The organism is Anaerococcus cruorum (genome assembly GCF_046365495.1).
Taxonomy (GTDB): Bacteria; Bacillota; Clostridia; order Tissierellales; family Peptoniphilaceae; genus Anaerococcus; species Anaerococcus cruorum.
Window position 1 is genome coordinate 229,804 of sequence record NZ_JBGMEH010000006.1, and the last position, 115,343, is coordinate 345,146.

General features: G+C 31.7%; 125 protein-coding genes and 1 other annotated feature (2 of these 126 only partly in view). Of the genes, 19 read left to right on the plus strand and 106 right to left on the minus strand.

All coding sequences use genetic code 11. From position 1 onward, the window contains the following. The 18 genes from ACCQ40_RS05810 to ACCQ40_RS05895 form a co-directional block, all read right to left on the minus strand. Positions 1 to 1,635 carry the 5' portion of a GlgB N-terminal domain-containing protein gene (locus ACCQ40_RS05810; RefSeq protein ID WP_410032994.1) on the minus strand. It extends 18 nt beyond the left edge of the window, so only the first 1,635 of its 1,653 coding nucleotides appear in the window; its start codon is at positions 1,633 to 1,635; its stop codon lies off the left edge, out of view. 32 nt (positions 1,636 to 1,667) lie between these two features. After that, a complete protein-coding gene (locus tag ACCQ40_RS05815) occupies positions 1,668 to 2,369 on the minus strand; it encodes a glucosaminidase domain-containing protein (RefSeq protein WP_410032995.1) in 702 nt (233 codons plus the stop codon). A gap of 62 nt (positions 2,370 to 2,431) precedes the next feature. Beyond that, positions 2,432 to 3,007: an orotate phosphoribosyltransferase gene (pyrE, locus tag ACCQ40_RS05820; protein ID WP_410032996.1), complete on the minus strand. Its 576-nt coding sequence runs from the start codon at positions 3,005 to 3,007 to the stop codon at positions 2,432 to 2,434. An 8-nt stretch (positions 3,008 to 3,015) separates the two neighbouring features. Continuing rightward, the gene (locus tag ACCQ40_RS05825; protein WP_410032997.1) at positions 3,016 to 3,915 is read right to left on the minus strand and encodes a dihydroorotate dehydrogenase; all 900 of its coding nucleotides are present in this window, start codon (positions 3,913 to 3,915) and stop codon (positions 3,016 to 3,018) included. Then, entirely contained in the window at positions 3,912 to 4,637 is a 726-nt protein-coding gene (locus ACCQ40_RS05830; RefSeq protein ID WP_410032998.1) for a dihydroorotate dehydrogenase electron transfer subunit, read from the minus strand. Before ACCQ40_RS05830 ends, ACCQ40_RS05825 begins: the two co-directional genes overlap by 4 nt. Continuing rightward, positions 4,624 to 5,487 (minus strand): orotidine-5'-phosphate decarboxylase, encoded by an 864-nt coding sequence (pyrF, locus tag ACCQ40_RS05835; RefSeq protein WP_410032999.1) that lies wholly within the window; start codon positions 5,485 to 5,487, stop codon positions 4,624 to 4,626. The genes ACCQ40_RS05830 and pyrF overlap by 14 nt, the downstream gene beginning before the upstream one ends. Further along, positions 5,471 to 6,664: a dihydroorotase gene (locus tag ACCQ40_RS05840; protein WP_410033000.1), complete on the minus strand. Its 1,194-nt coding sequence runs from the start codon at positions 6,662 to 6,664 to the stop codon at positions 5,471 to 5,473. The genes pyrF and ACCQ40_RS05840 overlap by 17 nt, the downstream gene beginning before the upstream one ends. Further along, entirely contained in the window at positions 6,664 to 7,092 is a 429-nt protein-coding gene (locus ACCQ40_RS05845) for an aspartate carbamoyltransferase regulatory subunit (RefSeq protein WP_410033001.1), read from the minus strand. Before ACCQ40_RS05845 ends, ACCQ40_RS05840 begins: the two co-directional genes overlap by 1 nt. After that, positions 7,085 to 8,011, minus strand: coding sequence for an aspartate carbamoyltransferase (pyrB, locus tag ACCQ40_RS05850; RefSeq protein ID WP_410033002.1), 927 nt, complete (start codon positions 8,009 to 8,011; stop codon positions 7,085 to 7,087). Before pyrB ends, ACCQ40_RS05845 begins: the two co-directional genes overlap by 8 nt. A 56-nt stretch (positions 8,012 to 8,067) precedes the next feature. Continuing rightward, a complete protein-coding gene (locus ACCQ40_RS05855; RefSeq protein ID WP_394011446.1) occupies positions 8,068 to 8,598 on the minus strand; it encodes a class IV adenylate cyclase in 531 nt (176 codons plus the stop codon). Further along, positions 8,598 to 9,275, minus strand: coding sequence for a metallophosphoesterase (locus ACCQ40_RS05860; protein ID WP_394011445.1), 678 nt, complete (start codon positions 9,273 to 9,275; stop codon positions 8,598 to 8,600). Before ACCQ40_RS05860 ends, ACCQ40_RS05855 begins: the two co-directional genes overlap by 1 nt. Beyond that, positions 9,272 to 11,092 carry an ATP-binding protein gene (locus tag ACCQ40_RS05865; RefSeq protein ID WP_410033003.1) on the minus strand — a complete coding sequence of 607 codons (1,821 nt, stop codon included), beginning with the start codon at positions 11,090 to 11,092 and terminating at the stop codon, positions 9,272 to 9,274. Before ACCQ40_RS05865 ends, ACCQ40_RS05860 begins: the two co-directional genes overlap by 4 nt. Further along, entirely contained in the window at positions 11,089 to 12,099 is a 1,011-nt protein-coding gene (locus ACCQ40_RS05870; RefSeq protein WP_410033004.1) for a metallophosphoesterase family protein, read from the minus strand. Before ACCQ40_RS05870 ends, ACCQ40_RS05865 begins: the two co-directional genes overlap by 4 nt. Continuing rightward, positions 12,096 to 12,665, minus strand: a complete 570-nt coding sequence (locus ACCQ40_RS05875; protein WP_394018314.1) for a histidine phosphatase family protein — start codon at positions 12,663 to 12,665, stop codon at positions 12,096 to 12,098. The genes ACCQ40_RS05870 and ACCQ40_RS05875 overlap by 4 nt, the downstream gene beginning before the upstream one ends. Positions 12,666 to 12,744: 79 nt before the next feature. Beyond that, the gene (locus tag ACCQ40_RS05880; protein ID WP_394018316.1) at positions 12,745 to 13,311 is read right to left on the minus strand and encodes a histidine phosphatase family protein; all 567 of its coding nucleotides are present in this window, start codon (positions 13,309 to 13,311) and stop codon (positions 12,745 to 12,747) included. Between the two features lie 22 nt (positions 13,312 to 13,333). Next, positions 13,334 to 16,756: an FtsX-like permease family protein gene (locus ACCQ40_RS05885; RefSeq protein WP_410033005.1), complete on the minus strand. Its 3,423-nt coding sequence runs from the start codon at positions 16,754 to 16,756 to the stop codon at positions 13,334 to 13,336. 4 nt (positions 16,757 to 16,760) lie between these two features. Beyond that, a complete protein-coding gene (locus ACCQ40_RS05890; protein ID WP_394011439.1) occupies positions 16,761 to 17,462 on the minus strand; it encodes an ABC transporter ATP-binding protein in 702 nt (233 codons plus the stop codon). A gap of 125 nt (positions 17,463 to 17,587) precedes the next feature. Then, on the minus strand, positions 17,588 to 18,124 hold the full coding sequence (locus tag ACCQ40_RS05895) for a thermonuclease family protein (RefSeq protein WP_410033006.1): 537 nt from the start codon (positions 18,122 to 18,124) through the stop codon (positions 17,588 to 17,590). An 82-nt stretch (positions 18,125 to 18,206) separates the two neighbouring features. Here ACCQ40_RS05895 and ACCQ40_RS05900 point away from each other — a divergent pair, with 82 nt between their 5' ends. Next, on the plus strand, positions 18,207 to 18,494 hold the full coding sequence (locus ACCQ40_RS05900; RefSeq protein ID WP_394011437.1) for a cupin domain-containing protein: 288 nt from the start codon (positions 18,207 to 18,209) through the stop codon (positions 18,492 to 18,494). Between the two features lie 40 nt (positions 18,495 to 18,534). Here ACCQ40_RS05900 and ACCQ40_RS05905 read toward each other — a convergent pair whose 3' ends face one another. From ACCQ40_RS05905 to nth, 12 genes are all read right to left on the minus strand, one after another. Further along, positions 18,535 to 19,026 (minus strand): hypothetical protein, encoded by a 492-nt coding sequence (locus ACCQ40_RS05905; protein WP_410033007.1) that lies wholly within the window; start codon positions 19,024 to 19,026, stop codon positions 18,535 to 18,537. A 91-nt stretch (positions 19,027 to 19,117) separates the two neighbouring features. Next, the gene (smpB, locus tag ACCQ40_RS05910) at positions 19,118 to 19,561 is read right to left on the minus strand and encodes an SsrA-binding protein SmpB (RefSeq protein WP_410033008.1); all 444 of its coding nucleotides are present in this window, start codon (positions 19,559 to 19,561) and stop codon (positions 19,118 to 19,120) included. Then, entirely contained in the window at positions 19,524 to 21,665 is a 2,142-nt protein-coding gene (gene rnr, locus ACCQ40_RS05915) for a ribonuclease R (RefSeq protein WP_410033009.1), read from the minus strand. The genes smpB and rnr overlap by 38 nt, the downstream gene beginning before the upstream one ends. Positions 21,666 to 21,723: 58 nt before the next feature. Next, positions 21,724 to 21,951, minus strand: coding sequence for a preprotein translocase subunit SecG (secG, locus tag ACCQ40_RS05920; RefSeq protein ID WP_410024678.1), 228 nt, complete (start codon positions 21,949 to 21,951; stop codon positions 21,724 to 21,726). A 147-nt stretch (positions 21,952 to 22,098) separates the two neighbouring features. Then, positions 22,099 to 23,406 carry a phosphopyruvate hydratase gene (gene eno / locus ACCQ40_RS05925; protein WP_410033010.1) on the minus strand — a complete coding sequence of 436 codons (1,308 nt, stop codon included), beginning with the start codon at positions 23,404 to 23,406 and terminating at the stop codon, positions 22,099 to 22,101. 32 nt (positions 23,407 to 23,438) lie between these two features. Further along, entirely contained in the window at positions 23,439 to 24,191 is a 753-nt protein-coding gene (tpiA, locus tag ACCQ40_RS05930; protein ID WP_410033011.1) for a triose-phosphate isomerase, read from the minus strand. Between the two features lie 9 nt (positions 24,192 to 24,200). Continuing rightward, positions 24,201 to 25,397: a phosphoglycerate kinase gene (locus ACCQ40_RS05935; protein WP_410033012.1), complete on the minus strand. Its 1,197-nt coding sequence runs from the start codon at positions 25,395 to 25,397 to the stop codon at positions 24,201 to 24,203. 57 nt (positions 25,398 to 25,454) lie between these two features. After that, positions 25,455 to 26,459, minus strand: a complete 1,005-nt coding sequence (gene gap, locus ACCQ40_RS05940; RefSeq protein ID WP_394011430.1) for a type I glyceraldehyde-3-phosphate dehydrogenase — start codon at positions 26,457 to 26,459, stop codon at positions 25,455 to 25,457. A 72-nt stretch (positions 26,460 to 26,531) separates the two neighbouring features. Further along, positions 26,532 to 27,461, minus strand: coding sequence for a thioredoxin-disulfide reductase (trxB, locus tag ACCQ40_RS05945; protein WP_394011429.1), 930 nt, complete (start codon positions 27,459 to 27,461; stop codon positions 26,532 to 26,534). A gap of 10 nt (positions 27,462 to 27,471) precedes the next feature. Next, positions 27,472 to 27,930 carry a tRNA (cytidine(34)-2'-O)-methyltransferase gene (locus tag ACCQ40_RS05950; protein ID WP_394011428.1) on the minus strand — a complete coding sequence of 153 codons (459 nt, stop codon included), beginning with the start codon at positions 27,928 to 27,930 and terminating at the stop codon, positions 27,472 to 27,474. Further along, positions 27,923 to 28,774: a Cof-type HAD-IIB family hydrolase gene (locus ACCQ40_RS05955; protein WP_394011427.1), complete on the minus strand. Its 852-nt coding sequence runs from the start codon at positions 28,772 to 28,774 to the stop codon at positions 27,923 to 27,925. The genes ACCQ40_RS05950 and ACCQ40_RS05955 overlap by 8 nt, the downstream gene beginning before the upstream one ends. Then, positions 28,767 to 29,408, minus strand: coding sequence for an endonuclease III (gene nth / locus ACCQ40_RS05960; protein WP_394012222.1), 642 nt, complete (start codon positions 29,406 to 29,408; stop codon positions 28,767 to 28,769). Before nth ends, ACCQ40_RS05955 begins: the two co-directional genes overlap by 8 nt. A 101-nt stretch (positions 29,409 to 29,509) precedes the next feature. On the opposite strand from nth, the gene rodA reads away from it, so the two are divergent. Next, entirely contained in the window at positions 29,510 to 30,697 is a 1,188-nt protein-coding gene (gene rodA / locus ACCQ40_RS05965; RefSeq protein ID WP_394011426.1) for a rod shape-determining protein RodA, read from the plus strand. Here the strand turns inward: rodA and ACCQ40_RS05970 are convergent. From ACCQ40_RS05970 to efp, 26 genes are all read right to left on the minus strand, one after another. Continuing rightward, positions 30,694 to 31,335 carry a V-type ATP synthase subunit D gene (locus tag ACCQ40_RS05970; RefSeq protein WP_394011425.1) on the minus strand — a complete coding sequence of 214 codons (642 nt, stop codon included), beginning with the start codon at positions 31,333 to 31,335 and terminating at the stop codon, positions 30,694 to 30,696. The two genes, rodA and ACCQ40_RS05970, sit on opposite strands and share 4 nt — an antisense overlap. A gap of 2 nt (positions 31,336 to 31,337) precedes the next feature. Next, on the minus strand, positions 31,338 to 32,702 hold the full coding sequence (locus ACCQ40_RS05975; protein WP_394011424.1) for a V-type ATP synthase subunit B: 1,365 nt from the start codon (positions 32,700 to 32,702) through the stop codon (positions 31,338 to 31,340). After that, complete coding sequence (locus tag ACCQ40_RS05980) at positions 32,702 to 34,453, minus strand: V-type ATP synthase subunit A (RefSeq protein WP_410033013.1); 1,752 nt, start codon at positions 34,451 to 34,453, stop codon at positions 32,702 to 32,704. The genes ACCQ40_RS05975 and ACCQ40_RS05980 overlap by 1 nt, the downstream gene beginning before the upstream one ends. Further along, positions 34,437 to 35,042 carry an ATPase gene (locus ACCQ40_RS05985; RefSeq protein WP_410033014.1) on the minus strand — a complete coding sequence of 202 codons (606 nt, stop codon included), beginning with the start codon at positions 35,040 to 35,042 and terminating at the stop codon, positions 34,437 to 34,439. The genes ACCQ40_RS05980 and ACCQ40_RS05985 overlap by 17 nt, the downstream gene beginning before the upstream one ends. Positions 35,043 to 35,053: 11 nt before the next feature. Then, a complete protein-coding gene (locus ACCQ40_RS05990) occupies positions 35,054 to 35,293 on the minus strand; it encodes a V-type ATP synthase subunit F (RefSeq protein WP_394011421.1) in 240 nt (79 codons plus the stop codon). A gap of 1 nt (position 35,294) precedes the next feature. Then, positions 35,295 to 35,735, minus strand: a complete 441-nt coding sequence (locus ACCQ40_RS05995) for an ATP synthase subunit C (RefSeq protein WP_410033015.1) — start codon at positions 35,733 to 35,735, stop codon at positions 35,295 to 35,297. Positions 35,736 to 35,752: 17 nt separating this feature from the next. After that, complete coding sequence (locus ACCQ40_RS06000; protein ID WP_410033016.1) at positions 35,753 to 37,720, minus strand: V-type ATP synthase subunit I; 1,968 nt, start codon at positions 37,718 to 37,720, stop codon at positions 35,753 to 35,755. 16 nt (positions 37,721 to 37,736) lie between these two features. After that, positions 37,737 to 38,615 (minus strand): V-type ATP synthase subunit I domain-containing protein, encoded by an 879-nt coding sequence (locus tag ACCQ40_RS06005; RefSeq protein WP_410033017.1) that lies wholly within the window; start codon positions 38,613 to 38,615, stop codon positions 37,737 to 37,739. 2 nt (positions 38,616 to 38,617) lie between these two features. Then, positions 38,618 to 39,598: a V-type ATPase subunit gene (locus ACCQ40_RS06010; RefSeq protein ID WP_394011417.1), complete on the minus strand. Its 981-nt coding sequence runs from the start codon at positions 39,596 to 39,598 to the stop codon at positions 38,618 to 38,620. A gap of 98 nt (positions 39,599 to 39,696) precedes the next feature. Next, on the minus strand, positions 39,697 to 41,052 hold the full coding sequence (gene miaB / locus ACCQ40_RS06015; protein WP_410033018.1) for a tRNA (N6-isopentenyl adenosine(37)-C2)-methylthiotransferase MiaB: 1,356 nt from the start codon (positions 41,050 to 41,052) through the stop codon (positions 39,697 to 39,699). A 61-nt stretch (positions 41,053 to 41,113) separates the two neighbouring features. Continuing rightward, positions 41,114 to 43,357 carry a bifunctional 4-hydroxy-3-methylbut-2-enyl diphosphate reductase/30S ribosomal protein S1 gene (locus tag ACCQ40_RS06020; RefSeq protein WP_410033019.1) on the minus strand — a complete coding sequence of 748 codons (2,244 nt, stop codon included), beginning with the start codon at positions 43,355 to 43,357 and terminating at the stop codon, positions 41,114 to 41,116. A 15-nt stretch (positions 43,358 to 43,372) separates the two neighbouring features. Further along, a complete protein-coding gene (locus ACCQ40_RS06025) occupies positions 43,373 to 43,951 on the minus strand; it encodes a lysophospholipid acyltransferase family protein (protein ID WP_410033020.1) in 579 nt (192 codons plus the stop codon). Then, positions 43,941 to 44,594: a (d)CMP kinase gene (gene cmk, locus ACCQ40_RS06030; RefSeq protein ID WP_410033021.1), complete on the minus strand. Its 654-nt coding sequence runs from the start codon at positions 44,592 to 44,594 to the stop codon at positions 43,941 to 43,943. Before cmk ends, ACCQ40_RS06025 begins: the two co-directional genes overlap by 11 nt. Further along, positions 44,591 to 45,805, minus strand: a complete 1,215-nt coding sequence (locus ACCQ40_RS06035) for a BaiN/RdsA family NAD(P)/FAD-dependent oxidoreductase (protein ID WP_410033022.1) — start codon at positions 45,803 to 45,805, stop codon at positions 44,591 to 44,593. The genes cmk and ACCQ40_RS06035 overlap by 4 nt, the downstream gene beginning before the upstream one ends. A gap of 40 nt (positions 45,806 to 45,845) precedes the next feature. Further along, complete coding sequence (locus ACCQ40_RS06040) at positions 45,846 to 46,541, minus strand: pseudouridine synthase (protein ID WP_410033023.1); 696 nt, start codon at positions 46,539 to 46,541, stop codon at positions 45,846 to 45,848. Beyond that, entirely contained in the window at positions 46,531 to 47,064 is a 534-nt protein-coding gene (scpB, locus tag ACCQ40_RS06045; protein WP_394018364.1) for an SMC-Scp complex subunit ScpB, read from the minus strand. The genes ACCQ40_RS06040 and scpB overlap by 11 nt, the downstream gene beginning before the upstream one ends. Next, on the minus strand, positions 47,057 to 47,761 hold the full coding sequence (locus ACCQ40_RS06050; RefSeq protein WP_410033024.1) for a segregation and condensation protein A: 705 nt from the start codon (positions 47,759 to 47,761) through the stop codon (positions 47,057 to 47,059). The genes scpB and ACCQ40_RS06050 overlap by 8 nt, the downstream gene beginning before the upstream one ends. Next, entirely contained in the window at positions 47,761 to 48,306 is a 546-nt protein-coding gene (locus ACCQ40_RS06055) for an NUDIX hydrolase (RefSeq protein WP_410033025.1), read from the minus strand. Before ACCQ40_RS06055 ends, ACCQ40_RS06050 begins: the two co-directional genes overlap by 1 nt. After that, positions 48,293 to 49,993, minus strand: coding sequence for a DNA repair protein RecN (gene recN, locus ACCQ40_RS06060; RefSeq protein WP_410033026.1), 1,701 nt, complete (start codon positions 49,991 to 49,993; stop codon positions 48,293 to 48,295). Before recN ends, ACCQ40_RS06055 begins: the two co-directional genes overlap by 14 nt. Further along, positions 49,993 to 50,445: an arginine repressor gene (locus tag ACCQ40_RS06065; RefSeq protein WP_394011406.1), complete on the minus strand. Its 453-nt coding sequence runs from the start codon at positions 50,443 to 50,445 to the stop codon at positions 49,993 to 49,995. The genes recN and ACCQ40_RS06065 overlap by 1 nt, the downstream gene beginning before the upstream one ends. Positions 50,446 to 50,454: 9 nt before the next feature. Beyond that, positions 50,455 to 51,282, minus strand: coding sequence for a polyprenyl synthetase family protein (locus ACCQ40_RS06070; RefSeq protein WP_410033027.1), 828 nt, complete (start codon positions 51,280 to 51,282; stop codon positions 50,455 to 50,457). Continuing rightward, positions 51,275 to 51,460 (minus strand): exodeoxyribonuclease VII small subunit, encoded by a 186-nt coding sequence (xseB, locus tag ACCQ40_RS06075; RefSeq protein ID WP_410033028.1) that lies wholly within the window; start codon positions 51,458 to 51,460, stop codon positions 51,275 to 51,277. The genes ACCQ40_RS06070 and xseB overlap by 8 nt, the downstream gene beginning before the upstream one ends. Beyond that, on the minus strand, positions 51,453 to 52,640 hold the full coding sequence (gene xseA / locus ACCQ40_RS06080) for an exodeoxyribonuclease VII large subunit (protein WP_410033029.1): 1,188 nt from the start codon (positions 52,638 to 52,640) through the stop codon (positions 51,453 to 51,455). The genes xseB and xseA overlap by 8 nt, the downstream gene beginning before the upstream one ends. 1 nt (position 52,641) lies before the next feature. Then, positions 52,642 to 53,016 (minus strand): transcription antitermination factor NusB, encoded by a 375-nt coding sequence (nusB, locus tag ACCQ40_RS06085; protein ID WP_394018372.1) that lies wholly within the window; start codon positions 53,014 to 53,016, stop codon positions 52,642 to 52,644. After that, positions 53,016 to 53,342, minus strand: coding sequence for an Asp23/Gls24 family envelope stress response protein (locus ACCQ40_RS06090; protein ID WP_394018374.1), 327 nt, complete (start codon positions 53,340 to 53,342; stop codon positions 53,016 to 53,018). Before ACCQ40_RS06090 ends, nusB begins: the two co-directional genes overlap by 1 nt. A 9-nt stretch (positions 53,343 to 53,351) precedes the next feature. Then, positions 53,352 to 53,909, minus strand: a complete 558-nt coding sequence (gene efp, locus ACCQ40_RS06095; RefSeq protein ID WP_410033030.1) for an elongation factor P — start codon at positions 53,907 to 53,909, stop codon at positions 53,352 to 53,354. A 141-nt stretch (positions 53,910 to 54,050) separates the two neighbouring features. Between efp and ACCQ40_RS06100 the strand changes: the two genes are divergently transcribed. Then, complete coding sequence (locus ACCQ40_RS06100) at positions 54,051 to 55,208, plus strand: nucleotidyltransferase family protein (RefSeq protein WP_410033031.1); 1,158 nt, start codon at positions 54,051 to 54,053, stop codon at positions 55,206 to 55,208. A gap of 25 nt (positions 55,209 to 55,233) precedes the next feature. On the opposite strand, the gene ACCQ40_RS06105 is transcribed toward ACCQ40_RS06100, so the two are convergent. The 6 genes from ACCQ40_RS06105 to ACCQ40_RS06130 are packed head-to-tail and all read right to left on the minus strand — an operon-like array spanning position 55,234 to position 60,674. Further along, complete coding sequence (locus tag ACCQ40_RS06105) at positions 55,234 to 55,719, minus strand: ATP synthase subunit B family protein (protein WP_394011398.1); 486 nt, start codon at positions 55,717 to 55,719, stop codon at positions 55,234 to 55,236. An 11-nt stretch (positions 55,720 to 55,730) separates the two neighbouring features. After that, positions 55,731 to 56,213, minus strand: a complete 483-nt coding sequence (gene coaD / locus ACCQ40_RS06110; RefSeq protein ID WP_410033032.1) for a pantetheine-phosphate adenylyltransferase — start codon at positions 56,211 to 56,213, stop codon at positions 55,731 to 55,733. Next, positions 56,210 to 56,752 (minus strand): 16S rRNA (guanine(966)-N(2))-methyltransferase RsmD, encoded by a 543-nt coding sequence (gene rsmD / locus ACCQ40_RS06115; protein ID WP_410033033.1) that lies wholly within the window; start codon positions 56,750 to 56,752, stop codon positions 56,210 to 56,212. Before rsmD ends, coaD begins: the two co-directional genes overlap by 4 nt. Next, complete coding sequence (locus ACCQ40_RS06120) at positions 56,752 to 58,740, minus strand: ATP-dependent DNA helicase RecG (protein WP_410033034.1); 1,989 nt, start codon at positions 58,738 to 58,740, stop codon at positions 56,752 to 56,754. Before ACCQ40_RS06120 ends, rsmD begins: the two co-directional genes overlap by 1 nt. Further along, the gene (locus ACCQ40_RS06125) at positions 58,740 to 60,314 is read right to left on the minus strand and encodes a DAK2 domain-containing protein (protein WP_410033035.1); all 1,575 of its coding nucleotides are present in this window, start codon (positions 60,312 to 60,314) and stop codon (positions 58,740 to 58,742) included. Before ACCQ40_RS06125 ends, ACCQ40_RS06120 begins: the two co-directional genes overlap by 1 nt. 6 nt (positions 60,315 to 60,320) lie before the next feature. Then, positions 60,321 to 60,674: an Asp23/Gls24 family envelope stress response protein gene (locus tag ACCQ40_RS06130; protein WP_410033036.1), complete on the minus strand. Its 354-nt coding sequence runs from the start codon at positions 60,672 to 60,674 to the stop codon at positions 60,321 to 60,323. A gap of 268 nt (positions 60,675 to 60,942) precedes the next feature. Between ACCQ40_RS06130 and ACCQ40_RS06135 the strand changes: the two genes are divergently transcribed. The 7 genes from ACCQ40_RS06135 to ACCQ40_RS06165 are packed head-to-tail and all read left to right on the plus strand — an operon-like array spanning position 60,943 to position 66,248. After that, positions 60,943 to 61,869, plus strand: coding sequence for a heterodisulfide reductase-related iron-sulfur binding cluster (locus ACCQ40_RS06135; protein WP_410033037.1), 927 nt, complete (start codon positions 60,943 to 60,945; stop codon positions 61,867 to 61,869). Positions 61,870 to 61,877: 8 nt separating this feature from the next. Next, the gene (locus ACCQ40_RS06140; protein ID WP_410033038.1) at positions 61,878 to 63,041 is read left to right on the plus strand and encodes a sulfurtransferase; all 1,164 of its coding nucleotides are present in this window, start codon (positions 61,878 to 61,880) and stop codon (positions 63,039 to 63,041) included. Next, entirely contained in the window at positions 63,019 to 63,408 is a 390-nt protein-coding gene (locus ACCQ40_RS06145) for a hypothetical protein (protein ID WP_410033039.1), read from the plus strand. Before ACCQ40_RS06140 ends, ACCQ40_RS06145 begins: the two co-directional genes overlap by 23 nt. After that, positions 63,395 to 64,234: a rhodanese-like domain-containing protein gene (locus tag ACCQ40_RS06150; protein ID WP_410033040.1), complete on the plus strand. Its 840-nt coding sequence runs from the start codon at positions 63,395 to 63,397 to the stop codon at positions 64,232 to 64,234. The genes ACCQ40_RS06145 and ACCQ40_RS06150 overlap by 14 nt, the downstream gene beginning before the upstream one ends. A gap of 11 nt (positions 64,235 to 64,245) precedes the next feature. Beyond that, the gene (locus ACCQ40_RS06155; RefSeq protein WP_410033041.1) at positions 64,246 to 64,977 is read left to right on the plus strand and encodes a TVP38/TMEM64 family protein; all 732 of its coding nucleotides are present in this window, start codon (positions 64,246 to 64,248) and stop codon (positions 64,975 to 64,977) included. Beyond that, positions 64,952 to 65,623 carry a TVP38/TMEM64 family protein gene (locus ACCQ40_RS06160; protein WP_410033042.1) on the plus strand — a complete coding sequence of 224 codons (672 nt, stop codon included), beginning with the start codon at positions 64,952 to 64,954 and terminating at the stop codon, positions 65,621 to 65,623. The genes ACCQ40_RS06155 and ACCQ40_RS06160 overlap by 26 nt, the downstream gene beginning before the upstream one ends. Next, positions 65,595 to 66,248, plus strand: a complete 654-nt coding sequence (locus ACCQ40_RS06165; protein WP_410033043.1) for a TIGR04283 family arsenosugar biosynthesis glycosyltransferase — start codon at positions 65,595 to 65,597, stop codon at positions 66,246 to 66,248. The genes ACCQ40_RS06160 and ACCQ40_RS06165 overlap by 29 nt, the downstream gene beginning before the upstream one ends. 28 nt (positions 66,249 to 66,276) lie before the next feature. Here the strand turns inward: ACCQ40_RS06165 and ACCQ40_RS06170 are convergent, their stop codons facing one another. From ACCQ40_RS06170 to ACCQ40_RS06220, 11 genes are all read right to left on the minus strand, one after another. Continuing rightward, positions 66,277 to 67,098: a nucleoside hydrolase gene (locus ACCQ40_RS06170; protein ID WP_410033044.1), complete on the minus strand. Its 822-nt coding sequence runs from the start codon at positions 67,096 to 67,098 to the stop codon at positions 66,277 to 66,279. Then, the gene (locus ACCQ40_RS06175; protein WP_410033045.1) at positions 67,095 to 68,018 is read right to left on the minus strand and encodes an ABC transporter ATP-binding protein; all 924 of its coding nucleotides are present in this window, start codon (positions 68,016 to 68,018) and stop codon (positions 67,095 to 67,097) included. The genes ACCQ40_RS06170 and ACCQ40_RS06175 overlap by 4 nt, the downstream gene beginning before the upstream one ends. Further along, a complete protein-coding gene (locus ACCQ40_RS06180) occupies positions 68,006 to 68,794 on the minus strand; it encodes an ABC transporter permease (RefSeq protein ID WP_410033046.1) in 789 nt (262 codons plus the stop codon). The genes ACCQ40_RS06175 and ACCQ40_RS06180 overlap by 13 nt, the downstream gene beginning before the upstream one ends. After that, complete coding sequence (locus ACCQ40_RS06185) at positions 68,778 to 69,635, minus strand: ABC transporter permease subunit (RefSeq protein ID WP_410033047.1); 858 nt, start codon at positions 69,633 to 69,635, stop codon at positions 68,778 to 68,780. The genes ACCQ40_RS06180 and ACCQ40_RS06185 overlap by 17 nt, the downstream gene beginning before the upstream one ends. Next, positions 69,611 to 70,903, minus strand: a complete 1,293-nt coding sequence (locus ACCQ40_RS06190; protein WP_410033048.1) for an ABC transporter substrate-binding protein — start codon at positions 70,901 to 70,903, stop codon at positions 69,611 to 69,613. Before ACCQ40_RS06190 ends, ACCQ40_RS06185 begins: the two co-directional genes overlap by 25 nt. Next, a complete protein-coding gene (locus tag ACCQ40_RS06195) occupies positions 70,893 to 71,336 on the minus strand; it encodes a C-GCAxxG-C-C family protein (protein WP_410033049.1) in 444 nt (147 codons plus the stop codon). The genes ACCQ40_RS06190 and ACCQ40_RS06195 overlap by 11 nt, the downstream gene beginning before the upstream one ends. Position 71,337: 1 nt before the next feature. Further along, a complete protein-coding gene (locus ACCQ40_RS06200; RefSeq protein ID WP_410033050.1) occupies positions 71,338 to 72,786 on the minus strand; it encodes a TIGR04282 family arsenosugar biosynthesis glycosyltransferase in 1,449 nt (482 codons plus the stop codon). Positions 72,787 to 72,883: 97 nt separating this feature from the next. Beyond that, positions 72,884 to 76,423 carry a pyruvate:ferredoxin (flavodoxin) oxidoreductase gene (gene nifJ, locus ACCQ40_RS06205; protein ID WP_410033051.1) on the minus strand — a complete coding sequence of 1,180 codons (3,540 nt, stop codon included), beginning with the start codon at positions 76,421 to 76,423 and terminating at the stop codon, positions 72,884 to 72,886. A 183-nt stretch (positions 76,424 to 76,606) separates the two neighbouring features. Beyond that, entirely contained in the window at positions 76,607 to 77,563 is a 957-nt protein-coding gene (gene hprK, locus ACCQ40_RS06210; RefSeq protein WP_410033152.1) for an HPr(Ser) kinase/phosphatase, read from the minus strand. Positions 77,564 to 77,651: 88 nt separating this feature from the next. Next, positions 77,652 to 79,502 carry an excinuclease ABC subunit UvrC gene (gene uvrC, locus ACCQ40_RS06215; RefSeq protein WP_410033052.1) on the minus strand — a complete coding sequence of 617 codons (1,851 nt, stop codon included), beginning with the start codon at positions 79,500 to 79,502 and terminating at the stop codon, positions 77,652 to 77,654. Next, on the minus strand, positions 79,499 to 81,274 hold the full coding sequence (locus ACCQ40_RS06220; RefSeq protein WP_410033053.1) for an aminopeptidase P family protein: 1,776 nt from the start codon (positions 81,272 to 81,274) through the stop codon (positions 79,499 to 79,501). Before ACCQ40_RS06220 ends, uvrC begins: the two co-directional genes overlap by 4 nt. Positions 81,275 to 81,451: 177 nt before the next feature. Between ACCQ40_RS06220 and ychF the strand changes: the two genes are divergently transcribed. The 3 genes from ychF to ACCQ40_RS06235 are packed head-to-tail and all read left to right on the plus strand — an operon-like array spanning position 81,452 to position 84,247. After that, the gene (ychF, locus tag ACCQ40_RS06225; protein WP_410033054.1) at positions 81,452 to 82,549 is read left to right on the plus strand and encodes a redox-regulated ATPase YchF; all 1,098 of its coding nucleotides are present in this window, start codon (positions 81,452 to 81,454) and stop codon (positions 82,547 to 82,549) included. 9 nt (positions 82,550 to 82,558) lie between these two features. Next, entirely contained in the window at positions 82,559 to 83,173 is a 615-nt protein-coding gene (locus tag ACCQ40_RS06230) for a thymidine kinase (protein ID WP_394018421.1), read from the plus strand. A 60-nt stretch (positions 83,174 to 83,233) separates the two neighbouring features. Beyond that, positions 83,234 to 84,247 (plus strand): D-alanine--D-alanine ligase family protein, encoded by a 1,014-nt coding sequence (locus ACCQ40_RS06235; RefSeq protein ID WP_410033055.1) that lies wholly within the window; start codon positions 83,234 to 83,236, stop codon positions 84,245 to 84,247. Positions 84,248 to 84,289: 42 nt separating this feature from the next. On the opposite strand, the gene ACCQ40_RS06240 is transcribed toward ACCQ40_RS06235, so the two are convergent. From ACCQ40_RS06240 to ACCQ40_RS06280, 9 genes are all read right to left on the minus strand, one after another. Next, complete coding sequence (locus tag ACCQ40_RS06240) at positions 84,290 to 84,676, minus strand: hypothetical protein (protein WP_410033056.1); 387 nt, start codon at positions 84,674 to 84,676, stop codon at positions 84,290 to 84,292. Further along, on the minus strand, positions 84,676 to 85,395 hold the full coding sequence (locus ACCQ40_RS06245; protein ID WP_410033057.1) for a YdjY domain-containing protein: 720 nt from the start codon (positions 85,393 to 85,395) through the stop codon (positions 84,676 to 84,678). Before ACCQ40_RS06245 ends, ACCQ40_RS06240 begins: the two co-directional genes overlap by 1 nt. Before the next feature lie 71 nt (positions 85,396 to 85,466). Continuing rightward, on the minus strand, positions 85,467 to 85,721 hold the full coding sequence (locus ACCQ40_RS06250) for a hypothetical protein (protein WP_410033058.1): 255 nt from the start codon (positions 85,719 to 85,721) through the stop codon (positions 85,467 to 85,469). Positions 85,722 to 85,777: 56 nt separating this feature from the next. After that, positions 85,778 to 86,173 carry a DUF3641 domain-containing protein gene (locus tag ACCQ40_RS06255; RefSeq protein WP_410033059.1) on the minus strand — a complete coding sequence of 132 codons (396 nt, stop codon included), beginning with the start codon at positions 86,171 to 86,173 and terminating at the stop codon, positions 85,778 to 85,780. 179 nt (positions 86,174 to 86,352) lie between these two features. After that, the gene (locus ACCQ40_RS06260) at positions 86,353 to 86,730 is read right to left on the minus strand and encodes a radical SAM protein (RefSeq protein WP_410033060.1); all 378 of its coding nucleotides are present in this window, start codon (positions 86,728 to 86,730) and stop codon (positions 86,353 to 86,355) included. After that, on the minus strand, positions 86,731 to 86,961 hold the full coding sequence (locus ACCQ40_RS06265) for a carboxymuconolactone decarboxylase family protein (RefSeq protein ID WP_410033061.1): 231 nt from the start codon (positions 86,959 to 86,961) through the stop codon (positions 86,731 to 86,733). A 237-nt stretch (positions 86,962 to 87,198) separates the two neighbouring features. After that, positions 87,199 to 87,732, minus strand: a complete 534-nt coding sequence (locus ACCQ40_RS06270) for a GNAT family N-acetyltransferase (RefSeq protein ID WP_410033062.1) — start codon at positions 87,730 to 87,732, stop codon at positions 87,199 to 87,201. A gap of 12 nt (positions 87,733 to 87,744) precedes the next feature. Continuing rightward, positions 87,745 to 88,551, minus strand: a complete 807-nt coding sequence (gene map / locus ACCQ40_RS06275; RefSeq protein WP_410033063.1) for a type I methionyl aminopeptidase — start codon at positions 88,549 to 88,551, stop codon at positions 87,745 to 87,747. A gap of 45 nt (positions 88,552 to 88,596) precedes the next feature. Next, entirely contained in the window at positions 88,597 to 89,394 is a 798-nt protein-coding gene (locus ACCQ40_RS06280; RefSeq protein WP_410033064.1) for a nitroreductase family protein, read from the minus strand. A 73-nt stretch (positions 89,395 to 89,467) separates the two neighbouring features. Here ACCQ40_RS06280 and ACCQ40_RS06285 point away from each other — a divergent pair, with 73 nt between their 5' ends. Both ACCQ40_RS06285 and ACCQ40_RS06290 read left to right on the plus strand, forming a co-directional pair. Continuing rightward, complete coding sequence (locus ACCQ40_RS06285; protein WP_410033065.1) at positions 89,468 to 91,267, plus strand: ATP-dependent helicase; 1,800 nt, start codon at positions 89,468 to 89,470, stop codon at positions 91,265 to 91,267. A gap of 56 nt (positions 91,268 to 91,323) precedes the next feature. Continuing rightward, positions 91,324 to 91,833 (plus strand): type 1 glutamine amidotransferase domain-containing protein, encoded by a 510-nt coding sequence (locus tag ACCQ40_RS06290; protein WP_410033066.1) that lies wholly within the window; start codon positions 91,324 to 91,326, stop codon positions 91,831 to 91,833. Positions 91,834 to 91,872: 39 nt separating this feature from the next. Here the strand turns inward: ACCQ40_RS06290 and ACCQ40_RS06295 are convergent, their stop codons facing one another. Then, complete coding sequence (locus ACCQ40_RS06295; protein ID WP_410033067.1) at positions 91,873 to 92,076, minus strand: DUF4177 domain-containing protein; 204 nt, start codon at positions 92,074 to 92,076, stop codon at positions 91,873 to 91,875. A 37-nt stretch (positions 92,077 to 92,113) separates the two neighbouring features. On the opposite strand from ACCQ40_RS06295, the gene ACCQ40_RS06300 reads away from it, so the two are divergent. Further along, positions 92,114 to 92,827: a heparan-alpha-glucosaminide N-acetyltransferase domain-containing protein gene (locus ACCQ40_RS06300; protein ID WP_410033068.1), complete on the plus strand. Its 714-nt coding sequence runs from the start codon at positions 92,114 to 92,116 to the stop codon at positions 92,825 to 92,827. Positions 92,828 to 92,854: 27 nt separating this feature from the next. Here ACCQ40_RS06300 and ACCQ40_RS06305 read toward each other — a convergent pair whose 3' ends face one another. The 15 genes from ACCQ40_RS06305 to ACCQ40_RS06375 form a co-directional block, all read right to left on the minus strand. Then, the gene (locus tag ACCQ40_RS06305) at positions 92,855 to 93,478 is read right to left on the minus strand and encodes a DUF4230 domain-containing protein (protein WP_410033069.1); all 624 of its coding nucleotides are present in this window, start codon (positions 93,476 to 93,478) and stop codon (positions 92,855 to 92,857) included. Between the two features lie 80 nt (positions 93,479 to 93,558). Further along, complete coding sequence (locus ACCQ40_RS06310) at positions 93,559 to 94,443, minus strand: SDR family oxidoreductase (protein WP_410033070.1); 885 nt, start codon at positions 94,441 to 94,443, stop codon at positions 93,559 to 93,561. Between the two features lie 82 nt (positions 94,444 to 94,525). Further along, positions 94,526 to 95,152 carry a tRNA (guanosine(46)-N7)-methyltransferase TrmB gene (trmB, locus tag ACCQ40_RS06315; RefSeq protein ID WP_410033071.1) on the minus strand — a complete coding sequence of 209 codons (627 nt, stop codon included), beginning with the start codon at positions 95,150 to 95,152 and terminating at the stop codon, positions 94,526 to 94,528. Positions 95,153 to 95,190: 38 nt separating this feature from the next. Then, entirely contained in the window at positions 95,191 to 96,558 is a 1,368-nt protein-coding gene (brnQ, locus tag ACCQ40_RS06320) for a branched-chain amino acid transport system II carrier protein (RefSeq protein ID WP_410033072.1), read from the minus strand. Between the two features lie 65 nt (positions 96,559 to 96,623). Then, entirely contained in the window at positions 96,624 to 97,118 is a 495-nt protein-coding gene (locus ACCQ40_RS06325; protein ID WP_410033073.1) for a GAF domain-containing protein, read from the minus strand. Then, positions 97,119 to 97,724 (minus strand): hypothetical protein, encoded by a 606-nt coding sequence (locus ACCQ40_RS06330; RefSeq protein ID WP_410033074.1) that lies wholly within the window; start codon positions 97,722 to 97,724, stop codon positions 97,119 to 97,121. Continuing rightward, complete coding sequence (locus ACCQ40_RS06335) at positions 97,721 to 98,071, minus strand: Spx/MgsR family RNA polymerase-binding regulatory protein (protein ID WP_410033075.1); 351 nt, start codon at positions 98,069 to 98,071, stop codon at positions 97,721 to 97,723. The genes ACCQ40_RS06330 and ACCQ40_RS06335 overlap by 4 nt, the downstream gene beginning before the upstream one ends. 57 nt (positions 98,072 to 98,128) lie before the next feature. Further along, the gene (locus tag ACCQ40_RS06340; protein WP_410033076.1) at positions 98,129 to 98,896 is read right to left on the minus strand and encodes an EFR1 family ferrodoxin; all 768 of its coding nucleotides are present in this window, start codon (positions 98,894 to 98,896) and stop codon (positions 98,129 to 98,131) included. A gap of 1 nt (position 98,897) precedes the next feature. Then, positions 98,898 to 99,179, minus strand: a complete 282-nt coding sequence (locus tag ACCQ40_RS06345; RefSeq protein ID WP_410033153.1) for a DUF503 domain-containing protein — start codon at positions 99,177 to 99,179, stop codon at positions 98,898 to 98,900. Positions 99,180 to 99,188: 9 nt separating this feature from the next. Next, positions 99,189 to 99,800 carry a YesL family protein gene (locus ACCQ40_RS06350; RefSeq protein ID WP_410033077.1) on the minus strand — a complete coding sequence of 204 codons (612 nt, stop codon included), beginning with the start codon at positions 99,798 to 99,800 and terminating at the stop codon, positions 99,189 to 99,191. Beyond that, entirely contained in the window at positions 99,800 to 101,422 is a 1,623-nt protein-coding gene (locus ACCQ40_RS06355) for an extracellular solute-binding protein (RefSeq protein ID WP_410033078.1), read from the minus strand. The genes ACCQ40_RS06350 and ACCQ40_RS06355 overlap by 1 nt, the downstream gene beginning before the upstream one ends. Before the next feature lie 9 nt (positions 101,423 to 101,431). Continuing rightward, positions 101,432 to 102,328 carry a carbohydrate ABC transporter permease gene (locus ACCQ40_RS06360; protein ID WP_410033079.1) on the minus strand — a complete coding sequence of 299 codons (897 nt, stop codon included), beginning with the start codon at positions 102,326 to 102,328 and terminating at the stop codon, positions 101,432 to 101,434. A 9-nt stretch (positions 102,329 to 102,337) separates the two neighbouring features. Next, positions 102,338 to 103,300 carry an ABC transporter permease gene (locus ACCQ40_RS06365; RefSeq protein WP_410033080.1) on the minus strand — a complete coding sequence of 321 codons (963 nt, stop codon included), beginning with the start codon at positions 103,298 to 103,300 and terminating at the stop codon, positions 102,338 to 102,340. Between the two features lie 9 nt (positions 103,301 to 103,309). After that, positions 103,310 to 104,437 carry an ABC transporter ATP-binding protein gene (locus ACCQ40_RS06370; protein WP_410033081.1) on the minus strand — a complete coding sequence of 376 codons (1,128 nt, stop codon included), beginning with the start codon at positions 104,435 to 104,437 and terminating at the stop codon, positions 103,310 to 103,312. Between the two features lie 292 nt (positions 104,438 to 104,729). After that, entirely contained in the window at positions 104,730 to 105,806 is a 1,077-nt protein-coding gene (locus ACCQ40_RS06375; protein WP_410033082.1) for an FAD-dependent oxidoreductase, read from the minus strand. A 130-nt stretch (positions 105,807 to 105,936) separates the two neighbouring features. Next, positions 105,937 to 106,172 (plus strand) — a binding site (T-box leader). A 75-nt stretch (positions 106,173 to 106,247) separates the two neighbouring features. Between ACCQ40_RS06375 and ACCQ40_RS06380 the strand changes: the two genes are divergently transcribed. Further along, complete coding sequence (locus ACCQ40_RS06380; RefSeq protein WP_410033083.1) at positions 106,248 to 107,399, plus strand: uroporphyrinogen decarboxylase/cobalamine-independent methonine synthase family protein; 1,152 nt, start codon at positions 106,248 to 106,250, stop codon at positions 107,397 to 107,399. A gap of 36 nt (positions 107,400 to 107,435) precedes the next feature. Here ACCQ40_RS06380 and ACCQ40_RS06385 read toward each other — a convergent pair whose 3' ends face one another. Continuing rightward, entirely contained in the window at positions 107,436 to 108,812 is a 1,377-nt protein-coding gene (locus ACCQ40_RS06385; RefSeq protein WP_410033084.1) for an alanine/glycine:cation symporter family protein, read from the minus strand. A 249-nt stretch (positions 108,813 to 109,061) separates the two neighbouring features. On the opposite strand from ACCQ40_RS06385, the gene ACCQ40_RS06390 reads away from it, so the two are divergent. Further along, positions 109,062 to 109,607, plus strand: coding sequence for a DUF421 domain-containing protein (locus tag ACCQ40_RS06390; protein ID WP_410033085.1), 546 nt, complete (start codon positions 109,062 to 109,064; stop codon positions 109,605 to 109,607). Between the two features lie 10 nt (positions 109,608 to 109,617). Then, positions 109,618 to 111,012, plus strand: a complete 1,395-nt coding sequence (locus ACCQ40_RS06395) for a leucyl aminopeptidase (RefSeq protein ID WP_410033086.1) — start codon at positions 109,618 to 109,620, stop codon at positions 111,010 to 111,012. A gap of 79 nt (positions 111,013 to 111,091) precedes the next feature. Here the strand turns inward: ACCQ40_RS06395 and ACCQ40_RS06400 are convergent, their stop codons facing one another. The 7 genes from ACCQ40_RS06400 to ACCQ40_RS06430 all read right to left on the minus strand — a co-directional run. Then, positions 111,092 to 111,733 (minus strand): YdhK family protein, encoded by a 642-nt coding sequence (locus ACCQ40_RS06400; protein WP_410033087.1) that lies wholly within the window; start codon positions 111,731 to 111,733, stop codon positions 111,092 to 111,094. A 404-nt stretch (positions 111,734 to 112,137) separates the two neighbouring features. After that, positions 112,138 to 112,419, minus strand: a complete 282-nt coding sequence (locus ACCQ40_RS06405; RefSeq protein ID WP_410033088.1) for a hypothetical protein — start codon at positions 112,417 to 112,419, stop codon at positions 112,138 to 112,140. Positions 112,420 to 112,428: 9 nt separating this feature from the next. Beyond that, positions 112,429 to 113,445, minus strand: a complete 1,017-nt coding sequence (locus ACCQ40_RS06410; RefSeq protein ID WP_410033089.1) for a type I restriction endonuclease subunit R, EcoR124 family — start codon at positions 113,443 to 113,445, stop codon at positions 112,429 to 112,431. A 42-nt stretch (positions 113,446 to 113,487) separates the two neighbouring features. Further along, complete coding sequence (locus ACCQ40_RS06415) at positions 113,488 to 113,784, minus strand: DUF3801 domain-containing protein (protein ID WP_410033090.1); 297 nt, start codon at positions 113,782 to 113,784, stop codon at positions 113,488 to 113,490. Positions 113,785 to 113,925: 141 nt separating this feature from the next. After that, positions 113,926 to 114,408, minus strand: a complete 483-nt coding sequence (locus ACCQ40_RS06420) for a Csac_0668 family 2Fe-2S cluster-binding (seleno)protein (RefSeq protein WP_410033154.1) — start codon at positions 114,406 to 114,408, stop codon at positions 113,926 to 113,928. 211 nt (positions 114,409 to 114,619) lie between these two features. Further along, positions 114,620 to 114,955: a thioredoxin family protein gene (locus ACCQ40_RS06425; RefSeq protein WP_410033091.1), complete on the minus strand. Its 336-nt coding sequence runs from the start codon at positions 114,953 to 114,955 to the stop codon at positions 114,620 to 114,622. A 227-nt stretch (positions 114,956 to 115,182) separates the two neighbouring features. Further along, a protein-coding gene (locus ACCQ40_RS06430; protein ID WP_410033092.1) for an N-6 DNA methylase crosses the window boundary here: on the minus strand, positions 115,183 to 115,343 show its 3' portion. 142 nt of this gene lie beyond the right edge of the window; 161 of the gene's 303 nt are visible here — the last part of the coding sequence; its start codon lies beyond the right edge, outside the window; the stop codon is at positions 115,183 to 115,185.

Consider the following 115,343-nt stretch of genomic DNA (forward strand, 5'->3'; position numbering starts at 1 on the left):
TTTAAAAATAGCTGACCCAAATGGTCTTATTTTTATAAAATCATTTTTATTTATACTTCCATTTATATTGCCAGATCCCTGATAGGCTAAAGCTTCTGTATTTATCAACTCTTCTAACTCATATGGACTTGGTATTTTGTATTCTACATCTGTTAAATTTATTATAACCAGTAATTTATTTTCTTCATAGTATTTTATAAAAGCATAAATGCTATATCCACCTATATCCAGAAGTTTTGTTGTTGATTTTTCGCTAAATAAGGCTTTTTCGCTTTTATAAAGGCTTGATAAATCTTTGTAAAAGTTATTAAAACTTAAATTTTCATCACTTTTTGTATATAAAATAGTTTTATCAAATACAGAAAATGTTTTAAAACTTGCTAGCTCATTTCCCATAAATAACATTTTTGATGCATTTATCGAATACAAAAAGGTCATAAGAGTTTTTAATTGACCTAATTTGTATTCCCCATGCATCTTCATAGCTAGGCTAGCCTCATCTAAAAAGTCATCTACATATGAAAATCCTAGTATTTTTTTAGAATTATCGGCTATTATTAAATCATGCACATCTCTTTTATACTTATCTCGCTTAAAAGGAGATTTTTGCATAATTCTTAAAATATCTCTAAAACTTAAATCGTAAACATAATCAAAAGATAAATCAAGATTATAAGTGCCATTAAAGCTTGCTATAGCATAGGCCTTATTGTTATGAATGATACTAATAATTTCTTCTAAAAATTCCACCCAATTTTGATTAATTCCTCTATATTCTTGACCTTGCCAGTAAATAGCATTTTCTATATTAGCTAAATCTATACCATCTAAGTTAAATTCTGTTAACCAATAATTAACTACTGATAGGAGATAAGACCTGCTGGCATTCTTATTAGGATCAAAGTTTAAACCACCATAAAAATTATATTTTATGTCTGAAAAATCATAAGTATATAGGTTTGTCCCGTCAAAATTATCTAGGAAATAAGCATTTTCATCGAATTCGTAAATATCTAGTTCTACTATAACGCCAATTTTATTGACATGCGCTTTATCTATAAATTCTTTAAAGTCTATCTTACTTCCATATCTACCTGCAAAGGCAAATAAGCCAGTACTTTTGTAACCATAAGACTTATAATTTTCATATTCAGTAACTGGCAAAAATGAAATGCAGTCAAAGTTATTAGCCACACAGTGGTCAATTAACTTATCAAAAGAAAAGGTCTCATCTTTTAAAAGTGATCCTAGGTGAACTTGATAGATATTTTTTGGCTTTTTATTTACTTTTTTATTTTTAAAGTCATAATCATCATCACCAACTAGGGAGCAATTTTCCTTTACTGACATCTCTCTTGCATAGGGATCTAGCTTTTTTATTATCTCCCCTTCTCTAGTGGTAAATTTGTATTGGTATCTATCACCTTTTTTAGCATTTTTTATATTAGCAGAAAATACCCCTGTTCTGTATTTTCTTAATCCCTGACCCTGCCAATCGTTAAAATCACCTATAAGTTCAACTTTATAAGCGTTTGGAGCAAAAACTCTAAATATATAACCACCATCTTTTGGATGGTTCCCAAAAAACTCATAAGCTTTTTTAGATTGTCCTTCTATAAATTTTTTTGTATCCATAAAAACCTCCTACTTATAGGAAAAAAGACAGGTCATATACCTGTCTTGTTATCAAATGCATCTATCATAGATCTAGCTACTTCTATCATCATCCAGTTTACTTTTTTTGACCAATCTGGGTCTGTTGCATAGCTCATACCTATTGCATCTGTTGACACACCGTTATAGTAATCTCCATCAGATGATAGGTAACTTTCCTTTAAATGCTTTGCTACAGTATTTATAGAATCAGCTGGTGTTTTAAAATCTTTCGCTTGATTATATGGGTCAAAATCATAGGCATTAAAACCAAAAAGATTATTTTTATTTAAAAATAATTCGCTAGTGCCATTACCAGTTTCATGTTTGGCCATAGCCATTAGCAAGATTGGATTTACACCATAGGTTTCTCCAGCTTTTTTAAAATCTTTACCAAGACCAGCTAGTCCAGTACCTGCTAAGGCATTATCTAGCTCTTCCGCAGAAAAGTCTGGTGTATTTAAAAGGTAAAACATATTGTTGGAATCAATCTTACTAGATCCTTGATCATAAAAAATATCCAAATCTTCTTCAAATTTTTTATATTTTTCTGCTTGAGTTTTTTTTAGAAGCTTAGCCTCATAATATATTTTATTGATTCCATTCATAAGAGTAACTTTTGTATTTTCTTTTGCAGCAAAGACTTTATTTGAACTAAAAAAAGTTACAAATAAGACAAATACTGCCATTAATTTTTTTGTTTTTTTGTTTTTCATATATAAATTAAGTCCTAACTTTTTTATAAATTATATTAGCTAGGACTTAATAAAGCAAATTATTATTTAATTTTTCTTGATCCAGGTTTCACCGCTGGTGTATCTTTTAAATGATCTGGTAGGTCATCTGCATCATAAGTATTTACATCTATTTTTGTTGCAGAAATAATAGGTAGTCCATTTATCTCGTCTTTGTTTGATCTATTTACAATAGATGTTAAAGCTACTACTTCAGCTCCATAAGATCTAATTACTTCCACTGTTTCAAAAGAAGATTTTCCTGTTGTAATTACATCCTCAACAATAATAACTTTTGCTCCCTTTGGTATTTCAAAACCACGACGCAAAGCCATTTCATTATCTACTCTTTCAGTAAATATAGCATTAGTTCCGATAGCCTTGGCTACTTCATAAGAAATAATTACCCCACCCATAGCTGGTCCTACACATAGGTCAACATCAATACTCGCTTCTTTTAATTTTTCTGCAATTATTTCTGATACTTCTGCACAGTACTCTGGATGTTGAATCAATTTTGCGCATTGAATATATCTATCAGAGTGTTTGCCGCTAGAAAGTAAAAAGTGACCTTCTAAAAGAGCGTCTGATTTTTTTAATAATTCTAATGTCTTATCCATATTCTCTCCTAAATAATTCCTGTAATTTCTTTTATATCTTCTATATTATTTTCTTCTAAATATTTTTCTATGCCATCTGCTACATCAAGCATGGTATTGTAGTCTACAAAGTTTGCAGTTCCTACTTGGATAGCGCTTGCTCCTGCCATTATAAATTCTAGGGCATCTTTATAATCAATTATTCCACCCATTCCAATAACTGGTATATCTACTGCATGAGCTGCTTCATAAACCATTCTTAGGGCAATTGGTTTTATAGCTGGACCTGATAAGCCTGCAGTTTTATTTACAAAAACTGGAGCTTTTGTATTTATATCTATAGCCATAGCATTAAAGGTATTTACAAGTGAAATTGCATCTGCTCCATTATCTTCTGCAAGTTTTGCAAATGTTGGAATAGATCCTACATTTGGTGAAAGTTTCACTATAAGCGGTTTTCTAGTTTCTTTTCTCACTTTTGATATAACTTCACTAGCCTTAGTTGGATCCGTACCAAAGGCCATGCCGCCTTCTTTGACATTTGGGCAGGAAATATTTAACTCTATCATAGGCACATCAGTTTTATCTAAGATGCTTGCGCCTTTTACATAGTCTTCTACTGAATGGCCACCTAGATTTGCAATGGTAACTGTATCTTTGCTAAGTAAAAATGGCAGTTCTTCATTTACAAAATACTCTATGCCAGGATTTTGTAGGCCAATTGAGTTCATAATACCTGATGGTGTTTCGTGGATTCTTATCCCGCTGTTGCCTAGATTTTTGTTTAAGGTAAGACCCTTTGAGCAAATGCCTCCTAGCTTATCAAGGTCAATATAGTCTGCAAATTCTTTTCCAAAACCAAAAGTTCCACTTGCAGCAATAACTGGGTTTTTAAAGTGGATACCGCAAATATCTACTCCTATATTCATTCAAAAACCTCCCTTGCATCAAAAACTGGACCATCTTTACAAACTCTTAAAAACTCTCCATCAGCACTTGGGACTGTACAACCTAGACATGCTCCGATTCCACAAGCCATATGGGCTTCCATAGAAACTTCTAAATAAGCTTCATTGTTTTTCTCATGAATTGCCTTAAGCAGACCGTTTGGTCCACAGGCATAGATTATGTCATAGTCATCTGGATTTAAATCTTCTGTGATGAATTTCTTGTTATTTTTAAAAGAAGTTGTTGTTACAGAATTTACATAGGGTCTAAAGTCATCTACAAAGTATGGATCGAAAGTAAAACCTGCGTAAAAATCTGGTTTTTCTGGTAGATTTTTTACTAAATCTAAAAGTGGTGCTATACCTATCCCCCCAGCAACTACTGCAACTTTTTTACCCTTTGCAACTTCAGTATTAAAGCCATTACCAAGTGGTCCTAAAAGTTTTACCTTATGCCCTGGAGTAAGGCCTGCCATAATATCTGTGCCTGCACCTACAACTTGATATAAAAAAGTAAGTTCTTCCTCATTTTGATCACACACCCCAAAAGGACGAGATAAAAGTGGCTCGTTTCTAAAACTTTCTGTTCTAAACATAAAAAACTGACCAGACCTTGCCTTTAAACCTATGTCGACTTTCATTTTCCATATGTCAGGAGCTATTTCAATATTTTCTGTAATTACACCATTTTTATAGGTCTTCATTTTTTAAAATATCCTCTCTGGTTTTTAAAACAGCTTCTCTGGCATATTGGCCAATATTGTCTGCTCCATCTTCGTAGTTCATATAGGCTTTTAAAACTCCACGGGAGTTGTTAACCACCCCACCGTTATTGTCATTTAAAAGCTTATAAACATTTAGACTATCTGCTCCTTGGGCACCAAATCCTGGAATTAAGAAGAAATTGTTTTTGTATCTATCTCTTATTTCTTCAACTTCTTTGGTGTGAGTTGCTCCTACTACAAAGCCCACTGGGCCATAGCCTGATTCTCCAATGTATTTATCGTTTAGCTCTTGTAATTTATCTCCAACTTTAAAGAATAACTCTTCTCCATCTGTTTTTAAAACTTCAAAGTCATTTGCTCCTGGATTTGATGTTCTAAGTAAAACAAATACACCTTTTTTACCACTTGCTAGGTACTCTTCATAAGGCTTAATTGAGTCCATGCCCATGTATGGGTTTAAAGTTATAAAATCTGTTTCAAAATCACCTTCAAAGTGGGCTTTGGCATATTGGCTTGCAGATGCTGCTATATCTGATCTTTTGATATCTCCTATAGACAATAAATCATTTTCTTTTAGATATGCTAGAGTATCCCTATAAGCAAGCATCCCTTCAATACCATAGGACTCATAATATGCTATTTGGAGTTTATAGATAGCTGTTATGTCGTAAGTAGCATCTATAATTTCTTTATTAAAAGCAAAAATTGCCTCATGGATGCTTTTACCTTCTTTATTTTTTTCTGGTATGTAATCAAGCGAAGTGTCAAGGCCTACACAGACAAAGCCTTTTTCTTCCACTTCCTTATATAATCTATCTATTATCTGCATATTTTAAGACACCTTTCTTATAAACTTTTTTAACTTTTCCGAAAAGTTCTTGGTCTATTAATAGTGAATTTTTTGCTTTTGATTTTATATCTTCTTCTTTGTAGATATAAGATTCATCTAAGTCGATTAAAGTAAAGTCTGCTTCAAAACCTGGTTCAATCTTTCCTTTGTTTAAGCCTAATAATTTTGCAGGATTTGTTGCCATAATTTTTATCAAATCATTTAAAGAAATTTCTCCAGATTTTACTAAAACTTCATAACAAGTTGAAAAGGCTGTTTCTATACCAATAAAACCTGGTGCACCTTTCTCTTTATCTTCTTTGCTATGAGGAGCATGGTCAGTGGATATTGCATCTACTGTGCCATTTTTAATCATTTCTATTAGGGTTTTTCTATCTTCATCAGTTCTAATTGGTGGATTTACCTTTACTTCTTCACGCCCTTTATTAGCTAGTAATAAGTGGTGAGGAGTTACTTCACAAGTAATTGGTGCTCCTAGGTCTTTAAAGTACTTGATTGCTGTTATCGCACCCTTTGTTGATACGTGAGAAAAATGTACTGGGCAATCAAGTTTGTAAGCATAATAGCAATCACGAAGGGTCATTGCATCTTCTGCAATTTCATAGTCTACATCAGAAACTTTATCTACTTCTTCGTGGAGGGTCATGGTTACTCCAAGGTCTTTAGCTTTTTCCATGGCCTTATACATAACCATATCATCATTTACTCCATGGCCATCATCCGAAATATATTTTACAGACTCTGGCATCTTATCTAGGTGGTCTAAGGTCTTTCCATCAAAGTTTTCTGTAATAGTATATACTTGTTCGATATCAATTAGATCTAAATCCTTACCACGTTTCATGATGTCATTATAAACTTCTGGGCTAGATACTGTTGGATTTGTATTTCCCATAAGCAGTACTGAAGTATAGCCACCTGCAAGTGCTGAATGAGATCCAGTTTCTAAATCTTCTTTGTAAGTAAAGCCTGGGTCACGGAAATGAACATGCATATCTACAAATGATGGCATAAGCGCTAGGTTTTTACAATCAATTATCTCATCTGCATTACTTTCATCAAAGGCTTCTACGATAATCCCATCTTCTACATATATAGGCTCTTTAGAGATTTTTATATCATCAAAAGTATAGGCATTTTTAAATATCTGCTTCATTACTCTTCAACCCCATAAATGTGATCACAGTAAGCGCACTTATATTGTTTTTCTTCTGGCTTAAACAAAATAAATTTAGATGGCACTGATCTTTCGGAGGTAGAAATACATTTTGGATTTTGACAGGTTAGGACATTTACTATCTCATCTGGTAACTCTAGTTCTTTTTTCTCTACTACTTCCTCATTTTCTATAATATTTACAGTAGCTTGAGGATCTATAATAGAAACTACATCTAAGTCTAAATCTTTGTGATTTTCTACCTTTATGATATCTTTTTTGCCCATATTTGAACTTTCTGCATTTAAGATTAACGCAACTTGGTCATCCAATTCTGCTAGTCCTAATAATTCAAATATTTTTATACCATTGCCAGCTTTTACGTGGTCAATTACTATTCCATTTTTTAAACTTGTAATCTCAAGCATTGTTCGCCTCCAATAATTTCATAATAAGGGCCATTCTTACATACATACCATATTTCACTTGGTTAAAGTATACAGCCCTAGGGTCCTTATCTACTTCTGTAGCTATTTCATTTACCCTTGGTAGTGGGTGCATTATTATCATATCTTCTTTAGCTTTTTTAAGTTTTGCCTTATCTAGGATGTATGAATCTTTTAATCTTGTATACTGACTCATTGAGAAAAATCTTTCTCTTTGAATACGTGTCATATATAAAATGTCAACTTGATCCATAACTTCATCTAGATTTGTAGTTTCGATATAATTTTTCTTATCTTTAAACACATCTTCTTTTACATATGTTGGCAGTTTTAACTCTTCAGGTGCTATTAATATAAAGTTATTATTATCAAATAAATTCATTACTTTTAAAAGTGAATGAACAGTTCTACCGTATTTTAAGTCTCCTACTAGACCAATAGTGTGACCTTCTAATGAATCCTTATATTGGCTAATAGTTAAAACGTCAGTTAAAGTTTGTGTAGGGTGTTGGTGGCCACCATCACCAGCATTTATTATAGGGCAATCTGCAGTTTGACTAGCTAGATATGCTGCTCCTTCTTGAGGGTGGCGCATAGCAATTATATCTGCATATTGGCTAACTGTTCTTACAGTATCTTGTAAACTTTCTCCTTTTTTGGATGAGGATACATTTGCATCCGAAAATCCTACAACAGATCCTCCAAGTCTTATCATTGCAGACTCAAATGATAGTCTAGTCCTAGTTGATGGCTCAAAAAAAAGAGTCCCTAAAATTTTTCCCTCACATATATGAGAAAATTCTAGTGGACTCTCAATTATTTCATTAGCTAAATTAATTATTTCGTATATATCGTCTTTAAAAAGTTCTTCTGATGTCAATAAATTTTTAATACTAATCATTTATACACTCCTTTTGTTCTTAAAGATATTACACGAAAAAATTGCTTTAGTCAAGTTTACTTATTTAATTTTTCTCTTAGTTCTGTTATAGATTCTGTGGTAATATTAGTTTTATCAAGGTTTAAGTCTTTTATAATTTCATCCATTTTATCCTTATTAGAAAACTCTATTTCCATATAAGGATGAGGATAGGTATTCTTATCCCAGATATCTATATCAAATCTTTGTTCTTTGTAAGAATATGATATTCGTTCTTTTTCTCCCTCATATTCTAATTCAATGTTAAGCTCTTCTAAAATTTTTATCATCATAGATACAGAATCTATATTTACAGTGTATTCATTATTTACACGAAACTCATCATCACTTTCTACTCTTTTAAAGGTAAGTTCTAGTGTTTTCTCATCATTCTCAAATTTTGTTTCACGGATTCTTAAATATCCATTTTCAAACTCTCCACTTTCTGGGACAAAGGTATAGTTTTTTTGAAACTCATGGCTTACCTTTGTTGCCCCAAGGTTAACTAATTTTTCTTCAATCTCTTCTGGGTCTATATTTAAAACTTTTACTTCTATTTCTCTTTGCATCATACAATCCTTACTGGTGTAAAATCTATATAATCACCTGCTACACATTTTATGTCTATATCTCCAATATTGCCTTCTTTTATAATAGAGTGGCCTACCCCATGGAGGTGTCCATAAATTAGATGTTCTACTTTGTGATTTTTACATATATCATAAAATTCATTTAAACTTTTATCTTGATTTATAGGTGGATAATGGAGCATGACTATTTTTTTATTATCCCCACTTGCTTTTATAGAGTTTTCAAGCCTCATTAGTTCACGAGTAAATACTTTTTCATCATGGTCTGTAAAATCCTTATGATCTCTAGGCATCCATCCACGAGTCCCGCATATGTCATAGCCTTCTATGGTAAATGAATTATTTTGTAGGTAGTGCATGGATGATAGACCTAAATTATTTATCTTATTTAAGGATGTCCACCAATAATCGTGGTTACCCTTCATCAAAATTTTTTGCCCATTTAATTCATCTATTTTTTTTAAATCAACATAGGCATGGGTTAAGTCCATAGCCCAGGATATATCTCCTGGGATTAGGACAGTATCAGCAGGGCCTACCACATCATTCCAATTATTAAAAATACGTTCCTGGTAATTTTCCCAATTTTGACCGAAGACTTCCATGCTTTTTTCATTTGTATAATCAAGATGTAAGTCAGCTAGGGCATATATCATATTTCCTCCAAATCAATCATATTAAAATCAATGGCCTCACTTTTTAAAACTTCTTCTTCCCTATTGTGGCAACTAAAATAAATGATCTGCCTGCTATTTGATAAATCTAATAGGAAAAATAAGGCCAAACGTAGCCTATCTAAGTCATAGTTTATAAATGCGTCATCGAAAATAATAAAATTATCTAGTTTATTTTCATTTATCAAAAATTTAAGGGCAAAGTTAAGTTGGTCATAAAAACCAGTTGAAAGTTTATCTATACTTATAGATTCACCATTTGCAGTTAATATGCTTGGATTTAGATCACTATCATAGCTTATCTCTTTGTATCTGTCCTTGGTAATAGTGGAAATCAAATCAGATATTTCATTATTAAATGTTTCTCTATCACCTGAAGAACTTTTAGATAATACTTCTATGGTATCCTTTGCAAGATTTATAGCTTCTATGTGATTTTCCATAGTTTTTAAGTTTTTTTCTAGTGTATTTAATCTATCTACTAAATCAACTTCTTGGTTTAGTTTTTCTTCAGCAGAAGCTAGCTTTCGCTCTAGAGATATATTTGTTTTAGTTAGTGCTTCTAGATCACTTTCAAGTCTTCGTATTTTTTCTTCAGTATCTTTAATATCCATTTTTTGAATAGTCTCTATATTTTTTCTATCTCTAGTTTTATCTTGATTTTCTAGAACTCTTAAAACTTCTTCTATCTTCTCTTTTTCTTTAGTTAACCTTAAAAATTCGATGTATCTTTCATCATTATACTTTTTATCTGCTGATTCTGACACTTCAACATTCTTTTTATCTATAACTATCATCATAAGTGGCAATATAATAGCTAAGGCTAAAAGGTAATTTTGTTTAAAATATCTCCACAATATTATTAGTAAAAGGGAGCCAAGCATATAAAATATATAGTGGCGGGTTAGGTTTTTAGTAGATAAATTTTCTTTTTCATCTACAATATTATGATTTTCTCTACCCCTTAAATCATCATATTTTTTTAACTCGTTTTCCACATAATTTAACTCATTCTTATACTTAATCTCATCTTCAAGGTTTTTATAGGCTACATTTTCCCTGTAGTTATCACGAGCATGCTTTAATTCCTTTAATTTTTGTGATTTATTAGATATTTCATCTCGATTTTTATAAAGTTTTGCAAAATCTTTGTTAGTTTCATTTCTAAGTCCTTTTAAGTCTAAGATTTCTCTAGATAATTTATCTATTTCAGTTTTTGTTTTTGCAAAAGGTTTAGTATAGGCGCGGTCTGATCCTATTTCAGCTAGCTTATTATCTAAGAAATTTATTGCATCACTTGCTGAGAAATTGTAATCATCTCTATTTATTAAAAGCTCTACTACCTTGGCCTTGGCTTTTTCGCTTGATTCTTGGCTTTGGTAGTTTGAAATTATATTTTTATATATCTCGTAGGATATACCTAACAAAAATTCACCTGGATAGTTTAAATTACTGACTATTGCCTCTATTACTTGATTATTAGTTATATTATATATCTTATACTCTCCACTATCAAAGTTGCGGCTTACCCTATAATCTATTCCATCTTTGTTAAATATTGCAAGTCCCGCATATTTATAAGAATTAATAGGTCTATATATCTCTTGTTTTTTATTAAAGTGACGCACACGGCTTCCATCATCAAAGCCATATAAAATACCTTCTATAAAACTTGCTATTGTAGATTTACCTGATTCATTTTTGCCATAAATAAGATTAAATCCAGAACTTAAATCTATATTTGTATTTTCAAATTGACCAAAGGATATTATATGAAGTTTTTTTATTATTACACTCATTTTTTACTCCTTAATATTGCCTCTAGGCCCAGCTCATAAGCGAGTTTACTAATTTCATCATCTTTTCCTTCAAAACTTTTACTAAATTTACTTAGTAGAGAGTTTGGATAAAGGTTTATTGCAATACTTGCATTTTCTTTAAAATCTTCTTTTATTTCTAGATAATCAGCGTTTATTTTTTTCTTTAAAATTCTAGTGTCTAGGTCTGATTTTTCTTTTAAATTAAGCCTTATAAAGTTTAGCTTATCGCTTAAAGAATCATTTATATATTTTAAAATATCTTCGCTACTCTCATATTCATTTGGGTATATATCTAAATCTATAAACTTAATTAAAGATGAATCTATCTGACTTATTTCACCCTCATCATAACGGATATATCCATAATCGTATATATCAGAAAAATCATGAGGCTCAGTGCTACCTGGATAGTAAATATTATATATATTTGCTGCCTTATGAATGTGGCCTAGGGCAACATAGTCAAAACCAATTTCCTGAAGTCTTGCAGGATCTAAATCTAAATAATTTGTAGGGCTTGGGCTAATATCTCCGTGAACTAATAATATATTAAAAAATTTCTTATCTAATTTTAAATCATAAGGAAAATCATTTTTATAAATACGATCCTTATAAGATAAACCGTAGACTCTCATATTATCTTTTTCGAATAAAGATAAATTTTCTTCTGTGAAGATATGAAGGTTATTTGGCTTATTATTCAAAAATATAGTATTATAAGAGTCAAAATAATCGTGGTTGCCTGTAACATAGTAGATATCCTTGCCAAAGTTATCAAATATTTTAAATAACTTATCAAAATCTTTTGATGAAAAATATAGTCTTTCAAATAAGTCTCCTGCAATTAGAGCAAAGTCCACATCTTTATTTTCATTAAATATGTTTTCAAAAGATTCCCAGGATTTTTTTCTTATAACAGAGCCTAAACTATTATCAAAATTAGATTTATCAGATAAATGTGCATCTGCAAGGTGGATAAATTTCATAGTAAATTAACACTTTCTATAATCTTTTTATCATCTTCTACTCTAAATACAGTAATAGAACCATTATCTAGCCAAAATGTCTGCCAATTTTCTTTATCTTTTAATAGCCAAAATAATGATGACTTTATAGCAATGGCATGGCTTACACATAGAATATCTTTATCTTCCTTAGATTTTTCATCAAAAAACTCACTCGTTCTTTTGATGACATCATTTATTGATTCACCACCAGGATATTTTATATTAAAAAAGTCTTTTTCTTTTTTATTAAAAAAATCTAATTCATTTATTCTTATATCTTCGAAAAATTTTCCTTTAAAATCACCAAAATCTAATTCATTTATACGACTGTCTATTGTATAATCATTAAAACCTAGTCTTTGGGCAGTCTCTTGGCTTCTTTTTAGTTCTGATACGTAAACTTCATCTATGTCATATTTTTCTAAATTTTTTTTAGTATTATTTAAAACACCATAACCACTTTCGTGTAACTTGGTATCTTTTAAGGAATAAAATCTTGAAATATTGGCTTCACTTAATCCATGTCTAACTAAAATTATTCTCATTATTCTCTCCTTTATTAATATTATATCTTATATACCTACACAAAAAAACAAGACCATATGGCCTTGCTTTAAGGTACGATTAAATATTATTAACACACTTAATAATCTTTTTATTATCGTGAATTTCAAATATAGTTACTGAGCCATTTTCTATCCAAAAACTATCCCAGTCTGCCTTATCTTTTAAAATCCAAAATAAGGCGGCTTTTATAGCTAGACCGTGGCTTATGCAAAGGGCGTTTTCATCTTTTTCTACTAATTCATCCAAAAACTCGCTCATCCTTTTAATTAGGTCATTACGGCTTTCATTACCAGGATATTTTAAATTAAAGACATCTTCTTCATTGTCTAAGACACCATCATAGTGGTCTTGAATTTCTTCTAGTAATTGGCCACTATAATCACCAAAGTCTAGCTCATTTAATCTAGAATCAGTTATATAATCATGGTAGCCAAGCATGTCTGCAGTTTGTGTTGCATCCTTTAATTCTGATGAGTAAACCTTATCTATATTATATTTTTCTAGAGTTCTTCTGGTATTAACTAAAACGTTAAAACCACTTTTGTTTAATTTTGGGTCTTCTACTGATTCAGTTCTTGCTCTGTTTGATTGGGTAAAACCGTGTCTTACTAAGTATATTTTCATTTAAAAACTCCTTAAGATTTAATTATTCACCGCTACTCATAGCCTCAGCCATATCTATCTTTTTAAGATTTCTATGGACTATAAATAATAGGACTATGGATATAGCTATGGTTATTATTCCACTATATAAAAATGAATTTAAGTGGACTCTATAGGATAATAAAATATCTTTAGGGGCCACTACATATATTATATACCTAAACATAGCATATCCTAAACCAAAACCTAGAAATATTCCAAGGATGGTTAGGATAAATATTTCCCTAAATATATATGAGGTAACTTCTTTTGGATAAAATCCTAATACCTTTATAGTAGCAAGCTCTCTTTTTCTCTCACTTACGTTTATATTAATTAGGTTATATAAAACCACTAAGGCAAGTAAAACTGAAATAATTGTTATAATCCCTATTACAAGATTTAGGTTTGCTAAAAGAACATCCATAGACGCATAGATAACTGAGGCATTTATAATAGCCGTTACCGCCTTTTCATTTTCGATATTTTTTATCATTTGGCTAGCATCTCCTCTTAGGTAATTAGCGTTATAGGCTGGATCACTTTTAGTTACCTTTTTAAAACTATCTTTTGAAATATAGATATAATCTCCAGTATAGTTTTCAGAAATATCTGTAACAGGTAAGCTATAGTCCTTATTATTATAGGTAAAGTTAATCTTATCCCCAACTGATATACCTAAGACATCTGCTGCTTTTTCTGTAATAACTGCATCTTCCTTTGCTAAGTTTATAGGATTTCTTTTAAGGTCTCTGAGACTTACAAAGTTTTTTAAATCTTCACTAGATTTTGGTATTACTAGGCTAACATCGCGAGTTTTATCATTATTAGATATTTTTGCTTCATCATAGCTGATATTTAAAAAGTCATAATTTTTTATTTTTTCCTTATAACTTTTTAGCTCATCATCTGTGGCATTTTCATCAACCATGGCAATTACATCATAGTGGTTGATGTCATTTTGCTGCCAAGTAACAGTATCCTTTATGGAATCTATCATGGCAAAGCCAAAAAATGTAAGGGCTGTGCATCCTCCCACTCCAAATAGGGTCATAAACATCCTAGACTTATACCTAAATAAGTTTCTAGCAGTGATTTTTTGCATAAAGGAAAGATTTTTCCAAATTGGTTTTATACGTTCTAAAAGGATTTTTTTACCAACTTGTGGGGCCTTTGGTCTTAAAAGGGCTGCTGGAGTTTCTCTTACTGTTTGCTTTGATGAGAAATATACTGTAATAGCAATAAGTCCTACGGACAGAGCTACCGCAAATAAGATATAAGGTAGGGAATTTACATAATTTATTCCCAGGTTTCCAAAACCAGAAGAATAGGCCTTAATAATGATGCCACTTACAACAAATCTACCAACCAAGGCACCGATGATAGATCCAATTAGGGTTGGAATAATTCCATATAGATAAAATCTTTGGCTGATTTGCCTATTTGTATAACCAAGAGATTTTAAAGTACCATTTATAGTTCTCTGCTCTTCTATATATCTTTTCATAGTTGTAAGAGTAACAAGCATGGCTACAAGATAGAAAAATGTAGGAAAGACCTTGGTTAGTTCATCCATATTTAAACTATTTTGGTAGTAGGTATTTATCCCCTCATTGTCAAAGATAGTTTCTATATCATATTCTGGGTCTACCAGCTTTAGTAAAGCCTCCTTATTTTCCTTTATCTCATCCTCACCCTCGATTATTTCATCAAGGACATCTGGTTTTTCTTTATTAAATTTTTTTAGATTTTTTTGGTACTCTTCCTCGCCGTCTAAAAGTTTTTTATAGGCATCCTCCAAATCTTTTTTGCCAGTTACCTTTTGCTTTTCTAATTCAGCAAGTCCTTTATTATAATCATTCCAGCCAGCATCTATTTTTGCTTGGTTTTGATTTAACTCATTCTTACCAGCTTCTAATTTATTCCAACCGTCATTTTTTTGAGCTTGGAATTCATTTTTAGCTTGGTTAAAGCTAGTCCAGCCCTCGTTGAGATTTGCTTTTTTATTATTTATTTCATTTTGTCCTTGATCAATCTTTTCTTTTTCACTAGCAAATCTATTATCTAAGGCTTGCTTATTGTTATTATATTCTACTAGGCAACTTTCATAATCTGCCCAGCCTTCTGCAAGCTCTGCCTTCATAGCCGCTAAGTCTTGGTTAGTTATTTCATCTGCTTGGTCTTCTAATAATAAAATTTGCTTTTCTTTTTCTTCCAATTCATCTTTAGCCTGATCTAGCTTTATTTTGCTAGCGGATAAGTCCGCCTTAGGGCCTTTAAATTCTTCTTCAAGTTTTCTATAGCCTCTATTTAAATCAGCTTGGGCTTTATCTAATTCTTCTTCTCCCCTAGCAAGTTCTTTTTCTTTTGCATCAAGTTCTTTTTGCCCTTGGTCAATTTTATTATTGTAGGCATTTAGGTTGGTTTGGTAGTCACTCCAGCCCCTATCAATTTCTTCTTGGCCAGTTATTAGTTCATTTCTTGCATTAGCCAAATCATTTTGGGCCTTGGTGATTTTATCATTATAAGTTTTTTTACCGTCTTCATAGTCCTTGTAACCTTGGTCAAGGTCTGCTCTTGCTTTTTTTAATTCTTTACTAGCATCTGATAATTCTTCTTTGGCATCATCTATTTCTGCTTGAGCCTCATCTAGGTCATCACTAGCATCTTCCTTTATTTTTTTAAGGACTTCTTCGGGTCTGTTTGCTATTTTTTCTTCAATATTTTCCTTTTTTTCTGCTAGCAATTTTTTATAAGTAGGGCTTGTCTTATCAAGATCTTTGGTATCTTTATAGGTAATATTTGCCTCACCAAACTTATCTGTAGCAAAATTTTCATCAAGCACATAGGCATATCCATTTAATTCTTTTTTTGCAGTAAAGGATAGCTCTCTCATATCCTCCATAAAATAATCAGAAGTTCTAAAAAATCCCACCACTTCATAATCGAGGTTATCCATGACTTCTTCATCAAATTTTGGATTATCTACATAAGAAAAGCTAATCTCATCCCCGATTTTATATTTATCAGCTAATATTCTATCTAGGATAATTTCATTTTTCGCCTGAGGTACGCGACCTTTAGTAATAACAGATTTTGGTATATCCTTGTTATAGGCCTTTACTCTTATTAGGGTTTCCTTATCCAGTAGGTCAGCTGTTTTTATAAAATTTATTTTCTCTATGTCCTTATCTCTTTTTAGGATTTGTTCATCTTCGTAATCTAGGCCATAGGTTGACCTTACAATTATATCTGGGTGGCCATAAGTACTCATTGACTTATCTAAAGTTTTTCTCATACTTGGCCCTGTCATAGTTAGGGCTACTACTACAAGGGCTGCCAGTCCCACCATAGTTGCAATAGATATGACCTTGCCCTTGGTATTTTTTATGTCTTTTAAAATATTTTTTATATAAGTTTTATTCACAAAATCACCACTCAATATCTTCTACAGGGGTTGGATTTGTATTTTCATAATTTTCTATAACTCTACCATCGCGCAGCTCTATAACCTCATCTGCCATAGGTTTTATAAGGGAGTTGTGGGTTATGATTATTACAGTTGCTCCTAGATTTCTAGACGCATCTTGTAAGAGTTTTAAAATATTTTTCCCTGTTTCATAATCAAGGGCACCTGTGGGTTCATCACAAAGTAAGATTTTAGGATTTTTTGCAAGGGCTCTTGCTATAGCAACTCTTTGTTGCTCTCCACCAGATAACTGGGAAGGGAAGTTTTCTGCCCTATTTGTAAGACCAACATTGGCTAAAACTTCTGCCGAGTCAAGAGGATTGTCAGATATTTCAGAAGCTAGCTCCACATTTTCTAGGGCTGTTAAGTTTGGAATGAGGTTGTAGTGTTGGAAGACAAAACCAACATCATTTCTTCTGTAAGTAGTAAGTTCATTGTCAGTAAGTTTTGTAAGATCTTTGCCATCTATTAAAATTTCCCCACTACTAGCCTGCTCCATGCCTCCTAATATATTTAAAAGCGTAGTCTTACCAGCACCAGATGCACCAACTATTACTAAAAGTTTGCCCTTATCTAGGTCAAAACTTATATTATCATTGGCTACTATGGTAGAGGTGCCAGACTTATATTCTTTTGATAAATTATTTAACTTTATATATGTCATTTTTAACCTTTCTAAGCTTTGGTTTTATAATAATTATACCAAGTTCAATGCTTTATTCATTTAACTATAATATCATTGTATTTTATTTTTAGAAAAAAATATCCTGCATAAGCAGGATATTAATATTATTTCCATAAACCAGCTTTATTATTTTTAGCTTCTTGTTCTATAACACCGAGTATACTAGTATATTTTACATCTGGTTTATATTCTTTAGCCCTCGCATATCCATCTCTTACTAAAATTCCATTTACCATTTGATTTTCTATTTCTTCATAAGTGGGATGATTTGGTTTTTCTGGTGGATTTAGCCAAACATATCTTAACAATCTTCCATATTTATCAGTATCTGAAGTATCTTTTTCTAAGTAAACTATTTGATTTTTTAATAAATTTTTGCTAAATTCTGACGCTTCTTTGCCCCAAGGTTGAGATATATTTCTTTTTGGATTATATTCTGGGGTGTCTACACCTATAAATCTTACTTTTTGATTTTCATTTTTTATTTTAACTACTGCGGTATCTCCATCTACAACTCTTACTATCCTACTTGTTTCATAATCACTATTCGTATTATTAAAGAAATCTATATTATTTATTAATGCGATACCTAGTATTATAAAAATAGCTAGTATGTTAGAAATTTTTTTATTATTCTTCATTTTACTCTCCTTTTTTTGCGCATATATAGATTATAACTAAATAGACAGTAAAATGTAAGTAATAAATTTTTTAGGAGGGTTTATGAAATATTCTGTAAAAGATTTAGATGAAAAAGCACAAAATATATACCAAAATGATAAGCAAGTGGTTACTCACTTAAATATAAAAGCTGATCAAATAATACCTACCCATGATACTTCTATGTCTGTGGTAGTTGTAATTTATGAAGGGGAAGTTATATTTACTGAAGAAGACAAAGAATTTACTATAAGACCTGGTGATATTATCCAATTAGATCCAGGTCTAGCTCATAGTTTAAAAGCTACTAAGGATAGTAAGCTAATGGTAATAAAATCAGACTTAAAATAAAAAAACCAGGGGTCTATTCCCTGGTTTAAAAATTCTAAATTTATCTTCTAGACATGCAACCTACTTTTTTATCAGTATTGTTATTTTTAAAGTAGTTGCGGCACATATTATAAAGTTTTGCTTGATCTTTTAGACCAAATGTTTCTGGGTCTACATTATTTTCTAACATATAATTTCTGCAAGAATTATAGAGATTGTTCATATCATCATAGGTAAAGTTATCAGTTTTAAAGCCTAGCTTATTCATAACTTCTAGGCAAGCATTATACATATATGATTTTTCTTCTTGACTTAAATCATTATATTCGTTTGATTTAACATAGGCTACACCAGTTTGGGCTATAGCATTTATATCACTTTTATCTAAGGATGTTAAATCAAAGTTTTCAAAGTTATTTTCATTTTTTTCTAATGTATTTTCAGCTTGTACATCTATAATTTGTGGGTTTAAGTCTTGCTCAGTCTTTTGAGAATTAACTCCAAAACCTGTAAGTAAGGCACCTGATAAAATTATTGGTAATACTTTTCTCATATTGTCCTCCTTTAAGTTACTGGACTATTATACCATTTTTTTATTTTATTTTAAATTAAAATAAAAATCGACCATAGTTATGGTCGACTACTTAATAATTTTTTAGGGCCCTGTCTATCCTACGATCTGCTTCTTTTCTTTTAATAGTTTCACGCTTATCGTATTGTTTTTTACCTTTGGCTAGGGCTATTTGTATTTTTACTAGGCCATCTCTTTCATATACACTTAAAGGAACTATGGTATAACCATCCTGCGTTTTCTTACCTATTAGTGTATCTATTTCTTTTTTGTGTAATAAAAGTTTTCTTGTCCTAGTTGGGTCTATTGTTTGGTCATAGGCTTCTTTAAAAGGAGTCACATGCATGCCATAGATATACATCTCTCCATTTCTATCGCCTATAAAACTTTCTTTTATACTTACTTTTCCTTGTTTGATACTTTTTACTTCACTGCCTTTAAGTTCTATGCCTGCTTCATATTTTTTTTCTATGAAGTAATCATGAAAGGCTTTCTTGTTGCTGGCTAACTGTTTCATTTTCCTCCAATAAATCAAAGTCGATATTTCTTTGATAAATATCTACATTTAATACTCTAATTTTTACCTCATCACCTATCGCATATACTTTATGATTATCTGTATTTATTGCTTTTAAGCTTTCTTCTTGGTATTCAAATCTATCTGGTGAGAACTTATACATAAATAAACCCTCAACAGTGTTATCAAGTTCAATGAACATTCCAAAATCAGTTACAGATGATATTGTACCAGTAAATTCATCACCTATAAACCTACGCGTGTATTTACATTTCATTAAATCTTCTACATCACGTTCTGTATCCTCTGACCTTCTTTCTGTCATAGATAAGTGTTCACTAGATTTATCTAGGCTATTTTCAAGGCTAGTTTGATTTAATTTATTTAATCTATTTTCTATATAAGATTTTAAAAGTCTATGGACAATTAAGTCTGGATACCTACGAATAGGACTTGTAAAGTGGGTGTAAAACTCTGTAGAAAGCCCAAAGTGGATATCACGTTTTTTACTATATTTTGCTTTTTGCATGGTACGAAGCATCAGTAAATTAATTACATTTGCTTCGCTTTCACCTTCAACTTCTTCAAGGATTCTTTGAAAATCTTTTGAGTGCAGCTCATTGCCTCGGATATTATAACCCATTGCATTTAGGGCTTGTTTAAATCCATCTAGTTTTTCTTTCGATGGTTTTTCGTGAATCCTATATATAAAAGGAAAGTCCATGTAGCCAAATAATGTTGCTACTGTTTCGTTGGCTGCTAGCATAAATTCTTCTATCATTTTATTTCCTGATCCACGTTCGTGAATAGAAATATTTAATACTTTACCATCATCTGTTACATCTATCTGACTTTCCGTAAAATCAAAGTCGATAGCTCCCCTATCTTCTCTTTTGGCTCTTAAAATTTTATGAAGTTCATTAAATAGGCTAAGTTTTTCTTTTAATAAGTCATCTTCATAGACTGAATTATCATTATCATCTATAAATTTATTTACATCATCATAGACTAATCTATGGTCAGAATTTATAACTGATTTATAAAAGTCATTGGCAATTACTTTTCCTTTTTTATCGATAGTCATCTTTAAGGATACCGCAAGCCTATCTACATTTGGATTTAGCGAGCAGATACCATTTGATAGCTCTTTTGGTAGCATGGGAATGACTACATTATATAAATAAGTTGAATTCCCCCTATCATAGGCATCATGGTCTATAGCTGTTCCTCTTTTTACATAATGAGAAACATCTGCTATATGGACATACAAATCGTAATTGTCCCCATTTTTATCAATTGATATAGCATCATCAAAGTCCTTTGAATCTCTACCATCGATTGTAACTGTAAATAAATCTCTAAAGTCAGTACGTCCTTCTAATTCATCTTCTTTTACTTCCTTATTTATATATAAGACTTCTTTTTTAGTTTCTTTAGAAAATAAATAAGGGATGCCGTGTTGGGCAGCTAGAGAGTATATATCTACATTCTTATCATTTTTATGACCGATTATATCAATTATTCTTCCTTCAGGCTTACCTTTTTTAGGAAAATTTATTATCTCTGCTACTACCTTATCCTTATTTTTAGCTTTTTTAGCAAGTTTTTTATCTATATAGATATCTTGGCCAATGGACTTATTATCAGGGACTACAAAACCAAAGCCCTTAGATTCTTGAAAGGTTCCTACTACTTTGGTATTGCCACGTTTAATGATTTCAATAACTTTTCCCTCAGCATTTTTGCCTTTTTCAGCTGGTTTTATAATTTCTATTTTTACCTTGTCCCCATCAAAGGCCTTGTTTAGATTTTCTTTTGATATATAGACATCTTTAAAGTCCTTATTATCAGAAATAAAAAATCCATAACCTGCTTGGGCAAGAGAAATTTCTCCTATTAAGGATTTTTCCTCTTCAGTAAGTGGCATTATTCTTTTTTTGTGGGAGATGCGAAGTTTATTTTCTTTTTCTAGTTCTTTTAAAGCTTCATAAACTGCATTTCTAGTGTATTTGTCAACTTGTAAGTAATTTTCAAGTTCTTTAATTGTCATTACTTCATAGTTTTCGTCATTAACTATGTTTAAAATTAGTTCTTTTAGATTCATATCTTATCCTTTTCTATAAAAAAAGAGGCTAGATAGCTTAAAGTCTATCTGTAGCCCCTTACATAACTGCTAGCATTATGATACTTCCTAAGAAAAGTAATACTCCTCCAGCAATTACAACTTTATCTAACATTTCATTTTTAGTTCTATGAGCACTTCTACCAAATACGTTTGTTTCTTGGCCAGTTAGTGTTCCTAGTCCGTCAGTTTTTGGATCTTGCATAGTAACACCAACTACAATAATTAGTGATGCAAGCATTAATATAACTGCAAAGAAATTTTCCATCTAGACACCTCCGTTTTCATCATTCTATATGATACCACAGTAAGCATCTTTTGGCAATTTAGTTTATAGATTAAGCTAGTAATATGATACCCAAATAATATTTAATTAAAAAATAGGGGAAATATTTCCCCTACTTTTTATAATTAATTAGTCGTTAAATCTATCTTTTAGGTTGTAAAATGCTTTTAATCCTTTAAATTCTGCATTTTCCCAAAGTTCATCTTCAATTCTTAATAGTTGATTATATTTTGCAACTCTGTCTGTTCTTGATGGAGCACCTGTTTTGATTTGTCCAGCATTTACTGCTACTACTAAGTCAGCGATAGTAACATCTTCTGTTTCACCGGATCTGTGAGAAACTACTGCTGAATATCCAGCTTCTTTTGCCATTTCTATTGCATTTAGTGTTTCTGTTAGAGAACCGATTTGGTTAACTTTTACAAGGATGGAGTTACCAACATTTTCTTTGATACCTTTTTCAAGTTTTTCTGTGTTTGTAACAAATAGGTCATCACCTACGATTTGAACCCTATCACCAAGTCTTTCGGTAAGTTTTGCCCATCCTTCCCAGTCGTTTTCATCTAGTCCATCTTCGATTGAGATAATTGGGTATTTATCTACAAGGTTTTCTAGCCAGTCTATCATTTCTTCTTCGCTATAAACTGTGCCTTCGCCTTCTAGGTGGTATTTGCCATCTTCTTTGTTGTAGAATTCACTTGCTGCTGCATCCATTGCTATATAAACATCTTTACCTGGCTCATATCCTGCTTTTTTAATAGCTTCTACGATAATTTCTAGGGCTTCTTCATTTGATTTTAGGTTTGGTGCAAATCCACCTTCATCACCTACTGCTGTGTTGTAGCCTTTTTCTTTTAGTACATTTTTTAGGTTGTGGAATACTTCTGTACCTATTTGTAGTGCGTGAGCAAAGCTATCTGCACCTAATGGGAATATCATAAATTCTTGGATATCTACTGAGTTATCAGCATGTTCCCCACCATTTAAGATATTCATCATTGGTGTTGGTAAAAGTTTTGCGTTTGGTCCACCAAGGTATGCATATAATGGAAGTCCTAGCTCATCTGCTGCTGCTTTCGCTACTGCTAGAGATACACCAAGGATAGCATTTGCACCTAGGTTTCCTTTATTTTCTGTACCATCTAGTTCAATCATTCTTGTATCAATACCAACTTGGTCTGTTACATCATAAACTAGAACTAATTCATCAGCAATTTTTTCATTTACATTTTCAACTGCTTTTAGAACTGATTTTCCTAGGTAGTAGTCTTTGTCTCCATCACGAAGCTCTACTGCTTCCCATTCACCTGTTGATGCACCGCTTGGTACTGATGCACGGCCGTAACCACCTAATTCTGTTTCTACTTCAACTTCTACTGTTGGATTCCCTCTTGAGTCAAGGATTTGTCTTGCGTATACACTTGTAATTAAGCTCATTATTAATTCTCCTTTATTTTAATATTAACTAACTATTTTCTATGGTTTACTAAGGCTTCAAAATCATCTGCTTTAAGGCTAGCTCCACCTACTAAAGCTCCGTCAATATTTTCTTTTGCCATTAGTTCTTTTACATTTGCTGGTTTTACAGATCCACCGTATTGGATACGAACTGCATCTGCAGCTTCTTTTGAGTATAAATCAGCTATTAGATTTCTAATGTATCCACACATGGCATCAGCATCTTCTGCACTAGCAGTCTTGCCTGTTCCTATTGCCCAGATTGGTTCGTAAGCTATGATTACTTCTTTAATATCATCTTCACTTACATCTTTTAGGTCAGCTTCTAATTGAGATTTTACTTTTTCTTCTTGCTTATTAGCTTCTCTTTCTTCTAAAGATTCACCACAGCAAAGGATAGGAACTAAATCATGGTCAAGGGCTGATAAAACTTTTTTATTTATTAATTCATCATCTTCCCCAAAGATGTCACGACGTTCAGAGTGACCCAATATAACGTATTTTGCTCCAATATCTTTAAGCATAGTTGGAGAGATTTCTCCAGTAAATGCTCCTGATTCTTCAAAATACATATTTTGTCCACCAAATCCAATATCAGTGCCTTCTAAAAGATTTGATGCTACTGTAAGGTCTATAGCTGGTGTACAAACTCCTGCCTCTACTTCAGAATCTAAGTTTTTTTCTTTTAATTCAGTAAGTAAATTTTTTGCTTCGCTTACTGTCATATTCATTTTCCAGTTTCCAACTATTACTGGTTTACGCATTTTTTCTCCTTATTTATCTTCTATTGCAGATATACCTGGTAAGTCTTTGCCTTCTAAAAATTCTAGGCTTGCACCACCACCGGTTGATACGTGAGTTATTTTATCTTTTAAATCTGCCATTTCTATTGCAAGTGCTGAGTCACCACCACCAACAATTGTTGTTGCATCAGCTTCTGCTAGTGCATTGGCTACTTTATTAGTTCCGTTTGAAAATTCTTTAATTTCAAATACTCCCATTGGCCCATTCCAAACAACTGTTTTTGCAGCTTTGATTTTTTCAGCATATTTTTCTGCTGTCTTTGGTCCAATATCTAGGGCTTCTTTATCAACTGGTATACTATCAATATCTACTATTTCAGTCTCAACACCTGGAGCAATATCATCAGCTATTACTACATCTTCTGGTAGTAATATTTCAACTCCATTTTCTTTTGCTCTATCAAGTAATTCTAATGCGAGGTCCATTTTATCTTCTTCAAGTAAAGATTTACCTATTTCTTTACCTTGAGCTTTTAAGAATGTATAAGCCATTCCTCCACCGATAAGAATTGTATCTACTTTTGTAATTAAGTTTTCAATTACGCCGATTTTATCAGATACTTTTGCTCCACCTAAAATTGATACAAAAGGATGTTCTGGATTTTCTAAAGCCTTACCCATTACATCTATCTCTTTTTCAATTAAAAATCCAACTGCGGAAGGTAAAATACTTGCAACACCTACATTTGATGCATGAGCTCTGTGGCTTGTACCAAAGGCATCATTTATATATAAGTCAGCAAGAGATGCGAGTTCTTTTGCAAATTCTTCATCATTTTTAGTTTCACCTGCTACATATCTAGTATTTTCTAATAGTGCTAACTCACCTTCATTAAGCTCACTAACTTTTTCTTTAATTTCATCATTTACCACCTCATCAGCTGGTAAAAATTCGAATTTATCGCCATATTTATCAGCTAACCAGTTAGCAACTGGTTTTAAAGAAAATTCTGGGTTTGATTCACCTTTTGGTCTACCTAAATGGCTTATAAGAATAACTTTTGCTCCATTTTCTAGTAAATAATCTATGGTAGGTAGGGCTGCCTTTATTCTTGAGTCATCTGCAATCCTACTTCTATCTTCTTTTGATAAAGGAACGTTAAAGTCAACTCTAACTAAAACTTTTTTTCCTTTAACATCTAAGTCTTTTAACGTTTGTTTATTCATAATCCACTCCAATAATAAAAAGGGCAAGAGATAAATATCCCTGCCCTTTTCTATCTCTTAAAGTTTAGCTAAATAGTCTAATGTTCTAACTAAGTTAGATACGTATCCTGCTTCGTTATCGTACCAAGCAACTGTTTTAACTAATTGGCTGTCTCCATTTTCTACAACTTTTGTAAGTTGTGAATCAAATACTGATCCTGCAGGGTAACCAATGATGTCACTTGAAACAATATCTTCTGTTTCGTAAGCAAATGCATCAGATGAGTATTTTTTCATTGCTTCATTTACTTCTTCTTCAGTTACTTTTTTCTCAAGTACTGAGTAAAGTTCTGTAATAGAACCTGTAATAACTGGTACTCTTAAAGCTGTACCATCAATTTTACCTTCTACTTCTGGAAGTACTTTACCTACTGCTTTTGCAGCTCCTGTTGAAGCTGGAATTGTATTTTGAGCAGCTGCACGTCCACCTCTAAGGTCTTTTTTAGAAGCTGGTGTATCTTGGATAGCTTGTGTTGCTGTATATGCGTGGATTGTAGACATTTGTCCTGTTACAAATCCAAATTCTTTTACAAGTACGTTTACCATTGGTGCTAAGCAGTTTGTTGTACAGCTTGCTGCTGATACTACTGTTTCAGAACCATCAAGTATTTCATGGTTTACACCATAAACGATAGTTTTCATATCACCTTTACCTGGTGCTGAAATTAAAACTTTTTTAGCTCCTGCTTTTAAGTGAGCTTCTGCTTTTTCTTTTTCTGTAAAGAATCCTGTACATTCTAGTACAACATCTACATCAAGGTCTCCCCATGGTAGGTCTTCTGGATTTCTTTCTGCAAAGATTTTGATTTCTTGGCCATTTACTTTAAAGCCATCTTCTGTTTGCTCAAAATCTCCAGTAAATCTTCCTTGTGCTGTATCATATTTGAAAGCATAAGCAAGACCATCTTTATCAATAAGGTCATTAATTGCTACTACTTGGATATCATCTTCAACTTCAGAAATTCTTCTAAGTGTAAGACGACCGATTCTACCGAATCCATTGATTGCAACTCTAGTTGTCATTATTTCCTCCTATATTCTTCCTAAAAGTTTTTACAACAATATTTTACTGAGTAATAGTATATTGTCAAGAGTTTACCAGACTTGTCCTTCTAAATATCTATTTGCTACTACTGCCGCTATACAGCCATCTCCTGCTGCTGTTACCATTTGTCTAACAGATTTTTCACGGTTGTCGCCTACGGCAAAAACTCCTTCGATATTTGTTTTCATATCGTCATCAGTAACTATATACCCATAATTCATGTCAATCTTATCTTTGAATATATCTGTTTGTGGGATATATCCTACAAATATAAATACCCCAATTGGACTATTGTCATCACTTTTTAGCTCTTTTATTTCACCAGTTTTTACATTTTCTACTATAAGAGAGGTAGTTTCTTTATCTCCTTTTATTTCATTTACAACGGAGTCTAGTTCGAATTTTATCTTTTCATTGGCCTTAGCCTTATCTACAACTATTTGGCTTGCTCTAAATTCATCACGTCTGTGAATAATAGTTACAGATCTACCAAATTTTGTAAGATAAATTGCTTCTTCTACAGCACTATCTCCACCACCTACAACATAGATATCTAGACCGTTATAAAATGGTCCATCACAGGTTGCACAGTAGGATACGCCCATATTTGCAAATTCACTTTCACCTGGTACTTCAAGTTTTCTGTGCGCAGCACCAGTTGATATAATTATTACCTTTGCTTCGATTGTTTTACCATCATCAGTATGAACTTTTTTAACTTCACCTTCTAGCTCAACGCTGGTTACATTTGTGGTTAAAAATTCACAGTATTCTTTGGCTTGCTCATACATCCTATCTGATAAACCCATACCTGTTGCATCTTCCATAGAACCTGGATAGTTATCTACAAAGGCTGTTGTAGCAATTTGTCCTCCTGGTATATTTTTTTCAATTATAAGTGTTTTTAGTTTTGATCTTCCTGCATAAAGTCCTGCGGTAAGTCCTGCTGGACCTGCTCCTAAAATAATAATATCGTACATTTATTCTCTCCTAAAAATTAAAATTATTTTGCCTTAAGGCTTCATATAAAACTATATTTACTGAATTGGCTAGGTTTAGTGACCTATCAATTTTTTTAGTCATAGGTATAGTTATAATTTTTTCTTTAAATTTTTCTAAAATATCAGGGTCAATTCCCTCTTTTTCCCTGCCAAATATTAAAAAGTCATCATCTTTAAAATCAATGTCAGAGTATTTGGTTTCTGTGCCTGTCTCTACTAGATAAAAGTTTTTATCTGCTATATATGCTAAAAATTCATCCATACTATCATGGATAGTTAAATTTACCTTATCCCAATAATCAATTCCAGATTTTTTTAAGGCCTTATCAGAAAAATCAAATTTAAAAGGTCTTACTAAATGTAAGTTAGATTCTGTTAAGACACATGTCCTACCAATATTTCCAACATTTCCTGGATATTCTGGGGCTATTAATACTATATTAAACACTTGAATTTTCCTTATTGTATTTTAAAATAATATCAGCTGCTTGCTTGATGCCAGTAGAATTATTATCAGCTACTACATGATTTGCAACTTCTTTTATTTTTTCATTACCATTACCCATAGCAAAGCCTAAGTGAGCATTTTCTACCATAGGTAAGTCGTTGTAAGAATCACCAATAGCTGCAATTTCATCTGATTTTATACCAAGATGGTCAGCTAAAATTTTTATACCTTCCCATTTATTTACATGAGGCTCCATTATTTCTATGGCGCCCGGGCCTGAAGATGTAACATAAAGTTTATCGGCAAAGGCTTCTTTTATAATCTCTACAGCCTTTTCTTCCCCATAGGGATGACTATTTAAACAACCTATCAGAATTTTATAGGCAGGTTTGCCCTTTTCTTTTAAGTATTTGTAGGGATCTTCTGTAATGGAAATATTGCATTGATAATTTAGACCATAATCATTATCTAGTTTTAGATGTTTAAGCCTATCTTCATCAAGCCTATTTGAATAGAAAGTGTCTTCATCATAAAAGTGGAAAATAAATTTATGATCTTCACAAAATTCTATTAATTCTTTAATGTGTACATCTTCTAAAGGATATTCAGATAGAGATTCCTTACTATCTAGTTTTATTAAGGCTCCATTGTTAGCGACCATTGGATTATCTATCCCAAGAATTTTACTATTGATTATTAAAGAAGACATTACTCTACCACTTGTTAAAACTGTTTTCACCCCAGCTTTATTTAAGTTTTTTATTGCTTCATTAGTAGATGGACTTATCTTATCTTCACTATTTAAAAGAGTTCCATCCATATCAATTGCAAAAAGTTTAATCATTCTCTCTCCTGTAATACAAACATAACTTATTCAAATCACATTCTTCACAATGTGGGCCACGGGCTTTACAAAGTGCTCTGCCGTGGGTTATAAGCCTTTTGTGAGTAATATTCCACTCATCTTCTGGCACATTTTTTGTAAGCTGGGCTTCTGTTTGGCTAACATTTTTTGCATCTGCAAGGCCTAGCCTATTTGATACACGAAATACATGGGTATCAACTGCAAAAGCTGGAATATCAAAGGCGTTTGCCAAAACTACATTTGCTGTTTTATTTCCAACTCCTGGCAATTTTATAAGCTCAGATTTTACTTTTGGTACATTACCGTTATAATCTTCTAATAAAATTTTACTTGTAGCCTTTATATTTTTTGCTTTATTTTTATATATTCCTATAGATTTTATCCAATTTTCTAGCTCTTTTATATCCATATCAGCAAAGTCTTTTGGTGTGTTAGCAACTTTAAAAAGTTTACTAGTGACTGCATTTACTCTTACATCAGTACTTTGAGCTGATAGCATAGTAGCTATAAGAGCTTCAAAGGGTGTTTGAAAATGCAATAAATCTTTGCTGGGATCTTCATACATGCTAGCTAAAATATTTAAAACCTCTTTTATTTCATTTTTACTTAAAATATTATCACCTAACCTCTGCTATTACTATACTATTTTTTCTGTTTTTATTTATCATATTTATTTAAAATGGTATAATCTAGTATTAGATATGGAGTGATTGAATGTTTAATATTAAAAAGAAAAATTTGAAAGAATTGGACCTAATCTTATTGATTTCAACAATATTGATTAGTATCTACGGCTTAGTGATTCTATACTCAGCCTATGGTGGAGATTTTGGTGAGGTTAAGACACAAATTATATCTACTTTATTAGGTTTTGTACTTATAGCTATACTTTGTACTATGGATCTTGATGTCTTAAAAAAGTTTTATAAGTGGATATATGGATTTGGAATTGGTCTTTTAGTACTTACTCTTATTTTTGGGCGAGGCCTTGATGAATGGGGTGCCAAATCTTGGGTTTACATAGGTTCTTTTTCCTTTCAACCATCTGAGTTTGTAAAAGTAGGACTTATATTTTCTTTTGCAGCTTACCTAGATAAGTATAAATATCAGATAAATGAGCCAAAAAAATTAATAGGAGCCTTAGTTTTTGTAGGAGTTCCAGTTTTACTTATACTTTTACAACCAGACTTTGGTACTTCCATGGTTTATTTATTTTTTATAGCTGCCATGCTCTTTGTTGCAGGTCTATCTTGGAAATGGATAGCTCTTTTTGCAGTTGGAGGAATAACAGTAGGATTCTTAGTTTTAACAAACCTTTCTGGTTATAGAGCTGATAGGATAGAAAACTTCTTAAATCCTGCAAGAGATACTTCTGGTTCTAACTGGCAACAACAACAAGGGTTAATTGCAATTGGATCTGGTATGCTAAATGGTCGTGGATATCTAAATGGTACCCAATCTCAATATGGTTATGTACCAGAAAAAGAAACAGACTTTATATTTTCAGTTTTAGCTGAGGAATTAGGATTTATTGGGGCAATATTTTTAATAATACTTTTTTCAATAATAATCTTAAGACTTGTTAGAATATCAAAAAAATCAAATAATACCTTTATATCTCTTATGGTAACAGGTATTGCTGCTATGCTTTTTATCCATATATTTGAAAATATTGGTATGACTATTGGGCTTATGCCAGTAACAGGTATTCCCCTACCATTTTTATCAGCTGGAGGTACTTTCCAATTAATATGTTTAGTAATGGTTGGACTTGCCTTATCAGCATCTATGCAAAAATCTTATAAGGATGACGATGTTATTGATTATGAAACAATAAAAGTGATTGATCCAAACAAACTTCGTTCTTCTAAAAAAAGAGAAATTAAAAACACCGCAAATTAATTGTCGGTGTTTTTTTCTTCTCTAACTTTTTTATCTTTAACCATCTTAGTTTTTGAGAATTCTTCTCTTTCTTTTTCTTCAATTAAAGATGATATAATTTTGATTCTTTCTTCAGTTTTTGGTATTTGTACTTTTTCTAGAGAATTTACTTTTTTACTAGTCTTTTTTATTTGCCTATCAAGGTTATTAATTGTAGTATCAAGCTCAGCTAATTTATAAATTTTATCTTTAAGCTCATTAAATGATAGCACTGCTACATCAAAAGATTCATTTGTTTCATAAAAAGAATAAGATAGATTTAGCTTGGCTGGTTTAAAGTCTATGTCATAAACCTTGGTTTGCATAAACTCATCTTCTTTTAAGCTTATACTATTATCTACAGGAACTATCCTTGAAATATCATCAAGTTTTGACTCACCCATAGTTACCATAGCATGCTTAAAGTTTTGACTAACCTTTGCTATTGTATCATTTACTTCATTATTTAACTCATCTCTTTGTTTTATTTTGCCATCATGAGCCTGAATTAGTGCTTTTCTTGATTTATCTAAAATATCTAAACCACCTCTTAAAAGTTTAAGGTGGTCTTTGGCTGCAATTAAATTTGCCTTGGTAGGAGCAGTTGATTTAATTTCCATCTTTAATTACCTATGAATTTATCAAGATTTTCTGGGCTTACCCTGTGAAGTTCTGTTCTAGGTAGGATATTTAATATTTCCCAACCTAAATCCAAGCTTTCATCAAGTTCCCTATTTTCAGTAGGGTCTTGGGATAAAAATCTTTGCTCAAAGGCTTCACCAAATTCTAGGTATTTTTTATCAATATCTGATAGATCATCTTCCCCGACGATTTGAGCAATATTTCTTACTTCTCCTACGTGAGAATATGATTCATAAATTTGGTTCATCAAATCTTCATGATCAGCTCTAGTATATCCTTCACCAATACCATCTTTCATAAGACGAGAAAGTGATGGAAGTACATTTATTGGTGGATAGATTCCCTTGTTAAATAATCCCCTATCAATTACAATTTGTCCTTCTGTAATATAACCAGTTAAGTCAGGAACTGGGTGAGTTATATCATCATTTGGCATTGTTAAAATAGGAATAAGTGTTACAGATCCATTTGTTCCACGAATCATACCAGCTCTTTCATATAATGTAGCTAGGTCAGAATATAAGTATCCTGGATAACCCTTACGAGAAGGAACTTCTTGCCTAATAGATGAAACTTCACGTAAGGCTTCTGAATATGAAGTCATATCAGTAATTATAACTAAAACGTGGTAGCCTTTTTCATATGCTAGATATTCTGCAGCTGTTAGAGCACATTTTGGAGCTATAAGTCTTTCCATAATTGGGCTATCGGCAAGGTTTTGATACATTACTACCTTATCACGTACACCTGCTTTGTTAAAAGCATCCTCAAAAAACATGGCTTCATCTTTTTTAATACCCATTGCTGCAAATACAAAGGCAAAGTCTTCATCTGTTTTAAGTTTTGCTTGTCTAACAATTTGAGCAGCTATTTGGTTATGAGTTAGACCGTAGCCTGAGAATATTGGAAGTTTTTGACCACGGATAAGGGTTGTAAGAGTATCGATAGCAGAAATTCCTGTTTGAATAAAGTCTCTTGGATATTCACGAGCAACTGGGTTTAGTGGTTCCCCTTCTACTGGATAAGTTTTTTCTGCATATATTTCTCCACCATTGTCAATTGGTCGAGCAAGTCCGTCAAAGGTACGTCCTAAGATTTTTTCATTTAAAGGAATGGCAAGTGGTTTTTCTTCAAAAGAAATTACTATATCGTCTAATGAAAAGTCTTGGGTATTTCCAAAAACTTCTATAGAGATTGTATCATCATCAATTTTTACAACTTGGCCAACAAAATCCATACCTAGGGCGTGGACAGAAACTACGGCATTATAAGTTACATCTGCTACATTTTCTATTTCAATGATGGAGGATTCTATTCTTTTTACTTTTGTATATTCTTTACGCATTAATATTCTCCTCCCTTTAGTCCTAAGAAATGTGATTCTAACTTGCTATTTAAAACTGTAAATTTATCTAGTTCATCATTTTTTATGTTATATTTCATTTGAGTTATATCATTTATAAGCTCTGGATCATATAACTTGTTATATGGCACACCGTTTTTGATAGCTTCAGCTGACCTGTAATAATAATTTCTTATAGTATTTAACATTTTAATTTGTTTTTCAAGTGGTACATACTTGTCAGTATCATTGTAAGCATTTTGTTGTAAAAATCCTACTCTGATTAGTTCTGAAACATCTAAGATGTTTCTTTGCTCATCTGATAGGGCATCCTTACCTACTAGCATTAAAATAGATTGGATTTCATCTTCTTGAAGCAATACATTCATTAGTTCATTACGAACTGCTATGATATCTTCACCAGTTTTTTCTTGGTAGAAAGGTCTCATTGTATCAACATAATTTGAATATGAAGTCAACCAGTTGATAGCTGGATAGTGACGTGAATAAGCTAATTTTCTATCTAGTCCTAAAAATACATTTACTGCTCTTCTGGTATTTTCTGTAACTGGTTCTGAGAAGTCCCCACCAGATGGTGATACAGCACCTATCAAGGTAACTGAGCCTTCAGAGCCATTTAAGTTTGTAAAATATCCTGATCTTTCGTAAAATTGTGAAAGTCTTGATCCAAGATATGCTGGATATCCTTCTTCTGCTGGGATTTCTTCCAAACGACCTGAAATTTCACGTAGTGCTTCTGCCCATCTAGATGTGGAGTCAGCCATTAAAGCTACATGATAACCCATATCTCTAAAGTATTCTGCAATTGTAATACCTGTATAAATTGATGCTTCACGGGCAGCTACTGGCATGTTTGATGTATTTGCAATAAGGATTGTTCTTTCCATCAAACCATATCCTGTATTTGGGTCAATAAGTTCTGGGAATTCTTCTAGTACTTGAGTCATCTCGTTACCACGTTCACCACAACCGATGTAGATAATAATATCAGCATCTGCATATTGAGCAAATTGGTGTTGAAGCATGGTTTTTCCAGTACCAAATCCACCAGGAATAGCTACTGTACCACCCTTTGCTACTGGGAAAAATACATCAAGGACTCTTTGACCAGTACTTAATAAAAGTTCGAGGGGTCTTACTTTTTTTACTGGACGTGGATTTCTAACTGGCCAGTATTGGTAAAGTTTTAACTCTTCTTCCCCATCTTTTGTTGCTACTTTTACTATTGTATCTTCTAGTTTATAAGTTCCTGAAGGTTTTACTTCTGTAACTTCTCCAGCTACTGAACTCATTAGTCTATGTTCAATAGTTATTGTTTCCATAATAGTTGCATAGATATCACCTACATTTAAAGTATCACCAATAGTAACTTTTATATCTACATCCCAGTCTTTTTCTTCATCAAGGTTTTCAAAACCTATACCAGATGGAATAAAGGCCCCATTTTCATCCATGATTTTTTCTAGAGGTCTTTCTATACCATCAAACATATTTTTAAGTAGGCCAGGTCCAAGTCTTACTGACAGTGGTCTACCTGTTGCTATTATTTCTTCATTTGCAGCAAGACCTGAAGTATCTTCATAAACCTGAATGGTTGCAAAATCTCCTTCTACTGAGATAACTTCACCAATAAGTTTAAGATTTCCAACAGAAACCATCTCACGAATTTTAAGTGAGCTGGCATTTTTTGCTACAACTACTGGTCCATTTATTGTTTTAATTGTTGGATTCATTAAAACTCTCACTTTCAAACAGATTGTATAATGTTTTTCCTATATCGTATTGTTTTTCCTCAATTTTTTTTAGGTAGGTTTGATTGTATTGGAAAGATCCATCCTTTGCTTTTAAGATAAATCCACCAATATATTTATCATCCAAAGTACCTACATTATTAAAGTTTACTAAGTTTTTATCACTTTCTTTTACTAAAACTTCAAATTTATCGGTATCTTCACCTAGTTCATTTAAAGCTTTGTTTATTTGCTCTGGTAAAACTTTTTTATATTCATCTGTTTTTGTATAATCTAATAGCTTAGCCTTTACTTCTCCTACTAAATCATTTAATAAGAGTTCCTTATGAGCATAAAAATTTGTTTTTTGTTCTTCTTCCAGTTTAGAAACACGTTCATTACCACGTATAGTTGCAAAACTTTTACGGTTATCTAAAGTTTTTTCTAGCTCTTTTTCAAGACTTGCTTTTTTATCTTCAATTTGTTCACTATTTACATTTGTAGAATTGTATAATTCATTTTCACTTATTGCTTTTTCTTCATCCCAAACCATTGTTCTAAAGGTTCTTAGTTTTTGGTTTATATCAAGCATATTACCTCCTATTAACCATCAATGACTACAATTAAAGGAGCATTTTCACTTTCCCTGTGAGCCTTAACTTCTTCTTCAATCCATGTATTTATAGTTGTAGTTAAAATTAAAACTGCAAGGTCATCTTCTCTTAAAGAAGCCTTAAAAGTATTTTCTGCCTCATCAGGGTTAGTGACTAAGTTCCCTTCAATAGACCCAAGTCTAAACATTACAATAAGACTTGGGTCATTAGTTAGTATTTTTGCCTTCATTTTATGCGTATAAGATTAGGATTGAGATGATAACACCAAAGATAGCAATACCTTCAGCTAGACCTACGAAGATGATTGTACGTCCTAGGATTGATTGGTCTTCTGAGATTGCTCCAAGTGCTGCAGATCCTACTGTACCTACTGCATAACCTGTACCAATTGTTGCAAGACCTGTTGATAAAGCAGCACCAATATATTTTAACCCTTCAGCACTTGTTGCTGATGTAGCTGCTGCAGCTTCTGTTGCAGCTGCTTTTGCGTTTGCTGGTAAAAGTAATACAACTATCATTGCCATAAGTGGCACGAAAGTAAATAAGTTTATTTTAAGTGCTTTTTTAATTTTATCTTTTGATGGGTCATCATTTGTTTTTAATAAGTAAATTCCTGAATAAATTGTAATAACTACTACTGCTAATGCTAATAATCCGATGTTTTTTATCATATTTTTTCCCTTTCTGACTAATTATTTGATTCTTTACTACTAAGTGGTCTAAATAGGCGACCATTACCTTCATAATACTTGCTAAACATTTCATAAAATTCTAGTCTTAAACCTTGGATAAATACAATCATTCCTTCAAGGCCGATAATTAAAACATTACCTAAGATAAGAATTATAAAACCAATTATGCCTCCGCCCGCAAGCTTAGCCATTACTTCAAAGGCCATATATAAACCAACGTGGTTTATAGCAAAGGCTCCTACCCTTGTAAATGATACTAGGTTTGAAAAAACTGAAAGAAGTGCTTCTATAATAGAAAATGAACTTTCTACATAGTAATCGCCTTTGCCTTGATCGTAAAGACGCTTGTTCCCTTCAATTTTTCTTGCTATAGGTTGCTTAAATACCATCATTACTATGGATGCTACTAGTAAAATAACACCAACTGGCATTGGGATTGGACTTATTTTTACTATATTTAGGACAATTACGATAAATGATAACATCATCATAAGTCCTGCAAGTCCTTCTTTACCAAAGATACCTTCTTCTATATTATGTTGTTTTGAAACCTTATTATAAATACCAATGATATAAGATATAACCATAAGACCAACACCAAAGGCAACTGATGCTATTAAAACAGTCATTATATTATCAAATGGTTTTATAAGTAGAGCCGGTATTATATCTTCTCGGCCAAAAAATGATCCATACATTAGTCCAAAGAATGAAGCTGACAGACCTATTCTTTTTATAAGGCCACCAAAAACTTTATTTTTCTTAGATAGCCAAATACCTATAGCTATGAATACCAGACCTTGTCCCAAATCACCAAACATTAGACCATAAAGGAGTAAGTAAGTGATTGCAAAAAATGGAGTTGGGTCAATCTCATCATAGTTTGGAGCCCCATACATATTTACTAAAAATTCAAATGGTCTAAATACTTTATTATTTTTTAATCTTGTTGGTGGCTCTTGATCTACTGATTCATCATCTTTTGTCGTAAGAATTGTATTTTCATATTTATTTTCTAGACTTTTAAATTTATTAACTTCTGATTCTGGTACCCAGCCTGATAAGTAAAAATACTCATCCCCTTGGGCCATATTACTTTTAAGCTCTTCAGATTTTTTAGCATGATCTAAAGAATAAGATAAATTATTTATTACATCTCCATATTGAGTATTGATAGCCTCAATTTCTCGGTTAATGCTTAAAAGATCGTCATTAGCTTTTGTATATTCTCTTTCAATATTTGAAATATTCACATTAGCAGGAATCTCATTATCTACAAATCCCATTGTGTTTATAGAACGAGATACATCCTTTTTAACCTTTTCTGGATAAACAAGTAAATAACTTTCTTCGATATTTTTAGGAGAATCATTATCTTTTTTAGGCTTTTTCTTTTTCTCTACTTTAGATTCTGTGGCTACTAATCTTGTGTCATCATATTTTTCTTCAAGATTTTCCATCTTTTTCATATCATTTTCTTTTACTAAAGCTGAGAAATAAAAATATTTATCCCCTAAGGCAAGACTGTTTTCATAGTCAATAGCCTTTTCTCTATAAGAAAGATTATAAGAGAGAGAATCAATAACATCTTTATAAGAATCTTTTAAATCATTTATTTCATCATCTAAATTTAAAAGTTCTTTTTTGCTTTCTTCTATTTGATTTTCAATATCTGTTAAATTAAAAGTTTTTGGAATAGAACTATCTACAAAACCTAAGGTATTTATTGTCCTTGATAGGTCCTTATTAACTTTTTTTGGATAAATCATCAAGTATTGATGTTTATCAAATAAATCGCTATTATCAAATTCTGGATTTTGATTATTATTTTGCTTTTGAGTTTTAGTTAGATTTTCATCTTCTAAAACTTCTGCATTCAAGTAATTATTATTTTCTGAGTTAATAAGTAGATAATCAGATCCATTTGATAATCTAACACCATTAAATTTTTGATTATCTGCCATTAATATCTTCCTTTGTCTAACTTTCAGTATCAACTAAAAAGTCGACTACTTTATTAACAACTTCATCTTTATATTTGCTATAAACTTTATCCATATTATTAATTCTTGATTGATAATCTGCATTAATATTGTTAGAACGTTCTTGAGCATTTTGCATAATATCATTATAAATTCTATTAGATTCTGTTGTAGTTTTTTCACTATATTCTTGGTCGAGTTTTAGTGAAACATTTCTAGTATTTTCTCTTTCATTTTCAAGAACTTCGTCTGTTTTTTCTCTTAGATTAGCAGTTGCTTCGTCTATAGCATATATTTCGTTAAGGGCATTTAAGCTAGCACGATCAACATTATCATCCAAGTGGATAATTAAAGATGGAATATTGTCATAATTGTTTTTAAGAATAAAACGTCCATCTTCTGTTACTACTCCATACCTATAATCAAAATATTTAAGATTTTGAATTTTTTCTATATCTATATCATATCTTTTTAACTTATCTATATTTTTCTTATAGGTTTCAAGTTGCTTAGTTTTTTCTTCTAATTCTGCTTTTTTGTCTAAAAGAGTCTTTAGCCTCTGATATAGCTCTTCAACTCTTTTTTGATCAACAATTTCGCCAGTTGTTGGATTATCTGCAATATTTAGAGAATCTTTTAATTCTTGTAATTTTGCTATATATCCATTATCATCTCTACTAAAACCTGATAATTTATTGATATCCTCTGTTATTCCAACATTTTCAGCACTAGCTGTAATGTTAAAAGTCCTGTTAGTTATTTGGTTAAAGGCATCAAGTGGTTCTATATCACCAATTTTGATTACATCTTCCAAAAAACCATCCAAGTTTTTCTTATCGGATATCATATTAACCAGGTACATTTTTTCTACTGCCATTACTACCTCACTATTAGATATTCCATTGCTTCATCAACTGTAAAACTTTCATCTACTTCCAAAAGCGCATCTATATTTTCTCCACTGATAAACATTATATTCATAGCAGAAATCACATAAAGAATGTCACAATCTTGTTTGGTTATTTCACCATAATAAAGTTTGAGTTCCCTATTGCGAACTTGTCTATGAGTATGAGCATAGTCATCAAATATATTTTTATATTTACTATTACTCATTCTTTTTATAAAGTCTTCCAGTGGTAAAAGGGATAATTCTTTTAGCCTTGAGCCATTAAAAGTATTCCCACCTTCAATTAAATAATTAAAAATATCGCTCTCATTTAGATCGTAATAAGACTTTAATCGGTAAAGCATTTCAAAATTTAATAGGTTAATTTCTTCACCTATAAATTTTTCAATTTGCTTACGTTCTTTTCTATTAAATTTTTTGGCAAGTTTTAATAAACTACGATAATAAAATTTGATTAAAGCATTTGAAGATAAAAATATTAGGGAACTTGCTTCCATGTTTTCATTTAAATATGGAAGCAAGGTTCTATAATATCTGCTAGACTTATTAGCATTTATGAAAGATTCTAGGTCCATATCCTCATTTAAGATAAAATTCTTTGATAGAGGATTTGCTTTAAATCTAACAAGATTTCTTTTATAGTTGTGATTTATAAGTGCTTCTATAATTTCTTGTAAAAATAGTATTTCATATTTTGAAAAATATAGGTTATAAAAGTCACTTTCTAAACCATGTAAAAAGTAATCAATGCTTTTAAGTTCATCGAGCATCCATTTGAAATTATCTGCTTCTAAGGCTTTTTTGTCTTTCCTATTATCTATTCTAGGATAAGCTTTTGAAAGAATATCAATTTTTTTGTCAATGTCACTTTCATTAGCCAAGGCAACATATAGGTCCTTATCTGGGATTTTTCCCATTTTTGCTTTGGCTTTTACTAATACATCTCTCATTTATCGCCTCTTTTCTCTTAACAGAAAAATGATATCACTTATAACTTTTTTTTAAAAGGATAATAAATAGTTGATATTATCCATAATTGATTTGATAATTATTTTACCAAGTCTCCTGATATAGTGAATGATGTGTGATCTGTGATTTTAACTTTTACAAATTCACCTATTAACTCTTTTGGTGCCTTTACATGGACAAGTTTAAAGGTGTCTGTCCTACCTGTTAGGATTTCAGGGTTGTTTTTCGATTCTGATTCTAATAAAACTTCTACGGTTTTTCCTACATACTCAGCATTTTTTTCATTAAACATTGGATATAATTCATCTAATAGTCTTTGGAACCTATCTTGAACTATATCATCATCAATTGTTGGATATTTGGCTGCAACTGTTTTTGGTCTTGGAGAATATTTGAAGGTATAGGCTGAGTCAAACCCAACTTTTTTGCAAGCTTCTACAGTTTTTTGAAAATCTTCTTCTGTTTCTGTTGGGAATCCTACTATTATGTCTGTAGATAAAGCTATGCCTGGGATTTCTTCTTTTAATTTATTTGCTCTTTCTAGGTATTTTTCAATTGTATAATGCCTATTCATCTTTTTAAGCACATCATTTGATCCAGATTGCATTGGTAGGTGGAAGTAATTACAAATATTGTCATTATCACGCATTACTTCTATAAGCTCATCTGATAAGTCTTTTGGATGGCTTGATGTAAATCTTAATCTTTTTACTCCAGGAATTTTTGCAACTCTTGCTAAAAGCTCTGGGAAAGTAAAGTCATAGTCAGTATTATTTCCATAAGAGTTTACGTTTTGTCCTAGCAAGGTAAATTCTTTAAAGCCTTGAGAAACGAGATATTCTACTTCTTCTATAATTGAATATGGACGTCTAGATTCTTCTCGCCCTCTAGATTCTGGTACAATACAATATGTACAATAATTATCACAACCACGCATAATATTTACATAGGCTTGGAAATTGTTGGTGGAATTGTATTTTTCAAAGTCATCTTTTACATCATCTGTAGATACATCTATGACTCTTTCTTCTGTTTCTAAATATCTAAAAATCAAATCGCCTAGCGAATTTATATTTTTAGTTCCAAATACAATATCTACTTCAGGGTGTTTATCAATTATAACTTGACGGGCTTCTGTAGTTTGCATCATGCATCCACAAACAGAAATAATTTTTTCTGGATGTTCTCTTTTTAATCTTTTTAGTGATGAAACTTGACCGTAAAGTTTTAATTCTGCATTTTCCCTTACTAGACAAGTATTAAAAATAATAAAATCTGCTTCTTCTCTCTCATTTGTATAGGTATAGCCTAAATCTTCTAATATATAAGATATACGTTCTGAGTCATGTTCATTCATTTGGCAGCCAAAGGTTGTTATATTGTAGGTCTTGCCCTTAAAATAATCTTTGTATTTTTCTTTTTGTAAAGTTTCCATTATATCCTCACCTAAAAAAGAAGATGATCGAAATCACCTTCTTTAATTTTTTATTTATAGATTAATATTCTATTTCTTCTTCGTTTTCATCGACATCATCGATTTCATCAGCTGGCTCTTCTAATGTTTCTTCTTCATCAAGAGTAACAACATCATCACTAGCTAATTCTTCGTTGTATACAGCTTCTTCTGTAGTTTCAGCTGTATCGAAATCATCGATTACATTATCAACTTCTGAATCTTCAGAGATAAGATCAGATGAGCCACCTTGTTCAAATAAAGCTTGTTCTAATAGGTTACCAAGGTTGTTGTTTAGGTCAGCATCTGAGCTAAAGTTACCTTGTGATGCTCTTTCTGGTCTTCTTCTTTGTCTATTGTTATTAGTATTTTCTCTTCTTTCACGTCTTGGTTTTCTTTCAGGTCTTTCTGGAGCTTCTTCAAGTTGTTTGATTGAAAGACCGATTTTTTCTTCTTCATTGTCTAATGAAATAATTTTAACTTGGATTTCATCTCCAACGTTTAATTCATCAGATGGTTTTTCAACGTGATCCCAAGAAATTTCAGAAACGTGTACTAATCCTTCTACACCATCTGCCACTTCAACGAATGCACCAAAGTCTAGTAGGTTTACTACTTTACCTGTTACAACATCGCCAACTTCGTGAGCATTTACAAATGAATCAAATGGTTTATCTAGAAGTTGTTTACGTCCTAGAGAAATTCTATTTTTTTCTTTGTTTAATTTTAAGATTTTAACTTCGATAGTATCACCAACGTTTAGTACATCAGATGGAACTTCTACTCTTGTCCATGCAATGTCTGATACGTGTAGTAAACCATCAAGACCATTTACTTCTACGAAAGCACCAAAGTCTGTTAGTCTTGCAACTTCACCTTCTAGTACTTGGCCTTCTTCAAGTTCATCCCATCTTTCGTCAAGTTCTTCTTCAAGAACATCTTTACGAGATAAAACTAATCTATTTTTTCTTTCGTCAATAGAAACTATTTTTAATTCCCAAGTTTCACCAACGAATTTTTTGAAGTTTTTAACAAAGTATGTTGCAATTTGGCTTGCTGGTATAAAACCGCTTACTCCTTCAACTTCAACTGTAAGTCCACCTTTGTTAAAGCCTGTTACTTTACCTTCTACTAATTCTTCGTTTTCGAATTTTTCAGCAAGGTCTTTCCAAGCTTTCATTCCTTGAACTCTTCTTGTTGATAGAGCAACGTTACCTTCGCCATCATCTAGTTTGATAACATAAACATCAAGGTCATTTCCTACTTCAAAATGTTCTTTAGGATTTTCTTTTTCTTCTTCTGTCATTTCATCTAGTTTTATGATACCATCTGAACGGTATTGAATATCAACAAAAACCTCATCATCTTTCACATCGATAACTGTTCCATTGATAACATCTTTAGGATAGATTTTCTTTAAACTATCTTCAAGACTATTCATAAAATCTTCTTTTGTAAATTCGTCCATTTTACTAACTACCTCCTCAATAATCTCATCAGGTGTGGATGCACCTGCGATTATTCCAATTTTTTTAAATTCCGAGAGCTTTTGCAAAGGTAGATCTTTAACAGTTTCAATCCTATAAACATTTTTGTTATACAAACTCACTACTTGATATAGCTTGTTAGTATTAGAACTATTAAAACCACCAACTACAATCATACAATCAACCTCTTTAGCCAAGTCTGCTGCTGATTTCTGTCTTAGTTTTGTTGCATTGCAGATTGTGTTTTCTATCACAACACTACCATTTTTTTCTTTGAGCGTATTTGCAATATCATAGTAAAAATCAGCTCTATTTGTAGTTTGACTAACTACATATAGAGGTTTTTCACTTTTAATATTTTTTGCTTCAGTCTCATCACTAACTATTATACCATTTTTTAAATAAGAGTCCATAGCAATTATCTCAGGATGTTTAGAATCTCCAACAATAATTACTTGGTAACCATCATTTTCTTTGGCTACGATTTTTTTATAAATATTTCCGAGCACTGGACAAGTTGCATCCAGGATTTCGTTGCCATTTTTTAAAAGCGCTTCTTTAAACTCTGCACTTTCCCCATGGGCGCGGATTACTATTAATGAGTCCTTAATTTTAAGGGCTTCTTCTTTTGTTAATACTTTTAGCCCATGATTTTCTAATTTTTCTACTAACTGAGGATTATGAATCAACGGACCTACTGTATATTTTTCTCTATCACTGGCTAAAGCTTCATGAGCTAGGTCAACTGACCTTTTAACTCCAAAGCAAAATCCAGAATTTTCTGCTATTATAATTTCCATAAGCTTCTTTCTTTTTTATGCTAATTGTCTTTTATAAATACTATTAAATATTTCATCAGACATTTTTACCATTGCATCTTTTGATTTCATATTTAGATATTTATCGACATCAATTGGTTCGTTTATATAAATATACGTTTTTCTAAAAGGTTTATAAGATGAAACAATCTCTACTGGCAATATATCTTTTTTTGCTTTTAGAGCAATATAGGCCACCCCATCTTTCATATTTTCTCTATTTATATCATGGGTCCTAGTTCCTTCTGGAAATATACCTAGGATATTTTCTTCTTTTAACAGTTTTATGGAGTTTTTTAGGCTGGCTAGATCTCTGCCTTCACGATCTACTGGAAAAACACCAATGGCATTTAAAAGTCCAGCCAAAAAACCATTTTCAAATAGCTCCTTTTTTGCCATAAAGCTGATGCTTGGATTAAAAGCTATTGCTAAAAATATCGGATCCAGATTGGACTTATGGTTGGCACACAAGATATATCCCTCATTTTGTGGAATATTTTCTCTTCCTACTACCCTTAACCTAAAGATTGGCCAAATAAAAATAGTTGCTATAAATTTTAAAATTCTATACAACATCTTCTTTATCCATATTTTTTAAAATAAGTTCAATAGTCTGGTCAATATTTAGATTTGAATTATCTATTTCTATGGCATCTGCTGCCTTTTTTAAGGGTGAGATCTCACGCGTAGAGTCGTATTGGTCGCGGGCAATGATTGCTTTTTCTATTTCATCTACTGATAAATTTGACTCGTGTTGATCAAATCTTCTCATGGCCCTCTGCCTAGCATTGGCTGTTAGGTAAAATTTATACTTAGCATTAGGAAATACTACTGTTCCTATATCTCTGCCATCTAGTACAAAGGACTTTTTACTAGCTATATCTCTTTGCATATCAACTAGCCTTTCACGGACTTTACCATTTGCAGAAACCCAAGATACATTTTTAGTAATAAGGTCAGTCCTTATTTCATTTTCTATATTTTTTCCATTTAGATAGATTTCATTGTCTATAAAATCAATGTTAATTTTATCTAAGGCACTTAAAATCTCATTTTCTTTTGATTCTTGATTTAAGCCATTTTCTAAAAAATAGAACGTAGCAGCCCTATACATAGCTCCTGTGTTTAAGTATTCTATATTTAGTATTTGGGCCAATTTATTTGAAATAGTAGACTTTCCCGATCCACTTGGGCCATCTATGGCAATTATATATGTCATATGCTCTCCTTTATTGCGCTTACTGCAGCAAATGCTGTTGTAAACGCTAGTTGTAAATTAAAGCCGCCGGTTAGAGCGTCTATATCTAAAACTTCCCCTATAAAATATAAATCTTTTACTAGTTTTGATTCCATAGTTTTGGGATTTATCTGGTCAACTTCTATCCCACCCTTGGTAATGACTGCGGTATTAAAGCCGCCAAATTTATCAAGTTCTAGGCTAAAGTTTTTTATATTGTCTATAAGGATAAATCGTTCTTTTTTTGTAATTTGGTTTGCTTTTTTATCTCGCGCTATCCTAGACCTATTTAAAACAACCTCTACCAAGGCGTTAGGGATTACTTCATTTAAGATGTTTGAAATATCTTTGTTAGGATTTTTATCAAATAAGTCTACTAAAAGCTTATCTAGATCTTCCTTATTTTCTGTAGATAAATCGAGTGTTATTTCTTTAACCTTTTTATCTACTACAAATGAAGATATTTTTAATACCTCAGGGCCTGAAATGAAGTTTTTAGTAAGTAAAATTGAACCAAATTCTGTAAATGTCCCCTTGTCAGTTACTATTTTTATGCCAGTATTTTCTAAAGATAGGGCTTTTATATTTGATAAGTCCTTGTCTTTAAAGAAAACTGGTACTAAAGACGGATAAGTTTTACTTATTTTATGGCCAAAATCTTTGGCAAATTTGTAGCCATCTCCATTTGATCCAGTATTTGGATAAGAGAGGCCACCAGTAGCTATTATTACTACATCAAAATCATAATCTTTGCTAGAAGTTTTTACTAGAAACTTTTCTTTTTTAAGAATCTTTTCTACCCTTGTATTTGTCACAAGTTTTATATTTTTTACTATAATCTGTTTTTCAAAAAACTTGATTACGTCTCTGGATTTTTGAGATTTGGGAAAAACTCTCTCATTTTCTTCAGTGACTAAGACTAAGCCATTACTTTCATAAAATTCCATGGTTGCGTAGTTATCATGGTTATTAAATGAAGAAAATAAAAACTTTTGATTACCTACTATATTTTCTAAAAATTCATCATAAAATTTGGCATTGGTGATATTGCATCTGCCATTACCTGTCATGAGAATTTTCTTGCCAATTTCATTATTTTTCTCTAAGATAGTTACATCATTATTTTCATTTTTTAAATTAATTGCAGCGTAGAGACCACTTGCTCCAGCTCCAATGATACCTATTTTTTTCATATACTATAAAAATTTTACCATAAAAAAAAGAAATAGATAACTATTCCTTTATCAAAGAAACAAAATCCATTTCTTTTTCATTAAATTTTTTATACTCTCCTCTTGCTAAACTATCAAGACATATAGCACCAATTTTTGTGCGTTTTAAATCAACCACTTTTGAGCCGAAAACATCAAACATTCTTCTAATTTGGCGGTTATATCCTTGGCTTATATTTACTAAATAAGTATTATCAGCTAAATTACTAATATTAGATTTACTGGTCTTTTCGCCATTACCGATATCAAGGCCACTTTTAAATTTTTCAATTTGTTTATCATTTAATAATTTATCAACTTTTACTATATATTCTTTGCTAATTTCAAATGAAGGATGTATAAGTGCGTTTGTAAAATCACCATCATTTGTAATTATCAAAAGACCATGGCTATCTTTATCCAGCCTACCCGCTGCAAAAAATCTTTCGTCAAAATCGATTAAATTATTTAAATCTTTTTCATTATGAGGGTCGTAATTACTTGTTATATAGCCAACTGGTTTATTTAACTTATAATAAAAATATTTTTCTAATTCTAATATTTGGCCATCTATGCTTACAATATCATCATCTTTTACATCATAGCCCATTTCTTTTAAAACTTTGCCATTTACTTTTACTTTTCCAGCTGCGATTGATTCATCAGCTTTTCTACGAGATGTATAACCAGCTTGGGCTATATATTTATTAATCCTCATAAATTTCCTCTTCTAACTCTTTAATTTCCGGCAATTCCTCAAGTGAGCTTAAGTTAAAATATTGCAAAAACAAAGTAGTAGTTACATATATAATGGGTTTGCCTATTTTTTCTAATCGTCCATTTTCTTTTATTAGACCACGGTCTAGTAAATTATCGATTGTAGTTTGGGAATTTATTCCGCGAATTTTATCTACCTCAGCACGAGTTATGGGCTGCTTATAGGCTATAATTGATAAAGTTTCTAGGGCTGATGAGGTTAATTTTTTCTCTGTTTTTTTAACTAGGGCGGAAAAGTATTTATCGTGTTTGTGACGGGTAACAAATTGATAGTTACCATCAAAATTATTAATCAATAACCCACTTTGCATATTTTTTCGCTCTACTACCATCTCATCTATTGCTTTTTTTATTTGATTTTTATCTGCATCGGTAATTATTGCTGCAAGGTCATTTATATCTATTGGCTCTCCCCAAACATATAAGACTTCTTCAATAAGTCCTTTTAGATAAATTTTATCCATGATTTTCTTCTCTTTTTATTATATTAAATTTATTTCCTTGGTTCTGGTCTAAATATATTTCTTTTAGTTTAAAAAGTTCTAAAAGTGCTAGAAAGCTTGCTATGCACTCAGCTTTGGTATGAAGTTCATTTATTATTAAATCAAGTTTTAGGTTATCTCTTATTTCTAAGGCTTTCCTATAACTACTCAAATAATCATTCACGTCTGGCATTTTTATTTGAGAAATAATATTTTCTGGTTGTTCTTCTTTTTCTAGCCTTTTTAAAAGTTTTTCAAATTGTTTGGCTAAAATTTTTACATCCTTAGTTATTATTTCTTCTTCAGCTTCAAACTTTGCCAAATCTTCAGCGTACTTGCTGTGGATTTTCCTTGCCTCTTTTTCCAGTATTTTTAAGTCATCTTGGACTGATTTTATTTTTTTATATTCTATGAGGTAGGCAAGAAAGTCTTCTTCTAAATTTTCTTCCTTTTCTTTTGGCAAAAGTTTATTAGATTTTATATTTAAAAGCACAGATGCAATATAAATAAAGCTACTCAAATCTTCTATTGCTGGATCAAGTTTTTCAAGTTCAGCTAGGTAATCATGAGTTAATTCTTCTAAATTTATATCATATATATCTATCTTTTTTTTATCTATTAGCTTTAATAACAAATCAAAAGGGCCTGTAAAGCCCTCTAGTTCAATCGTAAATTCCATTAATTATTCTTATTCATTACTGCATGTTGTATAGCAATAATTGTTTTTGCATCAGTTATTTCACCATTTTCTACCATATTATAAAGCTCATCTATAGGATAAGACTTAGCTTCTAGATTTTCATCTTCATCTAGCTCTAACTTTGATTCTCTTAAATCTTTGGCTTCAAAAAATAATAATTTATCATTTGTAAATCCAGGAGATGCGTGCATGGTAAATAAGAAGTCTATAGTTTCTGGATAATATCCTACTTCTTCTTGAAGTTCTCTTTTTGCACTTTCAATAGGTGCTTCATTTGCATCAACAAGTCCTGCAGGGATTTCTAGCATAACCTTATCAACAGCTATCCTATACTGACTAACCATCCATAGCTTATCATCACCATCATAAGCTATAATCCCTACTCCCTTTTGGTGGTCTACAATTTCTCTTTTAGAATATTTTTTATTTTGTAATTCTACAGTTTCAACTCTGAGTTTTAAAATTTTGCCATCATAAATAGTATCAGATTTAATTGATGTTTCGTAAAATTTATTTTCGCTCATTTCTTAATTCCTCCGCCATAGTTAGCATTTCACTTGCTGAATTTATCGTAATATCGGTAATATTTACTCCACCTATTAGCCTTGCAATTTCTAATATGCGTTTTTCTCCTTCTATCTTTTCAGTAGATGAGATTGTGAAATTTCCTACATCCTCTTTACTTATTAATATATGGTTACTTGCTAGAGATGCAATTTGTGGAAGGTGGCTGATTGATATTACTTGTCTTTTCTTAGATAAATCTAGAATCTTTTCACCAACAATTTGGGCTGTTCTTCCTGATATACCTGTATCTATTTCATCAAAAATCATGGTATCTACATTATCAAAGTCAGCAAAAATTTCTTTAAAGGCTAGCATTATTCTGGATATTTCACCACCTGATGCTGTCTTTGTAAGAGATTTTAAGCTTTCTCCTTTATTTGTCCTTATTAAAAAATCTACTTCATCAAGACCTGTAGTATCTATATTTTCTTTTTTAGAAAAATCTATTTTAAATAGACCATTTTTAATATTTAAATCTTTGATAGATTTGTTTATATTTTCTTCTAAGATTTTACTTTTATTAACCCTTATTTCGTGAAGTTTATTTGCATTTTCTTCAAGTTTTTGATCAATTTCTGTTAGTATACTGTCTAAATTATCTCTTAAATCCTCTATCTCATCTAATTCTTTAATCCTGGCTGATATTTGGTCATAATAAGCGATTATTTCATCGATACTAGACCCATATTTTCTTTTTAAATTGTAAATGTGTTCTATTAAATCTTCTAATTCTGCTGCTCTTTCTGGATCTCCTATCAAACTTTCTTGGTAGATATCCATCTCAGAATATATATCATTTATTTCATCATTTAAAGCAGATATACGATCATAAAACTCACTTACCTTACTATCGATATCAGAAAAAGAATTAATTTCACTTAGAATAGTGCCAAGCATAGAAGAAACTGAGTTTACATCATAGTCGCTATTATCTAAAGCTTCCTTAGTAGCTTCGATAGATTCATGTAAAGCATTGATATTATTTAGCTTTTTATACTCTTCATCTATCTCATCCTCATTTATTGAAAATAAGTCGATTCTTTCAATTTCTTCGATTTGGTATTTTATCAAATCACGTTCACGAGTTATTTCTTCCTCTGATAAATTTAGATTCTTATATTTTACTAAGTATTCATTTTTTTGATTAACTAAGGCTTTAATCATTTTTCTAAGATCGATAGTATCTTGGTCATTAGAATAATTATCAATAAGGTATATATAATTTGCCTTGTTCATAAAGGCATTGGAATCGCCCTGGTTGTAGACATCAATCAAAATAGGAGATATTTCTCTAAGGATAGTAAGGTTTGCTACCCTACCGTTAATTCTAAGGGTTGATGATTTTTGGGATATAGTTCTATTCACTATTAGCTTATTATCGCCTTCATCAAAAATAACACCATTATTGATTAGTATATCTTTAGCTTTTTTATCAAGCTCAAAAACTCCCTCAATAACAGTCTTATCAGCAAATCTGCCTACTATATCCTTATCCGCTCTTTTACCTAAAAGCAAATTTATAGACTCAAGGATGAGGGACTTTCCAGATCCGGTTTCTCCAGTTAGGACATTAAACCCATCCTCAAAAAATATGTGATTTCTTTTAATGATTACAAAATTATCTATAAATAGCTCAGCAAGCATTATTTAACCATATCCCTTAGCTCTTCTATCAAATCATCAAGCAAATCAAAATCTTTAGGTGTAATAAACATTGTATCTATTCCTGTTACGATTCCTTGGATATTATCAAGTTTTAAGTTAGTAATATATTGGCCACATACAGTAGCACAATAAGAAATAGTTTTTATAACGCAAAATTGACCACTTTTTTCTACAGAAAGAACAGATTCTTTAAATATTTTTTCCAAACGTTCATTAAGTGAATCATGAACAGTATCTACAACAGTATATTTATATTCATAATCATCAGTTTGTACCTTAGATATTCTAAGTTCCTTGATATCTCTAGAAATAGTAGCTTGAGTAGCATCTACTCCTTGATCTCTAAGCATCTGTGATAACTGGCTTTGAGTTTTTACTTCATTATTTTGGATAATATCAAGAATTAGTCTTTGTCTAGTGTATTTTTTCATAATTTTCCCTTACTTCTTACGTACTGATAGGTAATCTACCAGGAATAATAAAAAATCATTATCGTTAAATTTATAGATACTCTTTTTAGCTTCTTCATTTATATCATCTAGTAAATCTATTGCACCAGCTTCTTTTATGATATTTAATATGTTTAATTCATCTATATATGTATCCTCTAATAAATCATCTTGGATTTGGTAGGCTAAACCTAAATTATAAGCATAACTTTCTAAAAATTCTAATTCTTCATTACTAGCGTCAGACACAATAGCTGCACTTATAATAGATGCCTTAAATAGATCAGAAGTTTTTTTATCATAAACATTTAGCAAATAATCTTTGTCATAAGTCTTTGGTCTTCTTAAATCTAAATCCTGACCTTCTATCATACCCTTATAGCCTGTGTGGTCAAATAAATATTTACCCGCCTTAGCATAAAGTGAATTACTAGTTGCTAGAGAAAGAATTATACTTGCTGCTTCATTTAAAAGTGCATCTCCAACTAAAATTGCCTTATCCTCACCAAATTTTATATGTAATGATGGCTTACCACGACGCATATCATCATCATCCATAGCTGGCAGGTCATCATGAACTAAAGAATAAGCATGAATCATTTCTAAAGCTAAGGCATAGTCTATATCTAAAGAAGTAATTTCTTTACCAAGCATTTTTAAAGTTTCAAAATATAAGTTAGCCCTTATTCTCTTTCCAGCATCTAAAGCATAGAATAAAGGTTCTGCTAAACTATAATTTTTGTCAAAATAATCCTTAAATCTAGTTTCTACTAAATATTTGTTTTCCTCTAAATTTTTTAAAAAAAATTCTTTATTCATTGCTACCTATCACTTCAATTTTTGCTTGATACTCAGCAAGCTGACTTTTTAACTTATCATAAAGGCTATTTGCCTGCTCATAAATCTTAATGCTCTCATCCAAATTTTCTTTATTTTCTTCTAATTTTTCTAAGAGTTCTTCAATTTTTTTATAATTTTCTTCAAATGATTTATCCATCAGTAACTACTGCTTTTATCCTTCCATCGCTAAAGTTTATTTCTATCTCTTCACCTGTATTTAAAGAGTACTTTGAAAAAATTTCCTCTTCTTTAGCATTTTTAATAACAATATTTTCTTTCCTAGCTTCTATAAGATTTTTAGATGCCTTAAGTCTAGTTTCAAGTAAATTTAGTCTGTGTTCATTAAAACTTAAATTATTTTTTAAGGTCTTATCCATAGCAAGTTTTAGATTTTTTACATCCTTTTCTTTTTGAATGACATAATTTTTAGGATTAACCGCTTTTAAGTTTTGTTTTAATAGGGCAAGTTTGTATTCATTAACTCTTATTTGGCCACTAATGATATCTTTCATTAGTGAAAGACTTTTCTTCACTTCACTTTCGATATTAGTATAGTCTGCAATGATGTATGATCCTGCCTCTGTTGGTGTTTGCAAGGATAAGTCTGCTACAAGATCAAGTAAAGTTGTATCAATCTTATGGCCTATGGCAGAAATAATTGGTGTTTTTGCTCTAAAAACACTTTCAATAATTTCCTTATCATTAAATACTGCAAGATCTTCGCTAGATCCTCCACCACGAGTAATTACAATTACATCTAAATTCATCTTTTCAAGGTCACTTATACCCTTTAATATCAAAGAGACCGCATCAGTCCCTTGGACCTTAACCGGAAATAGTTTTATATTTATATTATTTGGTTTTTGATTAATCACAGAAACAAAGTCTACTAAAGCAGCCCCATCTTTTGATGTAATGAGGCCTATATTTTTAGGAAGTTTAGGGATTGCTTTTTTATTTTCTAAATCAAAATAACCCTTGTTTTTAAAATCCTCTTTGATTTTGACAAACTTTAAATATTCTTCAGAGACACCATTTTCTTTTATTTCATTAGTAATAATGACTACTCTAGATGAGTAATTATTATAAGAAAAATTACCCTTTACTAAGACATCCGTCCCTTCTTTAAAAGCAAAATCTATATCCTTATTCTCATAATAATATATAACACAGTCTATAATATCGTTTGCTTCTTTTAAAGAAAAATATAAATGGGCGCCATTAAACCTTATGTTTGCCAGGCTTCCATTTATATATACTCTTGTTAGGATAGGATCGTGTTTGATACTAGTTTTAAAATACTGATTAAATTCTTTTACAGAAAGTGCCTTTAACATATTATGATCTTACAATTTTTCCTAAAACCGAATTTATCATTTGGTAATCATTATTATCAGAGTAAGTTTTCGCTAGTTCTACAGCTTCATTTATAGAAACTGATACTGGTATATCCATATAAGTCATCTCATTTAGACTTAAAAATAATATTGCTTTTTCAACTCTGGATAGGCGGTTATACCTTTTATTTAAAGCATCTTCTAAAGTTTTTTCTATAGATTCATAATTTTCATTATAAGAATTTATAGATGCTCTTATGAAATCTTCCCCAGCTATATCATGGTTTTCTAAAACTTTATCTACATCTGATATTTTATTTATGCTATCTTCATATATGAGTTTAAAAACCCATTCTCTTTGTTCAGTACGTTTCATTAGATTACTAATTTTGGTACGCTTACATTTACACGAGTCACATTAAGACCTGTCATAGTTTCAATTACTCTTACTACATTTTCTTGGATAGCTTTTACAGTTTTCTTTACATTTACATTTTTATCAAGATTTACTGTAAGATCTACTAGTAATTTTCCATCTACTTGACTTACTGTACTTTTTGGTCCATGTTGAGAAAGATTTAATTTGTTATCGTTAGATTTTGGCGCACAAACTCCATAAACTTCTTCACTTGCTCTTATTGCAAGTTGGTCTAGGATTTCGTTTGCTATTTTTACTTGACCATTTCTAAAATTGTTAGCCATTGTCGCTCCTTAAACTCTGGATAGGTAATCTCCAGTTCTTGTATCTACTTTAATTGTGTCCCCTTCGTTTACGAATACTGGAACGTTTATTACAGCACCTGTTTCTACTGTTGCTGGTTTTGTTACATTTGTAGCTGTATCCCCTTTGATAGCTGGCTCTGTTTCTGTAACTTTAAGTTCTACAAAGTTTGGTGCATCAACACTAAATGGGTTTCCTTCGTAAAATTTGATTTGTACTGAGTCATTTTCTTTTACATATTTAATAGCTTCTTCAACAGCTTCGTATTCTATACCAATTTGTTCAAATGATTCAGGATCCATGAAGTAGTAAAGTGTACCATCATTGTATAAATATTGCATTTCACGTGTAGTAATAACAGCGTTTTCAAATTTTTCATTTGGGTTAAAAGTTACATCTTTTGTACCTCCACCCATAACTGATCTAATTTTTGCACGAACAAATGCTGCACCTTTACCAGGTTTAACGTGTTGGAAATCCACCACTTGATAAACATCATTATCGTATACAAAAGTAACACCTTTTCTTAAGTCGTTTGCAGAAATCATAATTCCTCCTATGTAAATTTTCTTTACATTATTATACCATATTGTGTATTTTATTGGAAACCATTTTGTAACATTATTTAAAATATATATAAAAATATAGTCTTTAACTGAAATATAATTCAATTAGGGTATAAAGATTTTATGAAAACTTTAGCAATAATTTCGGAATTTAACCCCCTTCATAACGGCCATAAGTACTTATTAGATAAGGCCAAAGAAAAAACTAAAGCTGACCTAGCTATTACTATAATGAGTGGTGATTATGTACAAAGAGGCGAGCCAGCTGTTATTGATAAATTTCAAAGATCTAGCACTGCTATGAAAGCTGGCTTTGATATGGTTATAGAAATGCCTGCCTTTATAACTCTCCAATCTGCTGAGTACTTTGCCCTTGGATCTATTAAAATTTTAGAAAAAATAGGTGTGGATTTTCTATGCTTTGGTATAGAAAATATAGATCCAAATGATTTTTTGAAAAAAGTTGATAGTTTAATAAAAAAGGATGACCAGCTTGATAAACTTACTAAAGAAAACTTAGGCTCTTCTTCCTTTACCAAAGCTCGTTATGATGCAACAGTCAAAATTTTGGGTGATAACAATTTTATAAGTTCAAACAATATTTTAGCTTTAGAATATATAAGGGCTATTAGAAAAATTAATTCTAAAATAATTCCTATCCCTATAAAAAGAATCTCATCTCTTAATAAAGATAAGGATTTAAAAAATACGAAAATTTCTTCTTCTACAGCTGTTAGAAAGAATCTTTTTAAAGATTATAAAAACCACGTACCAGATTTTTCTTACGAGGCTATTGAACATAATAAAAAAAATTATGGCATACCTAATATGGAATACGAATTTAATTTATTTAAATACTTGTTATTAATAAACAAAAAACCTATGGCAGATATCCTCGCTTATGAAGAAGGGCTAGATAATTATCTTTTAAAAATAACTTTAAGCAATGATAATTTCTCAGATTTTTTGGAAAAAGCTAGCACAAATAGATATACAAGCTCTAGGATAAAAAGATTAATCCTTAATTATGTTTTAGATAATAAAACTAAGTTTAATGGCTATAACCTTGATTTTTATAAGGTTTTAGCTTTTAACAAAAAATCTCAATATATATTTAGTAATTCAAGAAGTAAACCAATCCTAACTAAAAAGGACATGGATAAGCTCTCTACTACTGATAAAATTATTTTATCAAAAATGCTTGATGCATCAAATATGTATAATTTGGGTCAAGGAAGAGAAATCAATCAAGATTTAACAAAAAAAATAAGACGCTATTAGCTAGCTAATGGCGTCTTTTATATGTCTATCTTGATTCTAGAAGAGATCTTCTATTTTTTTCTAATTGTTGAGCTAAGTTACTGAAGTTTTCAGATGATGATGAGAATAGTTTGTCTATATACTCATAAGATTGTTGTCTGATTTTATTTGCTTCAGTTGCTGCTTCTTGTAAAATTCTATCAGCTTCTGTTCTAGCTTGTAGAGTAATTTCATGTTCTGAAATCATTTTTTGATACTGTGCTTTAGCTTGTTCCTTAAAATTTTGAATTTCTTTATCAGCTTGAGCTAATCTTTGTTCAGCCTCACTATTCGCTTCATTGATGATTCTATCTTTTTCTTGATAAGTCCATTCTGCTTGTTTGATTTCTTGAGGCATAGAATCTTTCATCTCGTTTAGTATGTCATAAATGTCGTCTGGATCCACCGATACTTTTCTTGAAAATGGAACAGCACTTGCTTCATCCATAACATCTTCCATTTCGTTTATTAGTTCTGTTAATGTACTTGCCATATACTCCCCTCCTAGTAATTAAATTTCTTTTTTAATTTACATTCTACATCATCGCTTACAAAGGCAGATATATCTCCCTTAAAGCTTGCTACTTCTTTTACCATGCTTGAGCTTATAAATGAATAATCAGGATTACTTAATAAATATATTGTTTCAAGTCCATCGTACAAAGCTTCATTTACTCTTGCAATGTTTTTTTCATATTCATAATCAGCCATGCCCCTAAGACCCCTTGCAATTACTCTAGAATTTTCTTTTTTTGCAAAGTTTGCCATCAAGCCATCAAAAGTTTTTATAGTTACATTTTCTATATTATGATCATCTAAGTCAGATTTTATCATCTCTATCCTTTCATCAAGGGTGAAAATTGGATTTTTGTTTCCATTTATTAATAATGCAACAACAACTTCATCAAACATAACGCTTAATCTTTCAATAATATCAAGATGTCCATAGGTTGGCGGATCAAAAGTACCAGGATAAATTACTTTCATTTTGTATAAATCTTAACTATTTTCCTTCCATAGTTTTTATCTTTCAATAAATATAAATCATATGTATCAGAAATATTAATATTTTTATCTGATTCTGTTACTACTATACCATCCTCATTTAACAATTCATATTTTATAATTAAATCAATGGATTTTTCGATAAAATCCTCATGGTATGGTGGATCTAGAAAGATATAGTCAAATTTGATGCCCTTATTTTTATAATTTTCCAAAGCAAGTTTATAATCTTGTTTTGATATATCGGCATTTTCATCCTTTATCTTTTCGATATTTTGTTTTAAAACATTAAAACTTGCCCTATCAGGCTCATTAAAATAAACTTTTTCTACTCCTCTAGATAAAAACTCTATACCCATTTGCCCACTACCAGCAAATAAGTCTAGGGCATTGCCATTAGTTTTCATAGGATAAAGCATATCAAAAATAGCTTCTTTTATTTTATTATCCGTTGGTCTAGTATTTTTTCCTTTAGGTGCTATAAGGTTAAATCCCTTATATTTACCTGCTACTACTCTCATCAATTTAAAATTATCCTCTTATCCATTTCAAAAAATTTCTCTATGTAAGAAAAATTAACACCTTTAAATTCATCTGCCTTTAGGTATTCAAATATTTCAAAACTTTTTTCTATCTCGCTACTAGACATATTTAAAAATTCTACTTGGCTGATATTTCTGCCATGTTGGATGGATGATAAAATCTTGCCTCCACCTCTTAAATCAAAGTCTTTTTTAGCAATCTCAAAACCATTTTCATTATTTACTAAAATATTTAACTTTGAATTATTATCAGCATTTTTACTGACTAGATAGCAAAAAGAATCATAACTTCCACGGCCCACCCTACCTCTTAATTGGTGGAGGGATGATAGGCCAAAGTAATTTGCATTATAGATTACCATAGTATTAGCATTTGCTACATCTATTCCTACTTCTATTACCGTTGTAGAGATTAAAATATCTATCGTGCCATCAGCGAAATCTTTTAAGGTTTTATCCTTGTCTGCAGCTTTCATATCGCCGTGAAGTTTTTTTACAGTTCTATTTTTGAATTGTTTTTTATATCTTTTATATAGATTTTCTACACTATTTTTATCATCAGCATCAATATTATTTGATACTACATAAACTTGTCTACCAGCCTCTAGATTGCGGTTGATTTCAGCAAAAAGGGCATTTTCCATAACTTCAGTCACTACTTTGGTGGTAATTGGCTTTCTACCCTTTGGTAATTCATTTATCATTGATAAATCTAATATTTTTGATAACCTTAAGCTAATAGTTCTTGGGATAGGAGTTGCTGTCATTGTTAAATAATTTACTTTCTCTCCTTTTTGCCCCAAGGCTTGCCTTTGACCTACACCAAAGCGATGTTGCTCATCATTTACTACAAAACGCAAATCTTTAAATTCCACATCTTCTTGAATGAGAGCATGAGTTCCTATTACGATATCAATTTCACCTGTCGCAAGTTTTTGTTTGATGTCATCTTTATTTTTTATAGATCCAGTTAATAATGCTAATTTTAAACCAAAACTTTCAATAAGGTCTAAGTTTTTTTCGTATTGTTGGATGGCTAAAACTTCTGTAGGCACCATCATTGCTGCTTGGTGGCCATTTAAAGCAAAAACTATCATAGCAATTATTGCGACAATGGTTTTTCCAGACCCAACATCGCCTATTAGTAGCCTATTCATCAAAGTATCCTTATTGGCATCTTCTAGAATTTCCTTTAAGGATATTAGCTGAGACCTAGTTAGCTTATAATCTAGTTTAGATAATATCTTATCCAAATCGTATGTTAATTTTAAATTTTGTTCACTTTGAAGCTCTTTATTTATATAATCAATATAGATTAGTTCTTTTACAAAATCTGCTACCTTTATCTGAGACTTGGCCATCATTAGATTTTCTATATCTTTTGGAAAGTGAATTTCTTCTAAGTTTTCATATTTTGACCTAAAACCTATTTCATCCAAGATATTTTGATCAAATATTTCTTCATCATAATCAAAGTTTTTAAGGCCTTCTCTTATAAATTTTGAAAGCTGCTTTTGATTTATACCACTTGTAAGAGGATAAATTGCAATGATATTTCCTATTTCATCTTGATCCATCTCACAAAACATAGGATTTACCGCTTGGTAGATTCCATTTTCAAAACTTACTTTAGTATAAAATTTATAGGTCTCATATATATTTAGTTTTTGATGAGAAAACCTGTCATTAAACCAAATTATTTTTATTTTCTGATTACTTTCTTCCTCTAGGGCATAAATATAGGTAATAATTCCTCTTTTTGTTCTAATCTGCTTGGCTCTTGAGGTAATTTTCCATAGAAAATAATATTTTACATTTGCCTTAGCTTTTATGACAGTAGCTTTATTTCTCCTATCTTCAAAACTTGTGGGATAGTAATTATAAAGGTCAGAAACTGTGTAGATATTTAACTTTCTTAAAAGTTCTTTTTTCTTTTGTCCTATACCCTTTAGGTCTAGTAGGTCCATTATTCTAGAGTGATTGTGTAATAATAAACTGGTTGGCCACCATAAACTAGCTCAACATCTATATCTTTATGTTTTTTGCCGATTTTTTTAACCAAATCCTTAGCATCTTTTTTATCTATCTCTTCTCCGTAGTATAAGGTTACTAAAGATAAGTCGCTATCATTTTCTAGAGCATGGTCAATAGTTTTTATAACTGTATCTACAATTTTTTCATTAGATGTAACAATATTTCCATCTAATATACCTAGATAATCATCCCTAGCAATTTCTATGCCATTTATAGAAGTATCTCTAATTGATATAGAAACTTCTGCTACGTGTAAGTCTTTGATAGCTTCAGTCATATTTTCTAAATTTTCTTCTATATCACTGTCTTCATCAAATTCTAGCATAGCAGCAAATGTTTCAGGAATAGACCTAGTTTCTACAACTACTGCATTTTTTTCTGTAATTTCTGCAGCTTGTTTGGCACTCATTATAATATTCTTGTTATTTGGGAAAATAATTATGTTTTCAGCATTTACCCTGTCTAGAGAATTGAAAATATCTTCCGTAGATGGGTTCATAGTTTGACCACCTGAGATAATTTCATCTATATTCATAGATTCTAAAATTGCGTCATAGCCTTCCCCACGGCTTACTGCTATAAAACCATATTTTTTTGCTTGGCTAGCTTTTTTTGCAGCTACTTTTTCCATATTTGGTTTTAGGTTTACTAGTTCTGCTCTTATGATTTCCCCATCTACAGTTAGCATTTGAAGCAGACCATACACATTATCTGTTTTTAAGCTTGCCTTTAATACATCATTTTCAAACGACTCTTCTATATCATCTGCCATAGTTTCTAAGTTAGCTAAAATTGTTTGATAAGATTCTTCTGCAGTAGCAAGTTCAAAAGTAAGTTCATATGGAAGGTCTTTTTTAACTTCAATATTTTTACTTTCAATATCTTTTATATCAATATCACTATTTAAAGCTGAAAAAGCTCCTTTTAGTAAAGTTATCAGTCCTTGACCACCTGAGTCCACAACTCCTGCTTCTTTTAAAACTGGTAGCTGGTTTGGTGTATTATCAAGAGCAATTTGTCCTTCACTAATGATTTCAAATAAATATTGATCTAGCTCTATCTCATCTGTATATGCTTCATTTGCCTTATCAGTCATTTTTTGGCTAACTGTAAGTATTGTTCCCTCTGTAGGCTTCATAACAGCTTTATATGCAGTTTGATTTGCTATTTGAAATATCTCTTTAATATCAGCAGTTTCAATTACACTTTTTCCTTTTATAGCTTTTGATAAGCCCCTTACAAGTTGGGATAGGATAACTCCAGAGTTACCACGGGCACCCATTAGTGTTCCTTGGGATAAGGCCTTGGCAATCTCATCACAAGATTCGCTATTTAATTGATTTACCTTATCTACTCCAGATTTCATTGTCATGGTCATATTTGTCCCTGTATCTCCATCTGGTACTGGGAATACATTTAAGGCATTAACCATTTCCCTATTTTCATTTAATAATTCATAAGCTCCTATAATCATCTGATGGAGTTTATTAGCATCAATTTCTCTCATATTTACCTACTCACCAATTCCTTGTACTAAAACATTCACTTCTGAAACTCTAACATTTAGAGACTTTTCTACAGTATATTTCACATTATCAATTATATTTTGGGCTACAACTGCTATCCTTACTCCATAAAGGATAAATATAGAAATATTTATAGCGATTGTACCATCATCTTTCCTATGTATTTCAACACCTTTACTCATATTTTCAAGTTTTAATAGTTGATATATATCATCTTTTGTTGTTTGAGATGCAAGACCCACTACTCCATATGACTCCATAACTGTTGCAGCAACAATATTACTTAGAACAGAGTCATCTATAGTTACCTTGCCCAAATTATTTACATATTTTATAGACATTGTATCCTCCATTTATTCGGACTAATTATACCATATATATTTGTTATATTATACTATAGTTGTTGTTAATTTGCCTTGTCAATGTTGACAAATATGCATTTTATGTTAATATATAGACGAATATATGAGAACATTTTCATAATTGCAAGAGCAATAAGTACACTATGAGTTTGATTATATTTGTAAGCTATAAATAAAAATTTTAAGATAAGCCGTAGGCTTTAGTACACACTTAAAATTTATAAAAAATAATGATAGAAACTAAGATATGGATTACCTAGAATTTGTAAAGGACAATTGTATCAAGTGCGGTTTATGTACTGATAATTGTCCATTTTTAAGTAAGTATAATATAAATTTACTAGATTATACTAATCGCGAAGATTTAGCTTATTCATGCTTTTTATGCAACAAATGTAGTTATGTTTGCCCTAAAAATTTAAATGGAAAATATATCTCACTTACATTTAGAAAAAATAATCCTAAATACAAGCTAGTTAAATTAAATAAGGAGTCCTATCCTTTTAGGAATTTACCTAAGCAAACTGGCTTATCAAAGGATATCTTATTTCTAGGATGCAACTTTCCTGCCTTTTATCCAGAAACTTCAAAATCTTTAATCAATTTGTTTAAAGAAAATGGATTTACTTTTTCCATAGATTGCTGCAAAAATCCTGTGGCAAGTACTGGCTTTAAAGAAGATCCAATCCAATCACTAGAAGATCAAATTAAAAATCTAAAAATAGATAGAATAGTTACTGCATGTCCTAATTGCTACCACCATATGGCAAAAAAATATGATGCAGAAGTTATTTCTATTTTTAAGTGGCTAGAAGAATATGACTACATCAAGGATATAAATCAAGATTGCGATGTATTTTTTCCATGTTCTGATAGATATAATAGAGAAATTTTTGAAGTTATAAAAAGGCATGCCCCTAACTGGAATGATAAATTTACATCAACCAATTGTTGTGGAGCTGGAGGTCTTGCTAGTAAAAAGGAAAAAGAAATAGCAGATGATATGACTTCTTCAATAAAAAACGAAGAAGTTTACACATATTGCGCTACTTGTTCGATGAGATTTTCAAAATACAATAAGGTTCATCACTTTGCCTCAGTATTTTTGGGCATTGATGAAGAGGTAAAGACAGATTATTTTAAAAATGCATTAAAAGCCAAATTTTATAATTAGGAGATTTTATGAAAAGTTTTAATATTAAAAATGTAATTAAAAAACTTGGGCTTGCATTTTTTACCCTACTTTTATCAGTAACTTTTGCGGCTTGTTCTAATAATGATACAAATAATACTTCTACAAGAGAAAAAGAAACTAGTCAAAGTACTGAGAGCACTGATAATGTAGAAAAAGATGAAAATACAGAAGTAAAAGAAGATAAAGAGACAACTACTAGTGAAAATGAAGAAGTAGCAAAAGACGAAGAAAGTACAGAAGAAAATAAAAAAGAAATTTTCGTAACTGCCGATCAGGTAAAAGATGTAATCGATGGAAAAACTGACCTAGATAATTATGTAATTGCAGAAGTAACTTGGGGTGAAGCTGATGCTAGTGAAGATTATTTAAAAAATCATATCCCTGGTGCTATCCACATAAATACAGATACTATCGAAGAAGGCCCACTATGGAATTTTAAAAACGATGATGAGATTGTAAAATCTATGCTTGACTACGGCATCGATAAAGATACAACAGTCTATTTATACGGACCAGATTCTGGCGCACCAAGAGTAGCTCTAGCTTATCTTATAGAAGGCGTAGAAAACGTAAAATTAATAGACGGCGGCCTAAAAGCTTGGATGGATAAAGGCTATGAAACAGAAGAAGGCGAAAATAAAGCTGTTGCTAAAGATGATTTCAAAGGTGAATATCCAGCTCATCCAGATTTATTAGTTAGTTTAGATGAAGCTAAAAAAGATATAGAAAATGAAAATAGTGATGTTCAATATGTATCAACTAGAACTTATGAAGAATACATTGGTGAAACTAGCGGATATTCATATATACCAAAAGCTGGAGAACTACCTGGTGCTATCTATGGTCATGATGAAGCTGACTATAAAAATCCAGATGGAACATATATTAGCTACGATGATATGGTAAAAATGCTTGAAAATGAAGGTGTTGATACTAATAAAGATATAGTATTTTATTGTGGAACAGGTTGGAGAGCTGCCCTACCACTTTTAAAATTCTACGAACAAGGTATAGAAACAAAACTTTTTGATGGCGGATGGAACGAATGGCAAATGCATGATGAATTACCAGTTCAACTAGGAGATCCAAAAGAAGATGCCCAAATGACAACAGTTGGTGATTTATCAAATGATAAAGCAAGCAAAGAATAAGTTAATAATCATTAGAACTTTCCAGATTATTTTAATTATTACTGGATTTTTAGTCCAATATTTTTCGACTAAGAAAATGGGAGTTCAAAGAACAATAATTTATTATAACTACTACTGGCAAGAGAAATATCATTTAAAAGAAATAATCTTTATACTTGCTATTTTATTACTGATATATACAATTTATAGATGGTTTAAATATAAAAAAATTAATATTATCAGTTTATTTTGCCCTATTTTAACATTACTACTAGTATTTACTAATAGTGGAGAATTTAAATTAACTAAATATGCTCTATCAATTATTTTAGTACTAGTAAATATTTTAGAACTTATAAAAACAGGAGAAATATATGAAAAAAACTAACAAACTACTTACACTTATGTTAATCGGAACTTTTGCCCTTACAGGTTGTGGCAATAATGCTGCTAATACAACTGAGCCAGCTGAAACAGAAACTGCAGAAACAGTCGATACAACAGAAACAGAAACTACTGAAGAAACTACAACACCAGAACAAACAACTGAAGCAGATGAAACAGCTGATACTGACGAAAATACTGAACAAGTAGAAGTAAAAAGAATTACTGGTGAAGAACTAGACGCTATCCAAGAAGATAATGATGAAAAAGAAAAATACCTAGTTATTGATACAAGAAAAGCAGAAGACTATAAAGAAGGACACATTAAACACGCTATTACCCTTCCATTAGATGAAATTGATCAAAGAATCGGTGAACTAGATGATTACAAAGAAAAAACTGTAGTAGTTTATGGTGATAGCGAAGCAGAAGCTGATGAAGCTTACCAAAAATTAGTAGATAATGGTTTTACAGATGTACTTTCAGCTGGTGGGTATGGAGATTATGATTACACAACAAAAACAAAAGTAACATCTGTTTCAGGTCCAGAATTTATCGAACTAGCAAGCACAGGTGATTACACAATAGTTGATGTTAGAGATGAGAAAGATTATAATAAAGGTCATCTAGCAGGAGCAATCAATGTTCCAGTTGATGATGCAGAAGAATTAATCAAAACACTTCCAACAGATAAACCATTCCTAACCCACTGCTACTCTGGAAATAGATCATTTAAAGTAGCTGATATGCTAGCAAATGAAGGTCACGAAGTTATAAACGCTCTTGATGGTACAAAAGAATACGACGGATACGATTTATCAGAAAATTAAGGTAGCAAAATATGACACAGAGACACACAGATAAGACAAATCCAAAGGAAGAAAGATTAGAAAAATCTTCTAAACTTGCCGTATTGGTGCCCCTGCTCGTTTTATTGCTAGCTTATTTTATAATCCCTCCATTTAGAAACGGAATTAATAATGCCTTAAAGGCCATCAGTACTGGTGGATTAAACGGTGTTATAGAATACATCCGTGGCTTTGGAGCTAAGGCAGCTGTAGTTTCATTTTTACTAATGATTTTACAATCTGTAATTGCACCAATTCCTGCAGTACTAATCACACTTTCAAATGCTGCTATTTTTGGATGGGTAAAAGGAGCTATCCTTTCATGGTCTTCAGCTATGGTTGGAGCAGCTTTATGCTTTTTTATAGCAAGATCACTAGGCCGTGATGCAGTTATTAAACTTTCTAGTAAAGGAGCCTTAGAAAATATCGAAGATTTCTTTGCAAGATATGGTAAACATACTATTCTTATAGCTAGACTTTTACCATTCATATCTTTTGATATTGTAAGCTATGCTGCAGGTCTAACATCAATGGGTTTCTGGGGATTTTTCCTTGCAACAGGTCTTGGACAATTACCAGCAACTATTGTGTATTCCTACACAGGTGGAGAGCTTGATGGTGGAGCACGAGGAATATTTATGTTTGTAATTATCATATCTATTCTTGCCGTAGTCGTAGCTTTCTTAAGAAAAAGATACAATGAAAAACACAAAACGAATCTATAATGTTATTAAAGCTATCCTAGTGATAGCTTTAATAGTTTGGGTAAATAAAACTATTAATATAGATATATTACAAGCAAAGATAGAATCTTACGGTGCCTTAGCACCTATAATCTATATAATTGCCTTCACCATACTACCAGTCTTCCTCTTTCCTACTCTTAGTATAGTAATTATCGGTGGAACCTTGTTTGGCTTTTTAAATGGTTTGATATATACAACAATTGGTGTAGCAACAAATACAACTTTGATGTATTTTATCTCAAACAAATATGCTAAGGATAAGGTTTATAATATTTTAAAAGATAAACTACCAGACCAGTATTTAAATTTAATCTATACTAAAGATCAGAAAAAACTAATAACCACCTTTATTATATTTAGACTAGTACCTGCTGTTCCCTATATTTTTGAAAACTATCTTGCTGGTCTAACTGAAATAAAATTTGTACCATTTTTACTTACTACAATAGTTTCAGTTATCCCAGGAACTCTTGTTTATCTAAATGTAGGAACAAATATAACCGATGTAGGCAGTAAGGAGTTTATATCTTCTGTATTAATTTTAGTAGCCTTTACAATTTTAACCTTAGTAGCAAAAAAGATATATGATAAAAAACATGGTAACAATAATAATTCCGACCTATAATGAAAGAGAAAATATAGAAAAAATTGAAAATATCTTAGCAAGTATAAAAGGTAAATATGAAGTAATATTTTCAGATGGTTTTAGCCCTGATGGGACCTATGATTTAATTTCGTATCCCAAAATCCAAGAAACAAAATTTAGGTCTAGGCAAATGAATGCGGCAGCAAGATATGCCAAGGGAGATTATCTATTTTTCTTACACTGTGATAGCCTTATAGGAGCTGATTGTGTAAATTTAATAGAAAATTCTAATCTTGATACTGGCTGCTTCAGCTTAAAATTTGAGCCAACCAACCCTAGCTTAGATTTTATAGAATTTTTTTCAAATTTAAGGGTAAAAAGAAAACATATAGCCTTTGGTGATCAGGGAATATTTATCAAAAGAGAAGTATTTGAAAAATTAGGAGGATATAAAGACATCCCCCTTATGGAAGACTATCAATTATCAATGGATATAAAAAAAGCTGGCTATAAACTAAAACAAATTGATTATCCCATCTATACTTCATCCAGAAGATTAAAAAAACATCCTTTGACAACAGGATTTTTAATGAAAGTCTTACAGAAAATGTATAGGGAGGGTTTAGATATAGAAAAAATAGCTGAGCTTTATAAAAAAATATAAAAGACGAGGTTTTTATACCCCGTCTTTTTTAATTACCTTCTTCTATTACTTGAACTATATATTCCATAGCATTTATATTATCTTTTATTTCAGGTAAGTTTACTTTTTTATCTGTCCCGTCTACTAAATATCCCCTTAATAAATGCTCATCTAGGGCAATATTCTTATACACATCTATAAAATACTCTGGATTAGTAATGTATAAGGCTGCAAGGGCATCCCATACTACCAATTTACTTTCTCCAAATTCATCCATAAATTCTTTGGTAAGTCTTTCTAAAGATGGTTTTAAGTAATTCATAAGCTCGCTTTTATAGGATGGATTTGCAGGAACTTCGTATTTATGCTTCATGCAATTATTTCCAGTTATTATATGAATATCATCTAATCTTTCTAGAGCGTAAATAGCTGATAGGTAATCAATGCTTAAATTTAGCTCGTCCATAACTTTTTTATTAAACTGAAGTTCTTCTGTTATCCCACCCATAGCTACGAATGATTTTACTTTTTTAGGATCCATACCTAGGGCCAAGGCTTTTTGAGTATTTGTAGTTGCTCCTAATGAAAGGATAATAATATCATCATTTGATTCTACTTCATTTTTTATAGCTGCCCCTGCCTCATGAGAATATAAACCACCCTTCACTAGTGGGATATCTATTTTTAAATCATCTAGCATTTTTTTAGTAGCCTTATAGGTGACATCTTCATTATTATTACCAAAGGTTGTTGTAATAAGCCTTACATCAATATTAGGATGGGCTAGTAAAAATAAAATTGCAAAGGCATCATCTAAATCACAGCCTTTTACATCTATAGTACAATCTGTATCTATTATTACTTTTTTCATCTTTTCTCCAATTCTATCACGCGTTTTAGATTTATTCCTACCCTATCATTTATAAAATATTCCTTAGGGCAATCTATAAGTAAATTGTATTTGCCAGCTACCCTATAGGTAAAATAATCGCCCTTATAAATTTTATCAATTATTTGATAATCATCTCCTGGCAAAATTTCTATATCAGTTTTTTTAATAAGTTTATTACCTATTATATTATCCTTAAATATAAAACTAGCAGTAGATAAGTTGCCTGGATTTTCAAAAATATTTCTTGGACTATCATAGGCAACAAAATCCCCTTTTGAAAGAATTGCAAGTTTATCAGCTACTTCCACTGCTTCATTTATATCATGAGTTACAAATATAGTTGGGATATTTTTCTCTTTTATGATTTTAAAAGTTTCTCGTCTAAGATTTTCCCTTAAAGTTGGATCTAGGGCTGTAAAGGGCTCATCTAGCAAGAGCATTTTTGGTTTTACAATTAAGCTACGAGCTAGGGCAATTCTTTGCTTTTCTCCACCTGATAATTGGGCAGGATATTTGTCTTTATGGTCTATAAGGCCCACTAAGTTTAAATACTTATCAACTTCTTTTTCTATAAAAAACTTATCCTTACCCTCCATTTTTAGCCCAAATCCTACATTCTCAAATATGCTCATATGGGGGAATAATTCATCATCTTGAAACATTAGTATAAACTTACGTTCTTTCATAGGAGTTTTTGTGATATCGCTATTATTTAGATATATATTTCCTTTAAAATCATTTATTATCCCTGATAAAATCTTAAGCAGAGTACTCTTACCAGACCCACTATTGCCTACAATAGCAAGGACTTGGCCCGACTTTATATCAAAATTTATAGCATCTAATATTATTTTATTTTTGTATGCCTTACTTATATTTTCCGCTCTTATAGTATCCATTTTTTTCTCCTGAAAATCACTCTAAATATAAGCTCTATTAAAAGTATAAAAATAACATTTATTATTACAAATACCAGGCTAATAGCAGATGATAATGCCCTATCCCTTGCTACAAAAAAAGGAAAAGCAACTGTCATAATGGTTTCCACAAGACCTGAGCCTAAAACTAGGGTCAGATAATATTCGCTAATTGATAGGATAAAACCCATAATGAGAGCTGTTTTTATAAAAGGAGCTAGGATTGGGAATATTATTTCTTTTCTCACTTCCTTATCCCCTGCACCAAGCATTTTAGATACATATATCAAATTATCTCCTAAAAATCCAAAACCCGGTTTTATAATTCTTACCGCATAGGGAATGATATAAAGGCTTTGAGCAAATATAATTAGCAAACGTGACCCGCTAATACCTATTTTTTTGAAAAATAATTGCAAACCCAGGCCTATACTAGTAGCCCCAATAAGAAAAGGTAAAAACACCACAAAACTCGTTATTTTGTAACCCTTAGTCTTATAAAATATTTTTTTTGCTAGTGGTATAGCAAGCGTTACAGATAATGCACTTGATAAAGATCCTATCAAAAGTGAATTTAAAATGCCTTTTACAAATTTTTTATCCTTAATTAAATACTTATAAGAACGCATAGAATAATTTGCAACAAATAAATTTGGCCAAGGATAATTTTGTCTAAAACTTGTAAAAAACAAATCTATAGCAGCAAATATCAAAAGGCTTACATAGAGGTATAAGATTATTTTAGAAATTTTTTTCATTTTTACCTACCTCACTTATTAGCAGAATTATTAAAGAAACTAATCCTATAAGACTTAAAAATACATTAATAACCAAGGCCTTTGGCTTATAGGAAAAATTATTTTTAGTAAATTCTATATAGGACTTTAAAGCTAAAGTCCTGGGACTAGTTGGACCAATCAAGGCTGGAACTTCGTAAGAGCTTATAGCAAAATTAAATAAAATCAAAAATATTTCTAAAGACTCTTTTTTTATAAAGGGAAATATTATATAAAAATATTCTTGCAAATCACTTGCTCCCAAGTTTTTAGCAGCAGCTAGTTGGTTGGGGCTAATACTTCTATAAATTTCTAAAAATACCATGCCAGCATAGGCCCCGCCTTTTATAGCATAGGTCAATATGATTCCTAGGGCATTTTTATTGTAAAATATTTGGATAAAATCATTTGATTCTTCAATAAAATTTAATTTGTAAAATATCCTAGCAATAACCCCAGTTTGAGAAAATAGGTTTAAAAGTAAAATCGCTATAATTATATGGGGTAAAATCACTGGGATTTTTAAGTATAGATCATATATTTTACTATTAAAAATCCCGTATGATAGGAAAATTCCTAGAATAATTGCTAGAAAACTTGATACAATAGAAATTTTTAAAGAAAAAATAAGGCTTGATGTAAAAGTCTTATCTGCTAGTACTTCTTTATAAAAGTCAAAGGTAAAACTATCAAGCCCTACTTCTTTAAAAAGTCCAAAACTAATTAAAAGTGACTTACTAAAGCCAATTAGGATTAGTATTATAATTAACACCAATCCTGCATAGCCAAGTAAGTTTTCTAGTTTAGTACTTCTTCTTCCCATATTTCTTCAATAAGTGGCACAAGATTTGCTGGCATTTCTGGAATTCTATGCTCTTCTAACTCTTTTGTAGATAAAGTATATTCGCCAGATGGAATCTCATCATACATTTTCTTTTGCTCATCAGTTAATTTATCGTAATCAATTATTGGTAAGTCACCCAAGGTTTCTGGGTCTGCTTTTGATATTTGAGCTTCTGGTGATAAAATCAAGTTTATCAGAACCATAGCTGCATCTTTATTTGAAGATCCCTTGCTAATAGCTAAAAAGTGAGTATTCGCAATTGTTCCTTTATCAAATACTGCTGTTCTAACATTTTCATTAAATTGACCGCCGGCAACTCCAGTTGATGCGGCATTTGGGTTATAACTCATAGCCATGATTACTTCCCCATCTGCAAACATGTTTACTAAAGTTGGGTTATCTGCAGGATAAGACTGGCCTTCATTCCATAGGTATGGTTTTAATTCATTTAGGTAGTCAATAGTTGGTTTTAACATTTCTTTTAGTTCTTTTTTTGTTAAATCCTTATCCATGAAGTCTTCGTAGCCTTGGATATCAGAAATAATATTTCTAATAAAAGCTGAGCCTGTAAAGTCTGGAAGTGAAGCATAAGTTATTTTACCAGGATTTGCTTTTGCTAATTCTAATAATTCCTCGGCATTTTTAGGAGGATTATCAATTTTTGTGCTATCATATAAAAATACAAATTGGGCTCCTCCGTATGGTGCTTCCATGTTTTCTACTGGCTCTCCAAAGTCATATTTAATTCCTTCATCTTCCCCGTCTACATAGGCATTGAAGTTTGGTAGAATTTGTGTGATAGGACCATATAGTAAGCCATTATTTTTGGCATTTTCAAAATTTTCACCATTTATCCAAACTACGTCTACATCGCCATCTTCAGAATCTTTTTCAGCTACCATTAGATTTAAGATTTCATCAATATCCATGCCTACACGGTTTACATCTATATCATAGTCTTCTTTCATTTGCGGGATAATAACATCATCTAACCATTGGTTACGTTTATCATCTCCACCCCAACCATATAAATTTACAGATTTGCCCTCTGCTCTTTTTGCTATCTCATCATAGTTTACTTCGCTTATCACATCACTTGTTTCTGCTACTTCTTCTTTTTCTTCCTTTACTTCTTCTTGGCTACTTTCTACTGGCGCGTTTTCTTCTGCCACTTGCTCATTGGTATTATTGCTGCAACCTGTTAAAAGCCCTAAGCATAGTAAACTAGCTAGGATTTTATTTTTCATTTGCATCGTACTCCTCCATTATTTTTTCAGTTATTTCTATAGATGAACTTATACATCTACCACACACATCGCTTAATAAATCTTTTTCTAAAGCTTTTTTCATACCCTCTTCAGTATTTACATTAACACCTAGAAGCTCTATACATTTATTACTTTTATTTCTTTCTTCAAACTCATCATCTAGCTTGTGGACCATTTCTTGTAAGTTTAATTTTTTTTCAAAATCACTTGATCCATATTTTAGACCTAGGGCCATATATGCTCCTGTTAGCGACCCACAAGTTTCTGATTTAAACATGCCCCTTTCAAAGGCTGTTGCAGTTTTCATTGTTAATTCTTCATCCATACCTAAATCCTCAGCAAAATATGCAAAAACTGTTTGAGAGCAGTTATATTCCTTCTTTGAAAGTTCTTCTAATTTTTCTTTATCCATATCATATCCTATAAAATTTTTCTAGCATATTTAAAAATTCTAAACTTAAAAACTTATTTATCTTTGCTAGGGTATCATCATTGCTTAAAAATCTACCTTTTTCATACTCAACCTTGGCCATAGAGCACCAAGTTATTCCTCTAAGAGAATTAAACATTAGATATTTATAAAATTTATCATAATTCACCTGGCGGTATTTTTCGTAAGTTTTTAAGAAATCTAACATCTCATCTTCATTAAGGATAACATCAGTTTTCCAGTTTGTAGTTGTTGGTACTAGAAAATGGGCTAAATCTTGCTCACATTCACCTATAATTGGTTTTTCCCAGTCTATTATTACTGATTTTTCTCCTATAATAAAGTTTCTATTATTAAGTTCAGTGTTTATGATGCAAGGACTTTCTATATCAGCATCTAAGCCTGAATTATTAGCTATATCTAAAAAGTTATTTATCTTAGCTTCCACTTTTGGATCTTTATTTTCATAGCTTTGATAATGGCTAAACATAGTTTCAAATTCTTCATACATGGCTAGAAAAGGTTTATCAGCCCAGATGAAATTACTAAAGTCAGTTTTCAAATTATGGACAGAACTTAGTAATCTAGCTGCAATATCCATATCTTTTTTATAGTCTAAGGGCCTACCTTCAACATATTCCATAGTCATAAAACTTTTTGGAAGATACTTACCTTTTTCATAATAGTCGTAAGGCTTTGGAGTTGCTTCAGAATTTTCTAAAGTTTTTAAGGCATCATACTCATACTTTAACTGCTGGTCACCTAAACCAATTTGTGAAGCCAAATTTATCCTTATAACCTTATTTTCTAACCTATAATTTAAGTTATATTCTCCACTTCCCAGTTCAATTATCTTGTCATTATCAAACTCTGCAATTACTAAATCATGGATAGTATCTATATCACGGATAGACTCTAGGAGGTAATAACTTTTTTCTTGTTTATTGATTTTTTCAATAGTATCCTCTAAGACTTTCGGTGTAGAATAAGTTATATCAGAGAAAATATCTATTTTTTCTTTCATAGCAACGAGCCCATAGCCCCCATCCTTACTAGGTGCTAGGATAATATCATAATCATCTAGTTTTATTATAGCTTCTTTTATATGAGTTTTATTTAAATTTTCTAAGTCAGATCCTATTAGTATAACTCTTTCATAGTTATCAAGTTCTTTAAAGATAGAATTTCTCATTTTTTCTCCCAAACCATCTCCGGTTTGAGGAACTTTTTCTCCATCAATAAAAGAAATATCTGTCATTTCACCGTTATAATAGATTACCGACTCTATATTTGCTTCTTTTACTAATTTATAATTTTCTTTTATAAGTTTAACCATCAAATCTAAGCGTTCTTCTTCTGTTAAGAAGTTTTTTAATCTAGTTTTACTATTTGTTAGATTTGGAGCTTTAGTAAAAAAAATTAGTCTATTCATTTTAGTTCCTAAATATATTTTGTTAAAAAATTTATTTTTATTCTTAAAAAAAAATGCCATATTTACATATGGCATTCTTTTAATTACTTATTAATTCTTATTTTCCAGCAAGTCTTTTATATGTTTCGTATCTATCGTTTGCAGCTTTTTCAGCTTCTGCATATAATTCATCTGCTGTTTCTGGGAATGATCTCTTAAGTGAAGAGTATCTAACTTCGCCTTGTAAGAATTCTTGGAATGATTCGGTAGGTTCTTTAGAGTCTAATTGGAATGGATTTTTGCCCTCTTCTGCAAGTCTTGGGTCAAATCTCCATAAGTGCCAGTAACCAGCTTGAACAGCTTGTTTTTCTCTAAATTGTGATTTACCCATACCAATTCTGATTCCATGGTTGATACATGGTGCGTAAGCGATGATTAGTGATGGACCATCATAGCTTTCAGCTTCTTTGATAGCTTTTACAGTTTGGTTTTGGTTAGCACCCATAGCTACTTGAGCTACATAGATGTATCCGTATGAAGTCATCATTAGACCAAGGTCTTTTTTACGTACTTTTTTACCAGATGCAGCGAATTGTGCTACTGCTGATAATGGTGTAGATTTAGATGATTGTCCACCTGTATTTGAGTAAACTTCTGTATCGAATACTAGGATGTTTACATTTTCACCACTTGCTAATACGTGGTCAACACCACCAAATCCGATATCATAGCTCCATCCGTCACCACCAAAGATCCATAATGATTTTTTGATCATGTAATCTTTTAAGTTATAGATATCTTTAAGTAGAGCTTTTCCTTCTTCACTCTCAACTGTTTCATCTTGTAGGTTAAGGATTTTAGCTGTTGCTTCTTTAGATGCATTTACATCTTCTTTACCTTCTAACCACATTTTGAATGCTTCGTTAAGTGGTGTATCAAGGTTTAAGTCAAGGAATGAGTTCATTCTTGTTTCTAGTAAGAATTTGTTTGATTCTGCAGCTAATTTGATACCGTATCCGTATTCTGCAGCATCTTCAAATAATGAGTTACCCCAAGCTGGACCTTTACCTGATTCTTGGTTGATTGTGTATGACATAGCTGGTGCACTTGCTCCCCAGATTGATGAACAACCTGTAGCATTTGCTACATACATTCTGTCACCAAACATTTGTGTAACAAGTTTTGCATATGGAGTTTCACCACAACCTGCACAAGCTCCTGAGAATTGTAATAATGGTTGTTTAAATTGGCTTCCTTTAAGTGTTTGATCATCCATAACATCTTCTTTGTAGCCAACTTCTTTGTGTGCGTATTCCCAGTTATCTTTTTGGTTTTCTACTTGTTCTTCAAATGGTTTCATTAGAAGAGCTTTTTCTGGAGCTGGACAAATATCAGCACAGTTTCCACAACCTGTACAGTCTAATGGAGATACTTGAATTCTAAATTCGTATTGTTCAAGTCCTTTACCAATAGCTTTTTTAGTTTCAAAACCTTCAGGTGCATTTGCTTTTTCATCTTCTGTTACTAGGAATGGTCTAATTACAGCGTGAGGACATACAAATGAACATTGGTTACATTGGATACAGTTTTCCATTTGCCATTCTGGTACATTTAGAGCGATACCACGTTTTTCAACTGCTGTTGTACCTGATGGGAATTCACCGTTTTCAAGATCAAGATCAACGAAAGCAGATACTGGAATGTCATCTTCTTTTTGTTCAATCATTGGTCTTAAAATATTTTTAACGAATGCTGGTAGGTCTTTTTGTTCAGCTTTTTCTTCTTCTTGAGCGTTTGCCCATTCAGCTGGAACTTCAACTTTTTTAGCTGCTTCTAAACCTGCATCTACTGCTGAGTAGTTCATGTTTACAATGTCATCACCTTTGTGACCGTATGCTTTAACGATAGAATCTTTTAAGTATCCAACAGCTTCATCAATTGGAAGTACTTGTGATAAGTTAAAGAATGCAGCTTGCATTATCATGTTTGTTCTTGAACCTAAACCAATTTCTTGAGCGATGTGGCTTGCATCGATGATGTAGAAGTTGATGTTGTGATCAGCAAGGTATCTTTTTACGTTTGCTGGAAGGTGTTCATCTAAATCTTCTTCACTCCATGTTGTGTTAAGAAGGAATGTACCACCATCTTTAAGTCCTTTTAATACATCATATTGGTGTAGGTAAGCTTGTTTTGAAAGTGACATAAAGTCAGCTTCGTCAAGTAGGTATGTTGATTTGATTGGTTCTTTACCAAATCTTAAGTGAGATACTGTTAAACCACCTGATTTTTTAGAGTCGTAGTCAAAGTAGCCTTGAGCGTACATGTCTGTGTTATCACCGATGATTTTGATAGATTGTTTGTTAGCACCAACAGTACCGTCAGATCCGAATCCCCAGAATTTACATCTTGTTGTACCTTCGTGACGAATTTTGAAGTCTTCTCTTTCTAGAGATGTGTTTGTAACATCATCTGTGATTGAAAGTGTGAATTGATCTTTAGGTTCGTCTTTTCTAAGGTTGTCATATACTGCTTTGATATCTGCTGGAATTGTATCTTTACTTGAAAGTCCGTAGATACCACCATAGATTACTGGAGCGTCTTCTAAACCGTAGAATGCTGATTTAACATCTAGGTATAAAGGTTGTCCTTCAGCACCGTGTTCTTTTGTTCTATCAAGAACAGCAATTTTCTTAACTGATTTTGGAACTACTTTTAGTAAGTGTTCTTTTGAGAATGGTCTGTATAGGTGAACTTCAACTAAACCAACTTTGTATCCGTCTTTTGAAAGTTCATCAATTGTTTCACGGATTGTTTGGTTTACAGAACCCATAGCTACGATAACTTCTTCAGCATCTTCTTGACCATAGTAGTTAAATAGACCGTAGTTTGTACCAATTAGATCGTTGATTTGGTTCATGTAGTCTTCTACAACACCAACGATGTCTGTGTAAGCTTGGTTTCTAGATACAGTTCTTTGGAAGAAAATATTTTTCTCAGCTGTACCCATGTGTTTTGGTCTTTCTGGGTTAAGTGAGTTATTTTTAAATTCATCAACTGCATCAAAGTCTACTAGATCTTTTAATGTTTCATAATCCCAAACATTGATTTTTTGAATTTCGTGACTTGTTCTAAATCCGTCAAAGAAGTTAACAAATGGAACTCTACCTTTAATAGCTGAAAGGTGAGAAACTGGTGATAAATCCATAACTTCTTGAACAGAGTTTGAACATAGCATAGCTACACCTGTTTGTCTAGCAGCGTATATATCTGAGTGGTCTCCATAGATAGAAAGAGCATGTGTTGCTACTGTTCTAGCTGCAACGTGGAATACACCTGGTAATCTTTCTCCAGCAACTTTATACATGTTAGGTATCATTAATAATAAACCTTGACTTGCTGTGTATGTACTAGTAAGTGCTCCTGCTGCTAATGCTCCGTGAAATGCTGCTGCTGCTCCTGCTTCAGATTGCATTTCTTTAACCATAACTTCTCTATCGAAAACATTTTTACGTCCATTTGATGACCATACATCAATAGATTCTGGCATTGGTGAAGATGGTGTGATTGGGTAAATTGTTGCAACGTCAGTAAATGCATATGATACGTGAGCTGCAGCGGTATTACCGTCCATAGTCTTCATTGCTCTAGTAATTGTCATTTAGACCTCCTAAAATAATTAATAAGCAATTATCGCTAACACTAATTTAAGTATAAATAACATTGTGGGGAATGTCAAGAGCATTTACTAAATAAATTAAGGTTTTCACAATATATTAAAAATTTAAGATATATTTCTAAAAATTATTGCTATTTTAACTTACTATGATAATAAAACGATGACCTATATAAAGTCATCGTTTTCACCTTCTAATTCGTTATGAAAAATATTGTTAGTCATTACTCTAGCTGCATTATATCCAAAGTTTTTCTCTCTTTGATTCATAGCTGCTACTTCGACTATAAGAGCAAGATTTCTACCAGCCCTTACTGGTACAACTATGTGAGGTACTTTTATATTTAATATTTTAACAAAATGATTATCAAGTCCTAACCTATCATACTCATAATCTTCTTTCCACTGTTCTAGCTCAATTACAAGTTCTATTTGTGTACTATTTTTTACAGATCCTGTTCCATATAGCCTTCTTACATTTACAATTCCCAGTCCTCTTATTTCCATGTAGTGGCGAATATTATCTGGAGATGATCCAGTGAGCATATTATCATAAGCCATGATATCTACCATATCATCTGCAACTAATCTATGACCACGGTTTACAAGGTCTAAGGCCGTTTCACTTTTTCCTACTGATGACTTGCCCATAATTAAAACACCTATACCAAAAACTTCTAAAAGCTCTCCATGGACATTGCTTTTTGGAGCTAATTGATATTCTAATTCATCTGAAATTGCTGAAATAAGCTTGGTGGTTTTTGCAGGTGATCTTAAAACAGTCTTATCATAATAATCAGCTAAGTCTATAATATCTTGATTTATCTCTACATTATAAGAAAAAATAACTGCTGGAATATTATAAGATAAAATCCCCCTAAATCTTTCATACTGTAGTTTACTATCTAGTCCAGTTAAATAAGTGTATTCAACATTACCTATGACTTGTAATCTTTGATAAGGAAAATCTTCTAAATATCCTGCAAGCTGCAAACCAGGTCGGTTTACATCAGCATTTGATAAAGTTATATCATAATAATCTGAAGACTGGTGGACTATTTCAAGACCTAATCTCTCTACTACTGTGTGAAGCTTTATTTCTTTTACCTGCTCACCTTCTGCCATATTTTTAGGTATAATATCACGTTCAATGAGAGTTTGTGTTTCTTCATCGCCCGGTATTTTGCTATTTTTTTCCATAATATGCTCCTTACTAGCCCTTTAGCCTAAAATACTTATATATTTCAAGAGCTTGGGCCCTACCTACTAAGGGTACTTCCATAAGTTCTTCTACACTAGCTTTCTTTATATTAGAAATACTTTTAAAATGCTTATATAAATTTGTCCTTGTTTTCTCACCTACACCTTTAATATTATCTAGCTCTGATGTCTTCATTGTATTTTGCATCAATTTTCTATGATAATTTATGGCAAATCTGTGGGCTTCTTCTTGAATTTCATAAATTAATTTATAAACTGGTTCACTTCTTTTTATAAAAATTTCCTCACCTTGGTAGATAATAGCACGGGTAGTATGTTTATCATCTTTTACAAGACCTGCTATTTCTATATCAAGTTTAAATTCATTTATAATTTCTAGGGCTGATGATACTTGACCCTTGCCCCCATCCATCAAAATTAAATCTGGCATATTTCCAAAACCGGTTGTGGTATTCCCCTTTTCCAGTTCTTTGATACCATTTTTAAATCTGCGGGTTAAAACTTCTTTTAAAGACCCATAATCATTTGGGCCTTCTATAGTTTTTATTTTAAACTTACGGTATTCTTTTGGATTAGGGTGGCCATCTTCAAAAACTACCATAGATCCCACTGATTGGACTCCTGATGTGTTTGATATATCATAGCATTCTATGCGTTTTATCTCAGGCATATTTAAAATTTCTTTTAGCTGGTTAATACCAGCAGATTTTTTGCGGTCTTTTTTTTCTACCTGTTTTTCGTATTTGATACGCATGTCATTGGCATTTGTTAAAGCCATGTTTACCAGTTCCTTTTTTCTACCTAGTTTTGGTTCATGGACTAAAACTTTACTGCCCCTTTTTTGATTTAAGAATTCATTTATGGTTGCTAAATCATCAGGCTCTATTTCTATTAAAATTTCTTTTGGTACATACATTATGTCTAGGTAAAATTGTTTAATAAAAGATGACATTATTTCTTTATTGGTCTCAATATAGTCATTTTTGATTATAAAGTGCTCACGTTCTACAATTTTTCCTTGGCGCATCAAAAATACTTGCATGACAATTGCTGTATGTCCCTTGCTCATAGCAATGATATCCATATCTTCGCCTGCAGTTTCGGTGACTTTTTGTCTTTCAGAAATTGTAGAAAGAGCCCTATAAAAGTCCCTATACTTTGATGCCATTTCAAAGTTTAATTCAGCACTTGATTCATTCATCTTTTCTAGGACCCAATTTGGAATCTTATCAGATTTATTTTCTAAAAAAGATTTCACATCATTTATATGTTCCATATACCTTGCTTCATCTTCATCATGGATGCATGGACCCTTACATCTTTTTATAAAATAATTTAGACATGGTCTATCTAGAGTTTGCCCCTTATCAAAATCTAGGTTACAAGTTCTAAAGGGATAATACATGTGAAATAAATCTATAGCGTCATTTACTGCATAAGCATCTGGATAAGGTCCGTAATAATTTGCCTTATCATTATAAATCTGCCTTACTTTTTGAATGCGTGGGAATTTTTCATTAGTTATTTTTATATAAGGATATTGTTTATCATCACGGAGAACAATATTATATTTGGGTCTATTTTTCTTTATTAGGTTTGATTCTAAAACCAAGGCCTCTACTTCATTTTCCACTATGATATATTCAAAGTGGTCAATGTGAGAGACCATGGCTAGGACCTTGGCACCCTTATTTTTATTGTTATCAAAATATTGGCGGACTCTTTTTTTAAGAGAAATAGCTTTACCGACATAGATTATTTCATCATCGGCATTTCTCATTATATAAACTCCTGGTAAATCAGGAAGTTCTTTAAGTTTCGCCTTTAGTTCTTCTTTAGTCAAATTTGTTTACAACTCTCTTTCAAATACTCTAAATCTGCTCCCTCTAAGTGTGGAGCTAATACTTCTTCGCATTTTTGATTGTAATCATTTATCCAATTAATTTCTTCATTAGTTAGCATATCTACATTTATAGGTCTAGTATCTATTGGAACATAGGTTAAACTTTCAAATTCTAAAAATCTACCAAACTCATTTTCAATAGCTTTTTGTACAACTGCTTGATTTTCTATTCTTATTCCGTGACTGTTTGCTATATATAAACCTGGCTCAACAGATGTAAACATATGTTCTTTAAATTCTATTTCTGATCCAGGTCCGATTCCTAGTCTTTGTGGGCCTTCGTGAACTGTTAATAGGTAGCCAACTCCATGACCTGTTCCGTGGAAAAAGTCCTTGCCCGCTTGCCATAATGGATATTTGGCAACGGCATCAAGTCTAGCACCTGTAGTTTTTTCTTTAAATTTAGCTAAAAATAAAGCTATGTGAGATTTTAAAACCAAGGTGTAATCATCTTTTTCTGCTTGGCTAAGATTTCCTAGGGCAATAGTTCTTGTAATATCTGTAGTTCCTTCCTTGTAATGGGCCCCAGAATCTATTAAAACCATGCCTGCAGTCCTGATAGTTTTTGATCCAACATTTGCTGGTGCATAGTGGACTATGGCAGCATTGTCCTTATAACCCATAATTGTGGCAAAAGATTCTTCTATAAAGCTTTCATTTTCGGCACGAAGTTCGTGAAGTTTTTTACTAGCTACATATTCATTTAAGGTACCAGTAGTTGCCCCTACTTCTAGCCAGTTAAAGAATTTAACCAAGGTAACTCCATCTATAATGTAAGCTTCTTTTGTATTTGCAATTTCTGTTTCATTTTTGATAACCTTCATATTTGTAGTAATATTTGTTCCGGTAGAAACTTTTACATTTGAATTTATAGCATCATAAATAGCCACATTTGTCCTAGCTGGATCTAAGAAAATACGGTTTTTACCTGGTATGTCTTTTAAAAGAGTAAAGATATAGTTGTAGGAATGAATTTTTATCTTATTTTCTTCTAAATAATCTTTTACTTCCCCATCAAGTTTTTCTTGGTCAATACATAAATATGCCCTATCTTTTGAAATTAGCATATAGCAAAGCACAACCGGATTATAGTCTATGTCATTGCCCCTAATATTTAATAACCAGCAAATATCTTCTACTGCTCCTATAAAATAATAATCGTAGCCACTTTTATCCATTTCTTCGCGGATGCGAGCAAGTTTTGATGCAGTACTTTCTCCAGCATATTTTTCTTCTAGAATCCACGCCTTGTCCTTGCGTAGTTCTGGACGGTCTTTCCATAAATCAGAAATATAGTCAATATCAGAAACTAGGGTACGTGATCCCATAGATTCGCTTAATTTTTTGTATTCTCTAACTGAAAAAAGATTTCCATTAAAGGCAATTTTTCCAAATTCATTTACATTTTCTTCTAAGTATTCTTCAACAGTAGGATAGTCTTCCTCTCCCATTTTCATAAGTTCAAAGTCTGAGTGGGCCAATTCTTTTTCTGCTTGTAAAAAATATCTAGAATCTGTCCACACCTTTGCTTCAGTTGGAGTGACAACAGCCGTTCCTGCAGATCCAGTAAAACCTGAGATAAATTCTCTTTCCTTATAATGGTCTGATAAGTACTCTGACTGGTGTGGGTCAGATGTTGGTATTATGTAGGCGTCAATTTTCCTATCAGCCATTAGGTTTCTTAAATTTTCTAATCTTTGATTAATATTCATATAAACTCCCTTAAAAATTTAAAAAAGTAATTTAGTAAAAATGTTAAAATTTCATTATTTTATAAAGTAATTATACCATTTTAGCCATTCTTTGGTAGCGAGTATCCAATTGAATTTTTTGCCAAATCAATTATAATAAAAGCAATGTTTAAAATTATTTAAGGGGTGTGATGATAAATGAAACTTGGAATTGTAGGATTGCCAAACGTTGGTAAATCAACATTATTTAATGCAATTACAAAAGCTGGAGCACTTATTGCAAACTATCCATTTGCAACTATTGACCCAAATGTGGGCCTTGTAAATGTGCCAGATGAAAGACTAGATGTCTTAGCTAAAATCAGTGAATCAAAAAAAGTTGTCCCAGCTGCAATAGAATTTTATGATATAGCAGGACTTGTAAGAGGAGCATCAAAGGGTGAGGGCCTAGGTAACCAGTTTTTATCAAATATTAGAGAAACTGATGCAATTGTTGAGGTTTTAAGATGTTTTGATGATCCAAATGTAACTCACGTTGATGGATCAGTAGACCCTATCCGTGATATCGAAACAATAAATCTTGAGCTAATCTTTGCAGATCTTGAAATGATAGAAAAAGTTTTAGAAAAGCGCAGAAAAGTTGCTAGAAATGATAAGGAAGTAGCTAAAGAAGTAGAAGTTTTAGATAAGGTAAAAGAAGTTCTTGAAGAAGGAAAATCTGCAAGAGTTTTAAATCTAAATGACGATGAGAAAAAACTGCTTCGCTCCTACCAACTTCTATCAACTAAACCTATTATTTATGTGTGCAATGTAAATGAAGATGATGCTGCAAACGATGGAGCTGATAACCCATATGTAGCTAAAGTTCGTGAATTTGCAAAAGGTGAAAATGCAGAAGTTTCTATAGTATCTGCAAAAATTGAACAAGAAATCTCTGAGCTAGATACAGATGAAGAAAAAGCAGACTTTTTAGAAATGCTTGGCCTAGAAGAATCTGGTACTGACAAGGTAATAAAAGATAGTTACAAAACTCTAGATCTTATATCCTATCTAACTACAGGAGAAATGGAAACACGCGCTTGGACTATAAAAGATGGTACAAAAGCAGTAGATGCTGCTGGAAAAATCCATTCTGACATATCCCGTGGTTTTATAAAAGCTGAAATAGTTTCTTATGAGGATTTAGTAAATAGTGGATCTATCAATGCTGCACGTGAAAAAGGCCTTTTAAGAATGGAAGGCAAGGACTACATCATGAAAGATGGCGATGTAGTAAACTTTAAATTTAATGTATAAGGTTAACTAATGAAAAAACAAGGAAAATTAATAGTTCACACAGGCTCCATGTTTTCAGGAAAAACCACTTCCCTATGGCGAGAATTATACAGGATGAGGATAGCAAATTATAAAATTGCTGCTTTTAAACCAGCTGTAGATAATCGTGATGATGATAAAAAAATAGTAAGTCATGATAATTTAGAGTTAGATGCTATAAAGGTTGAAAATCTAAATGACGTTTTGGAATATGCTACAAATCACGAACTAGATGCCATAGGCATAGATGAAGTCCAATTTTTTCCAAATGACCCAACAGAAGTCATAGATATCTTTAATGAACTTATGGATAAAAATATTACTATTGTAGTTTCAGGGCTGGATATGGATTATAAAACAAGACCCTTTGAAATTATCAAAGAAATAATGCCAATAGCAGATGAACTAACCAAACACCATGCCATTTGTGCAAATTGTGGCGATGATGCCTGGGCCTCATATAGAAAATCAACTGACGAATCAAGAATCCAAATTGGTTCAAAGGACAAATACGAGCCCTTATGTAGGGAATGCTACAACCAAATGATGAGTGAAAGAGAAAAAACTAAAAACCAAATATCATTAGAATTAGGTGAAGATGCCTAATTCTTTTTGTTTGTAATAAAAAAATTTATTATACTAATATATTAATAAGAAGGAGTACATATGAAAGTAGCTTTAGTATACGCAGAATACGAAAATATGACAGATGAAATTAGAGAAGTAAATCCAAATGCAGATAGAATTATGAAAAATATGCTTTCATCTATCAAAGAAGCACTAGAATACAGTAACCACGAAGTTTTTGAAATCCCAGCAAATATTGATATGATGAGAAATATTATGGAAATAGAAGATTTAGATGTTATATTTATCCACTATGATCCATTAGAAAACTTAAAATTACAAGGAAATGTATTTGCAGCCCTAGAATTATTAGGTATTCCTATCGTAGGTAGTGGCATGCTAGCCCAAGCAACAGCCCTATCAAAAGAAACCGCAAACCTAATACTTGCTTCTCACGGGCTACCAATAGTAAAATCTCAAATTTTGTTTGCAAAAGATGATGAGCTAAAAGAAGAGCTTAAAGAATCCTTCCCTCTCTTTGTAAAACCAGAGTCAGAAGCTGTATCAGTAGGGATTAGAAGGGATTCCTATGTAGAAAATGAAGAAGAATTAGCAAACACTCTAGATAGAATCTTCTCAGAAGTAAACCCTCCTATTATAGTAGAAGAATTTTTACCAGGTAGAGAATTTACAGTTGGTGTCCTAGAAGATATGGGCGAAGTAAAAGCTTTAGAAGTTACAGAAATAACCTTTGATAAGGAAAGTGGTGTAAGCTTTAGAACAAAAGATGTGGTAAAAAATAAATGGACTATAAAAACTACACCAGCTAAAATAGATGAAGAGTTAGAACTAGAAATGAAATACCTAGCTATCAAATCATTTAAGGCTATGAATTGTGATACTTATGCAAGAATCGATATAAGGCTAAATGCTGATGGTGAGCCTTACATTATGGAAATAAATACTATGCCAGGTCTATCTAAATCTTCTTCTCCATATGTCTTAGAAGCAAAAGCATCTGGGATAGAATATGAAGAATTAATAGATAAACTAGTAAAATCAGCCTACCATAAGGGTGCAGATAATAAAAAGCTAGGTATTGGAAAATTTTAATAAGAAAAAAGCAGAATCTAAAGATCCTGCTTTTTTTATGTTTTAATTTTTTAATAAAGATTTTTTCTTTTTATAAAAATCATAGTAAACTATTAAGCTAGTAACAATAATTATTATGATTAGAAATATCTTAAAGTTTTCTATTTGCATTGGCAAATAAAATGCATCTCTAAGTTCATAGGAAACTCTGGGAAATTTACCTAAGATAAACGCTACTAGCATCAAAGCTTCTCCTATCAAGAAAGTTTTTACATACTTAAAATCTTTTTTGATAATAAACACTAGCATTATGATAAAACTAGCATATACAATGTGCCTAGCATGAATTCTCATATCAAGCCAGACACTCAGGCTAATTAAACTAGTGGCTATAGTAAATAATATTATTGAGCCTAGTAAATATCTTGATACTTTTGCTAAAGTATTCATTATCCTCTTATGGAATAAACAATAGCTATTGGTGTGCCATCTGCTGGAGCTAGGTCTTCGTTTATACCAAATTCAACAATTTTTGTTTTTTCTACAGAACCAAATGGATAGTTAGCATTTGATGTTATACCAACTGTACAAGAATCTAGGCAAGATAAGCAACCTGTTTTCTTTTTATTTGATCTGTCAAGGTTTCCTGTAAATCTTAAGTCAACACCCTTTCCATTAGGATCTACAATAAAGTCATTTACATCTACTCCCTCTTCGTTTCCTTCCCAGTAAAGAGTTACATCAAGAGGTGTTCCTTCTGATGTTGTTTCTTCTGCATTTTCTGGAGTCATATTATCTCCAGGCTCTGCCCCAATATCAAGTAGAGCTTGGTGGAAATCAGATGGAGCTGTGTATGATTTAAATACTGGCTTGTCAGCAAATTTACCTGTTTCAGATACCACTAAGTGTCTAGTAGATTCTGTTAAGAACTTACCGTTAAAGTTTGCATATACTGTAATTGTTTGATTTTCTTTATCAACAACAATATTATTTTCTTTACTTACGCCTTTAATTTCTTCTGCAACTTTTGCAGTTGTATCAGCTGTTTTTGAAGTTTCAGTTTTATTTCCTGCTGCATCCTCTGCTGGAGCTGCATCTTGGTTAGAACAACCTGTTAGGATGGCTCCTGCTAAAGCTAAACTTAGAAACAAATTTTTATAATTTTTCATATTACTCTCCTTATAAATTGTTATTTTTTATATAATATATTTTATCATGCTTTATTGAAAAACACAATAATTTAACAACAAACTTCGCTACCTTCTCCATCATCTGCACTAATAGATCCTATGTTACCTTCTATAGCCTTTGGTTTAGGTGAACCACATCCGTAAAAGCGGGTAATAATTTCATCTGGTAATTCTTTTCTAATCTCTTTTAGATAATCAGGCATGGCATCACTTGCACATGAGCAAATATTAGTTTGCATTTCGCCTTCATCTTCTGTAGTGATTTTGCTATAATAATCACTTACTTTTTTTCTCAAATCTGTCATATAACCTTCTCATATAAAAATTATTCTTTAGGAGTAACCTACTCCAGGGAGCCACCTCAGGAAGAGCCCGCCCCTGCTGTACAGCTATAGCAATGATTTGCTGTAACTATCGGTCTATTTCCCAAATCATTTGCTGTAATATCAAATATAGTTTTATTTTTTCCTCTTATACCAAGACCTAGAGCCAAGTTGAAATCACAATCATGGATAGTGCCATCATAATCAACTGATAAAGTCGACCTACACATGACCTCTTCTACAACTTCATCATTGAAAGAATTATATAAACGATTCATATACCTATCTAAGTTTCGTGACTTATCTAACCATCTTCCAAAATTTCCTATAGGTGAATTTGTAATTGCAAATAAATCGTTAAATACTATTCCATAATCTTCTTTTAGTTTTACCCTATATACTTCTTCTAGTTCCTCCTCTGATTGAGGAATCATAGCTCCAGAAGGGTTGTAAACTAGGTTTAAATTTAAATCAGGATCTTTACCATAACCTAATTTATTTAAAATTTTTAAAATCCTTATAGAATCTTCAAAAACTCCAATACCTCTTACCTTATCAGTTCTTTCTCTTTCATAAAAAGGTAAACTTGCTATGATATCTACCTTATGGTCTTTTAAAAATTGAGGGATATCTGCGTATTTTTTTTATTATAAATAGTAAGATTTGACCTAATCATTACTTTTTTACCAAGCTTACTAGCTTCTTCTACTAGATATTTAAAAACTCCACTCATTTCTGGAGCCCCACCTGTGATATCTACTGTTTTAAAGTCATAAGATTTTAAAAGCTCTAGGCATTTTTCAGCCACATCCATACTCATATCTTCTCTGCGGTTTGGATTACAAGAAAGGTGGCAATGCTTACAAGCTAAGTTACAAGTTCTTGTAACATTTAATTGGAGGGTATCAATTTTTTCTTTAGTTTTTAATTTATAGCGAACCCTCTCATCAAATTTTGGTACAGCTTGGTTTACTTTTTTAAAATATTCCACTTAAAATTCCAAATCGTCTATGATATTTTTCATTTGAACGCTAGTAACAAGCGTAATACCTGCTTGCATGGCACTTGCTACATGGACTGCTTCCATCATTTCTTCTTTGCTAAGTCCTAAGTCTAAGCATTTTGTTGTATAAGCATCTATACAATATGGGCATTTTTCTGCATGGGCTACTGCAAGAGCTATTAAAGCTTTTGTTCTTACAGAAAGTTTTCCCTCAGCCATTACTTTCCATAATAATTTATAAAATTATCCCAATGTTCTTTATGTAAGTCTGCTAAATCACCATTATTAAATTTATCTAAATCAGATGTGTTAAAATATTCGCTCATCTTAAGTCTCCTTATCTTTTATTAATATATAATTATTTATTTAATATGATTTTACATTATATGAAAAGGTTTTGCTAATTTATAAACTTATAAAGATTTAAAAAAAATCCTAGGAATCTAACCTAGGATTTTAATTTTCAATTATTTTTATATTTTCATTTATATAATCTTTATCAAAAATATTTAGATAAGTCTCAAAGTACTCATCAAGACCTGCATCTTTAGTGGTAGCCATAAGCTCCATTTCTATGCCAAAATAGTTTATTCTATCATCTAAAACCTGATATCCGTTTTTTATATAAAATGATTTTCTCCTATTTCTTATAACATAATCATCAGCATTTTTAAAATTTGTACTTTCGATTTCAATTATTAAATCATCATATTTTTCTTTTAATAATGCTAATGACTTACTACCCAATCCCTGCCCCCTATATTTTGAATCGATAGCAAAATATGAAAGTAAATGAATATCTTGATTTAAATATATTACAGCGAGACCAATATTTTTCTCGTCCACTTTTAAAATATCAATTTCAATTAAATTTTCACTATTAAGATCATATAGGGTTTGGATATCTACTCGTTCTTCTTTTGGAAAAGCGCTTTTATATAAATTTTCAAAGTATTTTTTATCAGTTGCATTTAAAGATTCTACTTGCAAGAAAAACCCCTACTAAAATTTATAAGATTCTATAAAGGCTAGGTCTTCTTCTGTCAGTTTATATTTACTTTGATCAGTAATTACTTCTGGGCCATCTTCGTGGATGATTAATTGGTGTTCAAATTGACAAACATTTGATCCATCTTTTGTTTTTGCTACCCAACCATTATCTTCAAGTTCCATTGGCCAGTTGCCACTTGCAATCATTGGCTCTATAGTAAATACCATACCTGCTTGGATACGTGGGCCTCTGTGAGCCTTGCCGTAATGTGGTACTTGTGGGTCTTCGTGCATTTCTTTTCCTATACCATGGCCTATAAAATCACGGATAACTGAAAAATCATTTTCTACTTCTGCATATTCTTGGATAGCATGGCCTATGTCCCCTATTCTATTGCCAACTTTTGCCTCTTTTACTGCACGATTTAATGATTCTAAAGTCACATCCATTAATTTTTGATCACGGTCTGCTAAGTCTCCAATTGCATATGACCAGCATGAATCAGCTAGTCCTCCCTCATATTCGATTACATTATCGATAGAAACTATGTCTCCTTTTTTTAAAACATAATCTCCTGGAAAGCCATGGCAAATTTCATCATTTACTGATATGCAAAGAGTATAAGGGAAGCCACCATAACCTAGCTGGGCTGGCACTGCATTTTTGTGATCTACTATAAATTTATTGGCAAAGTCATCAAGCTGTTTGGTTGTCATACCTTCTTTGATAATTTTTTGGATAGCAAGATGAGTTTGGCAAAGTATTTCTGCTGCTGCTCTCATCTTTTCAAAATCATTTTCTGTATATAATCTAATCATATTTACCTTTCAATTAAAATAAAGCGACTAAAAGCCGCCCTATTCTTACATTTTCTTTGTTGCTATATATGTGTATTTATCAGATGAAATTTCTGGATTTACATCCCAACCACTTGGCATAGCAAGTGATTTTCCTAATTCATCGATATAATACATTATTATACCAGCATCTATTAAGTTTACATCACCTTTAAAGTTTTCGATATATAATTTTATTTCATCATCAACTATTACAAATCTCCAAGGTTGTTCATTGTGAGTTGATGGTGCGAATTTTGCATAGTCAAATATATCATTTAGACCTCTTTGTTCTAGGTCTTCATCTGTTGCTTGAGTATCAAAGTCACCTAGGAAAACTAAATCTTCTGTAGGTTTTCTATCATCATATCTTTGTTGGCGGACTTCATCATCTAGTGGATATCCAACTGCTAAAAGTAAATTAACATCTCCATCTGTAAAGTTAAAGGCAGATTTTTTAACTGTAGTTTCTACATCTGAAACTGTAATCCAGCATGAGCCAAGACCTAGTTCATTTAATCTTGTAATTATTTCTTCCATACCATAGGCCCCTTTTACAACTGATCCAGGGTTGTTATTTAATGCATTTAAGGCAATATAAGCTGGAGCTTTAATCATTATTCCTCTATATCCAGCTACTCCTTCAAGGGCTTTATATACAGATTCTCCATCAGTATTTACTAAAAAAGAAAGGTCTTCTTTACCTAATTTTTCTGCTTCAGCTTCTACAATATCAAATATTTTTCTTGTAGCATTCTCATCTAATTTTTTCTCTTTATAATCTCTAGTTGAAGTTCTAGTCTTTAAAAAATTTGTTGTAAGCATTGTTACCCCCATATATGTATTCTAATACAATTTTACCATATTTTAATAAATTTTTATATGGTATGATATTTGTATGAAATTAACTGAAAAACAAAAACTTGCAGCAAATCATAAAAATGGACCTTGCCTAGTCCTTGCCGTACCAGGGGCTGGTAAAACAACTATGCTTTTAGAACGTATAAAAGTTTTATCTAGTGAAGTCGACCCATCACAAATTCTTTCTTTAACTTTCTCTAGGACTCAAGCTCTAGATATGAAAAATAGGTTTGAAAAAGAAAATGAAGTTAAGTCAAACTTTATGACTATCCACGCCTTTTGCTATCTAATAATTAGAAATTATTATAAAAAAACTAATAGAGAGTTAAAAATCCTAGAAAATGATGACCTCTACAATAAATACAACCTAGTTCAAAAAATATATTTTGATATCAATGGCAAAATAATGTCATCAGAAGACCTTAAAAACTTTTTTACAGAAGTGGGCTACATGAAAAACAGCATGGCTGATACTTCTTATCTTAAGAATTCACAGATAAAAAATATAGAAAAAATCTATCTTAGCTATGAAAATTTCAAAAAAGAAAACTCCTTTATCGATTTTGATGATATGCAAGTGCTAGCCCTTAAATTAATAAGTGAAAATCCAAAATTACTTAAATCTATTAAAAATAAATATAAGTACTTTCAATTAGATGAAGGCCAGGATACCTCTCTCCTGCAATTTAAATTAATTGAGAAAATAATATATCCAGAAAATAATTTAATGGTTGTGGCAGATGATGACCAGTCTATCTATTCCTTTAGGGCAGCAGAACCAGATTACCTTTTAAATTTTAAAGATAAATTTCCCCATTCAAAAATAATTACCATGGATGAAAATCATAGGTCGCAAGCAAATATTATTAAAGTTGCTGGTGATTTTATCAGACAAAACCAATATAGGTATGAGAAAAACTTATTTACCAACAAAAAACCAACTAATAAGGTCCATAAACATAAAGCCCGTGATAGCAAGGAAGAATTTTCCTATATTTTAAAAAATATTGAAAAAGATAAGACCAATGCTATCTTGTATAGGAATAATATATCTGCATTAAACCTAGTTTCTTTTTTTATGGAAGAAAATATAGATTTTTCCATAAATAATGGGTCTAGTGATTTTTTTGATTCAAAGATCTTAAAAGACATGGTTAATATCATTAATTTTTCTAATGATTTTTATAATGTAGAGCTATTTACAGAAATTTATTATATGATAAATTCATATCTATCCCGTGAAGAGATTGAAAAGCTTAATATCAAACCACAAAACTATACAGTTTTTGACTACCTTCACGAATATATAAATGATGAAAAAGCCTATAATCTATTAAGAAAAGAAAAAGAATTTAAAAGTTTACGCACCATGGATTTAGATAAACAAATAGCTTATATCTATAACAAAATGGGATATAGGGAGTATATCAAGATGTTTTCTAATAAGTACTATGAGGTTGTAATAAATAAGGACTTATATGTAGAAAGCTTAGTCAATTTTACTAGGGGTCTTAAAAGTCTAGATGATTTTTACAAAAAGATAGAGGAATTTGAAAGAATTTTAAATAAACGTAAAGAATCAAATATTATACTCTCTACCGTCCACAAGTCTAAAGGACTTGAATATGATAAGGTATTTGTCATAGATCTAGTTAAGGGAGAATTTCCCATTCTTTTTGATTTTAAAGATAAAACACAAAGACTTGAAGAAGAACGTAGGATGTTTTACGTAGCCATGACTAGGGCACGCGAAGACCTACATTTATTAAGCTTAAACTACCGAAATAATCATAAAGTTGAGCCTTCAGAATTTTTCTTAAGTATTAAAAATAAATAATTTGGGTATACATAAAATAGAAAGCGAAACTAAGAGCTTTAAAAGGAGATAAATAAATGAAAAAAGTAGCAATACTAATTGAAAATAGATATGAAGAACCAGAACTAATTTATCCATACTGGAGACTTAAAGAAGATTATGAAGTTACTCTTGTAGGTACTAAAGCTGATACAGAATATGTAGGAAAAGCTGGTGGCTACAAAATGAAATCAGATATTGCAAGTTCTGATGCAAAAGCTAGCGACTTTGATGCAGTATACATTCCAGGTGGATTTTCACCAGATGGTATGAGACAATCAGAAGATACAGTAAATTTCGTAAAAGAAATGAATGAAGCTGGCAAACTAATCGGAGCTATCTGCCACGGACCATGGGTTTTAGCAGAAGCTGATATCCTAAATGGAGTAAAAGCTACATCAGTAAAAACTATTAGCACAGATATTAAAAATGCTGGTGCAAACTGGGTAGATGAAGAAACAGTTGTAGAGGGAAACATCGTTACAGCAAGAACTCCAGAAGATCTTCCAGCTCACGTTACAAAATTTGTAGAAGAACTTGGAAAATAATATAAAATTTAAAGCCCCTAGTTGGGGCTTTTTTCTTTGCTAAATTTCTCTTTCAAAAATTATTTGGTAGTAGTTTATCATAAAAAGTCCTGCCTTTTCCTTTGGTACCACCAAAACTTGGGATAATCTCCATCCATCATTAGCATTTTCTTCTATGACTTTTTCTACCTGGTCCATATTATTTGACTGACTTTCCTTAATGCCATTACTAATAAAAACTTTTTCAAACTTATACTCAAACATAAGGCCTCCTAGCTAGTTTTTATGTTATAATACTATCATGAAAAGAAATTATAATCTAGATAAGTGGCGTGGATTTACTATCATTTCCATGGTGCTTTTTCACTTAATGTATAACATAAATTATTATTGGCAAATTCCTTGGTATGATGGCACAATTTTAAATAAAGTATGGCAATTATCAATAGCCTGCTCATTTTTTATCATATCAGGGATTACTTCAAATTTTCTAGATGCAAATAGAAATATTAAACGTGGAATAAAAACAAGCCTAATAGGCTTTACAATTACCCTTATAACCTATCTTGCTGCCCCCGATCAATTTATCCTATGGGGAGTGCTAAATGGTCTTGGTGCATCTATGATAATTACAGGTATATTACAATATTTTACGGATATTTCACCAAAGTGGGCCTTGGTATTTTTATTGCTTTTTATAACCACCTATAAAATTCCAAGAGGTATCCTATATAACATTAGTTTTTTTAAAGAATTATATGACCTAAACTTTTTTTACCTAGGCTTCCCATCAGCAGATTTTCATTCTACTGATTATTTTGCAATAATTCCTTGGACATTTATCTACCTTTTTGGCTACACTTTAGGTAAGGGTTTAAAAAATAAAAATTTCTACGGAAAATTTGGTAATGATAACTTACTAGCAAAAATTGGTAGATACGCTATGCCAATCTACCTTGCCCACCAGATTATTTTATATCCTATGGTTACTTTAATATATAATTTAGCAAAATAAAAACTAGGAGCATAATCTCCTAGTTTTTTACTTGACAGTTACAGTATATTCTTCACCTATAACTGGATTTAGATTTAATAATTCTTTTACAGCCTTTATAGTCTGATCTTCTGCTTCTTCTAATAGTCCTTTATCTATTGCTTCTTTTTCTACTTTTGCTTCCTCTTCTTTTCTAAAGTTTGAATAATCTTCTAGCTCTAGTGGATTAAAAATAGAATCTTGGTCATCATATACCATTACACTATTTTCATCTATGTCGTGGCTTAGAATTTTTGTTTCTGGAAGAGTTATATTTATTTTCTTTGCTTGTTCATTTACTTTTACCTTAGCCTCATCTAAATCCACACCGGCATGGATTTCACCTTCATAGGTGTATAAAAATCTTTTTGTTGTAAATGGTATTTTCATGCCTTGAAATTGCTGACTATTTTCAAATGAAGCTATATTTTTGTAGTGATATTTTAAAGTTGTAAGCTCTTTTGCTTCTTTTAAAGCTGCTTCTACCGTTTCTGAAGTGACTTTGGTTTCTTCCTCTACATTAAATATATTTTTTGCTGCAAAAAAAGCTGCTAGCATTAGTATTGCTACGATAATAGCAGCTATAAGTCCTTGTTTAAATCTATTTTTACTTTTATTTCTATTTTCACCCATATTAATTCCCTTATTTATTTTCTATTCTTATTATACTTATAAATTAAATAAAATAAAGTTTGGATTAAATGAATTTAATATTATATGCTCCTGCTTCCTCCTGTTAACCCATAAACTTGGGCTGATACATATGAACTATCATTGGATGCTAAAAATACGTAAAGTGGAGCTAGTTCTGCTGGTTGACCTGATCTACCCAAAGGTGTTTTTTGGCCAAAATTTTCTATATCGCTATTACCTTCATCTAATTGAAGAGGAGTCCAAATTGGACCTGGTGCTACTGTATTTGCTCTAATGCCCTTTGGAGTAAAGTAAGCTGCAAGTCCTTTAGTAAAAGTAAGCACTGCCCCATTACTTGTTGCATAGTCAAGAAGTTCTCCTGATGGTTCGAAGGCTTGCATAGAACTTGTAGTAATGATGGATGCACCTGGTTCTAAATATTTTTCTGCTGCTTTTACCGTTTCAAACATAGAGATAATATTTACATTCATGGTATCTCTTACTTGTTTCATTGATAATTCTTCTAAACTATCTGAGACAATTTGTTGGGCAGAGTTTAACACTAAGATGTCAACTGTTCCAAATTCTTCTACTGTTTTTTCTACAATTTCAGTTCCAGTTCCTTCTTCTCTAAGATCAACCGGGATTATTAGTGCTTTTTTGCCTTCAGCTTCTATTAATTCTTTTACTTCATTAGCATCAGCTTCTTCACCTGGAAAATATTGAATAGCTACATTTGCTCCTTCTCTAGCAAAAGCAATAGCTGCTGCACGTCCTATACCAGAATCTCCTCCAGTTATAAGAGCATTTCTACCTTGAAGTTTACCATGTCCTACATAAGATTTTTCTCCATGATCAGGTTTATAGGTCATATCAGCTTCTACTGCTGGTGTGTCTTGGTCTTTTTCGTGGTATCCTTCTGTATGGTATAAAGTTCTTGGGTCTTTTAGATATTTGTTTGTCATTATAAAACTCCTTTAAAATTCTTTATTTAAATTATTACCCCAATAAATCATCAATTAAATTTTTCATAAAAAAAGACTAAGTTTATTTAAACTTAGCCTTAGCATAGTATATTGGTTTGTCGCGCGCTCTCCATTTTTTCTCATATTCTGTAACTATTGATTTTTCTTCTGGCAAGTCATACTCTGCTTCTAAGACTTCTAGGCCAAAGTCTTCATAGTATTTTAAAGAGTCTTCAAAAAATGGTAAATCATCTGTTTTTTGTTCTATAATTCCCTGATCTTTTATAATTTTTTTATATCTTTCAAGAAATCTCTCATGGCTTAAGCGTCTTTTGTGGTGCTTTGTTTTTGGCCATGGAGTAGAAAAATTTATATAAATATGGTCTATCTCATCCTCATCAAATGTTTCTGTAAGCTCTTCTGCATAGTCCACAAGTCCTATGACATTGGTAAGTTCTTCATCAATTATTTTTCTACTAGCTATTACAAAAGCATTTGTATTCATCTCTAGGGCAATAAAATTTATATCAGGATTTTGCTTTGCTTTTTCAATAATAAAATCACCCTTACCCGCTCCTATTTCTAGATAAATCGGATTATCATTTTCAAAAACTTCATGCCATTTGCCTTTCATATCTCTGGGATAGAAAAATATCCTATCATTTTCTTTCATTTCTGGTATAGCGTTTGGTTTAAATCTTAATCTCATATTCTCCTCACAAAAAAGGCAAGCTTTACTCCTAAGAGCTACTTGCCTGTAGTGTATGTTATTTTACTTTTTTCCTTATTTTTATCAATTATATAACCTATCATAAAACCTATTATAGCAGGTAGGGCCCAGCCAAACCCTAAATCAAATCCTGGTAAATATTTATTAGGAAATGACAAAATAATTGTCACAAGGCTACTGGTAGATATACTCTCTGGGAGGTTTACTAATAAATCAAAAAATGCTGCAAAGGCTGTAAATGCTAACGTCCACCTATAGATTGTTTTTCTCTTACCAGTTTTTATAGAAACCATTGATAAGAAAATAAGGGCAATTGATAGTGGATATAAAAACATTAAAACCGGTAAAGATAATGAAACTATCCTGCTTAGTCCCAGATTTGCTATTAAAAATGATACAATAGAAAATATTATGCAGTACTGCTTATAGGTCAAATTAAATGAAAGCATCTCGCTAAACATTTCCGAACAAGCTGATATAAGACCAATGGCAGTTTTTAAACAAGCTATAAAAACTATTAAACTTAATAGGATATGGCCAAAAGAACCTAGGTAATGGTTAGAAATTTTTGCTAAAATTATAGCACCATTTTCTCCCCCATCCATAATATGGGCAGAAGTTGATCCAAGGTAAGCTAGGGAAGAATAAACTACACCCATAGCTAGTAAACAAACAAGCCCTGATTTTAAAACTTCACGACCTATATTTATAGGTTCTACTACTCCTAATTTTTTTATAGCAGAAATAATTAATACTGCAAAAGCCAGAGATGCTGGTGCATCTAGGGTATTATATCCATCTATAAAACCTACTGTAAAGGGATTAGATTGATATTTTTCATCAGGATTTACACTAGCAACTGCTCCCATAGGTTTTACAAAACCTAAAATTGCTATAAGAGCGAGCAATATTAAAAAGATGGGTGTCATAAATTTTCCAATAGTATCTATTAAATCTCCTTCTTTTACTGCAAAAAAATATGCCAAAAGAAAAAATACAATAGAAAATCCTAGCAAATATAAAGTATCATTGGCTCCTACCAATGCTTTTAGACCCACTTCGTATGATACTGTAGCTGTACGTGGTATGGCAAAACCTGGTCCTATACATAAGTAAAGTAAAATAGTAAAAAAATATGCAAAAAAATCTCCAGCTGGCTTTGCAGATTCAAATAGTGATCCGCTATCACTTAAGCCAGTTGCAACTATACCTAAAATAGGAAGACCAACTCCGGATAACAAAAAACCTACAGTTACTGGTGTAAGATTTACTCCTGATCTTTGACCTAGTTCTAGTGGAAATATCAGATTTCCAGCTCCAAAATATAGGCCAAATAAAAGTGATCCTACTAATAAAACTTCTTTAAAACTTAACTTTTCTTTCATTCATTTTCCATCCTTTAATGGAATAATTATATCAATAAATTTATAATTTTACCATAAGTAAAGGACTAAAAAGGATAAATATTATCCTCTATAAGTTTTCCTATTTTTGTAAATCCTTCTACTTCTATATTAGTAAACCTATTTTTTATAGGACTATCTAAATCTAGGACTCCATAAACCGTACCATCTTTAAACAAAGGAATTACTAGCTCACTTTCTGAGGCGCTATCACATGCAATATGGTCAGGAAATTCGTTGACATCATCTACTTTTGTAACTTTTCTATCTCTAAAGGCCTTTGCACATACTCCCTTATCTAAACTTAATCTTGTACAAGCTGGTTGGCCTTGGAAGGGCCCTAAAACTAGTTCATCTTCTTTATAAAGGTAAAAACCAGCCCAGTTTAAATTTTTTATAGTTCCCATAATAAAACTTGAAATATTACTCATAAGAGCTAGGCTATCACTTTCATCATCTAGCTGAATTTTTATATAATTAATCAGCTCATCCATACGCTCTTGATCATTTAACTTCTCTATTCCTCTAATTTCTAATGACATTTATTCCTTCTTTCCTTTACTTAAAATTTTAATAAGTTCTTGATTTTCTTTTATCGTATCTGCTATTATCTCATCCAAAAAATTATTAAAGGCATCTTGGCCAAAAGAGTCTACTAGGTAGGTTTTTAAATCGTGGATGAGTTGATAATTGTTAATCCCATTTGGATTATCTGTTACTATTACATCATAGGTTATAGCCATATCATCACTTGCATCTTCACTATTTCTTATTTTTGTATTTACTATCTCATACTCAGCTCTCTTATACCTTATTTTTACAGGATTGCCCTCTTGTTGTAAAAATATTTTGATATTATCATTTATTTTAAATTCCCTATCATCTGAGTAGGTACTTATAAGCCCCATTATTTTTTCACTAGTATTATCATTAAAGAAAAAATCATTTAAGGCCTGCTTATCACTTGTAATTAGACTCTCTAACTCACTACCGGTACTTTCCAAAGTTTTTATATTTTCAGATACAATTTCATTACTTGTCTTCTCTTCTTTTCTAAATGGCAAAGTTTCTACTAAATAATAGGCCACTAGTAAAACAAAAAGGTAGAGAATATATCTTTTGCTTTTATTGTCCATTTTGTATTTCATAGGTTCTCTACATATTTTTTTACATCAGGACCTACAAATATATCACCTTCATCAGTAAAGAGTATAGGTCTTTTTACTAGCATGCCATCTGTTGCTAATAAATCATAAGCCTCATCATTACTCATATTTGGTAATTTATCTTTTATATTATTTTCCCTATAAATCTTACCTGAAGTATTGAAAAATCTTTTTATAGCGAGTCCTGTCTTTTCATGCCAAGATTTTATTTCTTCTGCTGTTGGATTTTCTTCTTTTATATCCCTATAATCATAGGAAATGCCTTTTTCATCAAGCATTTTTTCAACACCCTTGCAGGTGGTACATATTTTATAGCAAATTAACTTCATATATTCCTCCTAATTTGTATTAAAATAGTGGGTAATGTTTATACCCACTTTTTATCATTATACGTTATTTAAGTTTTTATTATAATCTGGATGCAGATATTGGCCCTTGCCCTTGGTTCTTTTTCCATAGTCAATGGCATTGGTTGGACAAGCATGGATGCATCTTAGGCAAAGTAGACAAGAATCTTTTACCCAAACTGGTTTTCCATCCTCCATTTTTATAGCATCTACTGGGCAATCTCTTGCACATGTCCCACAAGATATACAAGCATCACTTACTTCAAATTTACTAGTTGATTTAAATTTGCGATAAGCTGATTGAATTATATTTCCTATAAATTTTGGGACTTGTGAATCTATAAAGTTCCCGTAAACTCCATTGTCTAGTCGTTTTTTGATAAGGGATATTTCATAGTCAGCTTCTTCATTTACTCTAGCTATTTTTTCTTTATCCTTAACATCAGAAAATAGGATAAATGTTTCTGGCATCCTAATAGCAAATGAAGCATCTAATTCCATTCCTTTTTTTATTAAAATATCTTTTACTTGCTTGCTACTATAGCCAGTGGATCCCCCACAAGTCCCTATGAAAAATGTATAGGGATGATTATCGAAATTTATTTGTAAATTTTTTAAAAATTCTTTTACATTTACAGGTAGACCCCCAGCATGAGATGGAGCTAGGATCCCTAACCTATCATTGTCTTCTAAATTTATTTCTTTCAAATCTTTTTGCTTATCAACAGCAATTATTATCTCACCCTCATAGGCTATCTCATCTACAACGTGCTTGGTATTGCCCGTTGCTGAAAAATATATGAGCATATTAAATCCTTTCTATATAATAATCTAAAATTTCTACTGGATACTTCGTTTCTATTCTTACTAGCAAATTTTCTAAAATCTCTTTGGCAGTGTCATTATCATTTGAAATAGTAACAAAACCCATGTGAGCTAAATTTCTAATATCGTTACTAGAAAGCTCAGCAGATGAAATTTTTAAATTATTACGAGCATAATCTATTATAGATTTAACAACTTTTCTCTTATCTTTGAGACTAAAGCTATTATCAATCCTTATTTTTATATCTAATAAATATATGTAAATACTATCGACCTAACTTTCTTTTTGTTTTTTTTCTTTGATTTTTTCAACTGATCTATAAGTAAACCAGGCAAAGGGCATAGCCACTAGAGGTGCTCCTAAAAATAATATTAATATAGGAAGTCTTACTAAAACTTGCTCTATGAGTAGTTCACTTAAAATTACAGAAATTAATTCAAAAGGAGAACTAAGGGCTATTAGCATAGCCTGCTTGAAATAATTTTTAAATGATAAATCAAATCTGAGTAGAGTGATAGGCACATGACTAGCTAATATTATATAGATTATTAGTAAAATTAACAAGATTAGTCCAACTGCTTTGTTATTTATATAGTTTTTATTAATATAATAATCAAAGATTAATAAAGCTCCGCTAAGTAAAAGCACCCACCCTACTTGGTTGGATTTTTTAAAATTTTCCTTATATGATTTTTTAAATAGATAGCTTAAAACTTCATCATCTTCCTTATAAAATTTTATTGAAAGTATATCTATAACTGCCATAAAAGAAGGGAAGACACCAAGTATGATGCCTCCCCTTAGTGAGTAGCAAATAAAATAGGCCTGGAGGATAAACATATCCCCCAGAAAGTTACCTATTTTTATTAATTTGTTATCACTCATTATTCAATAGCTTTCCATCTATCATAAGCTGCTTGGTAGATTTCAATTAATCTTTCAGCCCCGATTTTATTCATAGTATCCAGGTACTCTTGCCAAGTTTGGTCATTTAACTCTTTTGAGCCATTGATAAATTGAGCTTCATTTTCTTTCATATAAGTTTCAAGCTCTACAGTTATATCACTTACTTCCTCATTTTCTTCATTTGTTAGATATGTTAATGGGAAGATAATTTCACCGTTATTTAGGATTTTTTCTTCAGTTTCTTTTTCAATAAAATCATTAAAACTGCTATCTGTTTCTCCGCCTATTGGATCTAGAGGTACAGAGTAAGCTGGTACTGTAATTCCATAGGCTGGTGTTACATAGCCACGATATTTTTCTACATCATCAGAATTTTTTGCAGCATCTGAATATTCTTTAATAGTTTTATCATCATTCCACACCCAGTATGAACCTTCTGGACCGTAGTATAAATAATCAAAACCATCTTTTGTATAGAAAGTATCTATCCAACGTAGGGCTGCTTCAGGTGATGGGTTTTTGCTAGAAATTGCAAATGATCCACGTTTGATACCAGTTACTATTGGCATTACAGGATCTTTTTGGTATTCACTTGTAAGTGGGGCAAACATTGGGTCATTGATTGCTTCGCTTTCATCACGTCCTGTAATAAAGTATGAAAACCATTCTTGGAAAACTCCTAGCCTATCATCTTGGCCCTTTGCTTGTAATTGTTCTTTTGATTGGGAAAAGATTTCTTGGTCGATTAAGCCTTCAGCATATAGTTTGTGCATAAATTCTAAATAGCCTCTAAAACCTGGATCAGTAAATGAATATGAAACCTCATCATCATTTACTTGTACTCCCCATCCTTTTAGGCCAAAGGCTGGCATAAACCAGTGGCGGATACCACCAAAGTTTACATCTGAAATTGGAATTTCATCAGCCTCACCATTGCCATTTGGGTCTTCATTTTTAAATCTAACCATCAAATCATAAAACTCATCTGTAGTTTTTGGTAAATCTTTCACACCAAGATTATCTAACCATTCCCCGTTATACCAAACTGGACCCATAATCCATTTTGAAGTTGGTCCTTCATTGATGTGTGGGATAGCATAAATGTGGCCATCTGTAGTTGTGATCGATTTTTTAATTTCAGGATTTTCTTCCATTAATTTATTAAAATTAGGTGCATATTCTGGAATCAAATCTTCAAGTGGTGCTAAAAGTCCTTGGCTACCATAATCTACTTCTGCAGCAGCATTTAAGGTATTTGGGCCTCCAGCATATATTACATCAGGTATATCCCCACTTGCAAAGTCTAAGTTTAATTTTGTTTTAAATTCTGATTGGGGTGGTGTTGTGATATCCATGTGAACATTTGTTTTTTCTTCATAGTCTTTTATAAAGTCCATATCATTCCACTCGTTGATGCCTAGACCTGGAGCTACCATAGTCATAGTAATTTTTTCATCAACTATTGGATAGCCCTCTTTATTTACTTCAACACTTGATTTAGGTGCATTATTTGCTGCTTCATCTTTTGGACTATCAGCATTATTACCACAAGCAGCTAGAGATAGAGCCATAGCTGCTGTTAAAAATATTTTTTTATTCATATATTCTCCTTAACCTTTTACCGATCCTATCATAACCCCTTTTACAAAATATTTTTGTAAGAAAGGATATATTAAAATAATAGGAAGGGTTGAAACTATCATAACTCCGTATTTTATAACCTGAGCTAGTTGTTGCTGGCTATATAAAAATTTAGCCATCTCTCCTGACATGGACATATTTGGATTTGAACTCATATCTTGAATTACCAAAATCTCCCTTAAAATCATTTGCAAAGGATATTTGCTTCTATCATCTATATATAAAAGCGCTCCAAAATATTGATTCCAATGTCCTATCCCATAAAATAGAGCCATCACTGCAAGGATGGGTTTTGAAAGTGGCAATATAATTTCAAAAAATATTCTAAAAAAGCTTGCCCCATCTATTACAGCTGATTCTATAAGTTCTTCTGGGATATTAGTTTGAAAATATGTTCTTACTACAATTAAGTTATAAACTGAAACTGCTCCAGGTAAAATTAGGGCCCACATAGAGTTTTTAAGGCCCAAACCTGTGATGAGGATATAAGAAGGAATAAGTCCCCCACTTATAAACATAGTTACAAGGATAAATTTCATAAAAAAATTACGGCCCGGTAGCTCACGTCTTGCTAGGGCATAGCCTGCTGGGATGGTAAAGGCTAAGTTTACCAAAGTCCCTACTAGTGTATAAATAATTGTATTTAAATATCCATTCCAAATATCTTTATTTCTAAAAATAATCTTATAACCTTCCCAAGTAATATCCTTTGGAAATAAGAACATTCTCCCAGAGTTTACAGCATTTGGGGAAGAAATCGATGCAGAAACTATATATAAAAGTGGATACAAAACTACTATTAAAACTAAGATTACTATAAGGTGGATTATTATATCAAAAATCCTATCTGAACTTTTCTTTTGCATAAATCCTCCTTACCATAAACCTATATCAGTTACTTTTCTAGTGATTTTGTTTACACTTAAAAGCAATATTGCATTAATAGCCGCATTAAATAATCCCACAGCTGCCGCATAGGAATAGTTTGCATCTATCAAACCTTGCTGGTAGGTAAAGGTTGATATAACATTGCTTGCTGCCATATTTAATGGGTTTTGCATCAGTAATATTTTTTCATAACCCATAGACATTATAGAACCAAAGTTCATGATTAATAAGATAATCATAGTTGGTACTAAAGCTGGTAAGTTTATATAAAGTAATCTTTGAAACCTGCTTGCCCCATCTATAGCTGCTGCCTCATGCAGTTCTGGATTTACACCAGCTAGGGCTGACATATAAATAATGGTATTCCAGCCAGTATTTTGCCATATCCCAGATAAAACATAAATAGTTTTAAACCACTTAGGATCTTCTAAAAATGCGTGGCGATCTCCTCCAAAGGCGGCAATTATGTGGTTAATGATACCTGTAGATGGAGAAAGAAAAGAAACTAGCATCCCAACTATAACTACTGTTGAAATAAAGTGGGGTGCATAGGTTACTGTTTGGGCAAATTTTTTAAAAAATCCATTTTTTAATTCATTAAAAACTAAGGCAAGGATAATAGGCATTGGAAAACCTAAGATAAGTTCGTAGATGCTTATGCCTAGGGTGTTTTTTATCAAATCTGTAAAATAATAGGAGTCAAAAAACTTTTTAAAATGGTCAAATCCCACCCATGGACTGCCAGTGATACCCAAAGAAGGCATATATTTTTTAAAGGCAATTTGTACCCCATACATAGGCCCATAGTGGAAGATTAAAAAATAAATGAGGGCTGGTAGTAAAAATATATATAATTGCCAGTATCTTTTTAAATAAAATTTGATGCGGCCACCTAGGGATAAGTCAGAAACTTTAGAAGGTAATTTATCTTTTTGACTAGTTTTTTTCATAATAACCTCCTAAAAATGACTAACATCGTTAGATTTTAGTATATTTAGGCCAGTTTCCTTATCAAAAATAATTATTTTTTCTAAATCAAACTTAAGTCCTATTTCTTGACCTATAGCTACACTTCTTGGTGGGTTAAACCTTGCTACCGACTCCTCATTACTTTGTGGACTATTAAAATATACATAAGTATCACTTCCTAGCTGCTCTACCTTTTTTGCAAGGACGGTTAGGTTTTTATCCTCATCTTCTAAGTCTCTATAATAAATATTTTCAGATCTGATACCTAAAACTACATCCAGGGATGATTTTTTTAAATCTAACCTATTTTTTACAGACTCTGGCAAAGAAAATTCCTTATTCCAAAGCTTAATAAATATATCATCATCCTTATTAGTTAGCTTTGCCTGATAAAAATTCATCTGAGGCGAACCTATAAAGGCAGCTACAAAAAGATTTTTTGGATTGTGATAAAGGTTAGATGGAGTGTCAAATTGTTCAACAACTCCTGCATTCATAACTGCTATCCTATCTCCCATAGTCATAGCTTCTGTTTGATCATGGGTTACATATATAAAAGTAGTTTCTAAATTTTTATGAAGGCTAACTATTTCCCCACGCATGGCTACCCTTAGTTTTGCATCAAGGTTTGAAAGTGGTTCATCAAATAAAAATACTTTTGGATCACGAACCATAGCTCTGCCTAGGGCAACTCTTTGCCTTTGGCCCCCAGAAAGAGTACCTGGTTTTTTGTTTAAAACTGACTCTAGCTGAAGGATTTTAGCAACCTCATCTACTTTTTTGTATCGTTCTTCTTTTTTCACTCCAGAAACCTTTAAAGCAAAGGCAATATTATCCCTTACTGATAAGTGCGGATAAAGGGCGTAGGATTGAAAAACCATGGCAATATCACGGTTTTTAGGCTCAACTAAATTTACCAGATCATCACCAATATAAAGCCTGCCATCAGAAATCTCCTCAAGTCCTGCTATCATTCGAAGTGTGGTCGACTTTCCGCAGCCTGATGGTCCAACTAAAACTATAAATTCTTTGTCTTTTATATCTAAATTTATATTATCAACAGCTTTGAAACCGTTTGGATATATCTTAGAAATACTTTCAAGTTTTACTTCTGACAAATCACCCCTCCTTTTCTTAATAAAAACTCCCAATAACTGTGAAGGTGGCAGTTTTTGGGAGTGCCAAATATAATATGATATATTATTTTGTTACTTATATTATATAATAAAATATTTTCCTTGTAAATCAAAGGCTCAATTATCAATAACTTTATTTATAAAAATTTAATTAAGCCCCCGGGGGTAAAATTGTATTTATTAATCAGTGTATAAATATATTTAAACTTTTTAAATTTTCTTATTAAACTATTTAATAGGCATATAATTTTTAAATACCTATAGAGTAATATTTTTATTTTTCAACTTTCATATAATCTCTGTCTATCTTATCTTTAATCATCCAACTAATTTTCCCATACTTAGAAAAATTTCCATAATTTGCTAGGGCCTTTTTGTTGCAACAATTTATAATTTGCAGATATTTTTCTTGCGGCCTATAAGCTTTAAAATCATTATCCCCATTTATTAGCTTTAGTAAATTTTCATAAAGAATAGGAGCTTCACGTATAGCATATACCCCTGCCTTGGGCATGGATGGATATTTTTTAATTGTTGCAACATCTCCCATGGCTAGGGTATTTTTGCTTGCTAAAAGATTTTCATCAACTCCTAGATAATTTTGTCCAAAGGTCATAAAACCATCAAAAGCAACATCTGGGCCGCTAAAACCTGAAGTAACAAAGGCATGGTCAAAGTTATAGGAATTTTTATATGTAAATATTTTATTATCTCTAACCTCCATAACTCGTTCATTTTTTATAACTCTTATGCCTTTTTGATATAAAAGTTTTTCAAAGCTTTTTTTGGCCTTATTATTAAAATTTTTTAGAATATCTCTAGCTGTAATTATACTAATATCAGCCTTTGGAAAGGCTGCTTTAAAAGATAAAGCAAGCTCTACACCAGATGCCCCTGCTCCTATAAAGGTAATTTTTGGATGTTGCTTTTCTTTGGATAAGTTTATTATTTTCTTTTTTGCATTTACTACATTTAGGATAGGTTTTACTAAGGTTACACCCTTAAAGTCTGTATTAAAGTTTAATTTAGATAAGGATCCTAAATTTATTGATAAATAGTCATAGCTATATGCCTCACTTTCAGTAACCACCCTTTGCTTTTCTTTATCTATGCTGATAATTTTTTGCTCAATATAACATACATTTGCCATTTTGCAGAGTTTTGGCACGTCAAAGGATATTTCTTTTTCTGTGTAGATCCCTTCTATGTAACCTGCCAGCATACCTGAATAATATTGTCTTTTATAATCAGTTATCAAAATTATCTTATTATCTTTAATTGGATTTTTGATTAAATTTTTAAGTACATTTATATGGCCATGGCCGCCACCAGCTAAAATAATTTTTTTCATACTCTCCCCGCCTCTTTGTTGATATAATCATTATACTAGACTTTATTTATTAATAATAATTAATTTTTTTTGATGAAAATACAAAAAATATTTGACAAAACAAAAATCACTCCCTATAATGTAGCTAGAAATAAAAACGTTGATGAGAAAAGTAGCATTGCTAAAACCTACCCAGAGAGGCTAAGTTTGGTGAGATTAGTCTAGGTAAAGCAAGGTGAAAATGGCCTCTAAGTTGGTTATCCGAATTTTTAAGATAATCCGTGTGCGCACGTTACAGCGATAGGGTATAAATTTGTACCTGATGAGTTATTAATTGCGAGATTGATATAAAATTAAGGTGGTAACACGAGTGACCTCGTCCTTTCTAAGGACGGGGTCTTTTTTTATAAAAATTTTACTTTAGCGTTTTATTTCTAAATATTTTTAATAAAGGAGCTAATAATGAGCGAAAGATTTTTAACAGTAGGATCGTTACTAAGAGAAGAGGAATTATTAAAATACAAAAAAGAAATAGAACACAGGGATGACATTACATATCCATTTTATGATGACATCGAAGGATATAAGGAAGCTGAGGATGAGGCAGTAAAAAATGTAGTTGATGCACAAATAAAGCATAACCTACCACAAATAACTGATGGAGAATACTCCAAGTCTCTTTGGCACTTAGACTTTGTCTGGGGTCTTAATGGAGTAAAAAGATATATCGATGAGTCTGGATATTTCTTTAGAGATAAGGATAACAAAAAAGAAAAATACGAAACTAGAAAAGATATCGGCATCAAATTAACTGATAAGCTTAGCGGCAAAAACCACCCATTTATTGATGATTTTAAAAGAGTTAAAGACCTTGCAGGAGACAAGGAAGTTAAACAATGTATACCTTCCCCATCACATATTTATGGAGAACTTTCTCTATTTGGTAGACTAGATGATGGCTACTATGCTGGTAAGATTGACGAATTTGAAAAAGATTTGAAAACATCCTACAAAGAATTTTTAGATGACTATAAAAAAGCTGGTGGCAAAATAATCCAATTTGATGACTGCCTGTGGGAACTATTTGCTGAAGACAATGAGGATTCTCCATTTTCAGCTGACTCTACTGAGGCTGAAAAAAGAGAGCTTGCCTATAAATTTATAGATATAAATAATGAAGTAATAGACTATGCCCACAAGCTTGAACTAAAGGTTTATACTCACAACTGTAGAGGTAACTACGACTCAAGATCTATGAGTGATGGATCTTATGAGTCCATAGCAGATTTATTTTTAGAAAAACAAAACTACGATAGATTTTACCTAGAATGGGATGATGAAAGAGCAGGATCTATTGAAGCTCTAAAAGCTTTTAAAAATAAGGATAATGAAGTAGTTTTAGGTCTACTTTCCAGTAAGACAAATAGCTTAGATGATGAAAAAAGAGTAAAAGAGCTTTTAGAAAAAGCTAGCGAAATTATAGATAAAGATAGACTTTACCTCTCCCACCAGTGTGGTTTTGCATCTTGTGATGGAGGAAATGAGCTGACTATAGATGAGCAATGGCAAAAAATTGACCAAGGTCAAAAAATAGCAGAAGAATTTTGGGGATAAAAAAGTGCAGGGACCTCCCCCTTGCACTTTTATTTTTTAATATAAATGGTACTCTTCATCCCTTTCCCAAACTGGTTCTTCTATTCCTTCATCAAGCTGTTTTTGATAATCTTTTAGTACTACCTTAACATCTTTAAATAGTAGGAATAAGCAAATTACGTTTATAAATACAACTATACCAACAAATACATCGATAAAGCCCCATACGATAGATAAATCCATTTGAGTTGCTACTAAGAACATGATAAATGCTACGATTCTATAAATCCAAAGTGGAGTTTTGTAGTTTTTACCAAACATTAATAAAATATTGCTCTCACCATAGAATAAGTCGGCAATTAGAGTTGTAAAACCAAATAAGGTCATGGAGAAGAACACTAGCCATCTACCTACTTGGCCAAATTGAGATTGGAAAGCATCTTGTACTAGTAAGATACCATCGTGACCATTACCAGCTACTCCTGTTAATAGAATAGCAAATGCAGATAGAGAGCAAATAATAATTGTTGTTACAAAAGTACCAAACATAGCTAGGAAACCTTGTTCAGCTGGGTGTTTTACATCTGCTGATGCGTGCATGATACCAGCTATACCGTTTCCAGCATCGTTTGAGAATAATCCACGAGCAACCCCATGTCTAAATGCTTCTGTAATAGTGTGTCCTGCTAAACCACCTACTATAGCCTCTGGTTTGAAAGCTCCTCTAAAAATTAATCCAAACATAGCAGGTACTTCTTTAATATTAGTAATTATGATAAATAAAACTGCCAAGATATAAAGACCTGCCATAAAAGGAACAACTCTAGATGAGAACTCTGTTAGTCTTTTTACTCCTCCAAATGTAATGATAGCTGCAGCAATAGTTACAACTATTCCAGGCCAGATAGGATTTGCATTGACAACTCCTGTAAAGGCTTGACCAATAGAGTTTGATTGCATAAAGGCAATACACAAGCCTACACCTAGGATATAGAAAAATGCAGTTAAAACAGCAAAACCACGAGATTTTAGTCCATATTGTACATAGTAAGCAGGTCCTCCCCTATATGTACCATCTTCTAGTTTTACTCTGTATAGTTGACCTAAAACTGTTTCTGCAAATGTAATTACCATTCCTAAAAGAGCAGTAATCCACATCCAAAAAATTGCTCCAGGGCCTCCCCATACGATAGCTGTGGCCACCCCAACAAGAGATCCAGTACCTACCTGGCCTCCAACTGCAGTTGCAAGGGCTGCAAAACCACTGATGTTGTCACCAGATTTTAAGTTTTTCTTTAAAACTCTATTTATGTTGCCAGCATATCTGAACTGAGGGAAAGCAAGTCTTAGCGAATAGTAAAGACCAACTGCTAACAATATATATCCGATAACGTTATCCCACATCCAATTGGCAACTCCGATTATATTTTGCATATAATCCTCCTCCTTAAAACAAATAATATAATATGTATTCAAAAATACTAGACAATTATATAATATATAACAATATAATGCAATAGAAGAAATATATCGTGAATACATCTACAATAATCTATAAATAGCGCTTTTATTTATCACATCATCTAAGTACCTAGCAGCTATTTTATCAGAATGCAAGTATAAATTTTACTAACTTTTATTAATAATTTATAATAATTATAGGTAAAATATGAAAGGAGTTATATGAGAAATATATTTTATAATAACTTTGTAACTATATATTCTACTGCTATAAAAGGAATACTTATCTATATCTTCCTTATTATAGCCCTTAGGATAACTGGTAAGCGCAGCCTATCAAAGCTAAATATATTTGATTTTATCATAACTATAGCCATAGGATCAGTCTTTGCATCCGTGTTAACTACAAAAGATGTAAAGCTAGCCCAAGGTACTACTGCAATCATAGTCCTCTTAGGTGGCCAATATATTATAAGTAGACTTTCCTATAAGTATGATAAATTTGAAGAAAAAATAAAATCCGACCCCGCCCTACTCTACTATGATAATAAATTTTTATATGATACTATGAAAGTTGAAAGAGTAACAGAAAGAGAAATCTTGCAGGCGGTTAGATCAAGTGGTGTTGGATCACTAGAAAAAGTCCAGGCCGTGATTTTAGAAAGCCAAGGCTCTATATCAGTCATCACAAAGTCAGATGATAGCTCAATAGGCCTAGATAGCCACCTCTATGATCCAGTAAACACAAGTAAAAAAGATAATCTGTAAAGGAGAAAAAATGCAAGTAAATTTTAATAATTACAAAAAAGCAAATCTAGTAAAATTTGCTTACAAAAATCAAACCGACAACCCATACTTTAAGGCAGATCTAGGAGAAGTCCTACCAAATCCAAGCGAAAGTACCATTCTATTGGGCCTAGGCGAAAAAGAAAAACTAGATAAAGAAAGTTTTAAAAAAGCTATCTATAAACTAACAAAAGCAGCCATCAAACTAGACTTAGATGAGCTTAGCTTTGAAAAAGAAAACATAGATACAGAAGATAATGAGTTTTTAAGTCAAATAATAGAAGCAGTTAGCCTTGCAAACTATAACTTTGACTACTACAAGGAAGAAAAATCCGGCAAGATAGAAAATATCAACTTCCCAGAAGACTTAGATGACGAAGACTTAGATAACGAAAACTCAAATGCCATCCCAGAACAACTAACAGTCCTAGACTCCCAAGCCTTCGCCCGTGATTTAGTAAACCTACGCTCAAATGACATATATCCAGAAAGTCTAGCCCAAGCTACTAAAGAAAGACTAACAAGAAATGTAGAAGTTAAAATCTATGATGAAAAACAAATCAAAGACCTAGGCCTTACTGCATACCTAGAAGTAGGAAAAGGCTCAGACAATCCACCTAGACTTATCGTTATCGAATACCTAAACGGACCAAAAGAACAAAAACCATTAGTATTTGTAGGTAAGGGTATCACTTATGACTCAGGTGGATACTCTATAAAACCATCAAACGGTATGAAAACTATGAATGCTGACATGGGTGGAGCAGGAACAGTAATTGGCGCTATGGATGCAATTTCCTCAAATGAACTAAAAGTAAATGTAATAGGAATAGTTGCAGCTTGTGAAAATAGTATTTCAGGCAGGTCTTACAAACCAGGAGATGTTATAAAAGCAAGAAATGGACTTACTATAGAAGTAGATAACACAGATGCAGAAGGAAGAATAACCCTTGCAGATGCAGTAAACTACGGAGTTACAGAATACGACCCAGAATTTATAGTAGACCTTGCAACACTCACAGGCGCATGCCTAGTAGCCCTTGCAGAAATCTATACAGGAGCTGTTACAAATGACCAAGAAACATTTGAAAAAGTGCTAGCAGCAGCCAATGAAGCAGACGAAAAAATCTGGCAACTACCAAATGATGACACAATACGAAAATACAACGAATCTGAAGTAGCAGATGTCAAAAACTCAGGTGGTAGACTAGGCGGTACAATCACAGCCGGCCAATTTATAGAAAATTTCATAGAAGAAAAACCATGGGTCCACCTAGACATAGCAGGCACAGCCTACCTATCAAAAGCCCAAGGCCTATACGAAAAAGGTGCAACAGGTGTCCATGTAAAAACCCTTTATAACTTAGCAAAATCTTATAGTAAATAAATATAGATATAGAAAAAGCTACCAATAATGGTAGCTTTTTTTTGCTAAATATACTTATTTTTTATTAGCAAGATAGTACTTATTCAGCTTTAGATAATTCGTCTTCTGACATCCATTTGTGATTTTCGATCTCTTCCCCAGATTCTGTATCTGTGTAAGTAACCATATAAATATTAGTTTTTTCAGCTGAATCAACAGTTGCAGTTGCCCCTTTCATGCCTGGCATATGAGAAGCTTCTAAAACTACCTCATCACCTGCTTGGTATGGTTCATCTTGGGCATTTTCTAATTCTTCGTGCACTACCCATTTATGGTTAGCTACAGTTTCACCTGTCTCAGTATCATCATAGGTTACTTCATAAGCAGTAGTATCAAATACGCCTACCACTGTACCCTTAGCACCTTCCATACCTGGCATATGGTCATTTTCAATAATAACTTCGCTTCCTACTGGATAAGCTGGATTTTCTGCTTCTTTCATTCCTTCAGGAACTTCACCAGATTCATCGTGCACCATGTCTCCGTGACCACCTTCATCATTTGAAGTTTCTTTTTCTTCCACTTCGTTAGTGTCTTGTGTTGTCTCGGTATCAGTAGTTTCCTCTGTTGTTGTAGGTTCAGTTGTTTCTGTCTGCCCGTTATCATCCGCTGTACCACAAGCTCCTAGCAATAATGCAGATGATAGTAAAACAGCTCCTAATTTCTTTTTATTATCTTTCATACTCTTCCTCCTTTAAAATATAAAAACATTTTTATAAATTCAAGTATATAAAATATCATAAACAATGGCAACCAAATATTTTTTGTTCCTATCGTTTGCTTATTAACATCATTTAATTAAGAATGATACTACCTCCTTATAATTTATTGTACACATATTAGTCTAGAATATCATATACCCCTATCCTATTGAATAGACTCATATATCTAGAAATTTTCTCTTAATTTATTGCTATCCTAATCTTCAAAGAATTTCTAAAAGTTTTTTCTAACATTCCTTCATCTTTTGTATAAGCAGTCTAAATAGAAACTTATTAATTTTAAATAAATATTATTGTAATATAATTTTGTTGGTTCATAGCTATTTGACTTTTCTTCTCTATTTTGATAGGTGCCTAAAACTAACTATAAGATATATAGAGTTCCTTCGTCGTATTCCTTATTATCGAATAAATCTTTAATTGTTTTTTTCTGTATAGTTATTTTACTAACATTTTTTATTAAGTTATCATAATCATCAAAATTAGAAAGCCTTTGAGACTTTGTCAAATTATCTTTTTCTTCAGAGAAATACCAAATTCCCTCATAATTAGTTATAGAGTAAATAATATTATTATAAGAAAATTCAATTTCTCTTCCTTTTTTAAGGCTAGCTATTAAATCTTTGTAATCAATCATTAATAACATTCATATCTCCTACTCAAAATAAGGCCTTATCTTCTGGTCTATAAACTTATGGGTATCTTTTCTAAGCATGGATTTAAATTTTAATAAGCTTAGATTTTCACCACTTGCCTGATTGTATAGGTCTTTATCTGCGTTTTTGATTAGCTTATCTTCTCCCAGTGGTTTTTTGACTTCTTTTTTGTCTATTGGGTAATTTGCTATTAGAAATTCTAGGTCTTCTTTGTTTACCTTATAGTTATCTGCAAATTTGTCTATATTGGCTTGAATAATGGTGTTAAATTTGTCTTTGGCTACTTCATCTATGATAGCATTTTGGTATTTATCTGGGTTTTGGTCTATTTCTTCTATAATTTGCCTATAGACCTCTCCCTTGGCTGGGTTTTGTTTGATAAGTTCTGCTAGAGTTTTTTCTATTTCAACATTATTTTTATGATTCATCTCTCCCCTGCTATTGGCCTTTTCTTGGATAAGGCTGGTTAGGTAGGAATAGTCAATGATGTTGGTGCTAATAGAAATAGGTTGGTAGTTGATATCTAATAGGTCAAATTCAACATCTGATGGATCCCCATCAGGGCCTATGAGAACCTTTAGATATTCATAGTATTCCATGTATTCTTTTAGCTGGTCCTCATCAATTATATTTTTAAAATAACTTTCTTCATCAGTATAATCACTATAAACCATCACAGCTGCATTGGCTTTATCAAATTTTTGAAAGGCTTTTAAAAACTCTTTCATGCTCTCATAGCCTACCTCTACCTCAGGATCATCTACTATTTGAAATTGTAATAAGCCAGCTGCTGCATCTTCAAACCTGCGTTTGGCTTCTTTATAATCAGGTGCAGTTACAAAATTGCCCCCACCATTGGAGTAAAGGCTAAAGGCATCTCTTATAGCATCTTGAAAGGCAAAGGGAGTTCTAAATGTTACTACCTGTCCATAAGTTTTTCTATCATCATATGTTGAATCTCTTTTATTTTCCTTTTTCTCATATCTTTCTATGGCCTTTTTAAAGGCTAGATCCACTGCCTTTGTATCTTTTGCCTGGAAGAATACTGAATATAATCCTTATTCCTTATTTTTCATTACAGAAAAGTTTACTCCATATCGGTTAAGTTGGTTTTTAAGTTCCTTGACTTCACCCTTTTGTAAATCAATATTTTCCAGCTGACCTTTCTTTACCATATCCTTAAGTTTCCTTGAATTAGTTTTTCCTTTTTCACTAATATAATCTGCAAGTGGTTGGCTTTTTTCAGCGGCATCTTCTATAATCTTTTTCATAGCTTTTAAAATAGCCTTTGCTGAATACTGAGCCACTTTTATCTCAATATTTATAGCCTTATTATTAACTTCATTATTTACCATATAGGTGACCTCCTTTCCGGAGAAAATAAAAAAGCGGCCCAGATTTTTACATCTGAACCGCTAAAATTTTAATTCTATAGTTTTTTATTATTTTTAATTTTATTACTGTTGTGACGTACTTTATAAATTATGTGTCGCAAACTATTCTTTGCTATTTAATGCTTTATTGATGGTTTCCTGAATAAAAGGACTACAGCATCTACCCAAAGGATTGTTAATTTCGCACTTTCCATTTTTCATTGCCCCTGTAAGTCTAATAATATCTTTAATATTCTTTGCACCATCATCTAAAACAGCGTTTATAATTTGTTGCTCTGTAACTTGGTTGCAATAGCATATATATTTGGGATTTGCATTCTTTTTTAACCATATAGGAACTTTTACTTCTTCCTTATAAAAAACTCTTTCATTGTTTAAGTTATAGTACACGACATCACAATCTTCATTCATACATAAATAGTAAGTTTCTTCATCTACAACCTTTCCCATAAGGTTTTCTGATACCATATGCTTTACAGTTATATTCTTAACTTTTTCTCCTATTTCGTAACATTTGGGGCAATTTTCTTTTTCTTCCACGGTACCAATGTTTTTTTGTATTGAACCACAGCAAGATTGATTTATCTTATTTTCTTGACTCACTTTAATTCCTCCTGTCTAAATAAATATTATTTCTATAGTTAATCAGGATATCTAATACCTCTTTCAATGTATCTACAATATATTCTCCCTGTCGGTATCTCCTTTTCTCTACTATAACTAGAACTAGGTCCTTAGATTCAACCACATCTATTATTCTTTTAGGATATTGAACCCATTTCCCTATCTCCTGATATTATTGATTCATAATAATAAATGTTGGTGTAATAACTTTTCCATTAGGCATAAACTTACTGTAACTATCTGTATCTATTACTTTAAGTTTTATATTTTCATTATTTTTTTCTAACCAATGAACTACAGGAATATTAATTATAGAATCAATACACCAGTTTTCTCCAATCGCAAGTATATTAAATTTGCTTATTATACTACTAACCTTTTCTAAATCTCTCTCTAAATTTAAATAATTTCTTATCGCATTATCAGCATAATTCTTATATCTATCCTGAGCAGTATCGTAAAATTGTTGAAAAGTAACTCCAGAGTTAAATATTTGCTTGTATTTCAAATTGTCACTTCTTCCTAAAAAAGTAAGTTACTCCATATAATTTACTTACTCTTTATCTAACTAAATTTTACCCTTTGCTCTACTAAGATATTCAACATGAACATAATTATACTGATGCGTAACTAACTATCACCTTAAATATGATTGTATTAGATAATTATCAACTATTCAAGAGCTAATATCCTTACCTCTCATGCACTGCTCACAGCAATTAGATCCTAATTACTCTAAGCAATGCACGAAATATATTTAGTTAAAGTTCTTGAAACCGTTGATTTATTAACACAAACTGCACCCATCACTATTATGACACGTTCCCCCATGGTCGGGTCATAGACTGTATAGCCTTCGACATCTTCTTTACCATCCATAACTATCATTTCCATTA

What these genes read in the sequence shown, in the direction of transcription:
- ACCQ40_RS05815 (WP_410032995.1), bottom strand. Translation starts at nt 2,369, where the DNA reads ATGAAAAACAAAAAAACAAAAAAATTAATGGCAGTATTTGTCTTATTT.
- pyrE (WP_410032996.1), bottom strand. Translation starts at nt 3,007, where the DNA reads ATGGATAAGACATTAGAATTATTAAAAAAATCAGACGCTCTTTTAGAA.
- ACCQ40_RS05825 (WP_410032997.1), bottom strand. Translation starts at nt 3,915, where the DNA reads ATGAATATAGGAGTAGATATTTGCGGTATCCACTTTAAAAACCCAGTT.
- ACCQ40_RS05830 (WP_410032998.1), bottom strand. Translation starts at nt 4,637, where the DNA reads ATGAAGACCTATAAAAATGGTGTAATTACAGAAAATATTGAAATAGCT.
- pyrF (WP_410032999.1), bottom strand. Translation starts at nt 5,487, where the DNA reads ATGCAGATAATAGATAGATTATATAAGGAAGTGGAAGAAAAAGGCTTT.
- ACCQ40_RS05840 (WP_410033000.1), bottom strand. Translation starts at nt 6,664, where the DNA reads ATGAAGCAGATATTTAAAAATGCCTATACTTTTGATGATATAAAAATC.
- ACCQ40_RS05845 (WP_410033001.1), bottom strand. Translation starts at nt 7,092, where the DNA reads ATGCTTGAGATTACAAGTTTAAAAAATGGAATAGTAATTGACCACGTA.
- pyrB (WP_410033002.1), bottom strand. Translation starts at nt 8,011, where the DNA reads ATGATTAGTATTAAAAATTTATTGACATCAGAAGAACTTTTTAAAGAC.
- ACCQ40_RS05855 (WP_394011446.1), bottom strand. Translation starts at nt 8,598, where the DNA reads ATGCAAAGAGAAATAGAAGTAAAAGTTTTAAATATAGACCCAGAAGAG.
- ACCQ40_RS05860 (WP_394011445.1), bottom strand. Translation starts at nt 9,275, where the DNA reads ATGATATATGCCCTAGCTGACTTACATCTTGATTATACAAATGAAAAA.
- ACCQ40_RS05865 (WP_410033003.1), bottom strand. Translation starts at nt 11,092, where the DNA reads ATGAGTGTAATAATAAAAAAACTTCATATAATATCCTTTGGTCAATTT.
- ACCQ40_RS05870 (WP_410033004.1), bottom strand. Translation starts at nt 12,099, where the DNA reads ATGAAATTTATCCACCTTGCAGATGCACATTTATCTGATAAATCTAAT.
- ACCQ40_RS05875 (WP_394018314.1), bottom strand. Translation starts at nt 12,665, where the DNA reads ATGAGAATAATTTTAGTTAGACATGGATTAAGTGAAGCCAATATTTCA.
- ACCQ40_RS05880 (WP_394018316.1), bottom strand. Translation starts at nt 13,311, where the DNA reads ATGAAAATATACTTAGTAAGACACGGTTTTACCCAATCAAACAGAGCA.
- ACCQ40_RS05890 (WP_394011439.1), bottom strand. Translation starts at nt 17,462, where the DNA reads ATGACATATATAAAGTTAAATAATTTATCAAAAGAATATAAGTCTGGC.
- ACCQ40_RS05895 (WP_410033006.1), bottom strand. Translation starts at nt 18,124, where the DNA reads ATGAAGAATAATAAAAAAATTTCTAACATACTAGCTATTTTTATAATA.
- ACCQ40_RS05900 (WP_394011437.1), top strand. Translation starts at nt 18,207, where the DNA reads ATGAAATATTCTGTAAAAGATTTAGATGAAAAAGCACAAAATATATAC.
- ACCQ40_RS05905 (WP_410033007.1), bottom strand. Translation starts at nt 19,026, where the DNA reads ATGAGAAAAGTATTACCAATAATTTTATCAGGTGCCTTACTTACAGGT.
- smpB (WP_410033008.1), bottom strand. Translation starts at nt 19,561, where the DNA reads ATGAAACAGTTAGCCAGCAACAAGAAAGCCTTTCATGATTACTTCATA.
- rnr (WP_410033009.1), bottom strand. Translation starts at nt 21,665, where the DNA reads ATGAATCTAAAAGAACTAATTTTAAACATAGTTAATGACGAAAACTAT.
- secG (WP_410024678.1), bottom strand. Translation starts at nt 21,951, where the DNA reads ATGGAAAATTTCTTTGCAGTTATATTAATGCTTGCATCACTAATTATT.
- eno (WP_410033010.1), bottom strand. Translation starts at nt 23,406, where the DNA reads ATGAGCTTAATTACAAGTGTATACGCAAGACAAATCCTTGACTCAAGA.
- tpiA (WP_410033011.1), bottom strand. Translation starts at nt 24,191, where the DNA reads ATGCGTAAACCAGTAATAGTTGGAAACTGGAAAATGAATATGACAGTA.
- ACCQ40_RS05935 (WP_410033012.1), bottom strand. Translation starts at nt 25,397, where the DNA reads ATGAATAAACAAACGTTAAAAGACTTAGATGTTAAAGGAAAAAAAGTT.
- gap (WP_394011430.1), bottom strand. Translation starts at nt 26,459, where the DNA reads ATGACAACTAGAGTTGCAATCAATGGATTCGGTAGAATCGGTCGTCTT.
- trxB (WP_394011429.1), bottom strand. Translation starts at nt 27,461, where the DNA reads ATGTACGATATTATTATTTTAGGAGCAGGTCCAGCAGGACTTACCGCA.
- ACCQ40_RS05955 (WP_394011427.1), bottom strand. Translation starts at nt 28,774, where the DNA reads ATGATTAAACTTTTTGCAATTGATATGGATGGAACTCTTTTAAATAGT.
- rodA (WP_394011426.1), top strand. Translation starts at nt 29,510, where the DNA reads ATGTTTAATATTAAAAAGAAAAATTTGAAAGAATTGGACCTAATCTTA.
- ACCQ40_RS05970 (WP_394011425.1), bottom strand. Translation starts at nt 31,335, where the DNA reads ATGGAAATTAAATCAACTGCTCCTACCAAGGCAAATTTAATTGCAGCC.
- ACCQ40_RS05975 (WP_394011424.1), bottom strand. Translation starts at nt 32,702, where the DNA reads ATGCGTAAAGAATATACAAAAGTAAAAAGAATAGAATCCTCCATCATT.
- ACCQ40_RS05980 (WP_410033013.1), bottom strand. Translation starts at nt 34,453, where the DNA reads ATGAATCCAACAATTAAAACAATAAATGGACCAGTAGTTGTAGCAAAA.
- ACCQ40_RS05985 (WP_410033014.1), bottom strand. Translation starts at nt 35,042, where the DNA reads ATGCTTGATATAAACCAAAAACTAAGAACCTTTAGAACAATGGTTTGG.
- ACCQ40_RS05990 (WP_394011421.1), bottom strand. Translation starts at nt 35,293, where the DNA reads ATGAAGGCAAAAATACTAACTAATGACCCAAGTCTTATTGTAATGTTT.
- ACCQ40_RS05995 (WP_410033015.1), bottom strand. Translation starts at nt 35,735, where the DNA reads ATGATAAAAAACATCGGATTATTAGCATTAGCAGTAGTAGTTATTACA.
- ACCQ40_RS06000 (WP_410033016.1), bottom strand. Translation starts at nt 37,720, where the DNA reads ATGGCAGATAATCAAAAATTTAATGGTGTTAGATTATCAAATGGATCT.
- ACCQ40_RS06005 (WP_410033017.1), bottom strand. Translation starts at nt 38,615, where the DNA reads ATGGCAGTAGAAAAAATGTACCTGGTTAATATGATATCCGATAAGAAA.
- ACCQ40_RS06010 (WP_394011417.1), bottom strand. Translation starts at nt 39,598, where the DNA reads ATGAGAGATGTATTAGTAAAAGCCAAAGCAAAAATGGGAAAAATCCCA.
- miaB (WP_410033018.1), bottom strand. Translation starts at nt 41,052, where the DNA reads ATGGAAACTTTACAAAAAGAAAAATACAAAGATTATTTTAAGGGCAAG.
- ACCQ40_RS06020 (WP_410033019.1), bottom strand. Translation starts at nt 43,357, where the DNA reads ATGGAAATTATAATAGCAGAAAATTCTGGATTTTGCTTTGGAGTTAAA.
- ACCQ40_RS06025 (WP_410033020.1), bottom strand. Translation starts at nt 43,951, where the DNA reads ATGTTGTATAGAATTTTAAAATTTATAGCAACTATTTTTATTTGGCCA.
- cmk (WP_410033021.1), bottom strand. Translation starts at nt 44,594, where the DNA reads ATGACATATATAATTGCCATAGATGGCCCAAGTGGATCGGGAAAGTCT.
- ACCQ40_RS06035 (WP_410033022.1), bottom strand. Translation starts at nt 45,805, where the DNA reads ATGAAAAAAATAGGTATCATTGGAGCTGGAGCAAGTGGTCTCTACGCT.
- ACCQ40_RS06040 (WP_410033023.1), bottom strand. Translation starts at nt 46,541, where the DNA reads ATGAGGATTAATAAATATATAGCCCAAGCTGGTTATACATCTCGTAGA.
- scpB (WP_394018364.1), bottom strand. Translation starts at nt 47,064, where the DNA reads ATGGATAAAATTTATCTAAAAGGACTTATTGAAGAAGTCTTATATGTT.
- ACCQ40_RS06050 (WP_410033024.1), bottom strand. Translation starts at nt 47,761, where the DNA reads ATGGAATTTACGATTGAACTAGAGGGCTTTACAGGCCCTTTTGATTTG.
- ACCQ40_RS06055 (WP_410033025.1), bottom strand. Translation starts at nt 48,306, where the DNA reads ATGAGCGAAAATAAATTTTACGAAACATCAATTAAATCTGATACTATT.
- recN (WP_410033026.1), bottom strand. Translation starts at nt 49,993, where the DNA reads ATGCTTGCTGAGCTATTTATAGATAATTTTGTAATCATTAAAAGAAAT.
- ACCQ40_RS06065 (WP_394011406.1), bottom strand. Translation starts at nt 50,445, where the DNA reads ATGAAAAAATACACTAGACAAAGACTAATTCTTGATATTATCCAAAAT.
- ACCQ40_RS06070 (WP_410033027.1), bottom strand. Translation starts at nt 51,282, where the DNA reads ATGAATAAAGAATTTTTTTTAAAAAATTTAGAGGAAAACAAATATTTA.
- xseB (WP_410033028.1), bottom strand. Translation starts at nt 51,460, where the DNA reads ATGGATAAATCATTTGAAGAAAATTATAAAAAAATTGAAGAACTCTTA.
- xseA (WP_410033029.1), bottom strand. Translation starts at nt 52,640, where the DNA reads ATGTTAAAGGCACTTTCTGTAAAAGAATTTAATCAGTATTTTAAAACT.
- nusB (WP_394018372.1), bottom strand. Translation starts at nt 53,016, where the DNA reads ATGAAACGTACTGAACAAAGAGAATGGGTTTTTAAACTCATATATGAA.
- ACCQ40_RS06090 (WP_394018374.1), bottom strand. Translation starts at nt 53,342, where the DNA reads ATGGCTAACAATTTTAGAAATGGTCAAGTAAAAATAGCAAACGAAATC.
- efp (WP_410033030.1), bottom strand. Translation starts at nt 53,909, where the DNA reads ATGATTTCTGCAAACGACTTAAGAAAAGGTGTTACTTTTGTATACGAT.
- ACCQ40_RS06100 (WP_410033031.1), top strand. Translation starts at nt 54,051, where the DNA reads ATGAAAACTTTAGCAATAATTTCGGAATTTAACCCCCTTCATAACGGC.
- ACCQ40_RS06105 (WP_394011398.1), bottom strand. Translation starts at nt 55,719, where the DNA reads ATGGCAAGTACATTAACAGAACTAATAAACGAAATGGAAGATGTTATG.
- coaD (WP_410033032.1), bottom strand. Translation starts at nt 56,213, where the DNA reads ATGAAAGTAATTTATCCTGGTACTTTTGATCCGCCAACCTATGGACAT.
- rsmD (WP_410033033.1), bottom strand. Translation starts at nt 56,752, where the DNA reads ATGAGAGTAGTAGCAGGTAAATATAAGGGATTTAACCTTATAGCACCT.
- ACCQ40_RS06120 (WP_410033034.1), bottom strand. Translation starts at nt 58,740, where the DNA reads ATGGACCTACTAGACCTAAAGGGTATAGGACAAAAGAAAAAAGAACTT.
- ACCQ40_RS06125 (WP_410033035.1), bottom strand. Translation starts at nt 60,314, where the DNA reads ATGAGAGAAATTGATGCTAATAAACTCCATCAGATGATTATAGGAGCT.
- ACCQ40_RS06130 (WP_410033036.1), bottom strand. Translation starts at nt 60,674, where the DNA reads ATGTCTATAAAATATGTAAATAATTTGGGCAAGGTAACTATAGATGAC.
- ACCQ40_RS06135 (WP_410033037.1), top strand. Translation starts at nt 60,943, where the DNA reads ATGGATTACCTAGAATTTGTAAAGGACAATTGTATCAAGTGCGGTTTA.
- ACCQ40_RS06140 (WP_410033038.1), top strand. Translation starts at nt 61,878, where the DNA reads ATGAAAAGTTTTAATATTAAAAATGTAATTAAAAAACTTGGGCTTGCA.
- ACCQ40_RS06145 (WP_410033039.1), top strand. Translation starts at nt 63,019, where the DNA reads ATGATAAAGCAAGCAAAGAATAAGTTAATAATCATTAGAACTTTCCAG.
- ACCQ40_RS06150 (WP_410033040.1), top strand. Translation starts at nt 63,395, where the DNA reads ATGAAAAAAACTAACAAACTACTTACACTTATGTTAATCGGAACTTTT.
- ACCQ40_RS06155 (WP_410033041.1), top strand. Translation starts at nt 64,246, where the DNA reads ATGACACAGAGACACACAGATAAGACAAATCCAAAGGAAGAAAGATTA.
- ACCQ40_RS06160 (WP_410033042.1), top strand. Translation starts at nt 64,952, where the DNA reads ATGAAAAACACAAAACGAATCTATAATGTTATTAAAGCTATCCTAGTG.
- ACCQ40_RS06165 (WP_410033043.1), top strand. Translation starts at nt 65,595, where the DNA reads ATGGTAACAATAATAATTCCGACCTATAATGAAAGAGAAAATATAGAA.
- ACCQ40_RS06170 (WP_410033044.1), bottom strand. Translation starts at nt 67,098, where the DNA reads ATGAAAAAAGTAATAATAGATACAGATTGTACTATAGATGTAAAAGGC.
- ACCQ40_RS06175 (WP_410033045.1), bottom strand. Translation starts at nt 68,018, where the DNA reads ATGGATACTATAAGAGCGGAAAATATAAGTAAGGCATACAAAAATAAA.
- ACCQ40_RS06180 (WP_410033046.1), bottom strand. Translation starts at nt 68,794, where the DNA reads ATGAAAAAAATTTCTAAAATAATCTTATACCTCTATGTAAGCCTTTTG.
- ACCQ40_RS06185 (WP_410033047.1), bottom strand. Translation starts at nt 69,635, where the DNA reads ATGGGAAGAAGAAGTACTAAACTAGAAAACTTACTTGGCTATGCAGGA.
- ACCQ40_RS06190 (WP_410033048.1), bottom strand. Translation starts at nt 70,903, where the DNA reads ATGAAAAATAAAATCCTAGCTAGTTTACTATGCTTAGGGCTTTTAACA.
- ACCQ40_RS06195 (WP_410033049.1), bottom strand. Translation starts at nt 71,336, where the DNA reads ATGGATAAAGAAAAATTAGAAGAACTTTCAAAGAAGGAATATAACTGC.
- ACCQ40_RS06200 (WP_410033050.1), bottom strand. Translation starts at nt 72,786, where the DNA reads ATGAATAGACTAATTTTTTTTACTAAAGCTCCAAATCTAACAAATAGT.
- nifJ (WP_410033051.1), bottom strand. Translation starts at nt 76,423, where the DNA reads ATGACAATTACTAGAGCAATGAAGACTATGGACGGTAATACCGCTGCA.
- hprK (WP_410033152.1), bottom strand. Translation starts at nt 77,563, where the DNA reads ATGGCAGAAGGTGAGCAGGTAAAAGAAATAAAGCTTCACACAGTAGTA.
- ACCQ40_RS06220 (WP_410033053.1), bottom strand. Translation starts at nt 81,274, where the DNA reads ATGAATATTAATCAAAGATTAGAAAATTTAAGAAACCTAATGGCTGAT.
- ychF (WP_410033054.1), top strand. Translation starts at nt 81,452, where the DNA reads ATGAAACTTGGAATTGTAGGATTGCCAAACGTTGGTAAATCAACATTA.
- ACCQ40_RS06230 (WP_394018421.1), top strand. Translation starts at nt 82,559, where the DNA reads ATGAAAAAACAAGGAAAATTAATAGTTCACACAGGCTCCATGTTTTCA.
- ACCQ40_RS06235 (WP_410033055.1), top strand. Translation starts at nt 83,234, where the DNA reads ATGAAAGTAGCTTTAGTATACGCAGAATACGAAAATATGACAGATGAA.
- ACCQ40_RS06240 (WP_410033056.1), bottom strand. Translation starts at nt 84,676, where the DNA reads ATGAATACTTTAGCAAAAGTATCAAGATATTTACTAGGCTCAATAATA.
- ACCQ40_RS06245 (WP_410033057.1), bottom strand. Translation starts at nt 85,395, where the DNA reads ATGAAAAATTATAAAAATTTGTTTCTAAGTTTAGCTTTAGCAGGAGCC.
- ACCQ40_RS06250 (WP_410033058.1), bottom strand. Translation starts at nt 85,721, where the DNA reads ATGACAGATTTGAGAAAAAAAGTAAGTGATTATTATAGCAAAATCACT.
- ACCQ40_RS06255 (WP_410033059.1), bottom strand. Translation starts at nt 86,173, where the DNA reads ATGATTCCTCAATCAGAGGAGGAACTAGAAGAAGTATATAGGGTAAAA.
- ACCQ40_RS06265 (WP_410033061.1), bottom strand. Translation starts at nt 86,961, where the DNA reads ATGGCTGAGGGAAAACTTTCTGTAAGAACAAAAGCTTTAATAGCTCTT.
- map (WP_410033063.1), bottom strand. Translation starts at nt 88,551, where the DNA reads ATGATTAGATTATATACAGAAAATGATTTTGAAAAGATGAGAGCAGCA.
- ACCQ40_RS06280 (WP_410033064.1), bottom strand. Translation starts at nt 89,394, where the DNA reads ATGCTTACAACAAATTTTTTAAAGACTAGAACTTCAACTAGAGATTAT.
- ACCQ40_RS06285 (WP_410033065.1), top strand. Translation starts at nt 89,468, where the DNA reads ATGAAATTAACTGAAAAACAAAAACTTGCAGCAAATCATAAAAATGGA.
- ACCQ40_RS06290 (WP_410033066.1), top strand. Translation starts at nt 91,324, where the DNA reads ATGAAAAAAGTAGCAATACTAATTGAAAATAGATATGAAGAACCAGAA.
- ACCQ40_RS06295 (WP_410033067.1), bottom strand. Translation starts at nt 92,076, where the DNA reads ATGTTTGAGTATAAGTTTGAAAAAGTTTTTATTAGTAATGGCATTAAG.
- ACCQ40_RS06300 (WP_410033068.1), top strand. Translation starts at nt 92,114, where the DNA reads ATGAAAAGAAATTATAATCTAGATAAGTGGCGTGGATTTACTATCATT.
- ACCQ40_RS06305 (WP_410033069.1), bottom strand. Translation starts at nt 93,478, where the DNA reads ATGGGTGAAAATAGAAATAAAAGTAAAAATAGATTTAAACAAGGACTT.
- ACCQ40_RS06310 (WP_410033070.1), bottom strand. Translation starts at nt 94,443, where the DNA reads ATGACAAACAAATATCTAAAAGACCCAAGAACTTTATACCATACAGAA.
- trmB (WP_410033071.1), bottom strand. Translation starts at nt 95,152, where the DNA reads ATGAGATTAAGATTTAAACCAAACGCTATACCAGAAATGAAAGAAAAT.
- brnQ (WP_410033072.1), bottom strand. Translation starts at nt 96,558, where the DNA reads ATGAAAGAAAAGTTAAGTTTTAAAGAAGTTTTATTAGTAGGATCACTT.
- ACCQ40_RS06325 (WP_410033073.1), bottom strand. Translation starts at nt 97,118, where the DNA reads ATGTCATTAGAAATTAGAGGAATAGAGAAGTTAAATGATCAAGAGCGT.
- ACCQ40_RS06330 (WP_410033074.1), bottom strand. Translation starts at nt 97,724, where the DNA reads ATGAAATACAAAATGGACAATAAAAGCAAAAGATATATTCTCTACCTT.
- ACCQ40_RS06335 (WP_410033075.1), bottom strand. Translation starts at nt 98,071, where the DNA reads ATGAAGTTAATTTGCTATAAAATATGTACCACCTGCAAGGGTGTTGAA.
- ACCQ40_RS06340 (WP_410033076.1), bottom strand. Translation starts at nt 98,896, where the DNA reads ATGCTCATATATTTTTCAGCAACGGGCAATACCAAGCACGTTGTAGAT.
- ACCQ40_RS06350 (WP_410033077.1), bottom strand. Translation starts at nt 99,800, where the DNA reads ATGAGTGATAACAAATTAATAAAAATAGGTAACTTTCTGGGGGATATG.
- ACCQ40_RS06355 (WP_410033078.1), bottom strand. Translation starts at nt 101,422, where the DNA reads ATGAATAAAAAAATATTTTTAACAGCAGCTATGGCTCTATCTCTAGCT.
- ACCQ40_RS06360 (WP_410033079.1), bottom strand. Translation starts at nt 102,328, where the DNA reads ATGCAAAAGAAAAGTTCAGATAGGATTTTTGATATAATAATCCACCTT.
- ACCQ40_RS06365 (WP_410033080.1), bottom strand. Translation starts at nt 103,300, where the DNA reads ATGAAAAAAACTAGTCAAAAAGATAAATTACCTTCTAAAGTTTCTGAC.
- ACCQ40_RS06375 (WP_410033082.1), bottom strand. Translation starts at nt 105,806, where the DNA reads ATGAAAAAAATTATTTTAGCTGGTGGCGGCCATGGCCATATAAATGTA.
- ACCQ40_RS06380 (WP_410033083.1), top strand. Translation starts at nt 106,248, where the DNA reads ATGAGCGAAAGATTTTTAACAGTAGGATCGTTACTAAGAGAAGAGGAA.
- ACCQ40_RS06385 (WP_410033084.1), bottom strand. Translation starts at nt 108,812, where the DNA reads ATGCAAAATATAATCGGAGTTGCCAATTGGATGTGGGATAACGTTATC.
- ACCQ40_RS06390 (WP_410033085.1), top strand. Translation starts at nt 109,062, where the DNA reads ATGAGAAATATATTTTATAATAACTTTGTAACTATATATTCTACTGCT.
- ACCQ40_RS06395 (WP_410033086.1), top strand. Translation starts at nt 109,618, where the DNA reads ATGCAAGTAAATTTTAATAATTACAAAAAAGCAAATCTAGTAAAATTT.
- ACCQ40_RS06400 (WP_410033087.1), bottom strand. Translation starts at nt 111,733, where the DNA reads ATGAAAGATAATAAAAAGAAATTAGGAGCTGTTTTACTATCATCTGCA.
- ACCQ40_RS06405 (WP_410033088.1), bottom strand. Translation starts at nt 112,419, where the DNA reads ATGTTATTAATGATTGATTACAAAGATTTAATAGCTAGCCTTAAAAAA.
- ACCQ40_RS06415 (WP_410033090.1), bottom strand. Translation starts at nt 113,784, where the DNA reads ATGGTAAATAATGAAGTTAATAATAAGGCTATAAATATTGAGATAAAA.